At 72.8% G+C, this 111,631-nt stretch carries 109 protein-coding genes (1 of these 109 cut by a window edge); 69 read left to right on the top strand and 40 right to left on the bottom strand.

All coding sequences use genetic code 11. The annotated features are described in order from the left end of the window. The 3 genes from ABIC30_RS21805 to ABIC30_RS21795 form a co-directional block, all read left to right on the top strand. A protein-coding gene (locus tag ABIC30_RS21805; protein ID WP_026605068.1) for a uroporphyrinogen decarboxylase crosses the window boundary here: on the top strand, positions 1–195 show its 3' end. It extends 984 nt beyond the left edge of the window; the window shows 195 of its 1,179 coding nt (coding positions 985–1,179); the start codon falls outside the window, past its left edge; it ends in the stop codon at positions 193–195. An 8-nt stretch (positions 196–203) separates the two neighbouring features. Beyond that, on the top strand, positions 204–635 hold the full coding sequence (gene hemJ / locus ABIC30_RS21800) for a protoporphyrinogen oxidase HemJ (protein ID WP_020094048.1): 432 nt from the start codon (positions 204–206) through the stop codon (positions 633–635). A gap of 65 nt (positions 636–700) precedes the next feature. Then, complete coding sequence (locus tag ABIC30_RS21795; protein ID WP_020094049.1) at positions 701–1,066, top strand: lysozyme inhibitor LprI family protein; 366 nt, start codon at positions 701–703, stop codon at positions 1,064–1,066. Positions 1,067–1,076: 10 nt separating this feature from the next. On the opposite strand, the gene cuyB is transcribed toward ABIC30_RS21795, so the two are convergent. From cuyB to ABIC30_RS21760, 7 genes are all read right to left on the bottom strand, one after another. After that, a complete protein-coding gene (gene cuyB / locus ABIC30_RS21790) occupies positions 1,077–1,817 on the bottom strand; it encodes a cysteate racemase (RefSeq protein ID WP_020094050.1) in 741 nt (246 codons plus the stop codon). Between the two features lie 96 nt (positions 1,818–1,913). Beyond that, positions 1,914–2,765, bottom strand: coding sequence for a LysR family transcriptional regulator (locus ABIC30_RS21785; protein WP_020094051.1), 852 nt, complete (start codon positions 2,763–2,765; stop codon positions 1,914–1,916). Positions 2,766–2,788: 23 nt separating this feature from the next. Further along, on the bottom strand, positions 2,789–3,781 hold the full coding sequence (hisG, locus tag ABIC30_RS21780) for an ATP phosphoribosyltransferase (RefSeq protein WP_020094052.1): 993 nt from the start codon (positions 3,779–3,781) through the stop codon (positions 2,789–2,791). Continuing rightward, the gene (locus ABIC30_RS21775; RefSeq protein WP_020094053.1) at positions 3,778–4,920 is read right to left on the bottom strand and encodes an ATP phosphoribosyltransferase regulatory subunit; all 1,143 of its coding nucleotides are present in this window, start codon (positions 4,918–4,920) and stop codon (positions 3,778–3,780) included. The genes hisG and ABIC30_RS21775 overlap by 4 nt, the downstream gene beginning before the upstream one ends. Positions 4,921–5,094: 174 nt before the next feature. Then, entirely contained in the window at positions 5,095–5,337 is a 243-nt protein-coding gene (locus ABIC30_RS21770; protein ID WP_020094054.1) for a hypothetical protein, read from the bottom strand. A gap of 80 nt (positions 5,338–5,417) precedes the next feature. Next, positions 5,418–6,965 (bottom strand): histidine--tRNA ligase, encoded by a 1,548-nt coding sequence (hisS, locus tag ABIC30_RS21765; protein WP_020094055.1) that lies wholly within the window; start codon positions 6,963–6,965, stop codon positions 5,418–5,420. Between the two features lie 361 nt (positions 6,966–7,326). Further along, positions 7,327–7,830, bottom strand: coding sequence for a DUF3429 domain-containing protein (locus tag ABIC30_RS21760; protein WP_020094056.1), 504 nt, complete (start codon positions 7,828–7,830; stop codon positions 7,327–7,329). 435 nt (positions 7,831–8,265) lie between these two features. Here ABIC30_RS21760 and rho point away from each other — a divergent pair, with 435 nt between their 5' ends. The 12 genes from rho to ABIC30_RS21700 all read left to right on the top strand — a co-directional run bounded on the left by rho (position 8,266) and on the right by ABIC30_RS21700 (position 19,210). Beyond that, positions 8,266–9,630: a transcription termination factor Rho gene (rho, locus tag ABIC30_RS21755; protein ID WP_020094057.1), complete on the top strand. Its 1,365-nt coding sequence runs from the start codon at positions 8,266–8,268 to the stop codon at positions 9,628–9,630. Positions 9,631–9,990: 360 nt separating this feature from the next. Continuing rightward, positions 9,991–10,602 (top strand): Maf family protein, encoded by a 612-nt coding sequence (locus tag ABIC30_RS21750; RefSeq protein ID WP_020094058.1) that lies wholly within the window; start codon positions 9,991–9,993, stop codon positions 10,600–10,602. A 12-nt stretch (positions 10,603–10,614) separates the two neighbouring features. Further along, on the top strand, positions 10,615–11,595 hold the full coding sequence (locus ABIC30_RS21745) for a cation diffusion facilitator family transporter (RefSeq protein WP_020094059.1): 981 nt from the start codon (positions 10,615–10,617) through the stop codon (positions 11,593–11,595). After that, positions 11,592–12,440 (top strand): shikimate dehydrogenase, encoded by an 849-nt coding sequence (locus ABIC30_RS21740; RefSeq protein WP_020094060.1) that lies wholly within the window; start codon positions 11,592–11,594, stop codon positions 12,438–12,440. Before ABIC30_RS21745 ends, ABIC30_RS21740 begins: the two co-directional genes overlap by 4 nt. Continuing rightward, a complete protein-coding gene (gene coaE, locus ABIC30_RS21735) occupies positions 12,437–13,075 on the top strand; it encodes a dephospho-CoA kinase (protein WP_020094061.1) in 639 nt (212 codons plus the stop codon). Before ABIC30_RS21740 ends, coaE begins: the two co-directional genes overlap by 4 nt. Before the next feature lie 66 nt (positions 13,076–13,141). After that, entirely contained in the window at positions 13,142–13,357 is a 216-nt protein-coding gene (locus ABIC30_RS21730; RefSeq protein WP_042672386.1) for a hypothetical protein, read from the top strand. Between the two features lie 120 nt (positions 13,358–13,477). Continuing rightward, complete coding sequence (gene dnaQ / locus ABIC30_RS21725; protein WP_020094063.1) at positions 13,478–14,203, top strand: DNA polymerase III subunit epsilon; 726 nt, start codon at positions 13,478–13,480, stop codon at positions 14,201–14,203. A gap of 223 nt (positions 14,204–14,426) precedes the next feature. Beyond that, a complete protein-coding gene (locus tag ABIC30_RS21720; RefSeq protein ID WP_020094064.1) occupies positions 14,427–15,659 on the top strand; it encodes an extracellular catalytic domain type 1 short-chain-length polyhydroxyalkanoate depolymerase in 1,233 nt (410 codons plus the stop codon). Positions 15,660–15,786: 127 nt separating this feature from the next. Then, positions 15,787–16,677, top strand: a complete 891-nt coding sequence (locus ABIC30_RS21715; protein WP_234081605.1) for a TIGR01459 family HAD-type hydrolase — start codon at positions 15,787–15,789, stop codon at positions 16,675–16,677. A 244-nt stretch (positions 16,678–16,921) separates the two neighbouring features. Further along, positions 16,922–17,320 carry a DUF350 domain-containing protein gene (locus ABIC30_RS21710; RefSeq protein ID WP_020094066.1) on the top strand — a complete coding sequence of 133 codons (399 nt, stop codon included), beginning with the start codon at positions 16,922–16,924 and terminating at the stop codon, positions 17,318–17,320. Between the two features lie 7 nt (positions 17,321–17,327). After that, positions 17,328–18,050: a DUF1190 domain-containing protein gene (locus tag ABIC30_RS21705; RefSeq protein ID WP_091680928.1), complete on the top strand. Its 723-nt coding sequence runs from the start codon at positions 17,328–17,330 to the stop codon at positions 18,048–18,050. After that, positions 18,050–19,210 (top strand): glutathionylspermidine synthase family protein, encoded by a 1,161-nt coding sequence (locus tag ABIC30_RS21700; RefSeq protein WP_234081604.1) that lies wholly within the window; start codon positions 18,050–18,052, stop codon positions 19,208–19,210. Before ABIC30_RS21705 ends, ABIC30_RS21700 begins: the two co-directional genes overlap by 1 nt. A 22-nt stretch (positions 19,211–19,232) precedes the next feature. Here ABIC30_RS21700 and ABIC30_RS21695 read toward each other — a convergent pair whose 3' ends face one another. After that, on the bottom strand, positions 19,233–19,829 hold the full coding sequence (locus ABIC30_RS21695; RefSeq protein WP_091978935.1) for an HD domain-containing protein: 597 nt from the start codon (positions 19,827–19,829) through the stop codon (positions 19,233–19,235). 289 nt (positions 19,830–20,118) lie between these two features. On the opposite strand from ABIC30_RS21695, the gene ABIC30_RS21690 reads away from it, so the two are divergent. Continuing rightward, complete coding sequence (locus ABIC30_RS21690) at positions 20,119–21,084, top strand: YiiG family protein (protein WP_056533607.1); 966 nt, start codon at positions 20,119–20,121, stop codon at positions 21,082–21,084. A gap of 28 nt (positions 21,085–21,112) precedes the next feature. Here the strand turns inward: ABIC30_RS21690 and ABIC30_RS21685 are convergent, their stop codons facing one another. Next, positions 21,113–21,949: a lysozyme inhibitor LprI family protein gene (locus ABIC30_RS21685; protein ID WP_091926943.1), complete on the bottom strand. Its 837-nt coding sequence runs from the start codon at positions 21,947–21,949 to the stop codon at positions 21,113–21,115. Between the two features lie 77 nt (positions 21,950–22,026). Beyond that, positions 22,027–23,097, bottom strand: a complete 1,071-nt coding sequence (locus ABIC30_RS21680; RefSeq protein WP_234081603.1) for a DUF4424 domain-containing protein — start codon at positions 23,095–23,097, stop codon at positions 22,027–22,029. 473 nt (positions 23,098–23,570) lie between these two features. On the opposite strand from ABIC30_RS21680, the gene ABIC30_RS21675 reads away from it, so the two are divergent. The 8 genes from ABIC30_RS21675 to ABIC30_RS21640 all read left to right on the top strand — a co-directional run bounded on the left by ABIC30_RS21675 (position 23,571) and on the right by ABIC30_RS21640 (position 36,451). Continuing rightward, positions 23,571–24,149, top strand: a complete 579-nt coding sequence (locus ABIC30_RS21675) for a peroxidase-related enzyme (protein ID WP_020094072.1) — start codon at positions 23,571–23,573, stop codon at positions 24,147–24,149. A 297-nt stretch (positions 24,150–24,446) separates the two neighbouring features. Further along, positions 24,447–26,702: an ATP-binding protein gene (locus ABIC30_RS21670; protein WP_020094073.1), complete on the top strand. Its 2,256-nt coding sequence runs from the start codon at positions 24,447–24,449 to the stop codon at positions 26,700–26,702. Further along, the gene (locus ABIC30_RS21665) at positions 26,702–27,163 is read left to right on the top strand and encodes a response regulator (RefSeq protein WP_020094074.1); all 462 of its coding nucleotides are present in this window, start codon (positions 26,702–26,704) and stop codon (positions 27,161–27,163) included. The genes ABIC30_RS21670 and ABIC30_RS21665 overlap by 1 nt, the downstream gene beginning before the upstream one ends. Next, positions 27,160–28,887 carry a hybrid sensor histidine kinase/response regulator gene (locus ABIC30_RS21660; RefSeq protein WP_020094075.1) on the top strand — a complete coding sequence of 576 codons (1,728 nt, stop codon included), beginning with the start codon at positions 27,160–27,162 and terminating at the stop codon, positions 28,885–28,887. The genes ABIC30_RS21665 and ABIC30_RS21660 overlap by 4 nt, the downstream gene beginning before the upstream one ends. 199 nt (positions 28,888–29,086) lie before the next feature. Continuing rightward, complete coding sequence (locus ABIC30_RS21655) at positions 29,087–32,326, top strand: PAS domain-containing protein (RefSeq protein ID WP_020094076.1); 3,240 nt, start codon at positions 29,087–29,089, stop codon at positions 32,324–32,326. Between the two features lie 173 nt (positions 32,327–32,499). Next, on the top strand, positions 32,500–33,117 hold the full coding sequence (locus tag ABIC30_RS21650; RefSeq protein WP_091680914.1) for an SOUL family heme-binding protein: 618 nt from the start codon (positions 32,500–32,502) through the stop codon (positions 33,115–33,117). Between the two features lie 291 nt (positions 33,118–33,408). After that, on the top strand, positions 33,409–36,015 hold the full coding sequence (locus ABIC30_RS21645) for a TonB-dependent receptor (protein ID WP_042672263.1): 2,607 nt from the start codon (positions 33,409–33,411) through the stop codon (positions 36,013–36,015). A gap of 205 nt (positions 36,016–36,220) precedes the next feature. Further along, on the top strand, positions 36,221–36,451 hold the full coding sequence (locus ABIC30_RS21640) for a DUF6894 family protein (protein ID WP_091680910.1): 231 nt from the start codon (positions 36,221–36,223) through the stop codon (positions 36,449–36,451). Positions 36,452–36,483: 32 nt separating this feature from the next. Here ABIC30_RS21640 and paoC read toward each other — a convergent pair whose 3' ends face one another. From paoC to ABIC30_RS21610, 6 genes are all read right to left on the bottom strand, one after another. After that, positions 36,484–38,703 carry an aldehyde oxidoreductase molybdenum-binding subunit PaoC gene (paoC, locus tag ABIC30_RS21635; protein ID WP_020094080.1) on the bottom strand — a complete coding sequence of 740 codons (2,220 nt, stop codon included), beginning with the start codon at positions 38,701–38,703 and terminating at the stop codon, positions 36,484–36,486. A 3-nt stretch (positions 38,704–38,706) separates the two neighbouring features. Continuing rightward, positions 38,707–39,657: an FAD binding domain-containing protein gene (locus ABIC30_RS21630; RefSeq protein ID WP_020094081.1), complete on the bottom strand. Its 951-nt coding sequence runs from the start codon at positions 39,655–39,657 to the stop codon at positions 38,707–38,709. Next, a complete protein-coding gene (gene paoA / locus ABIC30_RS21625) occupies positions 39,654–40,229 on the bottom strand; it encodes an aldehyde dehydrogenase iron-sulfur subunit PaoA (protein WP_020094082.1) in 576 nt (191 codons plus the stop codon). The genes ABIC30_RS21630 and paoA overlap by 4 nt, the downstream gene beginning before the upstream one ends. Positions 40,230–40,511: 282 nt before the next feature. Next, positions 40,512–40,709: a hypothetical protein gene (locus ABIC30_RS21620; RefSeq protein ID WP_012321181.1), complete on the bottom strand. Its 198-nt coding sequence runs from the start codon at positions 40,707–40,709 to the stop codon at positions 40,512–40,514. Positions 40,710–40,847: 138 nt separating this feature from the next. Further along, on the bottom strand, positions 40,848–43,307 hold the full coding sequence (locus tag ABIC30_RS21615) for a bifunctional diguanylate cyclase/phosphodiesterase (RefSeq protein WP_234081600.1): 2,460 nt from the start codon (positions 43,305–43,307) through the stop codon (positions 40,848–40,850). A 203-nt stretch (positions 43,308–43,510) separates the two neighbouring features. Next, on the bottom strand, positions 43,511–43,981 hold the full coding sequence (locus ABIC30_RS21610; RefSeq protein ID WP_020094084.1) for an NUDIX hydrolase: 471 nt from the start codon (positions 43,979–43,981) through the stop codon (positions 43,511–43,513). A 245-nt stretch (positions 43,982–44,226) separates the two neighbouring features. Here ABIC30_RS21610 and ABIC30_RS21605 point away from each other — a divergent pair, with 245 nt between their 5' ends. Beyond that, positions 44,227–44,700 carry a CYTH domain-containing protein gene (locus tag ABIC30_RS21605; protein ID WP_354456085.1) on the top strand — a complete coding sequence of 158 codons (474 nt, stop codon included), beginning with the start codon at positions 44,227–44,229 and terminating at the stop codon, positions 44,698–44,700. A gap of 89 nt (positions 44,701–44,789) precedes the next feature. Beyond that, on the top strand, positions 44,790–45,038 hold the full coding sequence (locus tag ABIC30_RS21600; protein ID WP_354456084.1) for a hypothetical protein: 249 nt from the start codon (positions 44,790–44,792) through the stop codon (positions 45,036–45,038). A 42-nt stretch (positions 45,039–45,080) separates the two neighbouring features. Here the strand turns inward: ABIC30_RS21600 and ABIC30_RS21595 are convergent, their stop codons facing one another. The 3 genes from ABIC30_RS21595 to ABIC30_RS21585 form a co-directional block, all read right to left on the bottom strand. Continuing rightward, positions 45,081–45,689 (bottom strand): hypothetical protein, encoded by a 609-nt coding sequence (locus ABIC30_RS21595; protein ID WP_354456083.1) that lies wholly within the window; start codon positions 45,687–45,689, stop codon positions 45,081–45,083. A 283-nt stretch (positions 45,690–45,972) separates the two neighbouring features. Next, positions 45,973–46,206: a hypothetical protein gene (locus tag ABIC30_RS21590; RefSeq protein WP_100252464.1), complete on the bottom strand. Its 234-nt coding sequence runs from the start codon at positions 46,204–46,206 to the stop codon at positions 45,973–45,975. Between the two features lie 229 nt (positions 46,207–46,435). Next, the gene (locus ABIC30_RS21585) at positions 46,436–47,044 is read right to left on the bottom strand and encodes a PAS domain-containing protein (protein WP_091978907.1); all 609 of its coding nucleotides are present in this window, start codon (positions 47,042–47,044) and stop codon (positions 46,436–46,438) included. A gap of 170 nt (positions 47,045–47,214) precedes the next feature. Between ABIC30_RS21585 and ABIC30_RS21580 the strand changes: the two genes are divergently transcribed. The 4 genes from ABIC30_RS21580 to ABIC30_RS21565 all read left to right on the top strand — a co-directional run bounded on the left by ABIC30_RS21580 (position 47,215) and on the right by ABIC30_RS21565 (position 51,626). Next, entirely contained in the window at positions 47,215–47,520 is a 306-nt protein-coding gene (locus ABIC30_RS21580; protein ID WP_354456082.1) for a hypothetical protein, read from the top strand. 108 nt (positions 47,521–47,628) lie between these two features. Continuing rightward, complete coding sequence (locus ABIC30_RS21575; RefSeq protein WP_091680902.1) at positions 47,629–49,200, top strand: ABC transporter substrate-binding protein; 1,572 nt, start codon at positions 47,629–47,631, stop codon at positions 49,198–49,200. Between the two features lie 534 nt (positions 49,201–49,734). Beyond that, a complete protein-coding gene (locus tag ABIC30_RS21570) occupies positions 49,735–51,069 on the top strand; it encodes an MFS transporter (protein ID WP_354456081.1) in 1,335 nt (444 codons plus the stop codon). A gap of 143 nt (positions 51,070–51,212) precedes the next feature. After that, positions 51,213–51,626: a VOC family protein gene (locus ABIC30_RS21565; protein WP_020094093.1), complete on the top strand. Its 414-nt coding sequence runs from the start codon at positions 51,213–51,215 to the stop codon at positions 51,624–51,626. Between the two features lie 149 nt (positions 51,627–51,775). Here the strand turns inward: ABIC30_RS21565 and ABIC30_RS21560 are convergent, their stop codons facing one another. Then, positions 51,776–52,612 (bottom strand): outer membrane protein, encoded by an 837-nt coding sequence (locus ABIC30_RS21560; protein ID WP_205833912.1) that lies wholly within the window; start codon positions 52,610–52,612, stop codon positions 51,776–51,778. A gap of 371 nt (positions 52,613–52,983) precedes the next feature. Between ABIC30_RS21560 and ABIC30_RS21555 the strand changes: the two genes are divergently transcribed. The 4 genes from ABIC30_RS21555 to ABIC30_RS21540 all read left to right on the top strand — a co-directional run bounded on the left by ABIC30_RS21555 (position 52,984) and on the right by ABIC30_RS21540 (position 54,910). Continuing rightward, on the top strand, positions 52,984–53,478 hold the full coding sequence (locus tag ABIC30_RS21555) for a GAF domain-containing protein (RefSeq protein ID WP_026605482.1): 495 nt from the start codon (positions 52,984–52,986) through the stop codon (positions 53,476–53,478). Positions 53,479–53,592: 114 nt separating this feature from the next. Beyond that, positions 53,593–53,742: a hypothetical protein gene (locus tag ABIC30_RS21550; RefSeq protein WP_020096531.1), complete on the top strand. Its 150-nt coding sequence runs from the start codon at positions 53,593–53,595 to the stop codon at positions 53,740–53,742. Positions 53,743–53,887: 145 nt separating this feature from the next. Continuing rightward, on the top strand, positions 53,888–54,112 hold the full coding sequence (locus ABIC30_RS21545; RefSeq protein ID WP_020096530.1) for a hypothetical protein: 225 nt from the start codon (positions 53,888–53,890) through the stop codon (positions 54,110–54,112). A 339-nt stretch (positions 54,113–54,451) separates the two neighbouring features. Beyond that, a complete protein-coding gene (locus ABIC30_RS21540) occupies positions 54,452–54,910 on the top strand; it encodes a Ros/MucR family transcriptional regulator (protein WP_020096529.1) in 459 nt (152 codons plus the stop codon). 76 nt (positions 54,911–54,986) lie between these two features. Here ABIC30_RS21540 and ABIC30_RS21535 read toward each other — a convergent pair whose 3' ends face one another. Continuing rightward, entirely contained in the window at positions 54,987–55,244 is a 258-nt protein-coding gene (locus tag ABIC30_RS21535; protein ID WP_020096528.1) for a hypothetical protein, read from the bottom strand. A 122-nt stretch (positions 55,245–55,366) separates the two neighbouring features. On the opposite strand from ABIC30_RS21535, the gene ABIC30_RS21530 reads away from it, so the two are divergent. Continuing rightward, positions 55,367–55,615 (top strand): DUF6894 family protein, encoded by a 249-nt coding sequence (locus ABIC30_RS21530; RefSeq protein ID WP_020096527.1) that lies wholly within the window; start codon positions 55,367–55,369, stop codon positions 55,613–55,615. A 29-nt stretch (positions 55,616–55,644) separates the two neighbouring features. Then, positions 55,645–55,923, top strand: coding sequence for a hypothetical protein (locus tag ABIC30_RS21525; RefSeq protein WP_026605481.1), 279 nt, complete (start codon positions 55,645–55,647; stop codon positions 55,921–55,923). 10 nt (positions 55,924–55,933) lie between these two features. Here the strand turns inward: ABIC30_RS21525 and ABIC30_RS21520 are convergent, their stop codons facing one another. Beyond that, on the bottom strand, positions 55,934–56,062 hold the full coding sequence (locus ABIC30_RS21520) for a hypothetical protein (RefSeq protein ID WP_020096525.1): 129 nt from the start codon (positions 56,060–56,062) through the stop codon (positions 55,934–55,936). 204 nt (positions 56,063–56,266) lie between these two features. Between ABIC30_RS21520 and ABIC30_RS21515 the strand changes: the two genes are divergently transcribed. The 3 genes from ABIC30_RS21515 (at position 56,267) to ABIC30_RS21505 (ending at position 58,843) form a co-directional block, all read left to right on the top strand. After that, positions 56,267–56,809, top strand: a complete 543-nt coding sequence (locus ABIC30_RS21515; RefSeq protein ID WP_020096524.1) for a DUF3016 domain-containing protein — start codon at positions 56,267–56,269, stop codon at positions 56,807–56,809. Between the two features lie 181 nt (positions 56,810–56,990). Further along, a complete protein-coding gene (locus ABIC30_RS21510) occupies positions 56,991–58,481 on the top strand; it encodes a sensor histidine kinase (protein WP_020096523.1) in 1,491 nt (496 codons plus the stop codon). Further along, positions 58,478–58,843, top strand: coding sequence for a response regulator (locus ABIC30_RS21505; protein WP_042672258.1), 366 nt, complete (start codon positions 58,478–58,480; stop codon positions 58,841–58,843). The genes ABIC30_RS21510 and ABIC30_RS21505 overlap by 4 nt, the downstream gene beginning before the upstream one ends. Positions 58,844–58,946: 103 nt before the next feature. Here ABIC30_RS21505 and ABIC30_RS21500 read toward each other — a convergent pair whose 3' ends face one another. Beyond that, positions 58,947–59,144, bottom strand: a complete 198-nt coding sequence (locus ABIC30_RS21500) for a hypothetical protein (RefSeq protein ID WP_020096521.1) — start codon at positions 59,142–59,144, stop codon at positions 58,947–58,949. A 45-nt stretch (positions 59,145–59,189) separates the two neighbouring features. Next, positions 59,190–63,773, bottom strand: a complete 4,584-nt coding sequence (locus ABIC30_RS21495) for a S8 family serine peptidase (protein WP_354456080.1) — start codon at positions 63,771–63,773, stop codon at positions 59,190–59,192. A 379-nt stretch (positions 63,774–64,152) separates the two neighbouring features. Between ABIC30_RS21495 and ABIC30_RS21490 the strand changes: the two genes are divergently transcribed. Both ABIC30_RS21490 and ABIC30_RS21485 read left to right on the top strand, forming a co-directional pair. Next, the gene (locus ABIC30_RS21490) at positions 64,153–65,208 is read left to right on the top strand and encodes a helix-turn-helix domain-containing protein (RefSeq protein ID WP_020096007.1); all 1,056 of its coding nucleotides are present in this window, start codon (positions 64,153–64,155) and stop codon (positions 65,206–65,208) included. 1 nt (position 65,209) lies between these two features. After that, positions 65,210–66,397 (top strand): transporter substrate-binding domain-containing protein, encoded by a 1,188-nt coding sequence (locus ABIC30_RS21485; protein ID WP_020096008.1) that lies wholly within the window; start codon positions 65,210–65,212, stop codon positions 66,395–66,397. Here ABIC30_RS21485 and ABIC30_RS21480 read toward each other — a convergent pair whose 3' ends face one another. From ABIC30_RS21480 to ABIC30_RS21455, 6 genes are all read right to left on the bottom strand, one after another. After that, complete coding sequence (locus ABIC30_RS21480) at positions 66,398–67,771, bottom strand: LLM class flavin-dependent oxidoreductase (protein ID WP_020096009.1); 1,374 nt, start codon at positions 67,769–67,771, stop codon at positions 66,398–66,400. It lies immediately after the preceding gene. Continuing rightward, a complete protein-coding gene (locus ABIC30_RS21475; RefSeq protein WP_234081597.1) occupies positions 67,771–69,009 on the bottom strand; it encodes an SfnB family sulfur acquisition oxidoreductase in 1,239 nt (412 codons plus the stop codon). Before ABIC30_RS21475 ends, ABIC30_RS21480 begins: the two co-directional genes overlap by 1 nt. A gap of 10 nt (positions 69,010–69,019) precedes the next feature. After that, a complete protein-coding gene (locus tag ABIC30_RS21470; protein ID WP_234081595.1) occupies positions 69,020–70,264 on the bottom strand; it encodes an SfnB family sulfur acquisition oxidoreductase in 1,245 nt (414 codons plus the stop codon). A gap of 208 nt (positions 70,265–70,472) precedes the next feature. Further along, the gene (locus ABIC30_RS21465) at positions 70,473–71,126 is read right to left on the bottom strand and encodes a methionine ABC transporter permease (protein ID WP_234081594.1); all 654 of its coding nucleotides are present in this window, start codon (positions 71,124–71,126) and stop codon (positions 70,473–70,475) included. 78 nt (positions 71,127–71,204) lie between these two features. Further along, a complete protein-coding gene (locus ABIC30_RS21460; protein WP_354456091.1) occupies positions 71,205–72,371 on the bottom strand; it encodes a methionine ABC transporter ATP-binding protein in 1,167 nt (388 codons plus the stop codon). Further along, positions 72,371–73,171, bottom strand: a complete 801-nt coding sequence (locus ABIC30_RS21455) for a MetQ/NlpA family ABC transporter substrate-binding protein (protein ID WP_234081592.1) — start codon at positions 73,169–73,171, stop codon at positions 72,371–72,373. The genes ABIC30_RS21460 and ABIC30_RS21455 overlap by 1 nt, the downstream gene beginning before the upstream one ends. 525 nt (positions 73,172–73,696) lie before the next feature. On the opposite strand from ABIC30_RS21455, the gene ABIC30_RS21450 reads away from it, so the two are divergent. The 7 genes from ABIC30_RS21450 to ABIC30_RS21420 all read left to right on the top strand — a co-directional run bounded on the left by ABIC30_RS21450 (position 73,697) and on the right by ABIC30_RS21420 (position 81,029). Then, positions 73,697–73,939 carry a hypothetical protein gene (locus tag ABIC30_RS21450; RefSeq protein ID WP_100253618.1) on the top strand — a complete coding sequence of 81 codons (243 nt, stop codon included), beginning with the start codon at positions 73,697–73,699 and terminating at the stop codon, positions 73,937–73,939. Between the two features lie 366 nt (positions 73,940–74,305). Next, positions 74,306–75,529 carry a metallophosphoesterase family protein gene (locus tag ABIC30_RS21445; protein WP_234081590.1) on the top strand — a complete coding sequence of 408 codons (1,224 nt, stop codon included), beginning with the start codon at positions 74,306–74,308 and terminating at the stop codon, positions 75,527–75,529. A gap of 67 nt (positions 75,530–75,596) precedes the next feature. Beyond that, positions 75,597–76,865, top strand: coding sequence for an arsenic transporter (locus ABIC30_RS21440; RefSeq protein WP_091928587.1), 1,269 nt, complete (start codon positions 75,597–75,599; stop codon positions 76,863–76,865). A gap of 34 nt (positions 76,866–76,899) precedes the next feature. Continuing rightward, a complete protein-coding gene (locus ABIC30_RS21435; RefSeq protein WP_020096018.1) occupies positions 76,900–77,820 on the top strand; it encodes a DMT family transporter in 921 nt (306 codons plus the stop codon). Positions 77,821–77,832: 12 nt separating this feature from the next. Then, complete coding sequence (locus tag ABIC30_RS21430; RefSeq protein ID WP_043713328.1) at positions 77,833–79,230, top strand: TAXI family TRAP transporter solute-binding subunit; 1,398 nt, start codon at positions 77,833–77,835, stop codon at positions 79,228–79,230. 1 nt (position 79,231) lies between these two features. Then, positions 79,232–80,677: an adenylate/guanylate cyclase domain-containing protein gene (locus ABIC30_RS21425; protein WP_026605372.1), complete on the top strand. Its 1,446-nt coding sequence runs from the start codon at positions 79,232–79,234 to the stop codon at positions 80,675–80,677. Between the two features lie 112 nt (positions 80,678–80,789). Next, entirely contained in the window at positions 80,790–81,029 is a 240-nt protein-coding gene (locus tag ABIC30_RS21420) for a hypothetical protein (RefSeq protein ID WP_020096021.1), read from the top strand. Between the two features lie 83 nt (positions 81,030–81,112). Here the strand turns inward: ABIC30_RS21420 and ABIC30_RS21415 are convergent, their stop codons facing one another. The 5 genes from ABIC30_RS21415 to ABIC30_RS21395 form a co-directional block, all read right to left on the bottom strand. After that, a complete protein-coding gene (locus tag ABIC30_RS21415) occupies positions 81,113–82,054 on the bottom strand; it encodes a hydroxyacid dehydrogenase (RefSeq protein WP_020096022.1) in 942 nt (313 codons plus the stop codon). Positions 82,055–82,142: 88 nt separating this feature from the next. Next, entirely contained in the window at positions 82,143–83,828 is a 1,686-nt protein-coding gene (locus ABIC30_RS21410; RefSeq protein ID WP_354456090.1) for a putative bifunctional diguanylate cyclase/phosphodiesterase, read from the bottom strand. After that, complete coding sequence (locus tag ABIC30_RS21405) at positions 83,829–84,626, bottom strand: hypothetical protein (protein WP_020096024.1); 798 nt, start codon at positions 84,624–84,626, stop codon at positions 83,829–83,831. Continuing rightward, the gene (locus tag ABIC30_RS21400; protein WP_020096025.1) at positions 84,616–86,085 is read right to left on the bottom strand and encodes a cytochrome P450; all 1,470 of its coding nucleotides are present in this window, start codon (positions 86,083–86,085) and stop codon (positions 84,616–84,618) included. Before ABIC30_RS21400 ends, ABIC30_RS21405 begins: the two co-directional genes overlap by 11 nt. 168 nt (positions 86,086–86,253) lie before the next feature. Beyond that, positions 86,254–87,117, bottom strand: a complete 864-nt coding sequence (locus tag ABIC30_RS21395) for a S1 family peptidase (RefSeq protein WP_020096026.1) — start codon at positions 87,115–87,117, stop codon at positions 86,254–86,256. Positions 87,118–87,498: 381 nt separating this feature from the next. Between ABIC30_RS21395 and ABIC30_RS21390 the strand changes: the two genes are divergently transcribed. From ABIC30_RS21390 to ABIC30_RS21325, 14 genes are all read left to right on the top strand, one after another. Next, positions 87,499–89,382 (top strand): methanol/ethanol family PQQ-dependent dehydrogenase, encoded by a 1,884-nt coding sequence (locus ABIC30_RS21390; protein ID WP_026605374.1) that lies wholly within the window; start codon positions 87,499–87,501, stop codon positions 89,380–89,382. Between the two features lie 210 nt (positions 89,383–89,592). After that, positions 89,593–90,501 (top strand): methanol oxidation system protein MoxJ, encoded by a 909-nt coding sequence (gene moxJ, locus ABIC30_RS21385; RefSeq protein WP_020096028.1) that lies wholly within the window; start codon positions 89,593–89,595, stop codon positions 90,499–90,501. Between the two features lie 96 nt (positions 90,502–90,597). Continuing rightward, positions 90,598–91,185 carry a cytochrome c(L), periplasmic gene (gene moxG / locus ABIC30_RS21380; RefSeq protein WP_020096029.1) on the top strand — a complete coding sequence of 196 codons (588 nt, stop codon included), beginning with the start codon at positions 90,598–90,600 and terminating at the stop codon, positions 91,183–91,185. Between the two features lie 86 nt (positions 91,186–91,271). Next, positions 91,272–91,562 carry a methanol dehydrogenase [cytochrome c] subunit gene (locus ABIC30_RS21375; RefSeq protein ID WP_020096030.1) on the top strand — a complete coding sequence of 97 codons (291 nt, stop codon included), beginning with the start codon at positions 91,272–91,274 and terminating at the stop codon, positions 91,560–91,562. Between the two features lie 163 nt (positions 91,563–91,725). Further along, entirely contained in the window at positions 91,726–92,757 is a 1,032-nt protein-coding gene (locus ABIC30_RS21370; RefSeq protein WP_026605375.1) for an AAA family ATPase, read from the top strand. Next, the gene (locus ABIC30_RS21365; RefSeq protein WP_234081588.1) at positions 92,754–93,608 is read left to right on the top strand and encodes a DUF58 domain-containing protein; all 855 of its coding nucleotides are present in this window, start codon (positions 92,754–92,756) and stop codon (positions 93,606–93,608) included. Before ABIC30_RS21370 ends, ABIC30_RS21365 begins: the two co-directional genes overlap by 4 nt. Positions 93,609–93,610: 2 nt before the next feature. Beyond that, complete coding sequence (locus ABIC30_RS21360; RefSeq protein ID WP_354456079.1) at positions 93,611–94,603, top strand: nonribosomal peptide synthetase MxaA; 993 nt, start codon at positions 93,611–93,613, stop codon at positions 94,601–94,603. A 4-nt stretch (positions 94,604–94,607) separates the two neighbouring features. Then, positions 94,608–95,672 (top strand): vWA domain-containing protein, encoded by a 1,065-nt coding sequence (locus tag ABIC30_RS21355; RefSeq protein ID WP_234081586.1) that lies wholly within the window; start codon positions 94,608–94,610, stop codon positions 95,670–95,672. Beyond that, positions 95,669–96,298, top strand: coding sequence for an MxaK protein (locus tag ABIC30_RS21350; protein ID WP_234081584.1), 630 nt, complete (start codon positions 95,669–95,671; stop codon positions 96,296–96,298). Before ABIC30_RS21355 ends, ABIC30_RS21350 begins: the two co-directional genes overlap by 4 nt. Continuing rightward, the gene (locus ABIC30_RS21345) at positions 96,295–97,374 is read left to right on the top strand and encodes a vWA domain-containing protein (protein ID WP_331327065.1); all 1,080 of its coding nucleotides are present in this window, start codon (positions 96,295–96,297) and stop codon (positions 97,372–97,374) included. The genes ABIC30_RS21350 and ABIC30_RS21345 overlap by 4 nt, the downstream gene beginning before the upstream one ends. Positions 97,375–97,376: 2 nt before the next feature. After that, on the top strand, positions 97,377–97,931 hold the full coding sequence (locus ABIC30_RS21340; RefSeq protein ID WP_234081582.1) for an SRPBCC family protein: 555 nt from the start codon (positions 97,377–97,379) through the stop codon (positions 97,929–97,931). Positions 97,932–97,939: 8 nt separating this feature from the next. Then, the gene (locus ABIC30_RS21335) at positions 97,940–98,890 is read left to right on the top strand and encodes a YncE family protein (RefSeq protein ID WP_234081581.1); all 951 of its coding nucleotides are present in this window, start codon (positions 97,940–97,942) and stop codon (positions 98,888–98,890) included. After that, positions 98,887–99,420 (top strand): MxaH protein, encoded by a 534-nt coding sequence (locus tag ABIC30_RS21330; protein WP_234081580.1) that lies wholly within the window; start codon positions 98,887–98,889, stop codon positions 99,418–99,420. Before ABIC30_RS21335 ends, ABIC30_RS21330 begins: the two co-directional genes overlap by 4 nt. After that, positions 99,417–100,109 carry a response regulator transcription factor gene (locus ABIC30_RS21325; RefSeq protein ID WP_020096040.1) on the top strand — a complete coding sequence of 231 codons (693 nt, stop codon included), beginning with the start codon at positions 99,417–99,419 and terminating at the stop codon, positions 100,107–100,109. The genes ABIC30_RS21330 and ABIC30_RS21325 overlap by 4 nt, the downstream gene beginning before the upstream one ends. A gap of 26 nt (positions 100,110–100,135) precedes the next feature. On the opposite strand, the gene ABIC30_RS21320 is transcribed toward ABIC30_RS21325, so the two are convergent. Then, positions 100,136–100,570: a hypothetical protein gene (locus tag ABIC30_RS21320; protein WP_043713321.1), complete on the bottom strand. Its 435-nt coding sequence runs from the start codon at positions 100,568–100,570 to the stop codon at positions 100,136–100,138. Positions 100,571–100,665: 95 nt separating this feature from the next. On the opposite strand from ABIC30_RS21320, the gene ABIC30_RS21315 reads away from it, so the two are divergent. Beyond that, positions 100,666–100,962 (top strand): hypothetical protein, encoded by a 297-nt coding sequence (locus tag ABIC30_RS21315; RefSeq protein WP_234081578.1) that lies wholly within the window; start codon positions 100,666–100,668, stop codon positions 100,960–100,962. A gap of 39 nt (positions 100,963–101,001) precedes the next feature. On the opposite strand, the gene ABIC30_RS21310 is transcribed toward ABIC30_RS21315, so the two are convergent. After that, a complete protein-coding gene (locus ABIC30_RS21310) occupies positions 101,002–101,358 on the bottom strand; it encodes a VOC family protein (RefSeq protein WP_020096043.1) in 357 nt (118 codons plus the stop codon). Between the two features lie 246 nt (positions 101,359–101,604). Here ABIC30_RS21310 and ABIC30_RS21305 point away from each other — a divergent pair, with 246 nt between their 5' ends. Beyond that, positions 101,605–103,716 carry a putative bifunctional diguanylate cyclase/phosphodiesterase gene (locus ABIC30_RS21305; RefSeq protein WP_234081577.1) on the top strand — a complete coding sequence of 704 codons (2,112 nt, stop codon included), beginning with the start codon at positions 101,605–101,607 and terminating at the stop codon, positions 103,714–103,716. A 530-nt stretch (positions 103,717–104,246) separates the two neighbouring features. On the opposite strand, the gene ABIC30_RS21300 is transcribed toward ABIC30_RS21305, so the two are convergent. Then, the gene (locus ABIC30_RS21300; protein ID WP_234081576.1) at positions 104,247–105,080 is read right to left on the bottom strand and encodes an outer membrane protein; all 834 of its coding nucleotides are present in this window, start codon (positions 105,078–105,080) and stop codon (positions 104,247–104,249) included. Between the two features lie 503 nt (positions 105,081–105,583). Here ABIC30_RS21300 and ABIC30_RS21295 point away from each other — a divergent pair. Continuing rightward, positions 105,584–107,098, top strand: coding sequence for a glucosamine inositolphosphorylceramide transferase family protein (locus ABIC30_RS21295; RefSeq protein ID WP_234081574.1), 1,515 nt, complete (start codon positions 105,584–105,586; stop codon positions 107,096–107,098). Positions 107,099–107,182: 84 nt separating this feature from the next. Then, positions 107,183–107,344, top strand: coding sequence for a YqaE/Pmp3 family membrane protein (locus tag ABIC30_RS21290; RefSeq protein WP_007567273.1), 162 nt, complete (start codon positions 107,183–107,185; stop codon positions 107,342–107,344). Positions 107,345–108,054: 710 nt separating this feature from the next. On the opposite strand, the gene ABIC30_RS21285 is transcribed toward ABIC30_RS21290, so the two are convergent. Then, entirely contained in the window at positions 108,055–108,663 is a 609-nt protein-coding gene (locus tag ABIC30_RS21285; protein WP_234081573.1) for a glutathione S-transferase family protein, read from the bottom strand. A 96-nt stretch (positions 108,664–108,759) separates the two neighbouring features. Between ABIC30_RS21285 and ABIC30_RS21280 the strand changes: the two genes are divergently transcribed. The 3 genes from ABIC30_RS21280 (at position 108,760) to ABIC30_RS21270 (ending at position 110,528) form a co-directional block, all read left to right on the top strand. After that, positions 108,760–109,479 (top strand): helix-turn-helix transcriptional regulator, encoded by a 720-nt coding sequence (locus ABIC30_RS21280; protein WP_091682662.1) that lies wholly within the window; start codon positions 108,760–108,762, stop codon positions 109,477–109,479. 301 nt (positions 109,480–109,780) lie between these two features. Next, positions 109,781–110,077, top strand: a complete 297-nt coding sequence (locus ABIC30_RS21275; protein WP_020096545.1) for a hypothetical protein — start codon at positions 109,781–109,783, stop codon at positions 110,075–110,077. Positions 110,078–110,249: 172 nt separating this feature from the next. Next, a complete protein-coding gene (locus ABIC30_RS21270; protein WP_128083333.1) occupies positions 110,250–110,528 on the top strand; it encodes a hypothetical protein in 279 nt (92 codons plus the stop codon). Positions 110,529–110,861: 333 nt separating this feature from the next. Here the strand turns inward: ABIC30_RS21270 and ABIC30_RS21265 are convergent, their stop codons facing one another. Further along, positions 110,862–111,071, bottom strand: coding sequence for a hypothetical protein (locus tag ABIC30_RS21265; RefSeq protein ID WP_128083332.1), 210 nt, complete (start codon positions 111,069–111,071; stop codon positions 110,862–110,864). Positions 111,072–111,631 lie beyond the last annotated feature (560 nt).

Genomic DNA, 111,631 nt, shown 5'->3' with positions numbered 1-111,631 from the left:
GCGACGGTGACGCAGGGCAACCTGCATCCCGACACGCTGATCGCGGGCGGCGCGGCCCTCGACGCGGCGGTGGACGCGGTGCTCGCGGCGACCGCCGGCCTGCCGCACATCTTCAACCTCGGCCACGGCATCACGCCGCAGACGCCGGTGGCCCATGTCGAGCGGATGCTCGCGCGGCTGCGCGGCCAGGGCTGAGGCCGCGCGTGCTGTACGACTGGATCAAGGCCCTCCACGTCATCAGCCTGATCGCCTGGATGGCCGGGATGCTCTACCTGCCCCGGCTGTTCGTCTACCACGCGAGCCTGCCGCCCGGCGCGGAGGCGCAGTCCGCGACCTTCAAGGTGATGGAGCGCCGCCTGCTCAAGGCGATCATGAACCCCGCCATGATCGCCACCTGGGTGTTCGGGCTGGCGCTCGCCTGGATGAGCGGCTTCTACGCGAGCGTCTGGCTGCAGGCGAAGTTCGCGCTGGTGCTCGCGATGTCGGGCATCCACGGCTGGCTCGCCCGGATGGTCAAGGACTTCGCCGCCGACCGGAACACCCGTGGGCACAAGTTCTACCGGGTGCTCAACGAGGTGCCGACGCTGCTGATGATCGGCATCGTCATCCTGGCGATCGTCAAGCCGGGCCTCTGATCCCGCGATCCCGCGATCCTGTGATCCCGGCCGGAGCCTTTCCGCGGCCGGCCCGTTGGGAGGCCATGTCGAAGCCTCTCGTCCTCGCCCTCGCGCTGGCCGCCCTCGCGGGCCCAGTCGCCGGCGCGATCACCGCGTCCCCCGCCCGGGCCGCGAGCTTCCCGTGCGACAGGGCCGAGGCCCCCGACGAGAAGGCGATCTGCGCCCATCTCCCCCTCAACGACCGGGACGTCGAGATGGCGACCCGGTTCGAGATCCTGAAGAGCGTGCTTCCGATGGGCGGCCAGGCCAAGCTGCGCGACGACCAGGAGGCGTGGCTGACGGAGCGTCGCGCCTGCGGCGGCGACGTCGGCTGCCTGACGGCCGCCTACGACGCCCGGCTGAAGGTCCTGCGCGGGGTCCTGGCGGAATTCGCCAAGCAGGGCCCGTGAGGTCCCGCGCTCAGGCCGCGCGCGGCAGGGCCGCGGCGTCGACGCGGCAATCCGGCCGGCACGCCGCCACGCAGGCGCGCGCCAGCGCCTCGGTGGCGTCGACCAGCAGGCCCGACGGGTCGCTCCCGGCGAGCGCGAGCGGGATCTCCGTGCAGGCCATCACCACCCGGTCGCAGCCGGCCTCGGCCAGCGCCCGGACCTGCGCCTCCAGGAGCGGCGTCGCCTCGGCCACCCGGTCCGCCTTCACCAGCCGGATCGCCGCCGACACCGCGGCCTGACCCGCCTCATCGGGCGCGCGGCACGCGAGCCCGTGCCGCGCCAGCCGCTCCGGGTAGAGCCCGGACCGCAGGGTGCCGTCGGTGGCGAGCAGGCCGATCCGGCCGCCGCTCCCGGTCCGCGCCAGGGTCTCGGCCAGGGTCTCGGCCAGGGTCTTGGCCACCGCGTCGACGATGTGGAGGATCGGCAGGGCGGTCGCGGCCTGCAGCGCCGCGTGCCAGTGATGGGCGGTGTTGCAGGGGATCGCGATCCGGGTGGCGCCGCCGGCCTCGAGGCGCGCCAGGGCGGCGCGGAGCGCCGGCAGCGGGTCCGGGCCGGTGCCCAGGATCGCGTCGGCGCGGTCGGGGATGTCGACGGCCGAGCAGACCAGGGTCGGGATGTGGTCCTGATCGCGCCCCGCGGGCGTCGCCCGCACGAGCTTGGCCAGGAAATCAACCGTGGCCATCGGGCCCATCCCGCCGAGTACACCGAGCATCGCCGCCTCCGACCGTCGCGGCCGCCGTGATGGGCCGCGGCGGGGCGGGAATCCAATGCCGTGTCGGCACCGGCCATGCCGATCTGGCATCGGTTCCTAGAGTTCGGCCGCCAGGGCGGCGGCCGCGGCCCAGACCGCCGCGACCGCGCCGCCGCGCCCGGCCCTGCGGTAGAGCCGGATCTCCAGCGGCGTGCCCGGCCCGGCCGCCACGAGGCTGCCGTCGGCGAGCTCGCGGGCGACGAGGCTCTCGGGCAGCCACGCGCGGCCGTGGCCCGCGAGGACCATGAACTTCAGGGCCTCCGCCATGGCGTTCTCGTTGACGTGGGCGGCCGCCGCCCCGTCACCGGCGAGCGCCGCGACCCGGCCCAGGAACGAGTCCCGGGGATAGCCGAGCCCGGGCCGGCCCGCGGCCGGCCCCGGCCGGTGCACCGGCACGAGGCTGTCCCGGCCGATGGACAAGTGCGGGAAGGCGGCCGGGTCGAGGGGGATCGGCACCAGGGGATGGTGGTAGGTCAGCAGCAGGTCGTAGCCGCCCTCGGCCAGCGCCTGCACGCAGGCGTGGAAATCGTCCGGCAGGAGCCGGCTGCCGAGCGGCCCGGTGCGGGCCTCGACGTCGCGGAACCAGCCCGGGAAGACGGTCAGCGCCAGGGTGTGGAGCGCCGCCACCGAAACGGTCCGCGGCGGCGGCCGGATCCGGGCGCGGAGCGCGTCGCGGCTGCCGTGGAGCCGCCGCACGGTCTCCTCGGCGGTCTCCAGGAACAGCCGGCCCTCCGGCGTCAGGGCCGTCGGGTAGGTGCTGCGGTCGACCAGCGCGACGCCGAGCCAGCCCTCGAGCGCCCGGATGCGGCGGCCGAAGGCCGGCTGGGTGACGTGGCGCTCGATCGCCGAGCGCGAGAAGCTGCCGGTGCGCGCGAGGCTCAGGAAGTCCTCGAGCCATTTCAGCTCCATCTCGGCTCCATCGCGCGGCGGTCTCAGAGCCGCGCCAGGAGCCGCTCCGCCAGCGGGTTCTCGGCCGCGAAGGCGTAGTCGACCCGCCGCACCGTGACGGCCCGCGCGCCGGCCTCGACCAGGGCGCCGGCGAGCTCGAACACCGCGGCCTCCCGGCAGCGCAGGACGATCTCGCTCTCCGGCCCCCGCGGCGCGCCGTAGGGCAATTCGGCCTCGTGCAGGCCCGCGATCGTGGCGAGGTCGATCGTACCGCTCTCCGGCAGGGCGGCGCGCACCTCGCGGGTGGTCCGGGCGCGCTCCTCGGCGGCGATGCGGCCGAGCACCGTGCGGAGCGCGGCCCGCTGGCCCTCGCCCCAGGGGGCCTTCAGCGAGGCGACGAGGTTCGCCTCCGAGCGCAGGATGATGCCGTCGTCCAGCACCTTCAGGGCGTTGGCCGAGAGCGTCGCCCCCGTGGTGGTGATGTCGACCACGATCTCGGCCGAGCCCGCCGCCGGCGCCCCCTCGGTGGCGCCCAGGCTCTCGACGATCCGGTAATCGGCGACGCCCTTCTCGGCGAAGAACCGGCGGGTCAGGTTCACGTACTTGGTGGCGACCCGCAGGCGCCGGCCGTGGCGGGTCCGCATGCCGGCCGCGACCTCGTCGAGGTCGGACATGTCGCGCACGTCGATCCAGGCCTGGGGCACGGCCACCACCACGGTGGCGTTGCCGAAGCCGAGCGGCGTCAGCAGCTCGACCTGGTCGCGCACGTCCGGCAGGGTCTCGCGGATCAGATCCTCGCCGGTGACGCCGAGATGGGCGGCGCCCGAGGCGAGCTGCGCGGCGATTTCGGAGGCCGAGAGGTAGCGCACCTCGACGTCGGGCACGCCGATGAGCTTGCCCCGGTAGTCGCGGGCGCCCGCGCCCTGCGCGAGCTTCAGCCCGGCCCGGCCGAAGAACGCGCTGGCATTCTCCTGCAGGCGGCCCTTGGACGGGACGGCGAGGATCAGCGGCATGGCGGCCGCGTCCGAGGCACTCATCGGCCGGCTCCCGCCACGCGCTCGATCCAGAAGGTGCATCCCACCGCCGGCAACGGCGCCGGGCTGCCGAGATGGCCGAGCAGGCCGTCGTAGCGGCCGCCGCCGACCAGGGTCGGGCCGTCCCGCTCGGTCACCTCGAAGATGAAGCCGGTGTAGTAGTCGAGGTTGCGGGCGAAGCCGCCCTGGAAGCGGAAGCGCTCGATCGGCAGGCCGCGGGCCGCGATGAAGCCGGTGCGCTCCTCGAACAGGTCGAGGGCGGCCGCGAGGGCGTCGTGCCGCAGGCCCGCGTCGGCGACGAGCGCCCGCAGGTCGCGGGCGGCGGCGTCCGGATGGCCGGCGATCGCCCGGTAGCGGTCGAGGAGCGCGCGGTTCTCGGTGTTGAGCCCGGCGCCGCCATGGGCCTGCGCGGCGGCCTTGGCGAGGAAGCGCTCGGCGATCTCGCCGGCGCTGCGCCCGCCCACCGCCGAGATCCCGGCGATCGCCAGCACGTCCTCCACGAAGGCGCGCACGCCCCGCGGGTCCTGGCCCTGGATCGCCGCGAGCAGGCCCGCGTGGGGATCCTCGGGACGGGTGCCCTCGGCGCCGTTGGTGACGGCGTCCAGCGAGCGCCCGGCGGCCAGCGCCCGGAGCGTCCGGCGCTTGGCGGCGGGCGGGACCGCGAGCCCGTCGAGGAGCGCCACGGTCAGGCCCATATCGCCGAGCCGCACTGCCGGGTCGGTCCGGCCGAACAGGGCGAGGCCCTCCAGCGCGAGGCCCAGCACCTCGGCGTCGGCCGCCGGCGTGTCGGTGCGCCCGATCGACTCGATCCCGGCCTGGAAGAACTCGTCCGGCTCGTCGGCGGCGAGCCGGAAGACCGGGCCGCAATAGCTGTAATCGGCCGCCTGCCCGTCAGCCTCCGCCCGGTGCAGGCGGCAGACGGGAATGGTGAATTCGGGCCGCAGGCACAGCTCGGCCCCGCCCGCATCCTGGGTGACGAAGATCCGCCGGCGGATATCCTCGCCCGACAGTTCGAGGAACGGCTCCAGCGGCTGCAGCACCGGCGGCGTCACGGGCCGGTAGCCCGCCGCCGCCAGATGCGCGGAGAGCCGCGCGCGCGCCGCGTCCCCCGCCCCCGTCTCGCCCGCCTCCGGTCGTGTCATCGCGATCCACCTCGCGGGGCAATCCACCTCGCGGGCGCTCTGTAGCAACCGCGACCGGACTTGGCGACACGCACCCGGGAAGCGTGGGGCCGGCGCGCCGCGCAGGACTGCGCAGTCCCGGGTGGATCCCGCGCCGGGACCCGTCTCCGTTACGGGATCAGGGGCGTGACCGGCTCAGAGCGGCCGGAAGCTGCCGAGGCGCGCGCCGCGCGGGCGCCGGGCCGGCTTGCGGCGGGCCAGCACCGTCAGGGCCGGCGCCCCCGCGATCCCGGCGCTCAGGATCGGCGCGCTGCCGGTCCCGGGCGTGGCCTGCGCGACGGCGCTGGGCAGCCGGTCGAGGATCGGCCGCGCGGCCCAGACGGGTCCCGCGCCGGCGCAGATCAGGCCGAGGGACAGGACGAGGATCTTCGCGCGCATCCCGACATCTCCGCGGCACCGACCGACGACAACGCCGCCGGAGCCCCTGCGTTCGATGCGCGGTTCGATGCGCGCGTGTCTCAGATCTCCGTTGACGGAAAATGCCGGGCCAGCACGGCGCGGACCTGCGCCACCAGGTCGGCCTCGGGACACGAGAACTGCGCCGGCCGCGCGGCCTTCCACTCGGCGTTGCTGGCGATGGACTCGGCCGCGCGGGCGCCCTCGATCAGGTCCTTGATCTGGACCTCGCCGGCCAGGCGCTCGTTCGAGCCCTGGATCACCGCCACGGGGGCGCGGCGGCGGTCGGCGTACTTCATCTGCGCCTTCATGCCGGCGGCGCCGAGGTAGAGCTCGGCCCGGATGCCGTCGGCGCGCAGGAGTGCGACGAGCCGCTGGTAATCGGCCATGTTCTCCCGGTCGAGGACCAGCACCACCACCGGCCCGGGCGCCTCGGCGCCGGCGATCAGGGGGCTGCCCACGAGCTGCAGGGCCGAGAACAGCCGCGAGACGCCGATCGAGAAGCCGGTGGCCGGGACCGGCTCGGCCCGGAACCGCCCGACGAGGCCGTCGTAGCGCCCGCCGCCCGCCACGGAGCCGAAGCGCACGGTCTGGCCGTCCTCGTTGGTGACCGGGAAGGTCAGCTCGGCCTCGTAGACCGGGCCGGTGTAGTACTCGAGGCCGCGCACCACGCTGGGATCGGCCCGGATCACGTCGTGGCCGTAGCCGGCGGCGGCGCAGAGGCGCATGATCGCATGCAGCTCGGCGATGCCCTCGCGCCCGGTCTCGGAATCGCCGACCGCCTCGTGCCAGCCGCCGAAGAACTTTTCCCAGAACGCCACCTTGTCGGCGCCGTCCGCGGCATCGGCCTGGAACGACACGTAGGCGAGGATCCGGCCGACCGCCGCCGCGTCGAGGCCCGCGCCCTTGGTGAAGTCGCCGCTCTCGTCCTTGCGGCCGGCGCCGAGCAGGTCGCGCACGCCGTCAACGCCGAGCCGGTCGAGCTTGTCGATCGCCCGCAGCACGGTGAGGCGCTGGCCGGCCTTGTCGGGACCGGCGAGCCCGATCGCCTCCATGACGCCGTCGAGCACCTTCCGGTTGTTGACCTTCACGACGTACTGCCCGCCCAGCCCGAGGCGGTTCAGCGTGTCGGCCATCAGCATGCAGGTCTCGGCATCGGCCGCCACGCTGCCGGCGCCGACGATGTCGGCGTCGAACTGCATGAACTGGCGGAAGCGGCCGGGCCCCGGCTTCTCGTTGCGGAAGACGTAGCCGGCCCGGTAGCTGCGATAGGGCTTGGGCAGGGCGTCGTAGTTCTCGGCCACGAACCGGGCCAGCGGCGCCGTCAGGTCGTAGCGGAGCGACAGCCACGCCTCGTCGTCGTCCTGGAACGAGAACACGCCTGCGTTCGGGCGGTCGAGGTCGGGCAGGAACTTGCCCAGAGCCTCGGTGTACTCGACGAAGGGCGTCTCCAGGGCCTCGAACCCGTAGAGCTCGAAGCTCCTGCGGATCGTCTCCAGCATCCGGCCCTGCGCGGCGATCTCGCCGGCGCGCCGGTCGACGAAGCCGCGCGGCAGGCGGGGCTTCAGGGTCTCGGCCTTCTCGGCCTTCGGGGTGTCGGGCTTGGACATGGGTGCATTCGCTTCTCGCGGTCCCGGAATCCGGGTCCCGCATCGAATCTTCGATCGTCTCCGGCGGGCGGAGATCCTGCGGCCGGGCTCTAGAGCATGCCGGGCGAAAGGGGAATTCGGTTTGCGGGCTCTCCCGGCACCCGGCCATCCCGCGCGAGACGGCGCCGTCGTCCTTGCGAGCGGAGCGAAGCAATCCGGGGCCGCGCCACGCCTGTCGAAGTCGCGCACCCCTGGGTCACTTCGCTCCGCCCGTGATGACGGGTGAGGCGCATCAGCCGAAGCGTCGAAGCGGGAACCGCGTCGGACGGGTGCTGCGCGCCTCCGTGCGCCGGAACAGGGCGCGGTTCGCCCGGCAAAAAACTCAGTACGGTGCCGTCAGCTTGAGCCAGAGCAGGGCCGCGAGGCTCACCACGGCGATCGGCATCTGCAGCGGCCGCAGGCGGGCATGCGCCAGCGGCACCTCGCCGGCGCGCGCCGCGATCGGGTCGAGGATCCCGATGGCCGCGTAGCCGAGGATCAGCATCGCCAGCGCCGGCACCGCCTTGCCCATCACCGCCGCGAACAGGCTACCCAGGCCGAGGCCGTAGAGGACCAGCATGGTCACGATCTGCGACACTTGCGGGCCGCCCTCGGTCCGGAAGCTGACGCCGCGGCGCACGCCGGCCAGGAACAGCAGGATCGAGGCGGCGTAGAGCAGGGTGAACAGCGCCACGAGGTAGTCGAGGGGCTTGCCGTTCAGCCACCACGCCACGGCGGTGCCGACGGCGATCGGCACCATCGGGCCGAAGCCGAAAACGATGTCGAGCCAGGGGATCCGGCGCGGCTCGTGCGTGGTCAGGGTGCGTCCGGTGGCGTCGTCGCGCATGGCAGTCAGGGGAACTCTCGATTCGACGGTCTGCTGCGCTGCAGCACCGGGACGGGGAACGGCCGCGCGCGGGCCCGGTTCCGAAACCCGGCCCCGGCTCGGCTCGACGAGGCCTGTGTAACCGCGGCACGGCGCCCAAGCGAGGCCTCGCCGGTGACCCTGCCGGTCGTCCCGCCCGTCACCGCGCCGCCGGCGTCTCGGTCGACCGCCCCAGGCCCTTGAGTGCCGGCGAAAAAGGCGTTATCTGTGTGGGGCCCTCATCACAAGGTCTGCGCCGCAGCGCGCCCGTGAGCCGCGAGGGTCCTGCCTCATCGGTTTCGCCAACCTGACCCCGGGCCCCTCGCCGCAGCGCGGCCCGCTCTCCGGCGCCCATCCCCCGGGCACCTGGCACTGAACCGGCCCTCCCACCTACTCCGTCGGTTGCAAGATACCCCCATGACGCCAAATCCCGACGCCCTCGCCGACGACATCGAGACCGCGGAGCCCGCCGATGTGCCCGCCGATCGCCCCACCATGCCGGCCGCCCTCGAGGGCGTCCGCGAGGTCAAGCTCCAGGACCTCAAGTCGAAGACGCCGACCGACCTGACGGCCTTCGCCGAGGAGGTCGAGGTCGAGAACGCCTCGACCATGCGCAAGCAGGAGCTGATGTTCGCGATCCTGAAGCAGCTCGCTGCCAAGGAGGTCGAGATCATCGGCTCGGGCACCGTCGAGGTGCTGCAGGACGGCTTCGGCTTCCTGCGCTCCTCCGACTCGAACTACCTGCCCGGCCCGGACGACATCTACATCTCGCCGACTCAGATCCGCCGCTTCGGCCTGCGGACCGGCGACACCGTCGAGGGCCCGATCCGCGGCCCGAAGGACGGCGAGCGCTACTTCGCGCTCCTCAAGGTCAACACGATCAACTTCGAGAACCCCGAGAAGATCAAGCACAAGGTCCACTTCGACAACCTGACGCCGCTCTTCCCGACGAAGCGGTTCAAGCTCGAGCTGGACAACCCGACCAAGAAGGATTTCTCGCCGCGGATCATCGACATCGTGGCGCCGATCGGCAAGGGCCAGCGCGCCCTGATCGTGGCGCCGCCGCGCACGGGTAAGACCGTGCTGATGCAGAACATCGCGCAGTCGATCACCCTCAACCACCCCGAGTGCTACCTGATCGTGCTGCTCATCGACGAGCGGCCCGAGGAGGTCACCGACATGCAGCGCTCGGTGAAGGGCGAGGTCATCGCCTCGACCTTCGACGAGCCGGCCACCCGCCACGTGCAGGTCGCCGAGATGGTGATCGAGAAGGCCAAGCGCCTCGTGGAGCACGGGCGCGATGTGGTGATCCTGCTGGATTCCATCACGCGCCTCGGCCGCGCCTACAACACCGTGGTGCCGTCCTCCGGCAAGGTGCTGACCGGCGGCGTCGACGCCAACGCCCTGCAGCGGCCCAAGCGCTTCTTCGGCGCCGCCCGCAACATCGAGGAGGGCGGCTCGCTCTCGATCATCGCCACGGCGCTGATCGACACCGGCTCGCGCATGGACGAGGTGATCTTCGAGGAGTTCAAGGGCACCGGCAACTCCGAGATCATCCTGGACCGCAAGGTCTCCGACAAGCGCATCTTCCCGGCGATCGACATCACCCGCTCGGGCACCCGCAAGGAGGAGCTGCTGGTCCCGCCGGATTCGCTCAAGAAGACCTACGTGCTGCGCCGCATCCTCAACCCGATGGGCGTCACCGACGCGATCGAGTTCCTGCTCGACAAGCTGCGCCAGACCAAGAGCAACGGCGACTTCTTCGACTCGATGAACACCTGAGGCCGTCCCCGGCCGCGGGCATCGCCGCCGTCCCCGCGAGCGGAGCGATCCAGGCAGCGCCACGGCGGCAAGCCGCGCGCTGGCCTGGGTCACGTCCCTGCGCTCCGGTCCCTCAGGATCGGGGAGCGGATGGGACGTGGGTCGCGCCCGCCGTGCGGAACGCCTGTCCCGCGGCGGCACGAAACGCGATTCCGGCCCGATCGGGCCGTTGACCGTCTCCTAACCGGCCTCTGCCAAGGTTCCATCCGGGCGCCAGGTAGCGTATCGGCCCCGCGACAGCCCCGCCGGCCGGTCCATCCCGGCGGCGGGGCTCGTCGCAGCCCGGCTTGCACCGATCCCCGGATCCGTGACACTGGCCCGATGCCCCGCTCGCCCTGGACCGGTCCGGATCCGCTCCTCCTCGCCTCGACCAGCCCGACGAGGCGCCTCCTCCTGGAGAGCGCCGCCCTGCCGGTCGAGACCGCCGCCCCGGACGTCGACGAGCGCGCCCTCGAGGCGGCGAGCGCCGGCCTGTCCCCGCCCGACCTCGCCCTGCACCTCGCCCGCGCCAAGGCCGAGTCGGTGGCGGCGCGCTATCCCGGGCGGATCGTCCTCGGCGCCGACCAGGTGCTCGACCTCGACGGCACCGTGTTCCACAAGCCGGCCGACGGCGCGTCGGCCCGGGCCCAGCTCGCCCGTCTGTCCGGGCGCACCCACGCCCTTCATTCCGCCGTGGTCCTGGCCGGGGCGGTCGAGGACGCCTTCGTGGAGACCGCGCGGCTGACCCTGCGCCCCCTCGATGAAAGGGCGATCGCGGCCTATGTGGACTGCGCCGGCGCGGAGCGCGTGCGGGCGAGCGTCGGCGGCTATCAGCTCGAGGGGCCGGGGATCCACCTGTTCGAATCGGTCGCGGGCGATCACAGCACCGTGCTGGGCCTGCCGCTTCTGCCGCTCCTCGCGCGGCTGCGGGCCGCCGGGCTTCTGGCTTTCTGAGGGAGTACCGCCTTGGCGGGACACGACCATTCGCACGGCGGCCACGGGGGGCATTCCCACGGCGGTCATGCCCATGGCGGCCTCGGCGGCCACGCGCACGCGCCGAAGGATTTCGGCACGGCCTTCGCCATCGGCATCGTGCTCAACACCGCCTTCGTGGTGATCGAGGCGGCCTACGGCTACCTCAGCAACTCCATGTCGCTGGTGGCCGATGCCGGCCACAACCTCTCGGACGTGCTGGGCCTCGCGGCGGCCTGGATCGCCGCGATCCTGGTGCGCCGCCGCGCCAGCGCGCGCTTCACCTACGGTTACCGCGGCTCCTCGATCCTGGCCGCCCTGTTCAACGCCGTGTTCCTGCTCATCGCCATGGGGGCGGTGATCTGGGAGGCGCTGGTCCGGCTGGTCCACCCGGAGCCCGTCGCGGGCACGACCGTGATGGTGGTGGCGGCGGTGGGAATCCTGGTCAACGGCCTAACCGCGTGGCTCTTCGCCAGCGGCGCCAAGGGCGACATCAACGTCCGCGGCGCGTTCCTCCACATGGTGGCCGACGCCGCCGTCTCGGCCGGGGTCGTGGTGGCGGGCCTCGTGATCCAGCTCACCGGCCTCGCCTGGCTCGACCCGGCGGTCAGCCTCGTCATCGCCGCCCTGGTGGTCTGGGCGACCTGGGGCCTGCTGCGCGACAGCGTGGCCATGTCCCTCGACGCCGTGCCGCCGGAGATCTCCCCGGACGCGGTGACCGGCTTCCTCCTCGAGCGGCCGGGCGTCGCCGGCCTCCACGACCTGCATATCTGGCCCATGAGCACCACCAGCGTCGCCCTGACGGTCCATCTCGTGATGCAGGAGGGGCATCAGGCCCACCGCCAGCCCGGCAACGGCTTCCTCGCCGAGACCGCCGAGGGCCTGCGCGACCGGTTCGGCATCGGCCACGCCACCCTCCAGGTCGAGGAGGCCGGCGGCCCGGCCTGCCGCCTCGCGCAGGATTGCGCGGCGTGAGCGGCGCCCAGCCCCGCGCCTTCGTGGTCGGCCACCCGATCGCCCACTCGCGCTCGCCGCTGATCCACGGCCACTGGCTCGCCGTGCACGGGATCCCGGGCTCCTACGAGCGGCTCGACGTGGCCCCGGAGGCCTTTCCGGACTTCATCCGCGCCCTGCCCGCGTCCGGCTACCGGGGCGGCAACGTCACCATCCCCCACAAGGAGGCGGCCTTCGCTCTGGTGGACACGCTCACGCCGCGGGCGAAGACCATCGGCGCGGTCAACACCCTGGTGGTCGGGCCGGACGGGCGGATCCGCGGCGACAACACCGACGCGCCGGGCTTCTGCGCCCATCTCGACCACAGCCTGGGCGCGGCCTGGCCGGACCGGGCGGGCGGCACCGCCCTGGTGCTCGGCGCCGGCGGCGCGGCGCGGGCGATCGTGGTCGGGCTCGCCGAGCGCGGCCTGCGGCGCGTCTGGGTCGCCAACCGCACCGCGGCCCGGGCCGAGGCGGTGGCGGCCCTCGCGCCGGGCGTCGGCGCGGCGCTCGCCTGGGACGACCTGCCGGCGGCGCTTCCCGGAACAGGCCTCCTCGTCAACACCACGTCCCTGGGCATGAAGGGCCAGCCGCCCCTCGCCGTCGACCTGTCGCCCCTGCCGGCGGACGCGGCCGTGGCCGACATCGTCTACGCGCCCCTGGAGACCGAGCTCCTGGCGGCGGCGCGGCGGCGGGGGCTCGCCGCCGTGGACGGGCTCGGCATGCTGCTGCACCAGGCGGTGCCGGGCTTCGCGGCGTGGTTCGGCCCGCGCCCCGCCGTCACCCCCGAGCTGCGCGACCGGATCGTGGCGGACCTCGCCGGATGACCCCGAAGGCCGGATCCGGACCCGTCATCCTCGGGCTCACCGGCTCGATCGGCATGGGCAAGTCGGCCACGGCCCGGATGTTCGCGGAGCGCGGCGTCCCGGTCCACGACGCCGACGCCGCCGTCCACGCCCTCTACGGGCCGGGCGGCGCGGCCGCCGCGGCGATCGGCGCGGCCTTTCCCGGCGTGCTCGGCGACGACGGCGGCGTCGACCGGGCGCGGCTGCGCGCCGCGGTGCTCGACGCGCCCGACCGGATGGCGGCGCTGGAGGCCATCGTCCATCCCCTGGTCCGGGCGGCCAGCACGGACTTCCTGGCGCGGCACGCGGCGGCGCCGCTGGTCGTCCTCGACGTTCCGCTCCTCTACGAGACCGGCGGCGAGGGCCGCTGCGACGCGGTCGCGGTGGTGAGCGCCCCGCCCGAGATCCAGCGTGACCGGGTGCTCGCGCGTCCCGGCATGACCGAGGCGGCCTTCGCGGCGATCCTGGCCAAGCAGATGCCCGACGCCGAGAAGCGCGCCCGGGCAGATTTCGTCATCGACACGGGCCGGGGTTTCGCCGCCGCCGAGGCCGCGGTCGCGCGGATCGTCGAGCGACTGACGGCGCACCGTGCGCCGCCGCACCGCGGCGACGGATGAAACGCCCGGAGGATTGAATATCTGCGGTTGTGTTCCGGGGGGAATACGGACGGCAGGATGGACGTGATGGCGCGGCGCTGGGGCGGGATTGATCGCATTCGGTCGGGCGGCATCCGGGCCGCAACCCTTCTCGCGCTGCTGGTGGCCGGGCCTGCGCAGGCCCAGTACGCCGCCAACTGCCCGCCGCCGAAGAAGGTCGCGGCCGGCGCCTGCGTCACCGCCTGCCCGGGCGGCTACGAGGACCGGGGACCCGTCTGCGTCTACCGCAACACCTCTCGGTAGGGCGAGGCGCTCGACGGTTGGTCGACGGTGATGGACGGGGACGGCCGTGCAGGGCGGGTTAACCGCTCGGGCTTATCCCGCTAGGGTCCGCCCCCACCCCCCCCGCGAGTCGCGAGACCCATGCTGCGCGAGATCGTCCTCGACACCGAGACCACCGGCACGGAGGCGAAGGGAGGCGACCGGCTGATCGAGATCGGCGCGGTGGAGCTCCTCAACCACATCCCCACCGGCCGGACCTTCCACCGCTACTGCAACCCGCAGCGGCCGGTCTCCGAGGGCGCCTTCAACGTCCACGGCCTGTCCGACGCGTTCCTCGCCGACAAGCCGCTCTTCGCCGAGATCGTCGGCGAGTTGCTGGCCTTCCTGGCCGACGGGCGGCTCGTGATCCACAACGCGCCCTTCGACGTCGGCTTCCTCAACATGGAATACGCCCGGCTCGGCGCGAACGCCCCGCCGCCGATCCAGCTGGAGGACGTCGTCGACACCCTGCCGATGGCCCGGCGCAAGCACCCGGGCGCGGCCAACAACCTCGACGCCCTCTGCAGCCGCTACAGCATCGACAACACCCGGCGCACCAAGCACGGGGCGCTCCTCGACGCGCAGATCCTGGCCGAGGTCTACGTCGAGCTGCTCGGCGGCAAGCAGACCAGCCTCGGCCTCCTGGAGGCCACGACAGCCGCCCCGGTGGCCGGCTCGGCGGCCCTGGCGTCGGCGGCTCCGGCGGCGCCCCGCCCCTACCGGTCTCGCCTCACGGATGCAGAGCGCGCCCGGCACGACAGCTTCCGCGCGAGCCTCGGTCCTGCCGCGATCTGGGCCGAGTATATCGGGGCGGACGATCCGGCCTGATCGCCGGTCCGTCCCGCTCTCCGATCCGCACGCCTGCCGCGCGCCGCCGGCTGTTGCCGCATCGCACAGGGGCGTTTATTGCAATGCACAAAACGCCGTCGACGGAGCCTCTCGCGGGGTGACGGAGGCTGGCCCGCGCGGTGCCGGTGCGTTCCCTCGGGGGAGGCACGGGCGCGCCGGATCCGGCCGTGACGGAGATGCTGAGGCAGTGAGGCGCGCACGCATGACCGAGGATTTCGGCAGTCGCGACGGACAGCGCGACGACAAGACCGGCCCGTCACCCTTCGCCGACATGATCGAGGCCACTCGCCTGACCGGCCTCGGCCGGCTTGAGGAGGCGACCGCCCTCATCCAGCGCAGCCTCGGGGGGCAGAAGGCTCCGCCCGCCGATCCGTCGGCCGCGCCGCAGCCTCCCGCGCGCCGCGACGCGCCGGCCGCCGAGACGCGCAGTCCCGCGGCGGAGTCCGGGACGCGGATGCGCGAGGTGGTGGGGCAGGTCGTGCGCGGGCTCGCGCCGGTGCTGAAGGGGCTCGGCAACCCGCTCCGGTCGCCGGCCCCGCCGCCCGCCGACCGGGCGGGCGGGACCGGGGGCCGCTTCGTGTCCCTGACCCATGCCGAGCCCGCCGGCACCCGCGAGTACAAGCTGTTCATCCCGAGCCACCCGGACCGGGCGGCGCCGCTGATCGTGATGCTGCACGGCTGCACGCAGAACCCGGACGATTTCGCCGCCGGCACCGGCATGAACACCCTCGCCGAGCGCGCCGGCGTGTTCGTGGCCTACCCGGCCCAGAGCCGCCAGGCCCACGCCCAGCGCTGCTGGAACTGGTACGAGCCCCGGGACCAGGGCCGCGGCGCGGGCGAGCCGGCGATCATCGCGGGCCTCACCCGCGCGATCATGGCGGAGCACCCGATCGACCCGGCCCGGGTCTACATCGCCGGCCTGTCGGCCGGCGGCGCCGCCGCCCTCAACATCGCCCGCGCCTACCCGGATCTCTACGCCGCCGTCGGCGTGCATTCGGGCCTCGCGGCCGGCTGCGCCCGGGACCTCGGCTCGGCGCTGATGGCCATGCAGGTCGGCGCCCCGGGCCTCGGCGCCCCGACCGCCTTCGGCACCCCGGCGCCCGCCACCCGCGTCCCGACGATCATCTTCCACGGCGAGGACGACGGCACGGTGAGCGTGCGCAACGCCGACCAGGTGCTGGCCCAGGCCAAGGTCGCCGGGCTGACGCCGCGGTCGGAGACCTTCGAGGGCCGCGGCCACCCCTTCACCCGCACCCGCTACCGGGACGAGGCGGGCCGGGTCGTGGTCGAGGATTGGCGGGTGCGCGGCGCCGGCCACGCCTGGTCCGGGGGCCGCCCCGACGGCAGCTATACGGATCCCGAGGGGCCCGACGCGTCCCGGGCGATGCTCGATTTCTTCGCCGAGCACCGGCTGGGACCGGCGGGGCGCCCGTAAGGGGTTTCCGGAGGGCCGCGCGCTCTGGCGGGTTGTCAGGACGCGGCCCTGCTGTATCGCAGGGCGCTGCCCTGCTCCCACAAAAGGTCCCGGACCTTTTGCATCCAGGACCTCCCCAGGACCTCCCATGAGCACCACCCCCGCGCCGATCCCGACCCTCCAGGGCCTCGCCGAGGTCGCCGACCGGTACGACCTGATCCTCTGCGACGTCTGGGGCGTGCTGCACGACGGCCAGACGGCCCACACGGCCGCCGGCGAGGCGCTGATCCGCTTCCGCGGCCTCCCGGGCGCGCGGCCGCGCCGGGTCGTCCTCGTCTCGAACGCGCCCCGGCCCGGCGACGGCGTCGGCCGCATCCTCGACCGGTTCGGCGTGCCGCGGGAGGCCTACGACGCGATCCTGACCTCGGGCGACCTCACCCACGACCTGATCGCCGCGCGCCCGGGTGCCCGGATCCGGCATCTCGGGCCGGAGCGCGACCTCGGCATCTTCCAGGGGCTCGACCTCAGCCTCGTCCCGGAGGCGGAGGCCGACCTCGTCGTCTGCACCGGCCTGTTCGACGACCGCAGCGAGACCCCGGACGATTACCGGCCGGAGCTGGAGCGCCTCGCCGCCCGCGGGCTGACCATGATCTGCGCCAATCCGGACCTCGTCGTGGAGAGCGGCAACCGCCTGATCCCCTGCGCGGGCCTGCTCGCGGCGGCCTACGCGGAGATCGGCGGCCCCGTGGTCTACGCCGGCAAGCCCCACCGCCCGGTCTACGAGGCGGCGCTCGCCAAGGGGGCAGCGCTCACCGGGGCCTCGGTGGACCCGGCGCGGGTCCTGGCGATCGGCGACGCGATCCGCACCGACATCGCCGGCGCCCGCGGCGTCGGCATCGCCAGCCTGCTGGTGGCCCGCGGCATCCACGCGGAGGAACTCGGCGTCACGGCCGCGCATCACCGCCTGGGCGACGTGGCGGAATGGCTCGGCCGGCAGGCGGTGCATCCGGACGCGGTGATCGAGCGGCTGGTCTGGTAGCGGCCGGTCCTCCGAGGCGGGCCCTTCGAGGCGGGTCCTGCGCGTATTGCCGCCAGTCTAACCCCCTGAAATCCCCGACAAGCTTGACACCGCGCGGGAAATTGCGTGGATTCGCGCGTGTGAATCGGTCCCGCGCGCAGCAATCAGCCCCGATATCCGCTTCGCGTGTCGGGCGATTCGACCGGGAGACCTGTCCGGCCGCGATGCTCGCGACGATCGGAACCGGCGAGACGGCGGGTCTTGCGTGACCCTCGTCTCCGGACTGCCCGATTTCCTGCTCTATCTCGGCACCGCGACCGGGCTGATCGGCCTCTATCTGCTGATCTACACCCTCGCCACCGCGCACAACGAGCTCGCGCTGATCCGCCGGGACGTGACGGCGGCCGCCGTCGCGCTGGGCGGGAGCCTGGTCGGCTTCACCCTGCCGCTGGCGGTGGCGATCTACAACGCGCGGTCGCTGCTCGACTGCCTGATCTGGGGGCTGATCGCCCTGGTGATCCAGATCGCGATCTACTGGCTCGTGCGCCTCGCGGTGCCGGACCTGTCGCGGCGCATCGAGGAGGACCGCGCCGCCGCCGCGATCCTCCTCGGCGCGGCCTCGCTGGCGGGCGGCGTCGTGAACGCCGCCTCGATGACCTATTGAGGGGCCGGTGACGGAGACCGCGCCACCTCCCGCCGCTTCCGGTGACGCCGCCGCCGGCGGGCCCGGGACCGGCTTCGCCGCCACCCGCCGCTCCAAGCGCTCGGCCGCCGTGTCGCTGGTCCTGGTCGCGGGCGCCGGCGCGGCCGCCCTGACGCTCGGCGGCCTCGATCCGTCCCAGCGCGAGGAGGAGGCGCTCGTCTACGGGACGCTCGGCGCCTGCATCGCCCAGCAGTTGCGCGGCGCCGAGGCCTGCATCGCCGCCTACAAGAGCGCGCAGGAGACCTACGCGGCGACGGCGCCGCGCTACGAGACCGAGGCCGATTGCCAGCGCCACCACGGGACCGGCGGCTGCACCCCGGGCGCGCAGGTCACGGAGGCCGCGCGCGGCCGCTACCTGCCGGTGATGGCCGCCTTCATGATGGGGCGCACGGACGCGCAGGACCTGCCGGTCCAGCCGCTCTACCCGCACGCGCCCGAGGAGGAGCGCGACGAGGCCGGGGCCGCGACGGCCGGGCACGGCGGCGGCTACTGCACCGGTGCGGGCGGGCGGGTCGCCTACGCGGGCGGCGCCTCGCGGGTCCACGTCCCCGCCTCGGTCGCCCGCACCACGAGCGCGACCCCGCGCACGATCAGCCGCGGCGGCTTCGGCGGCACCGGGCGTGCGACGGCGTTCTCCGGAGGCTCGAGCGGCCGCGCCGGCGGGTTCGGGGGCGGATCCGGGGGCGGCTGATGCGCCGCGTGCCGGTCCCGGAGCGGCCCGACTGGCGCCAGCACGCCGCGCGGGCCGGCTTCACCTTCCACACGTTCGACGGCGCCCCCTACTGGGACGAGAGCGCCTACTACGCCTTCAGCCTCGCGGAGATTGAGGACGCCATCGAGGCGCCGAGCGCCGCGCTGCACGAGCTCTGCCTCGCCTTCGTGGACCGGGCGGTCCGGGACGCGGCGATCCTCGCCTCGCTGCGGATCCCCGAGCACGCCTGGGACGCGATCCGGGTGAGCTGGGACCGGCGCGATCCCAGCCTCTACGGGCGCTTCGACTTCAGCTACGGGGGCGACGGGCCGGCCAAGCTCCTCGAGTACAACGCCGACACGCCGACAGCGCTCTACGAGAGCGCGGTCTTCCAGTGGCTGTGGCTGGAGGACGGGCTGGCGCGGGGGCGCCTCCCCGCCGGCGCCGATCAGTTCAACACCCTGCACGAGGCGCTGGTGGCGCGCCTCGCCGCCGTGGCGCCCCCGGAGGGCGTCGCCTTCGCGGGCTTCCCCGACGCGCCGGAGGATCGCGGCACGCTGGCCTATCTCCAGGACTGCGCGCTCCAGGCCGGCCGCCCCGCCCCCTTCCTGCCGGTCGAGGCGATCGGGCTCGACGCGGACGGGCGCTTCGTGGACGCGGCCGGCGCCCCGATCGGCTGCCTGTTCAAGCTCTACCCGTGGGAGTGGATGTTCGCCGACCCGTTCGGCCGCGCGGTCGGCGCGGCCACGACCCGGTTCCTGGAGCCGCCCTGGAAGGCGGTGCTCTCCAACAAGGGGCTGCTGGCCCATCTCTGGGCGATGGCGCCGGGCCATCCCAACCTGCTGCCGACCTATTTCGAGGAGGACCCCGCCAAGGCCGCGCTGGGCCGGAGCTTCGTGAAGAAGCCCCTCTACGGGCGCGAGGGCGCCAACGTGCTGATCGTGCGCGACGGCGCCGTCGCGGCGCGCGACGAGGGGCCCTACGGCGGCGAGGGCTACGTGCGGCAGGCCCTGGCGGAGCTGCCCGATTTCGCGGGCCGCCGCGCGCTGGTCGGCAGCTGGATGGTCGGCGACCGGCCCGCCGGCCTGTGCCTGCGCGAGTCGGACGGCCTCATCACGACCGACCGGGCCCGGTTCGTGCCGCACCTCATTGACCCGTGACCTAGTCCCGCGCCGCCGCGGCTCACCGGCCCAGCGCCGCGAGCTCCCGCCGCATGTTCGACCGCGCCGGCCCCTCCAGCTCCGCCCGGGCCCGGACGGTGACGAACAGCGGCCGGCCGGATGCGAGGGCCCCCCGCAGGAAGGCCGCGCGCCCCTGCCGGTAGGCGGCCGCGCCCACGACCGGGACGAATTCCCGCGCCACGCCGGCGGCGTAGCCGTCGTAGGCGGCGGGCGCCGCCCCCAGGATCGCCATGTCCAGGTCGAGGAAGAGCGCGACGTCCGCGGCGAGCGCGGCCGGGAGACCGTCCGGGACGGCGTGCCGCTCGGTCGCCAGGATCATCGTCTCGGCCGCCGCCAGCGTGGGCGCCGGGACCGCGCCCTCCGGCAGCGCCCGCAGGAGCGCGGCGCTGCGGCGCTCGTTGTCCGCGGCGCCCGGCCGGTAGACGGCGTCGTGGAACCAGATCGCCAGTTCCACCGCGTCGGGATCCCGGACCGTCCCGCGGCGGGCGCGGAACGCCTCCAGCAGCGCGTCGATATGCGCCTGGCCGTGATAGACCCGGTGCGGCTCGGCCAGCCGGGCGCGCAGGTCAGCCAGGATGCGGGGATGGCCGTCGAGCATCGGCCGATCCTCTACCCGATCCGCCGCCGCGGGACGAGGCGGATCGCGCCGCAGGCCCGGGAAGACGCTCCGGGCACCCGCGATGGACTTCCCGGCCTCGCACTCCGACGCCCCGCGAGATCATCGTCCCCGTGACGATGATCGGGGATGTGATCGTCGAACGCCCCGATAGACGCGCCGCTGTCGATCCCGAGAGATCTATTGGGCGCGATCGACCCGATCCCGCGTCTGGTCTTCGCGCGGAACGCCGGCTACAGGGGCAGAACCATCCGGAGGATCCCCAGCGCCCATGAGAGCGACGAGCCTGAGAACGACGACTTGGTTGATGCTGACGGCGCTGCTCGCCGCCGCCCCGGCCCGTGCGCAGGCCCCCGCGCAGGCCCCCGCCCCGGCACCGGCGGGGCCGGCGACCAAGCCCGAGAGCGATCCGGCTCAGGAGACGATCCGCAAGCTCAACGCCTATGTCGGGCTCCTCAACCGGACCCTGCGGGCGCAGGAATCGCTCGGCCGCTATCAGAGCTGGGTCAACATGAAGACCGGTCCGACCGGCCGCGAGCGGATCATCTACGGCCTCTACGGGCTCTACGACGTGCGCGGCGAGATCGCGAAGGCGGAGGCCGCGACGGCGCAGCCGCCCGCGATGCCGGACCTCGACGGCGCCGTGAAGACCTACATCGCCGCCTATCAGGCGCTCGCCCCGACGGTCACCGAGGCGGAGGGCTACTACGAGCGGCAGGATTACCGCGCGGACAAGATGGAGCAGGGCAAGGCGCTCCACGCCAAGCTCGCCGTCGCGGGGCCGGCCTTCCTGGCGGCGCGCGCCAAGGTCGACGCCGCGCTGCGGGTCGAGAAGGAGAAGAGCGACGCGCTGGAACTCGCCGCCATCGAGGCGCGGGAGGGCCGCAAGGCGCGCTGGCACGTCGCGAACGTGATGACCGCCTGCCGCAAGGTCATGGACCTGCTGCCCACCGACGCCAAGCCGGTCGTCGACATGGCGGCCTTCGACGCCGCGCTCGGGCGCTACGCCGTCGCCGTGAAGGACATGGACGGGTACAGCGCCGCCAACCCGAACTCCTTCCACGTGTTCGAGAGCCGGCCGCGCGCGCTCCTGGGCAAGCTGCGCGAGTTCGACGACAAGCTCGCCAAGGCCAGGGGCGACGCCCGGCGCGGCGCCGGGCGCGACGTGACCTGGATCGTGAACGACTACAACATGATGGTGTCGACCGCGCAGACGGCCACGACCTTCTCGCGGTGACCGGGGGCGTCCGGGACCCGGGCCCCCGTCAGCGGGCGCTCCGGCCCGGTTCCGTCAGCCGCAGCGAGGTCGCGGCCGCGGTGACGGCCGCCTGCCAGCGCGCCTGCTCGGCCGCGGGGTAGCGGACGCGCAGGGTGACGAAGGCGCCGCCGCGGCCGCCCGCCAGCAGGGTCTTCCGATACAGGATCCCGGCCGCCGTCGTGCAGGAGAGCACGATCCAGCCGGGCTTGCGCGCCGCGTATTCCGGCGGCTGCCGCAGGCAGGTCTTCCGGTCCGCGGCCACGACGGCGTCGAGATCCTGGTCGAGCACGTCGTTCAGGCCCGACACCGTCAGGTGCAGGTGGCCGTCGGCCGAGCGGAAGGCCTGCCCGTCGCCGTTGTCCGGCGGCGGCTCCGCGACGAGGTCGGCGGGCACGTCGACGGAGAAGCCGAAACGGGCGTTGACCACGTGGCGCAGCGCCGGCGTGTCCGGCAGCGCCCGGCTCCAGTCGCGCCGGACCTGCGCGATCCGCGCGGTGTAGGCCCGCGTCAGGCAGGCCGTGTCCGGGCAGGCATCGCGGACCCGCGCGCGCCAGCGCGCGTGGTCCTCGCCGAAGGTGTCGATCGCCTGGCCGGTCTCGCCGTCGACCCCGCGCGTCTCGCCCACGATCCGGTCGAACAGGCGCCTGAGTTCCTCGTCCAGCCGCGTCAGGGCGGGGTCGGCACAGATCAGCGTCTCGACCCTGTCCCGAATCCCGGCGCAATCCGGCGCCGCCCGGGCGCCGACGGTGCCGAGCGCACAGACTGCGCCGACGAGGCCGGATCGGAGGATCGATCGGGGGAACGATCGCGGGCTCAGGCGCGCCGGACGGGCTTGGCTACGCACGGATATCCCTCCTGTGGCGGTCTGGACGCGATCGGCCGTCGGGCCTTCCGGATCCGGGCAGGATGGCGCGCCGCCGCTCATCGGCCCGTCGTGGTCTTGAGCATCAGGATGTCGATGTCGCGCCGAGGCACGTAATCCGTCACGACGCTCTCGAAGGTCGTCGGGCCGGTCTTGCGGAGTCCGGTGGCGCAGAACGACACGAGCGTCGTCGGATCGCCCTTGTCCACGGTCAGCTTGAACGTGCCGATCGGCCCGGCCCAGTTGCCGCCGGAGGTGATCACGTAGGACAGGTACTGCTCGAAGGCCTGCACCCCCTGCCCGCCCGCCGCCGCGATCCTGCGGGCGAGCCCCTGGGCCGCCTTCAGGAAGGCCGCGTCCGTGCAGTATTTCCGCGCGTACTCGGCCTTCTCGTCGGCGCCCTCGGTCGGGGTCCCGAACGACAGGCTGGAGAGGCCGCCGACGCCCGGAACGTAGCTCTGCCGGACGACGACGTCGCGGCCCGCCGGGAAGACCTGCCGGCGCCAGAACTTCGACCGCAAGGTCCAGACCGGGAACAGGCTCGTCGTGCCCTTGCCCATGTCCTGGGGCTCCAGGAGGCCGTCCGCCACGAGGCCGCGGCGCTGATCGGCGCCCAGGGCGGCCAGCGCGGCCTCGGTCGCCTCGACCGTCGGGACGAGGGGGATGCCGAGGCTCCGCAGCCGCCCGGTCACCTCGACCTCCGGCTTGCCGGCCGGCGTGACGAAGGCGCGCTGCTCGACCTGCGAGTCGACCGGCCGGCCGTCGACCTCGGTGGTGAAGCGGAGGAAGTTGTCGTGCTTCGGGTCGGCGATGCTCAGCATCGCGTCGGGACCCCCGGAGATGTCGGGCATCGGGAACGCGATCGTCGTCTCGACGTCCCGGTCGGTCAGGTTGCGAAAGCGGTAGACGATCCGCACCGCCTTCTCGGACAGGAAGAGGTCCTCGGAGACGAGGGCGATCCGGTCCGTCTTCTCCAGGACGAGACCGCCGGTCGCGAGGGTCGCGACGCTGTCGTCGGCCCGGGCCGGACGCGGCAGGGCCGACGACAGAGCCGTCGACAGAGCCACCGACAGGATCACCGGCAGGAGCAGGGTCAGGCGCGGGATGCGGGTCGTGGATGGGATTCGCACGGCTGTCGGGCTCGCGGGTTGGATCCGTCGGTGCGGGGCGGGGTGAGAACCGGCGCGTCGCCGGTCAGCGATCGGCGGGCGGGTCTCGGACGATCCGGTCACGCCTCCGGCTCAGTCGCGGAGCGGGCTCGGCAACCGTCGGTCCCGGTGGGAGACGGGCCTCGATCCGCCGCCCCAGAGCGGTGAGCGCTTCGGCGAAGGCGTCATCGGTCGCGGCACACCATCCTCCCCGCGGCGCGCCCGCACGCGCACCGCCGAATCTCGGACGGACCGAATGGAAGCTTTCGGGCAGAGTTGAGGCCGACCGAGAGGGCCATGTCAGGTCGAGGCGTCAGGTCGAGGCTGTGAGAAGACACCGCCGTCGGCGGCCGCGCGCGATTGCGCCGCCGCGACCGTTCGGTCTATCGGCTGCCCGGGATGGCCGGCGGCCCCGGGCGCCGGCTCGATCCGCGACGATCTGCGAGGAGCGCCCCGTGCCAGCCGAAGACGCCCCGATCGGCCGCTTCCCGATCCCCCGCCTGGAGACGCTGCCGGACGACATCCGCGCGCGCATCGAGGCGGTGCAGGAGAAGTCCGGCTTCATCCCGAACGTGTTCCTGGTGCTCGCCCACCGTCCGGACGAGTTCCGGGCGTTCTTCGCCTACCACGACGCGCTCATGGACAGGCCGGGCAACCTGACCAAGGCCGAGCGCGAGATGATCGTGGTGGCGACCTCGGCCATCAACCAGTGCCAGTACTGCGTGATCGCCCACGGGGCGATCCTCCGGATCCGCGCCAAGGATCCGCTGATCGCCGACCAGGTGGCGATCAACTACCGCAAGGCCGACATCACCGACCGGCAGAAGGCGATGCTCGACTTCGCTATGCTGGTCAGCCAGTCCGCCCACCAGGTCGGGGAGGCCGCGTTCGCGGCGCTCAGGGCCCACGGCTTCGACGACGCGGATGCCTGGGACATCGCCGCCATCGCGGCCTTCTTCGGCCTGTCGAACCGGCTGGCGAACGTCAGCAACATGCGGCCCAACCCGGAATTCTACGCGCTGGGTCGCGGCTGACGGCGCGGCGTCCGTCCCTCGCCGCCGGCGAGCGGACCGCCGGGGCGGTTTCCGGGTGTCCGCCACCCCTTCAGAGGGCTCGGCGCCCCGCGGGACCGCCGGAGCCCCGCCGTGCGACCTGGCGTCGCGCGCGGGGAGCGGATGAAACGGCTCCGGCCCTCTGAGCCCGACGGCGACCGCGCGCGGGGACGGGGCGCGCCGTCCTTACCAGTGCTTTAAGCCTATAGGAGCCGCCCGGTCCGGCTGTTAACAGGCGTTAAATTTTGTGGCCGACCCGGTGAGGGGGCGAATCCCGGCTTGAACCTTCGAAGCGGCGCGGCCCAGCGTCTCGACCTGACCGCGTGCGATCGCGAGCCCATCCACATCGTCGGCAGCGTCCAGCCGCACGGGTTCCTGCTCGGCCTCGAGGCCCGGTCCCTCACCATCGTCCAGGCGAGCGCCAACGCCCCCGCGGCGGCCTCCGTCGGCACCGTCCTCGACGCGGCCCTGCCCGACCTCGCGGCCGTCGTCCGCCACCACCTGGAGGCGGCGGAGCCCCAGGACGGCGCCCTCTATCTCCGGACGGTGACGCTGGAGACCGCCGGCGGGCGCCAAGCCTACGAGGTTGCGGCCCACCGGGTCGACGAACTCGTCGTGCTGGAGCTGGAGGAGATCGACGCGGCCGCGGCCGAGATCGGCGTCGACGTGCTCACCCCGCGCCTGCGGGCCTTCGTCGAGCGCCTGCAGACCGCCCGCACCGTCGAGGACCTCTGCCAGTTCGTCGCCGAGGACATCCGCCAGATCACCGGCCTCGACCGGGCCCTGGTCTACCGGTTCGACCGCGACTGGCACGGCACGGTGCTGGCGGAGGCCGGCAACGGCGTCCTGCCCTCCTACCTCGACCTGCGCTTCCCCGCCTCCGACATCCCGGCCCAGGCGCGCGAGCTCTACCGCCGGAACCGGCTGCGCATCATTCCGGATGCCGGCTACGTCCCCGTGCCGATCCGGCCGGCCACCACGCCTTCCGGCAAGCCGCTGGACCTCAGCCAGTCGGTGCTGCGCTCGGTCTCGCCGGTCCATGTCGAGTACATGCGCAACATGGGCACGATGGCGTCCATGTCGGTGTCGATCCTCGTCGACGGCGCCCTCTGGGGCCTGATCTCCTGCCACAACCGCGCGCCCAGGCGCGTGCCCCTCCAGGCGCGCAATGCCTGCGACGTGCTCACCCAGATCTTCGCCCTGCAGCTCTCGGCCCGCGAGCGCGGCGCCCAGTCCGAGAAGCGGCTGGCGCTGGGCGCCGTGCAGGCGCGCCTCCTCGCGTTCATGGCCGAGGAGGACAGCTTCGTCGACGGCCTGCTCAACCACCCCGACGACGTCCTGGCCCTGGTGGACGCGACCGGCGCCGCGGTGGTCACGGCGGACCGCTGCCGGCTGCTCGGGGCGACGCCAACCGAGCGCGAGGTCCGCGCCCTCTATCGGTGGCTGTCCGAGCGCGAGGATGCCGAGGAGGTCTTCGTCTCCGAGGCCCTGTCGGAGGCGTTCCCGGCCGCCGCCGCCTTCGCCGACCGGGCGAGCGGCCTCCTGGCGATCTCGGTCTCGAAGAAGTACGCGAGCTACATCCTCTGGTTCAGGCCCGAGGTCGTGCGGACGGTGAAGTGGGGCGGCAACCCCGTGAAGGCCGTCCGGCCCGACCCGGAGGGCGGCCCGGACCGGCTGCACCCGCGCAAGTCGTTCGAGATCTGGAAGGAGACCGTGCAGGGCCGCTCCCTGCCCTGGTCCGACCCGGAGGTGGAGGCCGCCAAGGACCTGCGCGCCTCGGTGCTCGGCATCGTGCTCCGCCGGGCCGAGGAGCTCGCCGCCATGAGCGAGGAGCTGCAGCGCTCGAATAAGGAGCTGGAGGCGTTCTCGTACTCGGTCAGCCACGACCTGCGCGCGCCGTTCCGCCACATCGTCGGCTACGCGAACCTGCTCAAGACCCGCGAGGGCGCCCAGCTCTCCGACAAGGGCCGGCACTACGTGGAGACGATCATCGAGGCGGCCTTCTCGGCCGGCACCCTGGTCGACAGCCTCCTGAGCTTCTCGCAGATGGGCCGGCACGCCCTCAACAAGGTCTGGGGCGACATGAACGCCCTGGTCGAGGAGGTCCGCCGGAAGGTCCTGCGCGACGTCACCCCCGACCGGACCCTCCGCTGGGAGATCGCGCCCCTGGGCCGCGCCTACGCCGACCCGGTGATGCTGCGGCTCGTCATCGAGAACCTGCTGTCGAACGCCGTGAAGTACACCCGCGGCACCCCGGAGGCGGTGATCGCGATGGGCAGCCTCCCGCCCCGGGAGGGCGAGGCGGTTTACTACGTGCGCGACAACGGCGCCGGCTTCGACATGGCCTACGTCGACAAGCTGTTCGGCGTCTTCCAGCGGCTGCACCGGGTCGAGGAGTTCGAGGGCACGGGCATCGGCCTCGCCAATGTCCGCCGCATCGTCGAGCGCCACGGCGGCCGGACCTGGGCCGAGGGCAGGCTCGGCGCGGGCGCCACCTTCTACTTCACCCTGCCCATCCGGGAGGAGGCCCACTGATGGCGGGACTGAAGCCCATCCTCCTGGTCGAGGACAACCCGAACGACATCGAGCTGACGCTGGCGGCGCTCGAATCGAGCCAGCTCGCCAACGAGATCGTCATCTGCCGCGACGGCGCCGAGGCCCTCGACTTCATCTACCGGCGGGGCGCGCACGAGAAGCGGCAGGCCCAGGACCCCGCGGTGGTCCTGCTCGACCTGAAGCTGCCGAAGGTCGACGGCCTGGAGGTGCTCGCCAAGATCAAGGGCGACCCGGTCACCCGCCAGGTGCCGGTGGTGATGCTGACCTCGTCCCGCGAGGAGACCGACCTCGTGCGCTCCTACGATCTCGGGGTGAACGCCTTCGTGGTGAAGCCGGTCGCCTTCGAGGAGTTCTTCGCGGCGATCAAGGAGATCGGCGTGTTCTGGGCCCTCCTCAACGAGCCGCCGCCGTACCGGGGAGGCTGGCCATCGAACGCGTGATCGGACCTTCCGCGGGGCCGCTGCGGGTCCTCCACCTGGAGGACAGCGACCTCGACGCCGAGCTGATCGAGGCCGAGCTGGAGACCCTCGGGCACCCGGTCGCGATCGAGCGGGTGATGACCCGCGACGCCTTCGCCCGCGCGGCGGTCGCCGGCCGGCACGACCTGATCCTGGCGGACTACGTCCTGCCGACCTTCGACGGCGTGAGCGCCCTCGGCATCGCCCGGGCGCAGTGCCCCGACACGCCGTTCATCTTCTGCTCGGGCACGCTCGGCGAGGACGTCGCGGTCGAGGCCCTGAAGAACGGCGCCACCGACTACGTCGTCAAGCAGCGCCTCGACCGCATGCCGCGCACGATCGTCCGGGCGCTGGCCGAGGCGCGGGCCCGCGCCGACAAGCGCGAGGCCGAGGCCGCCCTGCAAGCGCTCAACGAGACGCTGGAGGTGCGCATCGCCGAGCGGACCCGCGAACTCGCCGCGGCGAACGAGGCCCTCCAGGCCCAGATCGTCGAGCGGGAGCGGGCGGAGGACGCCCTGCGGCTCGCCCAGCGCCTGGACGCGGTCGGCCAGCTCACGAGCGGCGTCGCGCACGACTTCAACAACCTGCTGACGGTGATCGCCGGCAACATCGAGTTCCTCGAGAGGGTCGTGTCCGACACCCGCTCGAAGCGCCGCCTCGCCATGATGCGCGGGGCCGCCGAGCGCGGCGCCCGGCTCACCGCGCAGCTGCTCGCCTTCTCCCGGCGCCAGCGCCTGGAGCCGACGCCGGTCAGCCTCAACCAGACGGTCGCGTCGATGCGCGACCTGCTGCAGAGCTCGATCGGCGGCGCGGTCCGGATCGAGACGACCCTCCAGCCCGACCTGTGGCCGGCCCTGGTCGACGCCACCCAGATCGAGCTGGTGATCCTGAACCTCGCCATCAACGCCCGCGACGCGATGGCGGTGGGCGGCCGGCTCGCCATCGAGACCGCCAATGTCAGCGTCACCGGGGCGCCGACTCGGCCCGAGCAGCCGGCGCCCGGCGCCTACGTCATGGTGGCGGTGAGCGACACCGGCACCGGGATGACGCCGGACGTGCTGGCCCGGGTGTTCGAGCCGTTCTTCACCACCAAGGAAGTCGGCAAGGGGTCGGGTCTCGGGCTCGCCCAGGTCTACGGCTTCGTCAAGCAGTCCGGCGGCGGCATCCGGATCGACACGGTCGCGGGCGAGGGCACCTCGATCAAGGTCTACCTGCCCCGGGCCGCGGAGCCCGAGGGTGCCGTGCCCCGCCTGCCGGCCGCGGCCGAGGCCGCGCGGACGCACCCGCCCGGGAGCGGCCCCCGGCTCCTCGTGGTCGACGACGACGCCGAGGTGCGCGAGGTGACGACGACCCGCCTGATCGAGGCCGGCTACGCGGTGCGCGAGGCGGCCTCGGGCCTCCAGGCCCTGGCCGCCCTGGAGGCGGATCCGGGCGTCGACCTCGTCGTGATGGACTTCGCCATGCCGGGCATGAACGGGGCCGAGACGGCCCTGGAGGTGCGGAAGCGCTGGCCGGCGCTGCCGGTCCTGTTCGTCACCGGCTTCGCCGACACCACCGCCCTGACCGAGGCCGGCGCCGTCGGCGCCGACGCGATCGTGCTGAAGCCGTTCCGCGTCGGGGAACTCGAGGGCAAGGTCGCCGCCGCCCTGGCGGCGCGCCCGCCGGCGCAGCTCCGGCTGATCTCGGGCCGCGACAGGAGCGCCTGAGGGGGACGTCGCGCGGGCGTCCCGCTTGCGTCTCTGGGGCTCTCCCGGGCGTTCTCCACACGGCGTGCGGGCCCCGCACGGTGTCCCGGGCGGCGCGTGCGCGCCGACGCGGTTGCGCGAACCCGCCCGCTGGGGCACCGATGGCGCTGTCCTGTCCCGCCGGTTCCTCGCCCCATGTCCGAGTCACGCGCCTGGTCCGATGCCTGAGACCGTCGGGACCGCGCCCCCGGCCTTCCTCGCGGAGGGCGGCGCGATGGGCGCCCGGATCCGCGCCCACGACTGGTCCGGCTCGCCGCTCGGCCCGCCGGACAGCTGGGCGCCCTGCCTGCGGGCGACCCTGAGCCTGATCCTGGGATCGCGGTTCCCGATGTTCGTGGCGTTCGGGCCCGACCTCGTCTTCCTCTACAACGACGCCTACGCGGAGATCCTGGGCGACAGGCATCCCGCGGCGCTCGGCGCGCGCTTCCGCGACGTCTGGAAGGAGATCTGGCCGGAGATCGGCCCCCTGATCGACCGGGCGCTCGCCGGTGCGGCGACGTGGTCCGAGAACATGCCGCTGACCATGAACCGGCACGGCTACGACGAGCCGACCTGGTTCACCGCCTCGTACGCGCCGGTGCGCGACGAGGCGGGCCGGGTCGCCGGCCTGCACTGCGCCTGCACGGAGACGACCGGCCGCGTCCAGGCCGAGGCGCGCCTGCGCGAGGCGGAGGCCCGGATCCGGGCCCTCGCCGACCACCTCCCGGGCGGCTACGTCTACCAGCTCGCCATGGCCCCCGACGGCGCCGACCGGCGCTTCCTCTACGTGTCGCAGGGTTTCGAGCGCATGACCGGCCTGGCGGCCGGGGACGTGCTCGCCGACCCGGCGGTCGCCTACGACCTGATCCTGCCGGAATACCGCGCCGCGGTCGCCGAGGCGGAGGCCGCCGCGATCCGCGACCTCGCGCATTTCGACGTCGCGGCGCCCATGCGCCGGCCGGACGGCACCCACGTCTGGACGCGCATCGTCTCGGCCCCCCGCCGCGTCGGCGACACGCTGGTCTGGGACGGGCTGCATCTCGACGACACGGTGCGCCGCCGGACCGAGGAGCAGCTGCGGGAGAGCGAGCGGCGCCTGCGGCTCGCGACCGAGGCGGCCGAGATCGGCCTCTGGGACGTCGACGTCGTCGCCGACACCCTGTTCTGGCCCGCGCGGGTCAAGGCGATGTTCGGCATCTCGGCCGACGTGCCGGTCACGATGGCCGATTACTACGCCGGCCTGCATCCCGAGGACCGGGCGGCCACGAGCGCGGCCTACGCCTCCGCCCTCGATCCCGCGCGGCGCGCCGTCTACGACGTGGAGTACCGCACCGTCGGCAAGGAGGACGGCGTCGTGCGCTGGGTCGCCGCCAAGGGGCGCGGGATCTTCGAGGGCGCGCGCTGCGTGCGGGTGATCGGCACGGCGATCGACATCACCGCCCGCAAGCAGGCCGAGGAAGCCCTGCGCGCCAGCGAGGCGCAGTTCCGGGTCCTGTCGCAGGTGCTGCCGAACTTCGTCTGGGCGACCGACGCGGCCGGGGCGGCGAACTGGTTCAACGCGCGCGTCTACGCCTACGCGGGCCGGGAGCCCGGCACCCTCGACGGCGCGGGCTGGCGGGGGATCATCCATCCCGACGATCAGGACCGGGTCGACGAGGAATGGCGGGCGGCCGTCCGGTCGCGGGCCGACTACCAGTCCGAGTACCGCCTGCGCCGCGCCGACGGCGCGTATCGCTGGTTCCTGGCCCGGGCGCAGCCGGTCCTGGGCGCCGACGGCGCTGTCACCCGCTGGGTCGGCACCAGCACCGACATCGACGACCAGAAGCGGCTCATGGCCGAGCTCGTGCGCTTCAACCTGACCCTGGAGCAGCGCGTGGCCGAGCGCACGGCCGAGCACGACCGGGTCTGGCGCAACTCGCGCGACCTGCTGGCCGTGGTCGGGGCCGACGGCATCTTCCGCGCGGTCAATCCGGCCTGGCAGACGATCCTGGGGCACGAGCCCGCCGCGGTGGTGGGGCGCAGCTTCCTGGACTTCATCTGGCCCGAGGATGCGGGCGCGACCCAGGAGGCGCTCGAAGCGGCCGCCGCGGCGCGCGACCTGACCGATTTCGAGAACCGCTACCGGCACAGGGACGGCACCCTGCGGCTGATCTCGTGGCGCACCTCCGTCGAGGGCGCGCAGGTCTACGCCTACGGCCGCGACGTCACCGCCGAGAAGGCCCAGGCCGAGGCGCTCCGGCACGCCGAGGAGGCGCTGCGGCAGTCGCAGAAGCTGGAGGCGGTGGGCCAGCTCACCGGCGGTGTCGCCCACGACTTCAACAACCTCCTGACGATCATCCGCTCGTCGGTCGACTTCCTCCGCCGGCCGGACCTGGCGGAGGAGCGCCGGTCCCGCTACCTCAACGCCGTCTCGGAGACGGTGGACCGCGCGGCGAAGCTCACCGGCCAGCTCCTCGCCTTCGCGCGGCGACAGGCGCTGAAGCCCGAGATCCTCGACGTCGGCGCGCGGCTGCGCGGCGTGGCCGACCTCCTCGACACGGTCACGGGCGCCCGCATCGCGGTCGTGACCGAGCTGCCGGAGCGGCCCTGCTTCATCCGGGTCGATCTCAGCCAGTTCGAGACCGCGCTGGTCAACATGGCGGTGAACGCCCGGGACGCCATGGACGGCGCCGGAACGCTGACCCTGCGCCTGCGCTGCGGCGCGGCGCTGCCGCCGATCCGCGGCCATGCCGGCGCGCCCGGCCCGTTCGCGGCGATCGACCTCGTCGACACCGGCACCGGCATCGCGCCGGACGTGCTGGCGCGGGTGTTCGAGCCGTTCTTCACCACCAAGGAGGTGGGCAAGGGCACCGGACTCGGCCTGTCCCAGGTCTTCGGCTTCGCCAAGCAGTCCGGCGGCGACGTCGCGGTCGAGAGCGCGCCCGGCCGCGGCGCCACCTTCACGCTCTACCTGCCGCAGGTCGAGCCCGAGGCGTCCTGCGCCGCCGCCGCGGAGGCCGCCGCCCTCGACCCCGGCGGCGCGGGGCAGCGGGTTCTGGTGGTGGAGGACAACATCGAGGTCGGCCGCTTCGCCACGCAGATCCTGGAGGATCTCGGCTACGCGACGACCTGGGCGACCAACGCCGAGGAGGCGCTGGACCAGCTCGGGGCCGACGGCGCGGCCTTCGACGCCGTGTTCTCCGACGTGGTCATGCCCGGCATGGGCGGGATCGCGCTGGCCCGGCTCCTCCGGCAGCGGATGCCGCACCTGCCGGTGGTTCTGGCCTCCGGCTACAGCCACGCCCTCGCCCAGGAGGGGATCCGCGACTTCGAGCTGCTGCCCAAGCCCTACTCCGCCGACCAGGTCTCGCGCGTGCTGCGCAAGGTCGTCGGCGCGCGGCGGAGGCGGCCGAGGGGCGGGCAGCCGGGCGGGCAGCCCTGACGCGGCGGGGCGCTGCCGGGACCAGCGGAGACCTGACAGAGACCTGACAGAGACCTGACAGAGACCTGACAGAGGCCTGACGCCGCAGCCGGGCGGCGACGGGCGGTCCCGGCGCCATGTTCCCGCGGGAGGTTCCGCGCGCGGGAGACGCCGCGCCCGCCCCCGGAGGTCCCATGGACAGGGTCATGTACGCGCTCGTCACCCTGGCGGAGGCGGTGCTCGGGATCTTCGGCGTGCGGGCGCTCTACGAGCAGCCCGCCTACGCGGTCGTCGAGCGCCTCGACCGCGGGGTCGAGATCCGGTCCTACGCGCCGCGCCTCGCGGTCGAGACCGACGCGCGCGGCCAGGGCGACGGCGACGCCTTCGGGCGGCTGTTCCGCTACATCACCGGCGCGAACCGGGCCGGGGACCGCATCGCCATGACGGCGCCGGTCGAGAGCGGCGGCCAGCGCATCGCCCAGCCCATCGCCATGACCGTCCCGGTGGAGCGGGACGGCACCGGCACGATGCGGTTCTTCCTGCCCCGCGCGGTGGCGGCGGCCGGGGCGCCGGCCCCGACCGAGCCGGGGGTCCGGCTGGTCGAGGTCCCGGCCGAGCGGGTCGCGGCCCTGCGCTTCTCCGGCCGCCTCACCCCGGAGGCGCGGGCCGCGCAGGCGGGCATCCTCGCCGCCGTCCTGGCGGCGGCCGGCCGCGCACCGGCGGGCGCGCCCTTCGTCATGGGCTACGACCCGCCCTTCGCGATCCCGTTCCTGCGCCGGAACGAGGTCGCCGTCCGCCTGCCGCCGCCGTGAGAGCCGGGACCGGTCCTGACGACCCGGTGGGCGGCCTCGGACGCCGCCCCGGAGGACCGGCCCGATTGCGCAATTATCCCGCGATGTCCTTCATAATAATCCCGAAGACTTGCCGCTATCTTCCTCTTTTGTTGTCTTTGCGCCACAGGCCCGATCATTCGAGCCCGCAAGTCGTCCCCCGCAGGGATTAAACAGAATGTGAATTGAGGTCGCGGCCCGACCCGAGATCAGTGAGGCGCACGCAGCCGACGCGAAGCGGCGCGTGCCTTCGAATCCAGGTTGGGGGAAGATATGCGGGCCCTGCGAGGCAGCTTGATCGCGTCCGTGGCTCTGTTGCCGGGTGTCGCGCAGGCTCAACAATCCGTCACCCTCGGCGAGATCAGCGTCGTCTCGACGTCGCCGGTGGGTGCGGGCGGCGGCAATTCCAGCGGCGCCCAGAATCTCGATACGCTCGCCCAGGCCGCGCCGACCTTGCCGGCCCCGGCCGGCGGGGTGCGGCTGCGCGGCTCCGAGCAGCCGCTCAACAAGATCCCCAGCACCGTCGAGACCGTCACGGCCCGGCAGATCGAGGTCGATCAGGGCTCCGACAACGTGATCGCCACGCTGGCGCGGCGCACGCCCGGGGTGAACCTCAACGACTCGCAGGGCAATTCGAACCGGGTCGATCTCAGCTACCGCGGCTTCACGGCCTCGTCGGTGCAGGGCGTGCCGCAGGGGCTCGCCGTCTACCAGAACGGCGTGCGCATCAACGAGGCCTTCGGCGACGTCGTCAATTTCGACCTGATCCCGCCGCAGGCGATCCAGCGCATCGACGTGGTCACCGGCAACCCGGTCTTCGGCCTCAACGCCATCGGCGGCGCGGTCAACATCCAGATGAAGAACGGCTTCACCTGGCAGGGCACCGAGATCTCGGCCTGGGGCGGCTCGGACGCGCGCACCGCCGGCTACCTCGAGTACGGCAAGATCTCCGGTCCCTGGAGCTTCTACTTCACCGGCGACGGCCTGAACGACCGCGGCTGGCGCTACCAGAACCCGAGCACGATCGGCCGCCTCTACGCGGATCTCGGCTACCGCTCGCAGGATTCGGAGTTCCACCTGATCGGGCTCGCCGCCCGCAGCTTCTACGGCGCCGCCGCCGCCACGCCGGTGGACTTCACCCATCTCGACCCGCGGGCGATCTTCACCTACCCGCAGACCCAGACGACGCAGGTGGGCACGCTCCAGCTGACCGGCCGGGTCGACCTCTCGCCGACCTGGGACCTCGCCGGCAACGCCTATTACCGGCGCTTCAGCGAGTTCTACGTCGACGGCAACCAGGGCAACTTCGAGAACTGCAGCAGCCGCAGCAGCTTCCGGGGCTCGCTCTGCTACCAGGACGACGCGTTCAACGTGAACGCGCCGCCCACCAGCCAGGTGGCGGCGCGCCGGGCCTACGCCAACCAGTTCGCGATCCTCGGCCTGAACAACCAGACGATCCCGTTCGTCCGGAACATCCCGTACGGCACGATCGACACGACCCGGACGGAGGCCGAATCCTACGGCGGCTCGCTCCAGGCCGCCAACCGCGACCGGATCTTCGGCCTGAACAACGCCTTCGTGGTCGGCGGCAGCGTCGACGCCTCGAACTTCTCGTTCAAGTCGGCGAGCCAGCTGGGCGTGATCAACCCGAACCTGTCGATCACCGTCGATCCGAACAACCCGTACTACGGCACGATCCCGGGCCTCGGCACGCCGGACATCCGCACGCTGGGGGCGATCGGCCTCGCGCCGGGCAACGTCAGCGGCTCGACCCTGTATCTCGGCCTCTACGCCACCGACACGCTGGACGTGACCGACCGGCTGTCGCTGACCGGCGGCTTCCGGCTCAACTACGCCCGCATCCAGACCCGGGACCAGACCGGGTTCTCGCCGGACGTGACCGGCGTGCACGAGTACACCAAGGTCAACCCGCTCGCGGGCCTGACCTACCAGTTCGACCCGGCGCTGAACCTCTACGGCGGCTACTCGGAATCGAACCGCGCCCCGACCCCGCTGGAGCTGTCCTGCTCCAGCCCGACCCAGCCGTGCCTGCTGCCGAACTCGCTCGTGGCCGATCCGCCGCTCAAGCAGGTCACCGGCCGGACCTACGAGGCCGGCTTCCGCGGCGTGATCCCGGCCTTCCTGTCGGGCGGCGCCCTCACCTACAAGGCCGGCGTCTACCGCACCGACCTGAGCAACGACCTCTACCAGGTCGCCGTCGCGGGCAACGCCGCCCGCGCCTACTACATCAACGTCCCGGCGACCCGGCGCCAGGGCATCGAGGTCGGCGCCGAGTACGCGGTCACGCCCGACCTGCTAGTCTACGCCAACTACGCCCTGGTCGACGCGACCTTCCAGTTCAACGCGACCCTCTCGTCGCCCAACAACCCGCTGGCGAGCACCGGCGCGGCCGGCGGCGCCGTGGGCGGCGACGTGATCCCGAACGGCGGCATCCGCGTCCGGCCGGGCGACAAGATCCCGCTGATCCCCGATCACCAGATCAAGGCGGGCTTCGAGTACAGCATCACCCCGAACTGGCGCTTCGGCCTCAACGTCTCGGCGTTCTCGTCGTCCTACTACCGGGGTGACGAATCGAACCTCAACCGCAAGCTGCCGGCCTACTACGTGATGAACCTGACGACGAAGTATCAGGTCAGCAAGAACTTGGAGATCTTCGGGCTGATCACCAACCTGACCAACAACCGCTACGCCACGTTCGGCACCTTCGCCGAGACGGGCGCGGTCGCCGGCAACCTGTCGATCAACGACCCGCGGACCACGACCCTGGCGCAGCCGCTCTCGATCTACGCCGGCCTGACCTACCGGTTCGGGGCGGATCCGGTCCCGATGGCGCCGGAGCCGATCATCCGGAAGTACTGATCCCGTCCGCGGGACGATGATGCGAGGGGCCGGGGGATCCGCGGCCCCTCTTCCGTTCGAGCCCGCGCGCCTTCGCGCCCGGACGATGAGCCCGGTCTTTCAAACCCAGATGAGTGCGGCCGCCGACCCGATCTGTATCCCTGATCGGCCGCCGGCGAGGCTTGCGGGCGCTCCCGTCCCGGTCATCCCGATCCTGGAGACACCCATGCCGCGCTACTTCATCGACACCGCCGACCACGTCGCCGTCCGGGACGACGAGGGCACGGTCCTCTCGGACCGGGTCGCCCTGCGGGACCTGCTGCGCCGGACCCTGACGGCGCTCCTGCACGACGAGGGCGAGGAGACCGGGGTGAACGACTTCACCGCCAGCGCCTACGACGAGGACGGTCGCCTCGTGATGCGGGCCCGGGCCAGCTTCCACGTCGTGGACCCGTAGGGGACGCCCGGCAGGACGTCCCCGCACCCCGGTCAGGCCGCGTCCGGCATGCGGTCGAGGAGCTTGTCGAGGGTGATCGGGTAGTCGCGCACGCGGATGCCGGTGGCGTTGTAGATCGCGTTCGCGACCGCGGCGCCGACCCCCGAGATGCCGAGCTCGCCCACGCCCTTGGCCTTCATGGGCGAGGACATCGGGTCGACCTCGTCGAGGAAGATCACCTCCTGGTGCGGGATGTCGGCGTGGACCGGCACCTCGTAGCCGGCGAGGTCGTGGTTGGCGAAGAAGCCGCGCTTGGTGTCGACGACCAGCTCCTCCATCAGGGCCGCTCCGGTGCCCATCACCATCCCGCCGATCACCTGGCTGCGGGCGGATTTCGGGTTGAGGATGCGCCCCGCCGCGCAGACCGCCAGCATCCGCCGCACCCGGACCTCCGCCGTATAGGCATCCACCGCGACCTCGACGAAGTGGGCGCCGAAGGTCGAGACCTGCTGGGTCTTCGAGAACTCACCGAACTCGATCGCGTCCTCGGCCACGAGCTCGCCGTCGGCGGCGGCCCGGGCGAGCGGGATGGCGCGGTTGCCGGCGCGAACCTCGCCCTCCTCGAACACCGCGTCGGTGGCGTTGAAGCCGAGCTTCTGCGCGACCGCCTCCCGCAGCTTCACGCAGGCCGCGTAGACGCCCGCGGTCGACGAGTTGGCGCCGAACTGGCCGCCCGAACCCGACGAGACCGGGAAGTCCGAGTCGCCGAGCCGCGCCACGACCCGGTCGAGGGGCACGCCCATCATCTCGGCGGCGGTCTGCGCGATGATCGTGTAGCTGCCGGTGCCGATATCGGTCATGTCGGTCTCGACCGTGACCGTGCCGTCGGCGGAGAGCCGCACCCGGGCGCCCGACTTCAGCACCATGTTGTCGCGGAACGCCGCCGCCATGCCGTGCCCGACGAGCCAATGCCCCTCCCGGACCTGTCCGGGCTTCGGGTTGCGCCTGGCCCAGCCGAACCGCTCGGCGCCGAGCTTGAGGCAGCCGACGAGGTCGCGGTGGGAGTAGCGCAGGTCCGGCTGGGTCGGGACGACCTGCGTGTCGTTGCGGATGCGGAACTCCACCGGGTCGAGGCCGAGCTTCTCGGCCATCTCGTCCATGGCGACCTCCAGCACCGCGAGGCCCGGGGCCTCGCCGGGGGCGCGCATGGCGTTGCCCTCGGGCAGGTCGAGCCGGGCGAGCTTCATGGCGGTCAGGCGGTTCGCCCCCGCGTAGAGGTACTTGGTCTGGTTCACGGCCGTCTCGGGATCGCCCTCCGGCAGGTTGCCCGAGACGCTCTCGTGCGCGATCGCCGTGATGGTGCCGTCCCGCTGGGCGCCGATCCGGACCCGCTGGATCGTGGCCGGGCGGTGCGTGGTGTTGTTGGCGATCAGCGGGCGGGTCAGCGCCACCTTGACCGGTCGCCCGGTGGCCTTCGCGGCGAGCGCCGCCAGCACCGCGTCGGCGCGCACGAACAGCTTGCCGCCGAAGCCGCCGCCGACATAGGGCGCGTCGAGCCGGACCTTGTCCTTCGGCAGGCCGAGCATCTTGGCGAGGCTGCCGTGGCCCCAGCCGATCATCTGGTTGGCGGTCCAGAGCGTGACCCGGTCGCCGTCCCAGGCCGCCGTCGTGGCGTGCGGCTCCATCATGGCGTGGCTCTCGTCGGACGTCGTGTAGGTCGCGTCGAGCGTCACGGGGGCCTGCGCGAAGGCGCCCTCGAAGTCGCCGGTCCGCTCCTCGCCGTTGCCGCCGCTGCCCTCGCCGCTGTCGGCCGGGACCGGCTCGGCGGTCTTCGCCGCGGCGGCGAGGTCGAACGCACCGGCCTCGGGGGCGTAATCGACCGTCACCAGGAAGGCGGCTGCCCGGGCCTGCTCGAAGGTCTCGGCCACCACGACGGCGATCGCCTGATGGTAGTGCTGGATCACGTCGCCGCCGAACAGGTAGGCGACGTTCATCACGCCGCGCTCGATCCGCGGCGTGTCGAGGGTGGTGACGATCCCGATGACGCCGGGCGCCTGCCGGGCCGAGGCCGTGTCGATGCTGCGCACCCGGCCCTTGGCGATGGCGGAGCCCAGCACGTAGCCGTAGGCGGCGTCGGGGGCCGCGTCGTGGCGCTCGTACGCGTAGGGCGCGGTGCCGGTGGTCTTGTACTTGCCGTCGATGCGGTCGGTGGGCAGGCCGACGACCTTGAGGCGGTCGATCGGGTTCGGGCCCGCGGCGGTGTCGAACTTCATGGCTCAGGCCCTCGCTTGGTTGAGCGCGGCGCCGAGGGTCCGCTCGGCGAGCTTCAGCTTGTAGGCGTTCTCGTGGGTGGGCTTGGCGTCGGCGAAGACCCGGTCGGTCACGGCCCGGGCGCCCTTCGGGAGATCGGCCTCGGCCGCCTCGACCCGCCAGGGCTTGTGGGCGACGCCCCCGAAGGCGACGTGGCCGGAGCCGTCCTTGCCCAGGATCGCCGCCACCGAGACCAGCGCGTAGGCGTAGGAGGCGCGGTCGCGGACCTTGCGGTAGATGTGCGTCCCGGGAACGGGCTTCGGCAGCGTCACCGCGGTGATGAGCTCGCCGGGCTCGAGGTTCGTGTCGCGCGACGGGTCGTCGCCCGGCAGGCGGTGGAACTCGGCGATCGGGATCTTCCGCGCGGCGCCCCCGGCGTCGATCGTCTCCACGGTGGCGTCGAGGACGCGCATGGCCACCGCCATGTCGCCCGGATGCGTGGCGATGCAGGCCTCGCTGCCGCCGATCACCGCCAGCTGGCGGCTCACGCCGTCGAGCGCCGAACAGCCGGAGCCCGGCTGGCGCTTATTGCAGGGCTGGGCGGTGTCGTAGAAGTACGGGCAGCGGGTCCGCTGCAGCAGGTTGCCGGCGGTGGTCGCCTTGTTGCGCAGCTGACCGGAGGCGCCGGCGAGCAGCGCGCGGGCGAGGACCCCGTAATCCGCGCGCACCCGCGGATGGGCCGCGAGATCGGTGTTGCGCACCAGGGCGCCGATGCGCAGGCCGCCCTCCTCGGTCGGCTCGACCGCGTCGAGGCCGAGCCCGTTCACGTCGACGAGATGGCGCGGGGTCTCGATCTGCAGCTTCATCAGGTCGAGCAGGTTGGTGCCGCCGGCGATGAACTTGGCGTCGGGCGTGGCGGCGACGGCGGCGGCGGCCGCGGCGGGCGTGCCCGGGCGCTCGTACGTGAAGGACTTCATGCGCGGCTCCCGGCGACTTCGGTGATCGCCTCGACGATGTTGGAATAGGCGCCGCAGCGGCAGAGGTTGCCGCTCATCCGCTCGCGGATCTCGGTCTCGGTCACCTGCGGCGCGGCGCCGAGATCCGCCGTGACGTGGCTCGGGATGCCGGCCCGGATCTCCTCCAGGACGGCCACGCCCGAGCAGATCTGGCCCGGCGTGCAGTAGCCGCACTGGTAGCCGTCGTGCTTGACGAAGGCCGCCTGCATCGGGTGCAGGCTGTCGGGCTGCCCCAGGCCCTCGACGGTCACGATCTCGGCGCCCTGGTGCATGATCGCCAGCGTCAGGCAGGCGTTGATGCGCCGCCCGTCGACGATCATCGTGCAGGCGCCGCACTGGCCGTGATCGCAGCCCTTCTTGGACCCGGTCAGGTGCAGGTGCTCGCGCGCGGCGTCGAGCAGGCTGGTGCGGGTGTCGAGTTCGAGCGTGCGCCGCTCGCCGTTCACCGTGAACGTGACGGCGGCGAGGACCGGTGCGTCGGTCCGCGCAGGTCTGGCGCCCGGGTCCTGGGGCACGGTTTCGGCGCTCACCATCAAGTCTCTCTCCGGTTCAGATCACGAAGGCGCGGACGGGCTTCCGGTCGCCGGGGCCCGCGGGCGGAACATCCCGGCGGAACATCCCGGCAAGACATCCCGGCAAGACATCCCGCAAAGCGGCGGCACCCTGGATCGACTCCAAGGTAGAGCCCGCTCCCGCGATGGTCAGGGGGGGCGGCGCGGCCGGGGACGCGAAAGTTGCGGCGGGCGGCGCCGGGACCCGCCCAAACGAAAGGGCCGACCCGAAGGCCGGCCCCGATCGTCGCGCGGCGGACGCGCCTACTCGGCCGCGGTCATCTCGGCGGTGTAGTGGCCGCACCAGTCCTGGGCGGCGACCACCGGCCAGAGACCCTTGGACTCGGGTGCGGGCTGGCTGACCGGCGGGTTGAAGCGGCACAGGCCGGCATCGTTCTGCGCGACGGCGCCGTTGCCCTTGTGCTCGTCGAAGAACCGGCAGGTCTCGCACTTGGCGTTCATGGTCGGGCTCCTGTGAGGCCGGCGGCCCGGGGGCCGTCCCGGCGGGGGACGAGAGCTTGGACCTTAGAAGTGATCCAATCTGCGGGGCCAACGTCGGAGCGATCGGGCGGGTTCCCGGCGGCGGATCGGCGATCCCGCTCAGCCGACCGCGGCGAGGCCCGGCTCGGCCCGGGCGGACTCCTCGGCGGGGCCGGCGGGACCGCCGACCGCGGCGGCGTAGTCGGTGATCGGGCGCGGCCTGCCGAACAGGAAGCCCTGCATCTCGCCGCAGGCCTCCTCGGTCAGGAACTTCATCTGGGCGTGGGTCTCGACGCCCTCCGCGACGACGCCCATGCCGAGGCTGCGGCCGAGGCTGAGCACGGCCCGGACGATCACGGCGGCCTGCGGGCCGGTCCCGAGCTGCGCCACGAAGGAGCGGTCGATCTTCAGCTTGTCGAACGGGAAGGCCTGGAGGGTCGCGAGCGACGCGTAGCCGGTCCCGAAATCGTCCATGCTGATCCGGATGCCGTAGCTCTTCAGGCGGCGGAGGATGCCCACGGCCCGCGCCATGTCGTTGATGATGATGCTCTCGGTGACCTCCAGCTCCAGGCGGTCCGGCGAGAGACCGGTCTCGGCCAGGATCGCCAGGACGGTCTCGGGCAGGCCGGGCTTCTGGAACTGGCGGGGCGAGAGGTTGACGGCGACCTTCAGGGGCTGCGCCCACTGGGCCGCCTCGCGGCAGGCCTCGCGCAGCACCCAGTCGCCGAGCGCCACGATCAGGCCGGTCTCCTCGGCCAGGGGCACGAACACGTTGGGCGACACGCTGCCGCGGACCGGGTGGGTCCAGCGCAGGAGCGCCTCGAATCCGACGAGCGCCCCCGTGTGGCCCTCGACCTGCGGCTGGTAGTGCAGGCTCAGGGTGTTGTCGTCGAGGGCCTGGCGCAGGTCGCGCTCGAGCACCCGCCGCTCCTCGGCCTCCTCGTCCATGGCGGGGGTGAAGATCCGGTACGTGCCGCGGCCCTCGGCCTTGGCCCGGTAGAGGGCGAGATCGGCGCGGCGGTACAGCGGCTCGGCATCCGTCCCGTGCTCGGGGGCCAGCGCGATGCCGACGCTCAGGCCGACGCCGACCCGGTGGCCGCCCACGCTGAACGGGCTGTGGAACAGCGCGATGAGGCGCTCGGCCAGGACCTCGGCCTCGGCCGCGCCGCCGGCCGAGAGCACGGCGAACTCGTCGCCCCCGAGCCGGGCCACCGCCCCGTCCCCCGCGATGCCCCGCAGGCCGGCCGACACGCGCCGGAGGAGCTCGTCCCCGGCCTGGTGGCCGAGGCTGTCGTTCACGCTCTTGAAGCCGTCGAGGTCGAGGTACAGGACCGCGCAGGCGCCGCCGCGCTGGACGATGTCGACGAGGCTGCGCGCGAGGGTTTCGTGGAACAGCGCCCGGTTCGGCAGGCCGGTGAGGACGTCGTGGCGGGCGAGGCGCGCCACCTCGGCCTCCGCGGCCTTCCGCTTGGTGATGTCGGTGAAGGTCCGCACGAAGCCGCCATCCGCCAGGGGCACGGTGCGGATCTCGAGCACGAGGCCGTTGGGCCGCGCCCGCTCGTGAACCTGCGTCTGCCCGGCCTCGCCGCGCTCGATCCAGGTCCGGATCGAGCGGTCCGGGCGCCGGCGCTCGCGGCGGCTCGCCTCGTGGCGCAGCACCGCCCGGTAGCTCGGCCGCGCCTGCATCATCGCCCGGGGCAGGTCGAGGAGCGCCAGAGCCCGCTCGTTGCAGACCCGGACCACGCCGCCGGCGTCGACCATGATGAGGCCCTGGTCCATGCTGTCGAGGGTGGCGTCGAGCAGCAGGGTCTTCTCCCGCAGCATGCGGCCCTGCCGGGCCAGGGCGACGTTGATCCGGCGCAGGTGGTCCAGCATCAGCGTCAGCGCCGCGAAGGCCAGGATCACCGCCATCACGCCGGCGATGCCGCCGGCCAGGACGCCCCGGGCGAGGCCGAGCTGCGGGACCGCCAGGGCCGGGTCCGGCACCACGCGGGCGGCCGCCATGGCCAGGAAGTGCAGGACCGCGATGGCGAGGGTCAGGACGGTCGCGGCCGCGAGCCGGGCCCGCGCGCCCGCGCTGCCGACATGGATGGCCATGCCGGCGGCCGCGAGCCCGCAGCCCGCCGCGATCGCCGTGGCGGCCGTGGCGGGGTCCCAGGTGAAGTGTCCCGGCAGCCGCACGCCGGCGATGCCGAGGAAGTGCATGCAGGCGATGCCGATCCCGAGCACGAGGCCCGCCCCCGCCCCGGCCCAGCGCGACGGCGTGGCCCGGGCGAACAGGAAGGCCACGGTGGCGGCCGCGATCGCGACGATCAGCGAGAGCAGGGTCGTGCGCGGCTCGTAGCCCAGCACCACGCCGGGATCGTAGCCCAGCATGCCGATGAAGTGGGTGCTCCAGATCCCGGCCCCGATCGAGAAGCCCGAGGCCAGGAGCCAGACCGGCCCGTGCCCGTCGGCGCGGACCTGGACGCGCTGCTCCAGCTTGAGGGCCACCGCGCAGGAGATCCAGCACACGCAGGCGGCCAGGGCGACCACCCAGCCGGTATGTTCCTCGGTCAGGCAAGCGAACGCGCGATACATCGAGGTGCCCCGCCCTTCTGCGACGGCGGGAACCTTAACCCGCGGATACTAATCAGAAGTTGCATTCCGCCCGGACACGGGTCCGATCCGCGATGCGGACGAGGCTCTTCCGGGCGCCGCCGCGCGCCGGTCAGGCCGCAGATCAGGAGTTGAATGTTCGGGCGCGGCGGCGGTCCGCCCGCCCGTGCCCGTCGCGGCGCCCGTCAGCCGCGCCCGTCGCCGCGGATCTCGATCGGCCGCGCCGCGAAATCCGTCAGGAGTTCCTGGAGCTCGTCCTCGTGGACGAGGCGCGCCGCCTCCTCGGGCGCGAACCATTGCAGGGTGCGCTGGGCCTGTTCCGGCCAGCGCTCGTGCTGGGCCTCGACCCGCAGCGGGTAGACGCGGACCATGCAGGGGAAGGCGCGGCCGTGATCGAAGCGCTTCTGGTAATGGTACCGTCCGACCGGGTTCGCGGCGATCTGCCCTTCGAGCCCCGCCTCCTCGTAGGCCTCCCGCGCGGCGGCCTGATGGGCCTTCCGGCCGGTCATCGGCCAGCCCTTCGGGATGATCCAGCGTCCCGTATCCCGCGAGGTGATCAGCAGGACCTCGATCCGGCCGTCGGCGCCGACGCGGAACGGCAGGGCCGCCACCTGCTTGAGCGGTTTGACCTGCGCCTTGCGGAGCAGCTTCTTCAAGTTCGGCCGCTTGGATGCCGTCTTCAGCGCTGACCTCGCGGACGGAGAAGGGCGGGATTTCTGATGATGCTTCTGCAATCGACGGCCTCCTCACGCTTTTACATAAGTTTAACACGATCCCATTGCAGCCCGCGCGCATTGGCACCGAGCCATGCCTGTAACGCTGTGCTCATCCCCGCCAGGCGGCTTGTCGCGGGCCGGCTTGTCGGCGAAGGCTGACGCGTCAAACGTCCACGAGGCGCGGCATGGCTGTCGAGATCGAGCGCAAGTTCATCGCGAACCCGTCGGTTCTGGCGCTGTGCCGGGCGGGGACGTCCCTGGTTCAGGGATACCTCTTCACCGACGCGGCCAACACGATCCGGATCCGCCGGGCCGGTGAGCGCGCGCTGATCACGTGGAAGAGCCCGCGCCGCGGCGCCAGCCGGGACGAGATCGAGTTCGCCATCGCGCCGGAGGACGGCGCGGCGCTCCTCGCCACCGTGCCGCCCGGCCGGCGGCTCGAGAAGACCCGCTACCGGGTCGCGCATGCCGGGGCGATCTGGGACGTCGACGTGTTCGGCGGGAACCTCGCGGGCCTGATCCTGGCCGAGATCGAACTGGAGCGCGAGGACCAGCCGGTGGTGCTCCCTCCCTGGGTCGAGCGCGAGGTCACCGACGACGCGCGCTACCGCAACTCGCGGCTGGCCGCGGGACCGGTGCCGGAGCGGTGGGCGGCCTAGGTCCCCGACGCGCCGGGCGGATCCGTCCGGTCGAACATCTCGAACATCCGGGCCCGTGAACATCCCGGGGCGGCCACCGTTCTCACGGCATGTTCCGGACCCTGATCACCTGGACGCAGGACGAGACCGCCGGCGTGCCGCTCCCGCGCTTCGTCGGCCGGGTCGGGACGGTCGTCGTGGGGATCTGCGCCTACGACGGATCGAGCCGGTTCTGGACCTGGTGGAGCCCGCTGGCCGAGGACATCTGGGGGCACGGCCAGGACGCCGAGGGCGCCCGGCAGGGCTGCGAGGCCTGGCTGCGCGGATGGCTCGAGAACTTCAGGCCGTTCTTCACCTGACGCGGCCGGCCGCGAGGGCGCGGCCGGGCCGTCGGCGCGTGATCAGCGCATGAAGTGCGGCAGGCGCCGCTTCCAGCGCTCGCCGAGCCGCAGCTCGTTCGTCCGCCGCCCTGCCGTCGACCGGGGCGACGGGCCCTGGCTCGACGTGGGACCCGACGTGGGACCCGACGCGGGACCGGACGCGGCCGGCGGCGGGACGCGGGCGGGCGCCTCGTCGACGGGCGGGGCCGGCGGCGGGGCGGTCGGCGCGGCCGGGCGCGGCGGCACCGTCTGCACCTGCGGGAGCGCGTCCCGCGCGGCCGCCCGCGGCCGCCCGCGCCGCGCCCGCGGCGCCGGGACGGTCTCGGCGGCGGGGTCCGTCGCGGCCTCGTCGGCGGCCTCGAGGACCGGCTCGGCCGGGGCCTCGAACATCGGCATGAGGCTCGGCAGGACGCGGCGCACCGGTGCGTCCGGCACCTTCCGTTCCGGGCGCGGCGCCGGTGCCGCCTGAGGGGCGGGCGCGGGTGCGGGCGGCGCGAGGGCGGCCTGCGCCAGTTCCGGCCACAGGATCTTGTCCGGGCGCGGCCGCGCCTCGGTGGCAGTCAGCGTTGTGCGGGCCGAACGGGTCTGCTTGACTTCGACCATGAACGGTCGCGCGCTGCGGCGCTTCATGTAAGATGATCCTTGGAAGCATTCGAGCGCGCATGTCGGCGGCACGAACACACCGAGGTTAAGCCTGATCTCGGCCATTGTCCAGAAAGACGACGTCGTACTGGTCAAATTTCTCTTTAGTCGAGATGGGCCGCGGTCGTTTCCAGGCCTCGGGTCGTGAAACCGAAGGCGTGATCGCCCGAGCACCTGCGGACACTGCCCCGTCGCCGCCCGGCGAGGGGGCGATCCGCTGCGGGGCGATCTGTTGCGGGGCGGGCGTCGCGCGCGATCGGGTCGTCCGGGATCAGGCGGCCTGCGCCTGCGCGGGCGCCGGGCGCCGCCGCAGGGGACCGGGCGCCCCGAACAGGGACTGGTACAGCGCGGCCGGCGTCCGCGCCTCGCCGCTGCCGTCCGTGATCGTCACCTCGGCCATGCCGGCCGCGATCAGGCTCATGCCCTGATCCAGGGCGGTCAGGACCGAGGCGTGCTGGTAGGCGAACCGGCGCGCGGACAGGCGTGCGGTGACGGTGAAGTGCATGACGACGATCCCGGGAAGCCGGACCCGCCGGGTCCGGACGGCAACGGCGCGCGCGCGACGCGCTCGGGTGAGAACGGGGCTCCGGCAACGCCGCTGCCGGTCCCGCACCTGCTCGCGGCCAATAAAGTCGTTATCTTGACGAAAGCTTGTTCATCCCCGCTTTGCACGAACAAGGCGCACAATTAGCGGCGGGATTTAGTGGTTGCCGCCGCGCCGCTGCCGTCACGCTTCAGTTCAGGCGGCGGCGCCGTTCCGCGACCTGCCGCCGGGCCAGCCGTCGCCCCAGCGCCATCAGCAGCGCGTCCGCCTCGGCCTTCAGGGCCGGATCGCCCAGCGCCGCGACGGCGTCCTGCGCGGCGAGGGCGTGCTCGACCGCCCGGTCCAGGGGCGTGTCGCCGAGGTCGGGCGCGGTCGCGCCGCCGATCGCCTCGCGCGCGCGCAGCGCCGTGATGTCCACGAGGATTCCGCGCCCGCCCGTCGGCCGGCCGCGACGGTCGCTGGTGAAGCGGCCGCGCGCCAGGACCCAGCGCATCCGGCCGTCGACGGAGATCACCCGGTACTCGGCGACGTAGGAACTCCCCGCCGCGACGCTGCGGCGGATCAGGGTGTCGACCCGGTCGCGGTCGTCGACGTGGATGGCCTCCTCGTAGACGGCCAGCGGGATGCCGGATTCCGCCGCGGTCGGATCGACCTTGAACAGGAGGGCCACCAGGGCGTCGACCCGCACCCGGTCCGTCGCGGGCTCCCACGCCCAGTGCCCGATCATGTCGGCGGAATCGAGCGCGATCTGAAAGGCTTCGGGACAGGTCTGACCGACGGACGCGTTGGTCTTGGGCATGGCGGTGTACGTGTGCGGCTCCGGTCCGGTCGATCTACGGGTTCGGTAGCTGCAACCTCAAGACTTCTTTGACGCATTCATGCAACTGTTGCGTGCTGGCCACTCGCGTCCTGCCGGTCTTCTGTATTATGAATGCTCGAGCCAGCCCGCGCGCCAGAGCCTGACCGCCGATGGGATCGAAGTCACCTGTCCGGAGCGGATCCTCCGGGGCTGCGGCGCCCGAGGACGACCTGTTCGAGCACTCCGCACCGCCGCACGCGCCGGGTGCCGGGCGGCTGCTGCAGCGGATCGCCGACGCGCTGCAGGTTCCGGCCACCTCCCTGTACGGCCCACTGGGCGCAGAGCGGGGCGCCGGCGTCGCGGGCGGGCGTGCCGACGAGGCCGACGCCCTGCTGCATGCCTACCGGCGCATCGACGATCCCGAGATCCGCCGCCGCGTCCTGACCCTCGTGCAGGATCTGGCGGCCGCACGCTGACCGGCACGCTGACCGGTGTGCTGACCGGTGCGCCCGTGATGCACTTGTGATGCGCTTGGCCCGCCGCGTGCTAACCTGAGCGGGATTGCAACGCTCGGGCGAGTCGGCATGCTGAACAGACGATCCTTCATGGCCCTGTCGGGGGCCGCCCTCGCGACCCCGGCGCTGGCGCAGGGCAGTGCCGCCCGGACGCTCAAGTTCATCCCGCAGGCCGACCTGACGGTGCTCGATCCGATCTGGACGACCGCCTACGTCACCCGGAATCACGGGCTCGCCGTCTTCGACACGCTCTACGGCACCGATGCCGCCTACGCCGCCCAGCCGCAGATGGTGGCGGGCCACACGGTGGAGAACGACGGCACGCTGTGGCGCCTCACCCTGCGGCCCGGGCTGACCTTCCACGACGGCAGCCCGGTCCTGGCCCGCGACTGCGTGGCGAGCGTCGCGCGCTGGGGCAAGCGCGACGCCATGGGCCAGACGCTCATGGCCTACACGGACGAGCTCTCGGCCCCGGATGACCGGACGATCCAGTTCCGCCTGAAGAAGCCCTTCGCGCTCCTGCCGGACGCGCTCGGCAAGGTCGGCTCCTCGATCTGCGCGATCATGCCGGAGCGTCTCGCCAAGACCGACCCGTTCACGCAGGTGACCGAGATGGTCGGCAGCGGCCCGTTCCGCTTCAAGGCGGACGAGCGCGTGGTCGGCGCCCGGGTGGTCTACGAGCGCTTTGCCGGCTACGTCCCCCGCGAGGGCGGCGAGCCGCAATGGACCTCGGGCCCGAAGCGCGTCCACGTCGACCGGGTCGAGTGGAACGTCATCCCCGACCAGGCGACCGCCGCCTCGGCCATGCAGACGGGCGAGATGGACTGGTGGGAGCAGCCGCCGGCCGACCTCGTGCCCACCCTCCGCGGGCTGACGACGCGGATCACCGACCCGACCGGCCTGATCGGCTGCCTGCGGATGAACCAGCTCCAGCCGCCCTTCGACAATCCGGCGATTCGGCAGGTGCTGCTGAAGGTCGTCGACCAGACCGACTTCATGCAGGCGGTGACCGGCACCGATCCCAAGCTGATCCACGTGCCGACCGGCTTCTTCTGCCCGGGCCTGCCCATGGCGAGCGACGTCGGCCTCGACGCCCTGACCAGCAAGCGCGACTACGCGGGCGCCAAGGCGGCGCTGGCGGCGGCCGGCTACAAGGGCGAGAAGGTGGTGCTGATGGGCGCCTCGGACTTCCCGAGCCTGAAGGCGCTCGCCGACGTGGCGGCCGACATGCTCACGCGCGCCGGCTTCAACGTCGACTATCAGGTCATGGACTGGGGCTCGGTGGTGCAGCGGCGCGCCAAGAAGGAGCCGGTCGCCCAGGGCGGCTGGAGCGCCTTCTGCACCTTCTGGGCGGGGCTCGACCAGGCGAATCCCGCGGTCAGCGCCTTCCTGCGCGGGACCGGACAGAGCGCCGCGATCGGCTGGCCCACCAGCGCGAGGATCGAGGCGCTGCGGGACCAGTGGCTGGACGCCCCGGACACCGCCGCGCGCAAGCGGCTCGCGGGCGAGCTCCAGCAGCAGGCCTTCGTCGACCTGCCCTACCTGCCCCTCGGGCAGTACTTCAACCAGACCTCGTACAAGCCGTCCCTGACCGGCGTCCTCGACGGCGTGCCGGTGTTCTGGAACGTCAAGAAGGGCTGAGGCGCAGGGGTCGCCCTCTTTCAAGACCTCGGGACGTGGGCGCGGGATCAGCAGCTCCAGGTCCGTGCGTGCGCGCCTTTTCCGGGTACCCGAACGCGGAGAGGGTCGCGGTCCGGCGACAGGGATCGCGCAGAACTGGCTCCGTGCCTTTGCGAGCGCAGCGAAGCAATCCAGCTGCGCCAAGCTTGACCGATGTCTCGCATCCCTGGGTTGCTTCGCTGCGCTCGCAAAGACGAACAGGCCATCGGCATCCCTACAGCCCCGCTGCACGAGCCTACTGTGTCGCCGGCACGGCGTAGTTCAACGGTATCCTGCCACACGAATACGCCGGTCCCTCCAACAAGTCCGATCGATTGAAGCCGCGCGAGCGCTTCCCAGCCGCATCGGGAACGGGGTAAGCAGATTCGGCACAGGTCACCGCCAGAGATGACCGGCCCGCGAGGAAGCCCGAGATATTCGTCTCACCGCCATCGCGGCGGTGCATCGACGCCCTCGACGCCGCGCGGATTCCATGACGCGACGAGGACACGCTCGATGACAGGCTTGGCGACAGGCTCCCCGGACGAGGCCGCCCTGGAACGCTCGGCGATGCGCAGGATCGGCTGGCGGCTCGTGCCGTTCCTGATCCTCGCCTACTTCGTCTCCTTCCTGGACCGCGTGAATGTCGGCTTCGCGGCGATCCAGATGAACCACGATGTCGGCCTCTCGGCGACCGTGTTCGGCTGGGGCGCCGGCATCTTCTTCCTCGGCTACTTCCTGATGGAGATCCCCAGCAACCTGATGCTGGAGCGCTTCGGGGCGCGGCTGTGGATCGCCCGGATCATGGCGACCTGGGGGCTCATCTCCGCCGCCATGGCCCTGGTGCAGGGGCCGTGGTCGTTCATCGGCCTGCGCTTCCTGCTGGGGCTCGCCGAGGCCGGCTTCTTCCCCGGCGTGATCCTCTACCTCACCTACTGGTTCCCCTCCGCCTACCGGGCGCGGATCATCGGGGTCTTCATGATCTCGATCCCGATCTCGTCGTTCCTGGGCTCGCCGATCTCCGGCGCGCTACTCAACGTGACGGGGTTCGGCCTCGCCGGCTGGCAGTGGCTGTTCATCCTCGAGGGCCTGCCGGCGGTGTTCCTGGCCGTCGCGGTCCTGTGGCTCCTGCCGGACGGCCCGCGGGACGCGGCGTGGCTGCCGGCGGCCGAGCGGGACTGGCTGGAGCGGCAGCTCCGGGCCGAGGCGGCGCGCAACACCCGCAGCGGCCAGCCCGCGAAGCCGCCGCTCTGGGACATCCTGCGCGACCGGCGGCTCGCCCTCTTCGCCGCGATCTATTTCGGCTCGACGGCGAGCAGCTACGGGCTGTCGTTCTGGACGCCGCAGATCGTCAAGAGCTTCGGTCTCGGCAACGTCGAGACCGGGCTCCTGAACAGCATCCCGTACGGCTTCGCGTCCCTGGCGATGGTCCTCTGGGGCTGGCACAGCGACCGGACCGCCGAGCGGCGCTGGCACCTCGCGCTCTCGTTCCTGATCCTGGCGCTGGGGCTCGCGGGCGGCACGGTCCTGTCGGGGCTCGGCCCGGTCGTGGCGGCGCTGACGATCGCCGCCATGGGCGTCTACATGCTCAAGGGCCCGTTCTGGGCGCTCGCGACCGAGCAGATGCCGCCCGCCACCGCGGCGGCGAGCATCGCGGCCATCAACGCGGTCGGCAATCTCGGCGGCTTCCTCGGCCCCTACCTGATCGGCGCGATCAAGGACGGGACCGGCAGCTTCACTCTGAGCCTCCTGCCGCTCGTGGTCTTCGCCCTGCTCTCGGCCGCCCTGTCGCTGGTGCCGGGCCGCGCCCCGCGCCCCGACTCGGGCGCGCCGCGGCCGTCGGCCGTCTGAGCCCGCGGCGAACCGAGTCCGGGACCGGCCGGTTGGCCCGGTGCGGCCGCCGCCCGGCGCTGCGCCGGCCCGGACTGGACCGGCCCGGACCGGACCGGACGGAGTCCCGCGGGCCGTGACCGCGCCGCCGCCAGGAGATCGCCGTGCCCGAGCTCAACGCCATCCTGGAGACGGCGCTGTACGTCGCGGACCTCGACCGCGCCGAGGCCTTCTATCGCGACACGATGGGGTTGCGCTGCCTCTTCACCGACTTCCGCATGCGCGCCTTCGACGTCGGCGGCCGCGGCGTCCTCCTGCTCTTTCCGGAGGGCGGGTCTCTGCAGCCGATCGAGACGCCGGGCGGTCTCATACCGCCCCATGACGGCCGCGGCCCGGCCCATATCGCGTTCTCGATCGACGCCGACGCCCTCGCGCCCTGGGAGGACCATCTCGCGGCCGCCGGCGTGGCCGTCGAGGGGCGCACCCGCTGGCCGCGGGGCGGCGTCAGCGTCTACTTCCGCGACCCGGACGGACACCTGCTCGAGCTGGCCACACCCGGCCTCTGGAAGGGCTACTGAGGCGGCGCCGGTCCGAGTCTGGTCGGTGTTCTGGCCTCCTGAACGGCGAAGGGGCCGCCTCCTTTGGGAAGCGGCCCCTTCGCGTGTCGTGTCGGGTCGGGTGCGACGGTCGGGATGCGAGCGTCGCATCCGACCGTCGCTGGTCGGTCTCAGTAGGAGCCGAACTTGTAGTTCAGGCCGGCGCGGACGACGGCGAACTCGTCGGAGCGGCGACCGATGCCGCTGTAGACGACCGGGAAGTTGTTGGCGGCGTTGATGACGAACGCGCCCTGGTTGCGGGTGTTGCGGTCGAGGTTGACGTACAGGCCTTCGACCTTGAGCGTCACGGCCGAGGAGCGGAAGAAGTTCAGGAACGAGTCGGTGGGCAGGGCGTACTCGATGCCGCCGCCGACGGCCCAGCCGGTGCGGAAGCTGTCGTTGCCGGCATAGCCGCCGAAGGAGCGGTCGGCGCTGCCCGAGCCGTAGGCGAAGCCGCCGGTGCCGTACACGAGGGTGCGGTCGAAGGCGTAGCCGAGGCGACCGCGGACGGTGCCGAAGAAGTCGAGGCTGGAGAGGCCGCGCGGGTCGGTGACGTAGTAGCCGGGGGCCAGCGCGCCGGAGACGAAGGCGTTGTTCCGGTTACGGCCGAAGTCGAGGTACTGGGCGTCGGCCTCGACACCGATCACGAGGCCGGAGCCGGGGGTGATCTGCCAGTTGTAGCCGATCTGGCCACCGCCGGAGAAGCCGTCCTGGCTGCGGTTGCGGAAGGAGGCGACGGTGCCGGGGGCGGCGTAGGGGAAGGGGACGGCGAAGGTGTTGCCGGTATTGCGGTCGCTGGCGTCGAAGGCGTAGCCGGCGTTGATACCGAAGTAGGCGCCGGTCCAGGTGAAGACCGGGACGGGGGTGAACACCGGCGGCGGGGCGGCGCGGCGCGGCAGGTCGGCGGCCGAGGCGGCGCCGGTCAGGAGAGCCGTGGCGGCGCTCGCGAGCAGAAGCTTCTTGATCATCTGGTCCTCTGTCTCCCGTTGGACGGGATGTGTGCGGGGCGGACAGGACGTCAGGATGTGCGGGCGCGATAGTGCATTGTTGCAACAGCGCCGGCGGGGGTCCGGAGCCGGTGGACCGAAAGGTGCGCTGGAGCACATCATCGCGGCGTCGTGATCCGGTGTCGCGGAACTATTTCGCGACTTCTGTCGCGGAGGTCCGCCGCGACGACCAATATGCGCACGCTGCGACCGCACATCTCCGCGCGCCCGATTCCGTCGGCGAAACGCTTGATCCAGGTTGTTGCCCACCGCGCCGGTGCCCGACAAACTTGTACAGCGGCACCGCATGGGGCGTTGCCCGATCGATCGGAGTGCTCGCGGCCGCGTCCCACATGGATGAACTCTCCCTGGATCCCGCCTCGGGTCTGGTTCGGGCCGCCCACCGCCTGGCGACCGCCCGGTCCCTGGAGGACACGGTCGCGATCCTGCGCGAGACCGCGCGGGAGATCGCGGGCTCCGACGGGATCGCGGTGGTTCTGCGCGAGGGCGACGCCTCCTTCTACGCCGCCGAGGACGCCATCGAGCCGCTGTGGCGCGGTCGCAGGTTCCCGCTGACGGCGTGCATCTCGGGCCGCGCGATGCTCGACGACGCGACCATCGTGATCCCGGACATCGAGTGCGATCCCCGGGTGCCGCTCGCCCTCTACCGCCTGACCTCGATGCGCAGCCTCGTGATGGTTCCGATCGGCTCGCCCGAGCCCGTCGCCGCACTGGGCGCCTACTGGTGCGCCTCGGTCATCCCGGACGACGCGACGGTCCGCCGGCTCGAGGATCTGGCCCGGCACGCGGCCGCCGCCCTGGCGCGGCCGCGCCCGGCGGGATCGTGACGGTCGCGGCCGTGCGGGTCCGCGGCCGCAGGATCCCGTTCCGGCCGGGATCGATCGGCCGTCCCGGCCGTTCCCCGCCCTCAGGCCCCCGCACGGAAGACCCAGACCCGCCACATGAAGCGCCTCACCCTCATCGGCATCTTCATCGTCCTGCTGCTCGCCATCGTGGCGATCGCGGCCACGTGGTCGAAGGTCACGCCCGTCAATCCGGCGGTCGCGCCGGACACGTCCGCGACGCCCAACCCCACCGGCGAGCGGAAATGAGGCCGCGCTGACGCATCGCCCGGTACGCCGGTCCTGATCGGGGACGGGGCCGGACCGCCCGGTCCCGGCGACCGCGCCGGCCGCGCGGGGAACATGCGGCGACCTCCCGCCTTGGCCCTACACGAAGGACCGCAGGGAGGGACGGATGGGACAGGATGTCGACGCCGCACGCGAGGCCCTGGGGACGGTCCCGCCGGGCCGGCCGGCAGCCCCGGAGAAGCGGGCCGACCCGGCGGCCGGCGGCAGCGGTCCCCACGCCCCGGGCCCCGTTGATCCCGGCTCCGACGCGGCGCCGGAGAGCGGCGGCTACGACACCCGACCGCCCGCGCCGCAGCCCGACAACCGGAAGGGCGGGTACGGCGCCGGCTGAGGCGCGCGAACCCCCTTCATCCGTCCATCGCCCTCAAGGCGCGGCGCTTTGCCTGTGCCGGGGCGCGCGGGTCACCCGTCGAAGTCGCCTGCGGGCGCGCGGGGTCGCTGATCGGCGTCGTTCGAGGCTGTCGCGCGGTCAGCTGGGTCACCCCCGTCCGGACGCGCCGAGATCCTCTGCGGTCGATGCGGACGTGCAACGAACGGCGCACCCGTCGGCCTCCGCACGGCGCGAGAAAATCTAGAGATATTCATCGAGTCTTCGTTCTATATTTACGCTGTTTAAACCCTTGCCGCGCCCAAACCGTGGGAACGTAAATCGCTCGCTGGAAGTCCGATCATGAATGAGACCTTCGATGAGACATCCAACACCTTGGCCGTGATGACCGCCGAGCTTGTGGCCGCCTACGTGTCGAACAATCCGGTGCCGGCCGCGGAGCTGCCGGCCCTGATCGCACGGGTGCACGGCGCGATCAGCGGACTCGTCGCCGGGACGCCGGCGGCGCAGGCCGGCGCGGCCCCGCAGGCCGAGGTCGAGAAGCCGAGCGCGGCCCAGATCCGCAAGTCGGTCCGGCACGACGGGATCGTCAGCTTCATCGACGGCAAGCTCTACAAGACGCTGAAGCGCCACTTGGCCAGCCACGGCCTGGATCCGCGCAGCTACCGCGACAGCTACGGCCTGCCGACCGACTATCCGATGGTCGCCCCCGGTTACGCCGAGCAGCGCTCCGCCCTCGCCAAGGCGATCGGCCTGGGCCAGCCCGGCGCCATGGCGCGGCGCGGCGGCACGGACCACTGATCCCCGACAGGCGCGTCGCCGCCCGGGCGGCGAGACCGCCGGCTGCCCGGCCGACCGCGCGGTCATCGCCGGGCGGTCAACCCTCCGGGCCGGCGCGGCGCTTCTCCCGGACCCCGCCCGCCCCGGTGCGGCCGCGGGCGTAGCCCAGCGATATCAGCCCGCCCTGCCGGGCGAGGCGCCGCTCCAGCGCGTCGAGATCGACCAGAGCGTCCGCGATGGCCGCGACGAGCGCGGCCCACGCGTCACCCTTCGCCGCCCTGTGATAGGCCACGGCGATCGTCTCGGCCTCCCTGAGACGAATCTCCGCAGGGGCCGCCTCGGGATCTGGGTGCATCGCCGTCCGAATCCGTATAGAACATATCACGAACAAAGCGCATCGGCGCGGTGGGTTCAACCGCGGATGCGCCCCGTTCCCGGATCGCGGTGGAGTGCTGTGGATTGATCGAGGGAAGCTCAATGCCGACGCGGCTTTACCGCTTCCACTGCACGGACGGCCACGAGCTGGTGACCGACTTGCGCGGCAGCCGGTTTCCGAACGCGGCGCAGGTGCGGGCCCACGCCGATCGTGTCGCGCTCGCGCTGATGGAGCGGGTCGTGGAGCGGTTCGACTGGTCGGGCTGGCAGGTCGAGGTCTACGACGCCAAGGGCCGCCGGGTCTGGATCCGGGCCTTCCCGGATGTGTGCGTCGACAGGCGGGCCGCCTGAGACGGGTGGCCGAGCAGAAGGAGAAGCAGATGGCGTTCAAGCCGAGATCCGCCGCCGAGACCAAGGCGCGCGACCTGGGTCTGGCCCTGGCCCGGATCGCCGAGGACGCGGGCACGCCGGCCCATATCGGCGTCGACCGCTTGCGGCGCGCGAGTCCCCGGCTGACCCCGCTGGCAGTGGGTCAGATGGTGCGCCGGGAGCGGGACACCGTCGAGGCGACCCTGGCCGAGCGCGGTCTGGCGCTCGTCGACTATTCCGATCAGGGGCCGGGTCGCGGGATGGAATTCGTCATCGACGCGGCGGCCTGAGCGGCGCGGGTCAGGCCGCCGCCGGGCGGCTCCGCAGCAGGCGGCCGACCAGGCGGAACGGCAGGAGCGGCAGCTTGATCAGCGCCGTGACCACCAGCACCGCCACGACGGTGAGAAGCGCGAGAACAGAGTTCATCATGCGCGTCGGACTCCCATGACCGGCTCGCCCCTCGGGCCGGGAGCGCTACGAGGCGCCCGGATCACGGCGAGACTATGGACGGTCGGGCGCCATTCGGTCGCAGCCGGACATCCGAGCGGGGCACTGGATACCGGGCCCCGTTCGGGCGGTTCTTCCCGGCAGGCCTGCCCCGGTCAGGCCGCCACACGCGGAGAGGAGTTCGGTATGCGCACGCGTCTCGCCGGAAGATCGGCCGCGCTCGCGGCCGCGGCCGCGCTCTCGGTGATCGGGTCGTCCGCGGCCCCCGCCCGGGCACAGCCGGCGGCACAGGCGCAGGTGGCCGTGCGCTACGCCGCGCCGGAGCGGTTCACCGATGCCGAGAACCGCTTCGGCTCCGGGCAGCCGCTCCGGGTCACCCTGGCCGAGCTGACCCGGATCTTCACGGATCTCGGCACGGCGCGGCTCCGCCCCGACGAGCGTCTCGACATCACGGTGCTCGACGTCGATCTGGCGGGCTTCGACCGGCCCGGCTTCGCGACCCCGACCGGCCTGCGGGTCGTGACGGACGCCACGCCGCCGCGGATCCGCCTCGCCTACAGCCTGCGTCGCGGCGGCCGCACCGTGTCACAGGGCGCGGACACGGTGACGGACATCAACTTCCTGCTGACGTCCAATCCCCGCTTCTCCACCGGCGGCCTCTACTACGAGCGGCAGATCCTGCGCGACTGGTTCGCCCGGCGCTTCCCGGAGCCCGCGGGCCGCGGCTAGAACCCGTCTGCCGGCCCGACGACGCGACCGGGCCGGAGCCGGCGGCGCCCCTACCGGGCAGAGGAGCGGTGTAGTAGCGTCGGCGTGACCCGCACGCCGGGCCGGCCGACCCGACCGGTCGCGGACCGGGCTTCCACCCTCTGCGCTCGCCCGAGCCGGAGTCTCACGAGTCGGTCACCGCATGAGCGAGGCCCGCATCTTCTCGGCCGGCTGCAGCGAGCTCGCCGACCTCGTCCGGAGCTTCGACTGGGCGAGGACGCCGCTGGGTCCCATCGCCGACTGGCCGCAGAGCCTGGTCTTCGCGGTCAGCACGCTGCTGCAATCGCCGGTGCCGATCGTGCTGCTCTGGGGCGAGGACGGCATCATGATCTACAACGACGCCTATTCGGGCTTCGCGGGCGGCCGCCATCCCGAGCTCCTCGGCTCGAAGGTGCGCGAGGGCTGGCCGGAGGTCGCCGACTTCAACGACAACGTCATGCGCGTCGGCCTCGCCGGCGGGACGCTGTCGTACAAGGACCAGCAACTGACCCTGCACCGCTACGGCCGGCCCGAGCCGGTCTGGATGAATCTCGACTACTCGCCGGTCTTCGGGGAGGACGGGCGCCCGGCCGGGGTCATCGCCATCGTGGTCGAGAGCACCGAGCGGGTTCTGGCCGAGCGCCGCCTGCGCGCGAGCGAGGAGCTGTTCCGCACCCTCGCCCAGGGCATCCCCCAGCTCGTCTGGCGCGCCGCGATCGACGGGGCCTGCATCTGGTCGAGCCCGCAATGGCACGCCTATACCGGGCAGACCGACGCGACGAGCCTGGGCTGGGGCTGGCTGGCGGCGGTCCATCCGGACGATGAGGCGGTCGCCGCGGCCGCGTGGCGCGACGCGCCGGTAAGCGGCCACCTCTCCTTCGAGCACCGGCTCCGCAACGCCGCCGAGGACCGGTTCTGCTGGTTCCAGACCCGCGCCGCGCCGGTCCGCGACGCGCAGGGCCGGATCGTCGAGTGGCTCGGCACCTCGACCGACATCGACGATCTGCGCCAGCTCCAGGAGCGGCAGCAGGTCATGGTCGCCGAGCTGCAGCACCGGACCCGGAACCTCCTCGGCGTCGTGCGCTCCATCGCCAAGCAGACCATGGCCCAGACCGGGCCCGGCGAGACGTTCCGGCAGCGGTTCAACGATCGCCTGTCCGCCCTCTCGCGGGTCCAGGGCCTCCTCTCGCGCTCCGATCAGGAACCGATCACGCTCCGCTCCCTGATCGAGACGGAACTCGCCGCCCTCGACGCCCCGGCCATGCCGGCGCGCATCCGGCTGCACGGGCCCGTGGTGCGGCTGCGCAAGGCGACGGTGCAGACCTTCGCGCTGGCCCTGCACGAGCTCGCCACCAACGCGCTGAAATACGGCGCGCTCACCACCGCGCAGGGACGCCTGAGCGTGACGTGGCGGACCTACCGGGCGGACGACGGCGGCGGCCGGCTGCTGGTGGAATGGGTGGAGGAGGGTCTCGTTCGCGGACCGGAGCTGGCGGACGCGGCGCCGCGGGGCGGCTACGGTCGGGAATTGATCGAGCACGCCCTACCCTACGCCCTGAAGGCGACGACCAGCTACGAACTCGGCGCCACGGCGCTACATTGCTCGATCAACATCCCGCTCCCCGAGGGAGAAGCCGCAGGCAACCCCGCATGACCTCGAAACCACGCGCGCTGGCCGGCAGGCGGGTCCTGCTCGTCGAGGACGACTACTTCATCGCCGTCGATCTCAAGTCCGGCTTCGAGGAAGGCGGCGCCCAGGTGCTGGGTCCGGTCGCGAGCGTCGGCGAGGCGCTGGCGCTGATCGCCGGCACGACCGAGATCGACGCCGCGGTCCTCGACATCAACCTGCAGGACGAGCTGGTCTATCCGGTGGCCGACGCGCTGCACGCGCGCGGTGTGCCCTTCCTGTTCGCGACCGGCTACGATCCGGTCGCCGTGCCCTCGCTCCACGGCGCCGTCGCTCTCTGCCAGAAGCCGATCGACCCGCAGGTCGTGGCGCGGGCGCTGTTCGGCTGACGTTTCCCGGCTGTCGGTGGCGCGAGCCGCGGCGGCGCGGCGGATGTTTCCTGTGAAACATCCGCGCGGGCATCGATTCCCGCGCTGCTGCGGGCGCCGCGCGTCAGCGGTCCCCGAAGAGGCGCGCGATCGCGCCGGCGGCCAGCCACAGGCCTCTCAGGAGCCACCAGACCAGCCGGCCCGCCTGGACCAGCAGCTCGACGGCTTCGAGACCGTCGAGCACGCGCCGGAAGAAGCCGCGCCGGCGGGCTGCCGGTGCGGGCTCGGGCGGTGGCTTATCCGGGCCGTCTCTCCCGCGCATGCGCGCCTCCGGACCACGGCGCCGGCCAAGTAAAGGCGGCGCCCCTCACCACGCGGCCTGGAGGCCGGCGGTGAACACCTGGGCGGTGGCGCCCGGGCGGACGTCGCCGGTATAGCCCACCGACAGCCGCACGCCCTCGGCGACCCCCCCCGTCAGGCTCACCCCCAGAACCGCGCCGTCCCGGCCCAGCGCGCTCGTCCGGCCCGCGAACCCCGCCCCGAACAGGCTCGAGCGAACCACCGCCGCCGTGTCGGCCAGCTCGTGCGCCCAGTACGCCCGACCCTCAAGGCGCAGGTCCGGAATGCCCGCCACCGCCCAGCTCGTCACCCGCCCGCCGACCAGGCTGCGCGCCGCGTCGAGGTCGGCCACCGCGAAGCCCTGCCCGCCGAAGCCCTGCCCGACCAGACCGCCCCGCTCGGACACACGGCCCCGCGTCAGCCGGTCGTAGCTGAAGCCCACCTCCGGCACGACCTCGACCGGCAGGCCGGTCGCCAGCGCGTAGCCGGCAAAGCCCGACACCCCGCCGTTCCAGCCCGACGACAGCCCGGACGCCTGCGACACCGCCGCGCCCAGCGCCACCGTCCGGTCCACCCGACCGTCCGCGTACGACACGCCCGCCGTGCCCCGCAGGATCACCGCGCCCAGCCGCGTGCTCGCGTACAGCGTCCCGCCGTAGCTGTCGGTGGTGAACCGACCCAGCCCCGCGCCCCGCGACGTGCCGCCCGCGCGCAGGTAGCTGAACGCACCGCCCACCTGCGTGTCCGCCCCGACCTGGCGGTCGACGCCCATCAGCAGCCCGCCCGCGTCGAACCCGGCGCCCGCCGCCGCCCGGTCGCCCGCGCGCGCGCCGAACCCGTACAGCGCGTCGGCCCAGACCCGGCCCTCGCCCACCGCAAGCGGCGCCGCCGCCGCCCCGGCACCGCCGCGCACCTGCAGCGCCGTGCGGTTCGGGCCCGGGCCCGGATCGCCCGCGCTGAACGCGCCCGCGCCCCCGCCCAGCCCGCGCTGGTGCCGGTCGATCGTGTCGGAGAGCAGACGGCGCGCGGCGAGGTCGGTCATCACCGCGTCGCCGTAGCTCTGGCCCGACAGGCTCGCCAGCCCGCCCGGCAGCGTCGCCGGGCCGGCCGCGTAGAGCGGGTCGAACACCCGCGCCCGCGCCGCGTCCGGCCGCGTGCCGGCGGCCGGGCGGGCGAGGTCGAGGGCCGCGCCCACGGCCCGGGCGTTGCCGGTCTGGGCGAGGCCGAGGCCTGCGAGGTTGCCGTAGGCGGCCGGCGTGACCACGAGGTCGAGGCCGGTGGCGGCGTAGAGCGCGTCGAGGCGCGTGCCCGCCGGCAGGCCCGCCGCCGGCTGGGCGAGCCCGCTGAACGAGCCCGACAGCCCGGCCTGCGCGGTGAGCACGCCGAAGCGCTGGCCGAGCGCGGGGGTGAAGCTGTTCGTGGCGTTGCCGGTGATGCCGCGAAGCTCCGGCACCAGGGTGCCGTTGGCCGAGACCGTGCCGGTCGGGCCGAGCGCCAGCAGGCGGGCGTAGCTGCCCGCGCCGGTGCCGGTGCCCGGGCCGTCGATGTCGAGGCCGAGGCTGCTGCCGGGGGCGAACGCCACCGGGCCGAGCACGGTGAGCGTGCCGGGGGAGTTGCCCGGCCGCAGGGCGCCCGCGACCGTGACCGGGGCCGCGACGGTGCCGATGCCGCGCAGGGTGCCATTGGCCGCGACCGTGACCGGCGAGGTCCAGAGGCCGTTGAGGGAGAGCGTGCCGGCCTGGATTGTGGTCGGGCCGGAGAAGAGGCCGGGGCCGGTGAGCAGGAGCGTGCCGGGGCCGGCCTTGGTCAGGCTGGTCGGGCTCGCGGTCTCCAGGATGGCGCCGGCATAGGTGGAGGCGGCCGCACTGGAGACCGTGAGGGCGCCGTTGCCCAGGACGGCGGAGGCCGGGCCGGCGAGGTCGGTGAGCGTGAGGGCGGTGCCGCCGAGGTCGAGGGCGCCGGTGTTGGTCAGGCCGGTGAGCCCGGCGAGCGGGCCGGTGATCTGCACGAGGCCGGTGTTGGTGAGCGTGCCGTTGAACTGCCCGGACAGGCGGGCGACGCCGGTGTTGGTCAGGTCGGCGGTGAGGGTGCCGTCGCTGGCGACGAGGCCGGCGTTGCTGAGGCCGCCGGAGGCGGTGAGGCTGGCGCTCTGGGCGACGGCGACGAGGCCGGCATTGGCGAGGGGGCCGGCGAGGCTGTAGCTGCCGCCCGTGGTGACGGCGAGCGTCGCGCCGGCGGCGTTGGCGAAGGGGCCGCTGCTGGCCACGGATCCGGCGACGGCGAGCAGGCCGGCATTGTTGGCGATGGCGCCGTCGATGCGGCCGGCGCTGGCGAGCACGGTGCCGGCATTGGTCAGGCCGCCGCTGATCGTGCCGCTGGTGGCGAGGAGGCCGGTGTTGGCGACGCCGCCGCCGATGGCGCCGCTGTTGCTCAGGATGCCGCTGCTGATGACGCCGCCGGCGATCGCGCCGGTGTTGAGGGCGGTGCCGGTGTTGGTCAGCCCGCCCGCGAGGGTGCCGGCGTTGATCAGGCTGCCGCTGTTGGTCGCGCCGCCGCCGACGGTGCCGGTGTTGAGGGCCAGACCGGCATTGGCCAGCCCGCCCGCGACGGTGCCGGTGTTGAGGGCCAGACCGGCATTGGCGAGGCCGCCCGTGATGGTGCCGCTGTTGGCGAGGACGCCGAAGTTGCCGACGTTGCCGGAGACGAGGCCGGCATTGAGGAAGCTCGCCGCCGAGCCGACGAGAACGGGCGCGGTGAGGCTGCCGGTGGCGGTCAGGGCCAGGGTGCCGGTGCCGACCAGGGCGCCGCCCGTGAACGTGTTGGCGGCCGAGAGCACGGCGGTGCCGGGGCCGGTCTTGACGAGCACGCCCGGCTGGCTGCCGTCGTCGATCGGCCCCGCGAAGGTGGCGGTGCCGAGGTCGATCTGCAGGGTGCCGGGGCCGGCCAGCGTGATCGGGCGGGCGGTGGCGAAGCCGTCGGCCAGGACCTCGAGGGTGCCGCCGCCGAGGGTCAGGCCGGTGCCGGCGGCGCCGAGATTGGCGTCGCGGGAGACGGCCAGGGTACCGCCGAGGACGGCGGTGCCGCCGGCATAGGTGTTGGTACCGGCGAGTTCGAGTGTGCCGAGACCAACCTTGATCAGACCGCCGACGCCCGAGATGTCGTTGGCGAAGCGGCCGTAATAGGCTTGGCCATTGTAGGTGGTGTTGACCGTCCAAGTGGAGGTGAACTGACCCGGGCCGTCGATGGCCTTGCCGAGGTTGAGCAGGCCCCAGCCGTAGATGGCGTTCGGGGCGTTGGCGGGCCCGTCACCGAGATGGGTGGCGGTTGTGAACATGGTCTGGGCGATCTGCGGCGCCGTCAGGAACGGGAACGCCTGACGCAATACGGCCGCAGCACCGGCCACGTGCGGCGCGGCCATTGAGGTGCCTTGCAGAGGCCCATAGTTTGAACCATTGAGAATTTTATTGTTGTTGGCGTCGAAGCCGCTGTAGCCCTGTCCGACCTGCACGGTTGAATAGATATTGACGCCCGGTGCCGCGATGCACCACGCTGCCGTAACACCGCACCAGTTGCTGAAATTGGCGATCTTCTTGTTTTCGTTGACTGCGACTACTGAAACGATAAAGCCGTCCAGCTTCGAAAAATCAATTTTGCTTTGGTCGACGGGGCCGGTCGGCGCATAGTCGGGGCTGGGATCGCCATTAGGGTCAGTCCCGTAGGTGGTATAAAATTGGTAGAGACCGCTATTCGCATTCGCTGGCTTGATGAATGGATAGAATGCGGCGCCGCTCGGGTTTTGAGTTACATCGGGTTGACTTCTTCGATCGTTGCCTGCGGCAAAGACCATGAGCATGTCTGACTGTGCGGCCCCAAGAAGCGCACTGGCCTCTCTTTCATCTGATATCTCGAATTCTTGAATTGACATTCTTCTATAGTTAGGATTTAAAAATCCATCGACGATCGGAGAAGAGGTCGTCGGTCCATAACTGCCATTCAAGACCCGGGCGCCGCTTTGAGTTGCTGCCTCCACTGCAGAGATTGTATTGCGTAAATTGAATAACGCCAATATCTTGCTGTCGAAACCGACCCCCATCATCCCGACGCCATCACGGGCAGCCGCAACTGTACCAGCCGCATGGGTTCCATGACTGGATGCAGTGTCCGTATCGAATATAAGGGTTTGATTTAGTCCGGGAATAAAATTTCTTGATTGCTGAGAGATCCGTCCTCGGAATTCTGGATTCGTGGGGTCGATCCCGGAGTCAATCACGGCAACCAATACGCCTAGACCGGTGAAGCCTCGGGCGTAAGCGGTGGCGGCATTAATCGCAGACAAGCCCCAGTCGGCTCTGTATTCGGGCGTGTCGAACTGCGCCGCGGTCAGGGGAACGCCAAAAGCATCGAACGTCGAAGGCGAGCGCGCCGGCACGGTCTGCGCCGCAACAGGTCCGAGAGCCAGCGTGAGGGTGGCGAGCGAGCTGCCGACCAGCAATCCGAGCCGTACGGGGCCGCGCCGCCGGGTTCCGGCGCGCGCGCCCCGGCTCGGATCACAGGATCCGGTCACACGCTCTACATCGCTATACTGTTGGACCACCAGACTGACCCCCGTCATGCCTGCCGCAAGCTTTGCACGGGGGTTAGGAAATGCGGCTTTAACGGACTATCACATCGCGGCCACACCCGGCGCCGCGCGCGACGTCCTGAAACGGGGATCCCCCTTTCTGGGACGGATGGAACCACACCGCCGGCTCGCGGGTCACGTTGATCGGACGTTGCGCCGGGGGCGGTCCGGTCGGGCGGCCCCCGCGTCGAATCGCACGCCGCCCGGGCAAACGACAGTGTACAGCCGCTCGGGTCGGCGGGAGACAGGAGGACTGTCCGGGTGGACGCGGCTAACGTGCGGGACGACCGGACCGCGTTGCCACGCGTCACCTTGGGACAGGCCCCCGTTCTTCATCGGTCGCGCGAACAGCAGGTGTCAGGCTCTACGTATGTCTTCCGAGGAGAGAAACCACGACCTGGACGCGGCACCGGCCGGGGGGGAGGCGCCGGGCGGCGAGATCGCCTGCCTGCGGTTCGAGCCGCCCGGGGATCCCGCGGCGCTGGGGCGGGCGTGGCAGGACCATCTCGCGCCCATCTTCGACGTGAGCTTCCGCCCGGAGACCGATCTCACCGTCCCGATCGCGATGCGCAGCTACCATCTCGGCGACCTGCTGGTCGGCGACGTGGTGGCGCCGGCCCACACCCTCGTGCGGACGCGGGAGATGATCGGCCAGCAGGGCCTCGACCACATCCTGCTCCAGTTCTACCGGCGGGGGCAGAGCCGCGTGGAGACCGAGCAGGGCACCGGCCCCGTGAACGAGGTGCAGTGCATCGTCTTCGACCTCGCCCAGCCCGTGCGCATCGTGGCGGCTGCCGTCGACGCCACGAACGTCGTGATCCCCCGCGCCCTGCTGGAGAAGCAGGGCTGCCACCCCGACGCCCTGCACGGGCGCCCCCTCGACCACGACGGCGACCCGTTCGGGCGGCTGGTCCATAATTTCGTCGCCAACGTCGTCGCCTGCGGCGACCTCCTCGACCGCCGCGAGGCCCTGGCGGCCTCGGCGGCGATCACCCAGCTCTGCGCCAGCTGGCTGCGCGGGCAGGAGGAGGGGCGCCCCTCCCAGCACCAGGACATCCGGATCCGCGTCCGCCGCCTCGTCGAGGCGGAACTCGGCAACCCGAAGCTGACGCCCGCCCTGATCGCGACCCGGCTCGGCCTGTCGCGCTCGACCCTGTACCGGCTGTTCGCCCCCAACGGCATCGTGGCGTATATCCGCGACCGCCGCCTCATGGCGGCGATGCGGATGCTCGTGCGCGACGATGCCCCCAAACCCCTGCGCATCTCGCAGGTCGCCTTCGCGGTCGGTTTCTCGGACGAGCGGACCTTCCGGCGGGCGTTCAAGCGCCGGTTCGGCTTCATCCCGAGCGACGCGTCCCAGCGCCTGGAGACCGGCCCCGAACCCGCGCCCGGCGCCGTCCTGCGCAACTGGATCGAGAGCCTCTGACGTGCCGCGCCGGTCCGCCGGCCGGCGGCGCGCCGGCGCCGCGGGCGTCCTGTCCCTCTGCCTGTGCCTCTCCCTGTGCTGCGCGGCCGCCGCGCCGCTCGCCCCGGGCCCCGTCCAGGCCGAGACCCGGGAGGCGGCGCCCGCGCTCCGCACCGGCGAGCCCGAGACGTGGCGGGTCGCGACCCATCCGGTGCCGCCCCTGGTCATGGACGAGGACGGCCGGCTGCGCGGGTTCAGCATCGATCTCTGGAACGCCATCGCGCGGGATCTCGGCGTCCGGACGGCCTACCTGCGCGTCGACGACCTGCCGGCGCTGTTCGCGGCGGTCTCGGACGGGCGCGCGGACCTCGCCATCGCGGCGGTGTCGATCACCGCGGAGCGCGAGCGGCGTTTCGACTTCTCCGTCACGATGCTGGAGACCGGCCTGCGCATCGCCGTCCGGTCGGAGCCGGACGCGACCGGCTCGGCCACCGCGCGGGCTCTCCAGGCGCTCCTGAGCGACGCCGCCTTCCTGCAGGTCCTGCTGGGGCTCGCCGCCCTGATCCTGGCGGTGGCGGCCCTGGTCTGGTGGCTCGAGCGGCGCCACCCCGGCGGCATGGCGGCGCGCTCGGGACCGGCGCGCGGCTTCGCCCACGTCGTCTGGTGGGCCCTGAGCAGCCTCGCCGCCCAGGCGGAGGAGATGCCGCGCAGCCCGCTGGCGCGGGCCGTCACGGTGCTCTGGCTGTTCACCTGCATCGCCCTGGTGGCGTGGTTCACCGCGGGCCTGACCAGCACGGCGACCGTGGAGCGCCTGCGCGGCGCGATCAACGGCCCGCAGGACCTGCCGGGCAAGCGGGTGGGCACGGTCGCCGACACGACCTCGGTCGCCTACCTGGCGGACCATTTCGCCACGCCGGTGGGCTTCGCGACCCTGGAGGAGGCCTGCGCGGCGCTGCAGGCCGGCACGGTCGCGGCGGTGGTCTACGATGCCCCCGCGCTCAGCTACTACGCGACCCGGCCCGGCCACGACGCCCTGCGCCTGGTCGGCACCGCGTTCAACCGGCAATCCTACGGCATCCTGTTCCCGGCCAACGATCCCCGGCGCAAGCGCGTCAACCAGGCCCTGCTGGGCCTGCGGGAGGACGGCCGCTACGACGAGATCTACGGCCGCTGGTTCGGCTCCGAGAGCGGCGAGTCCCAGGGGCGCTGATCAGGGCCGCCGAGGCGCGCCGCGATAGGCCTCGGCCGGGTGGCGGGCGGGCAGCCGGTCCCCTTGGCCGAACAGCTTCGCCCGCAGCGAGCCCTCGGCGTAGGCGGTCTTGTAGAGGCCGCGGTCCTGCAGTTCCGGGATCACGAGGTCGATGAAGTCCGAGAAACTCTCCGGCACGACGATCCGGCTGAGGTTGAACCCGTCGACCTCGCCCTCCGCGATCCAGGCCTGGAGTTCGTCGGCGATCGTCACGGCGTCGCCGGTGAGCACCGCGTAGCGGCCGCCGAGCTGCAATTCGGCGAGGAGGTCGCGCTTCGTCAGTCCGCGCCTGGCCGCCGCCGCGGTGGCCGACTGGATGGCGTTGCCCGGCGCGTAGGGGATCGGCTCGTCGAGGCCGTAGCGGGCGAAGTCGATCCCCGTGGAGGCGGAGAAATGCGCGAGGCCCGCCTCCGGGCTCGCGTAGGACAGGTACTCGTCGCGCTTGGCCTCGGCCTCCGCCCGGGTCCGCCCGGGGATCACCGCGAGGCCGACGAACACCTTCACGTCGTCGGGCTCCCGGCCGGCCGCGACCGCCTCGGCCCGGATGGCGCGGACGGAGTCGCGGGCGGTGGCCGGGTCGCGGGCCGAGATGAACACGCACTCGGCGTGGCGGCCCGCGAAGGCGCGGCCGCGGCCCGAGGCGCCGGCCTGGTAGAGCACCGGCGTGCGCTGGCGCGACGGCTCCGACAGGTGGTAGCCCTCGACCGCGAAGAACTCGCCCCGGTGGACGACCTTGCGGATATGGGCGGGATCGCTGAACACCCGGGCCGCCCGGTCGCGGCGCACGGCCGCGTCGTCCCAGCTGCCCTCCCAGAGCCGGTAGAGCACCTCCAGATACTCGTCGGCGTAGTCGTAGCGCCGGTCGTGCGCCGGCAACGCGCCGCCGCTCTGGCCGCGGTGGGCGCTGTCGAGGTAGCCGGTGACGACGTTCCAGCCGATCCGGCCGCCCGTCAGGTGGTCGAGGGTCGAGAGGCGCCGGGCGAAGGTGTAGGGCGCCTCCTGGTGGACGTTGATCGTCACCCCGAAGCCGAGATGCTCGGTCACCGCCGCCATGGCGGAGATCATCACGGTCGGGTCGTTGACCGGGAGCTGCACGGCCTCCCGGGCGGTCACGTCGATGCCGCCGCCGTAGACGTCGTAGACGCCGATGATGTCGGCGATGAACAGGCCGTCGAACAGGCCGCGCTCCAGGAGCTTCGCCTGCTCGGTCCAGTAGGACAGCGTGTTGTAATCGGCCGAGCGGTCGCGCGGGTGGGTCCAGAGCCCGTGGTTGATGTGGCCCGCGCAGGTCATGTTGAAGGCGTTCAGCAGGATCTGCTTCGTCGCGGCGGCCATCAGAGCGCTCCGTGCCGGGGCGGCTGCCGGCCGTCGAGGTGGTAGGCGCCGATCCAGTGGTACTTCCAGCGCACCGGATCGTGCAGGGTGTGGGTGCGGACGTCGCGCCAGTAGCGGTCGAGCGCCTCGGCCCGGTCGGTGGCCGAGGTGCCGCCGAGCTCGACGAGCTTGTTGGCCGCGAGCAGGCCGGCCCGGTGGCTCGCCGCCCGGGCCTCGGCCACCGCCACGGAGGCCGCCGCGACGCTGTCGGCGTCGGGGGCTTCCTGCGCGGCGTCCACGTAGCGGCCGGCCCGCGCCAGCAGGGCGTCGGCCGCCGCGAGGCGCACCTGGACGTCGCCCAGCGCGTGGAGGGTCAGGGGATCCTCGCTCGCCCGCGCGACCCCGGAATCGATCCACGGCCGGGCGCGGTCGCGCACGAAGGGCAAGGTCGCCGCGAAGGCGCCCGCGCCGATGCCGAGATCGATCCCGGCGTGCAGGATCTGCGCGAAGGGGCCGAGGGCGGTGGGCCGCTCCAGCGAGGCCTGGAACGGCACCACCCAGTCGGGCTCCACGGCGACGCGGTCGAACAGGACCGAGCCCGAGCCGGTGAGCCGCTGCCCGAACCCGTCCCAGTCGTCGACCAGGGTCACGCCCGGCGCGTCCCGGGGGACGAAGACGAGGTAGGCGACCGCCCGGCCGTCCTCCTCGGCATTGGCCAGGGTGGGGATGCGGTGGGCGTAGAGCGAGCCGGTGCAGTAGTCTTTGCGGCCCTCGACAGTCCAGCCGGCCGGGTCGCGCACGAGGCGGGTGCGGCGGGTGTGGTCGCGCGCGCCGGTCTCGGCGAGCGCGTTGCCGAAGCGCTCGCCCGCCAGGACGCGGCCGTAGAGGGCGCGCTTCTGGGCCTCGGTGCCGCCGTTGCGGAGCACCTCCAGGGCGTAGAAATGGTTCTGCGGGATCTGGCCGAGGGAGCCGTCCGCCGCGGCGATCCGGGCGATCACCTGGGCGACCGTGGCGCTGTCGAGGCCGGGGCCGCCGTATTCCCTCGGCACCGTGATCGCCCAGAGGCCGGATTCGGTGAAGCGCGCGATCTCGGCGACCGGCAGGCGGCGCTCCAGGTCGCGCTCGGCGGCGGCCTCGGCGAAGGCCTCCGCCAGCCGGTCGGCGACGGCGAGCGCCGCGGCGGCGTCCGGAAGGACCGGCACCGGGCGCGGCGGCGCGGGTGCCTGCGTGAAGGCGGTCTCGTGGGGCTGGAGCGGCATCGCCCGGTCCTCAGTTCCACTGGTGCCGGGCGGGCAGCACGCCGTTCAGGGCGTGGTTCCCGAGGAGGTGGTACTTCCACCGCACGGGGTCGTGCAGGGTGTGGACCCGGGCGTCGCGCCAGTACCGGCCGAGATTGTACCCGTCGCGGGTCGCCGAGGCGCCGGCGAGCTCGAGCAGCCGCTCGGAGGCCTCCAGGGCCGCCTCGGTGGTGAGGATCTTGGCCTGCGCCACCGCCACCGAGGCCTCGGCCGCGCTCTGGGCGGTGACTGGGGCCGCGGCGATCCGGTCGAGCGCCCGTCCGGCCCGGGCCAGGACCTCCTCGGCGGCGTGCAGGTCGACGGTGAGCCGCCCGACCTCGCCGAGGATGTGGGGATCCTCCGCGACGGTCTCGGCGGTGAAGGGATAGGGCCGGGTCCGGGTGCGCAGGAAGTCGAGGGCGGCGGCGGCCGCGCCCCGGGCGAGCCCGGCGTCGATCGCCGCGTGGATCAGCTGCGAGACCGGCCCGAACAGGCCCGGGCGCCCGGCCAGGGGCGCGAGGTCGATCGTCAGCTCCGCCTCGACCGGGGCCTGCGCGAAGATCACGCTGCCGCTCGCCGTGGTGCGCTGGCCGAAGCCCTGCCAGTCGTCCACCACCCGCACGCCGGGGGCGTCCCGGCGCACGAAGACCAGGAGCGGCCCGCCGTCGGGGCCGACCGCGCGCGTCGGGATCCAGTGGGCGAAGAGCGCGCCCGTCGAGTAGAAGCGCGTGCCGCTGAGCCGCGGGCCCTCCGGCCCGGCGGTCAGCCGCGTGTCCACGCCGGTGATCGCCTTGCCGTTGCGGGCGGGCCCGGCATTGCCGATCCGGTGGCCGGCGAGCACGTCCCGGTAGATCCGCGCCTGCTGGGCGGGGCTGGCGGCGGCCGCGACCAGCGCCAGGACGCCGAACTGGTTCTGGGGGATCTGCGCCGCCGAGCCGTCGGCGGCGGCGAGGATCGCGAAGACCTCCGCGAGCGTCGCGTGCGAGACCTCGGCGCCGCCGTGTTCGCGCGGCACCGTGATGCCGCCGAGCCCGCTCTCCGTGAAGGCCGCGATCTCCGCCCAGGGCAGGCGCCGGTCGCGGTCGCGCTCGGCCGCGCCCGCCGCGAAGATCCGGGCCACGGCCCGCGCGGCCGCGATCGCCTCGGCGTCCGAGCGGATCCGGTGCGGCGGCGCCGGCGGCGGCGGCAGCCGATCTTCGACCGGGTCGGTGACGGGATCGTCCAGGTGCAGGCTCATACGGTTTCCGGTTGACCGCTCGGGTTGGGAAGTCCCGCCGTCATCGCGAGCGCGGCGAAGCGACCCGGGGCCCACGCGCGGTCGGAAGACGCGGCGCGGCCTGGACGGCTTCGCTCCGCGCGCGCGGACGGCGATGTCGAGGTCGTCGACCGGGGACGACCCATGGCTGCAGGCTCCCGGTCGGATCGCCCAGATCGGGCGGTTTCGCTCAGCGGGCCCGGAGCCGCCGCACCGCGGTGTCGCCCGCGAACTGGACCGCGCACACGAGGGCGATCAGGATCGCGATCACCACCACCATCACGGTGGTGTCGAAGCGCTGGTAGCCGTACCGGATGGCGACGTCCCCGAGCCCGCCCGCGCCCACCGCGCCGGCCATCGCGGAGGCGCCGATCATCGCCACCACCGTGATGGTGAAGCCGGCCACGATGCCCGGCAGCGCCTCGGGCAGGAGCACGTGGGCGAGGATGTGCCGGCGCCGGCAGCCGATGGACTGGGCGGCCTCGATCAGGCCCACATCCACCTCCCGCAGCGAGACCTCGGCGATCCGGGCGAAGAACGGGGTCGCGCTCACCGAGAGTGGCACGATCGCCGCCCAGACGCCGATCGTGGTGCCGGCCACCAGCCGGGTGAACGGGATCAGCGCCACCAGCAGCACGATGAAGGGCACGGCCCGGAAGCCGTTGACCACGGTCCCGACCACCCGGTGGGCCGTCGGCGCAGCGAAGATGCCGCCGGGCCCGGAGGTGACGAGGAACAGCGCCAGGGGAATGCCGGCGACCACGGCGATCCCGGCCGAGACCCCGACCATGAGCGCGGTGTCGAGGAAGGCCTGCCAGAGGCGTTCGATCATCTGCGGCGACATGGCGGGCCTCCGGGTTCGGGGTGCTGGGGCGGCGGTGGAGCGGTCGGGGTATCGGGGGAGGAGCGGTCCCGCATCGTCTCACCCCTCCGCCGGGTCGGCGGGGACGTAGCCGACCCGCTCCACGTCGCCGCCGAGCGTCCGCAGCCGCGCCTCCGCGCCCGGATCCTCGGCCGGGACGGCCACCAGCATCCGGCCGACCGCGTGGCCCTGGATCCGCTCGATGCCCGCCTGGAGCAGGCGCACCGGCGCCCCGGCCCCCGCGAGGCCCGAGAGGTCGGGCGCGGCCCGGCCCGAGCAGGTGATCCGCAGGATCGCCCAGCCGCCCGGCGCGGGCCGCGGCTGCAGCCGGGCCGCCAGATCCGGCGGCAGCCCGCGGGTCAGGGGTTCGAGCAGCGCCCGGGTGGTCGGGTGCTCGGGCGCCCCGAACACGCGCCAGACCGGCCCGGTCTCGACGACCCGGCCGCCCTCCAGCACCACCACGTCGCTGCAGATCTCGCGGATCACGCTCATCTCGTGGGTGATCAGGATGATGGTGATCCCGAGCCGCCGGTTGATGTCGCGCAGCAGGTCGAGGATCGCCAGCGTCGTCTCCGGGTCGAGGGCGGAAGTCGCCTCGTCGCAGAGCAGGATCTCCGGATCGCTCACGAGCGCCCGGGCGATGCCGACCCGCTGCTTCTGGCCCCCGGAGAGCCGCGACGGGTAGGTGTCGGCCTTGTCCTCCAGGCCGACGAGGCGCAGGGCCTCCGCGACCCGCGGGCCGATCGCGTGCCGCGGGACGCCCGCGACCGTGAGCGGCAGCGCCACGTTCTGCCGGACGGTCTTGGCCGCCAGCAGGTTGAAGTGCTGGAAGATCATGCCGATGCGCCGGCGCAGGGCGACGAGCCCGTCGGTGTCGAGGGCGTCGATCGGGGCGCCGTCGACCAGGACCCGGCCCGAACTCGGCGCCTCCAGCCGGTTGACCGTGCGCAGGAGGCTCGACTTGCCCGCCCCCGAGCGGCCGATGATGCCGAAGATCGCGCCGGCGGGGATCGCGAGGTCCACCCGGTCGAGCGCCTGCACCGGCCCGGCGGCCGAGCGGTAGGTCTTCGAGACGGACTCGAACCGCACCGTGCCGGTCTCCCGGTCGGCCTCGCTGCCGGGCGCGGCGGCCGGGGCCCGGGCGGCGGTCGCGGCGCCCGGGCTCGTCCGCCCGGCCGCGGCCGGCGTGCCCGGATCGCGCAGGCTGTCGAAGATCAGGCCGACCATCAGTTCTGCCACGCCAGCAGGTACAGCTTGTCGCTGTTGGCGAAGGACTTGCGGATCTGCTGTTTCACGGCCTCCGAGTTCTGGAAGAGCGTCACGAATTTCCGGATCACGGGGTCCTCCTTGCGGGCGGCCTTGGTGACGAAGCTCACGGCGAAGCGCCGGTCCTCGATACCGGAATAGATCAATCCGCTGGTCGGGTCGAAACTGCCGGCCGCCACGATGAAGTGCGGGTAGCCCAGGGCGAGGTCGACGTCGCCGGTGATCCGCGCGAGCTGCGGCCCCTCGACCTCGGTGAACCGCAGCGTCTTCGGGTTCTCGACGATGTCGTCGAGGGTGCCGAGGAAGCCGACACCGTCCCTCAGCGTGATCAGCCCGGCCTTCTGGAGGAGCAGCAGGCCGCGGCCCTGGTTCACCGGGTCGTTGGCGATCGCCACCGTGCCGCCCGCCGGGATCTGGTCGAAGCTCTTATGCTTCAGGGAGTACAGGCCGATATTGGACAGGATCCCGAGCCCGACGATGTCGAACGCGTAGCCCTTCTGCTTGGCGGCGTTCTCCATGAAGGGGCGGTGCTGGAAGAAGTTCACGTCGATGTCGCCGGCGTCGAGGGCGACGTTGGGCGTCGTCCAGTCGCTGAACTCGACCACCTTGACGTCGAGGCCCTCGGCCTTGGCCTCCCGGGCCGCGACCGTGACGGCGTCGCCGTAGGCGCCGGGCACGACGCCGACCCGGAGGGTCTCCGCCCCGGCCGGCAGGGCCCCGAGGCTGAGCGCCGCGACGGCGAGGAGACGCAGGAACTTCATCGGGCGGGAACTCTGATCGGGATGGACGGGGGCAAGTCCGGCGGTCGGGCCGCGATGGTTCGCGCCGCATCCGAAGGCATGCGGACACGATCCATCAAGTCGACAGGCGCCGTCTCACGTGGATGATTGTCTCGCGTCAGGTTTAGATCAGCGCGGCCCGCCCCGAAATTCTAAAGATCGTCGTTCGACGACACGAACGATCTCCCGATACCCCTGAACCGGAGAGGCGCATGCTGCGCCCCCGCGGAACTCCTCTCCGGCCCCGCTCCGTCCCCGCGCGCGCGGTCCGGCCCCGGGGACGGGGCGCGGCGCCCGGGCGGATCCCGGTCGCCCGGACCGGTCGCCGAATACAGGTCGGTCCGGCGGGCGGAGCGCCGGAACAAGCCTTGTCGGATCGGATTGAACCTGCGATTATCCAGTCATCGCAACGGCTTAGTGAAGATCATGCTCTTCCGCGAGCACTCCGCGAACGAAACCTTCTCCCCCATCCTCGATCCGGGGGATGAGCCTTCCCGGGTCGCGGAGATGCCCCGCCGCCCGGTCCCCGAGGCCTGGTCCGGCGTTGCCGCGCCGGCCCTCGCCCCGGGCGACGAGGTGGTGTTCGACCGGCTCGACCTCGCCGAGATCCTCGGGATCTGGCGCCATGCCCGCGGCCGGGTCGTGGGGCTCCACCGCCCGTGGGGCGCGGCCGCCACCGTGGACGTGCAGTTCGAGGGACACGAGACCCTGGAACGCTACCTGCCGGATCTGTTCCGGCGCGTGCACTGAGGCGCGCCGCAAACCCGCCGGCCGGCGGAGTCATTGGCTGACCCCGGGCTGACCCCGGGCTGACCCCGGGCTGACCCCGGGCTGACCCCGGGCTGACCTTGCGCCGACATCGCCCGGATCTGTCGGCTGAGAGGACAGCGAGTGTCTGTTTTCACGACACTTCGCGGCGCAGGGCACGGATCGGGCCCGCGCTCACGAAAATGTAGGGCCCCACCGGCGCGCGTCTCCCCCCGGGGCCGGAACCCCGCCGGCTCCGAAACGTCGGGCCGGTCGCGACCACCGCGGCCGATCTCCCGGCCGGGGCGGACGGGCCTGTCCGGGGGGCACGATGGCTCAGGAAAACCACAGACGGCGCGCGGGCGCGCCATGACGGCGAGCCACGGCGTGTTCGCCTTCGCGCATATCGGCGACCTGCATCTCGAGCGGGGCTCCGACCCCCACGCCGCCGACCTGCGGGCGATGCTCGCCGAGGTGGCGGGGCTGCACCGACACGATCTCCTCGACTTCGTCTACATCCCCGGCGACCTCGCCGAGGACGGGCGGGCGGAGCAGTACGCGGTCCTGCGCGAGGCCCTGGACCGGCACCCGGACCTGCCGGTGCGCCTGATCGCCGGCGACCACGACCGCCAGCACGGCACGATGGCGGATTTCGACGCCCTGTTCGCCGCGGTCGCGGGCAGCCCGCGCGGCGGCGGCCACGCGGCGCGGCGCCACGACCTGCCGCGCCCGCGCGACCCCGTCTCGGTGACGCACTACTACTTCGCCGAGACCTGGGCCGGCGTGCGCTGCCTGTTCCTCGACATGGTCAGCCCCGGCTACGGCCAGAAGGGCTTCGGCCTCGATTTCCGCCTCGGCCCCCACCAGCTCGCGTGGCTCGGCGAGGAGCTGGCCCGGGCCGAGCGGGAGGGCCAGCCCTGCGCGGTCTTCGCCCACACCTACCCGGACGACCTCTGCGTGCCCGACGAGCGGGCGGCGCTCGCCGGCCTGATCCGCCACTACGGCGTCCGCCTCGTCGAGATGGGCCACACCCACTACAACGAGCTCGCCCCGGACGGGCGCACCCTCTACGCCGCGGCCCGCTCGGTCGGCCAGAACGAGGACGGCTCGGTCGGCTACGCGGTCGCGGCGATCGACGGGCCGGTCGCGAGCTGGCGGTTCAAGCCCCTCGACCGGGCACTGCCCTTCGTGATGGTCACGAGCCCCGCCGACCGGCGCCTCGCCACGGCGCCCCTCGACGCCGCCGACGGCACGGTCTCGGTGCGCGCCCTCGTGCTGTCGGACCGGCCGCGGGCCGCGTGGCGCTGTCACCTGCGCGTCGATGGCGGCCCGGCCCACCCGATGGTGCCGGACGGCCCCCGGACGGTCCACGCCCGCATCCCCTGGCGGGACGGCGCGCGCCGCCTCGCCGTCACGGTCGCGGACGGCACCGGCCACACCGACACCGAGGTGATCGAGCCCGTGGACCGGAGCTTCGTGCCGCCGCCCGCGCACGAGCGGCCCGGCAGCGACGCGTTCCGCCTGCCGGCCTGGCCCGAGAAGGGGCTCCGGGGCGACCAGCTCGGGCCGAACCGCAACGGCCGGCACTGGTAGCCGGTCCCGCCCGAATCGCGGCACACCGCACCGCACGATCCACCCCACCAGAGGACCACCGCAACCGATGGGCGCGCTGACGCTGACCCCCAACATCGCGACCTGGACGATCGCTGCCCTCGCGACCCTCGGCGTCATCCTGCGGCCGTTCGCGTGGCCGGAGGCGATCTGGGCCGTGCTCGGGGCCGGCGCCCTCGTGGCCCTCGGCCTGCTCGCCCCCGCCACCGCCTGGGACGGCGTGCTGAAGGGGACCGACGTCTACCTGTTCCTCGTCGGCATGATGCTGATGTCGGAGGTGGCCCGGAAGGAGGGCCTGTTCGACTGGCTCGCCTCGATCGCCGTGCGCGCCGCCAAGGGCTCGGCGACCCGGCTGTTCACCCTCGTGTACCTCGTCGGCACCGTCGTCACGGTGTTCCTGTCGAACGACGCCTGCGCGGTGGTGCTCACGCCCGCCGTCTACGCGGCCACCAAGGCAGCCAAGGTGGAGAACCCCCTCCCCTACCTGTTCATCTGCGCCTTCATCGCCAACGCGGCGAGCTTCGTGCTGCCGATCTCGAACCCGGCCAACCTCGTGGTCTTCGCCGAGCACATGCCGCCGCTGGTGCGCTGGCTCGGCCTGTTCGCCCTGCCCTCGCTGCTGGCCATCGCGACGACCTACGCGGTGCTGCGGCTGACACAGGCGAAGACCCTGCGCGGGCAGGAGGTCGCCACCGACGTCGAGGCTGTGCCACTGTCCCGCACCGGCCTCGTGGCGGGGATCGGCATCGTGGCGACCGGCGGCGTGCTGATCGCGGCTTCCGCGCTCGGCCTCGACCTCGGCCTGCCCACCTTCGTGGCCGGGCTCGCCACCACGATCGTCGTGCTGCTCCTCAAGCGCGGCGGCCTCGTCGAGGTGGCCAAGGACGTGTCGTGGAGCGTGCTGCCGCTGGTGGCCGGGCTGTTCGTCCTCGTGGAGGCCCTGGAGAAGACCGGCGTCCTGGCGATGCTGGCGGACCTCCTCAAGGGCTACGCCCACGCCGCCCCGGAGGCCACCGCCTGGGGGGCGGGCGGCCTCGTCGCGGTGCTGTGCAACCTCGTCAACAACCTGCCGGCCGGGCTGATCGCGGGCGCCGCGGTCCAGACCGCCCACGTGCCCGAGAAGGTGGCGGGCGCGATCCTGATCGGCGTCGATCTCGGGCCGAACCTGTCGGTGACGGGCTCGCTCGCCACGATCCTCTGGCTGACCGCCATCCGCCGCGAGGGCCAGGATGTCGGCGCCTGGACCTTCCTCAAGCTCGGCCTGCTGGTGATGCCGCCGGCCCTCGCGCTGGCGCTCGCTGGCCTGCTCCTCGTCTGACCCTCCCTCCCCGCAAACCCGAAGGTCCGCGCGCGTGACGGCTGCCCTCCTCTATCCCTTCATCCTGGTGGCGGGCGCGCTGCAGGCGATCGGCAATGCCATGAACGCGCAGCTGCGCGGCCGCATGGTCAATCCGTGGCTCGCCGCGACGGTGTCGTTCCTGCCGATCGTCTTCGTGTTCACGACCCTGTTCCTCACGATGCCGACGCCGCTGCCGAGCCTCGACTCCCTGGGCAAGATGCCCTGGTACGCGCCCCTCGGAGGCTTGGCCGGCGCGGTCGCGGTGTTCGGCGGCCTCGCCTTCATCGACAAGGTCGGCGCCGGGCCGTTCAACGGCCTGACGCTCACCGCCAACATCCTCACCTCCCTGGCGATGGACGCGCTCGGCCTGTTCGGCCTGCAGGCGGCGGGCTTCAAGCCGATGCCCTGGCTCGGCGGCCTGCTGATGGCGGTGGGCGTCACCTTCATCGCGCGCTCGGGCGGCAAGAGCGACGGCGGCGGCTCGGGGGTCGGCGGCAAGCTGCTCTACCCGTTCATCCTCGTGGCCGGCGCCCTGATGGCGATCGGCGTGGTGTGGAACGCGCAGCTCCGCGGCGCCCTGGAGAATCCCTGGCTCGCCGCGACGGTGTCGTTCGTGCCGGTCGTGTTCGTGTTCGCGCTGATGTTCCTGCTGCGGCCGTCGCCGCTGCCGACCCGCGACGACGTCGCGGGCGTCCGCTGGTGGATGCCCCTCGCCGGCCTCACCGGGGCGGTCGCGGTCTTCGCCGGACTGCTCTTCGTCGACAAGGTCGGGGCCGGCGCCTTCAACGGCCTGCTCATCACCGCCAACCTCCTGACCTCGGTGGCGCTCGATCATTTCGGCTGGTTCGGCATGAAGCGGGTCAAGGCCGGCCCGCCGCGCCTGATCGGCGCCGCCCTGATGGTCGGCGGCATCGTGCTGATCTCGCTGTTCTGAGTGGCCGGGGCGATGTGGACCCTCCCCGCCTGGATCCTGCGCCGGGAGACCCTGCTCCTGGCCGGGGCCGCCCTCCTGGGCGCGGGCGGGGTCGCGGCGTGGTACCTGCTCCAGGCGACGGTGCTCACCATCGCGGTCGCTCCCCGGGACGGGACCGAGCCCGGCCTGATCAAGGCCTACGCAGACGCGCTCGAGGCCGCGCACGAGAATGTCCGGCTGAAGATCCTGTCCTTCGACGACGTGCGCGAGAGCGCCGCCGCCCTGCAGGACGGGCGCGCCGACCTCGCGGTGGTCCGCCCCGACGTGCTCCTGCCGACGAACGGCCTGACCCTGGCGATCCTGCGCGACCAGGCGATGGTCATCGCCTCGCCCGAGCAGGCCGGGATCACCAGCTTCCCGAAGCTCGCCGGCAAGCGGCTCGGCATCGCGGCGCACCGGGACGCCGATCTCTGGCTGCTCCGGAACCTCCTCGGCTATTACGGGCTCACCCTGGAGGAGGCCGCCGGCCCGGCCCGGGACTCGACGGTCCTGCTGGTCCCGGTCGACCAGGAGGCGGTGGCCGGCGCCTTCCGCGAGAGGCGGATCGACGCCTTCGTCAGCATCATCGCGCCCTCGGCGCCGAAGGCGCTGGCCCTGGTCTCGGCCGTGCAGGGCGTCGCCCGCGGCGGCAAGGTGGCGTTCGTCGCCGTGGAGGATGACGGCGCGGTGATCGAGCGCTTCCCGCGGCTCCAGGCGGTCACCGTCCCGGGCGGCCTGTTCGGCGGCCGCCCGAAGCTGCCGGCCGACGACGTGAAGACGGTGGGCGCCTCGTACCGGCTGATGGCCCGGGCTTCCTTAAGCCGCGTCGTGGCGGCCGACGTGACCCAGCAGCTCTTCGAGAAGCGCGGCGCCGCCGCCCTGGCGACGGACGCCGCCGAGTACGTCCAGGCCCCGGCCTACGACACGACCGTGGCGGCCACCAGCGCCCGCATCCCGATCCATCCGGGGGCGATCGACTATTACGAGCGCGACCAGCACGGCTTCATCGAGCGCTACGGCGACACGCTCTACCTCCTCGGCGCGCTGGTGGGCGGCCTCGTCTCGGTGCTGGCCTGGATCCGGCAGCGCCTCGCCAGCCTGCGCCGCGAGCGCATCGACGAGCTCCTGGACCGGCTCCTGGAGATCGCCGGGCAGGCCCGGGCGCTGCGCGACCCGGCGGCGATCGAGGCGCTCACCGTCGAGGTCGACGCGCTGGCCATGGACGTCGTCCGCTACGCCCGCGAGCGGGAGCCGGACACCCGCACCATGTCGGCGGCGTCCGTCGCGATCGACACGGCGCGGGCGACCATCGCGGATTGCCGGGCGCGGGCGGCCGAGGACGGGGGGCGGACCGGGCGGCCCGTCCGGCTGCACGGCGCGGGCGGGGCCTGACATGTCCGTCCCAGCGCCCGCGCCCGCCACCGTGCCCGCCACCGCAACAGAATCGGACCGGAGCGACGCCGCGCCGGACGCCGCCTCGGTCAGGGCGCGTGTCGGCGCGCGCGTGGGCGCGCGGGTGCAGCGATCCCTGCGCTCGCGCACCGTGACCTGGATGACGGTGGGGTTCGCCACGATCCTGGTGATGACCGCCATCGCGCTCGGCGCCTTCGTGTACCAGCAGCGCGGCGTCGACGCCGTGCGCCACACCGTGGCGGTGGACGGGCGCCTCGCCCGGGTCCTGTCGGCGGTGCAGGACGCCGAGACCGGCCAGCGCGGCTACCTGCTCACCGGCGACGAGGCCTTCCTGCTGCCCTTCACCGAGGGGCGGCTGAACGTCGACCAGCAGCTCGATCTCCTGCGCGACCTCGTCCAGGACGATCCCGACCAGCGGGGCGACCTCGACACCCTGGCCGGGCTGATCCGCCGGAAGCTCGACGAGCTCGGCGCCAGCGTCGCCCTCATGCGCGCCGGCGACGGCGCGGCGGCCCGCGCCTCCGTGGCGGACGGGCGCGGCAAGCAGGTGATGGACGCGATCCGCGACCGGGTGCGCCGCATGGAGGCGCACGAGGCGCGGCGGATGGAGCGGCGGCAGGCGACGGTGTCGCGGATCGCCCTGGCCATCTGGGTCATGGTCGGGGCCCTGGCGGTGCTGTTCGTGCTGTTCGCCGTGTCGGCCCTGCGGGAGGCGACCCGGCGCAACCGGCTGTCGCGGTTCCTGCCGCAGGAGCTGGTCCTGCGGCTCGCCGACGGCGACGGGAGCCTGAAGGCCGGCCGCCGCCAGCAGGCCGCCATCGTGTTCGTCGACATGCGCGGCTCGACCACCCTGGCCGAGAGCCTGGATCCGCACCGGCTCTCCGAGTTCCTGTCCGCCTTCCGGCGGCGGGTGACGCGCCTCGCCCGCCTGCGGGGCGGCGTGGTCGACAAGTTCATCGGCGACGGCGCCCTGGTGGTGTTCGGTCTGCCCGAGCCCCGGCCCGACGACGCGGCCCGCGCCCTCGCCTTCGCGCAGGACCTCGTCGCGGTGATCGCCCGCTGGACCGACAGGGCCGCACCCGCGCAGGCCGTGCGCATCGGTGTCGGCGTCCATTACGGCGAGGTGTTCTGCGGGATCATCGGCGAGGAGGCGCGCTACGAGTTCACCGTGCTGGGCGACGCCGTCAACGTCGCCGCCCGCCTCGAGCAGGCGACCAAGCTCCACGGCGTCCCGATCCTGGTCTCGGAGGCCGCGCGGCGGGCCGCGGGGGCGCCGGCCGAGGCGTGGCGCGAAGTCAGTCGCGAGCCCCTGCGGGGGCGCCGCGAGCGCATGGCCTACCACACGCCCGCCGCCCCGGGAGCGGGCGGCCCCGGCCCCCGCCGGGAAGAAGATATCGCGTTTCCGGCGGTCGAACCGGCCCTCTGAGAAGAACCTGCCTGTCGTGGGGATCGAATGGAGAACAAGCATCTCCGTGCGCAGCGAAATTCGAAAGACGTGTCCATTGCGAACGGACCTGCCGAGCGCGACATTCGGCACCATGCGCAGCGCCTCTGAAAACCAGTCGCCGGCCTTCGATCCGTTCGGCGAGCCCGTCGCCGACGGCGTCGCCGGCGCCTGCCCGGCCACCTCGACCGGCGACCGCACGGCGCGGCGCGTCGGCGGTGCGGTGTTCTGGACGCTGGCGCTCGCGATCCTGGCCGGCCGCGTCTACGCCTACGATCTCCCGGCCGTGCAGGCCGTCGCCTCGCACGCTGCCCAGGTGCTCGCCCTGCGCTGAGCCTCCCGGTCGAGACCGTCGAAGGCGACCCGCGCGGCGCGCAGGTTGCCGTCGATGTGCAGCCGCGCGCGGGCCCTCCCGGTTCAGTCCCTCGTGAGGTGGCGGCGGACGGCCTGGGCCGTGACGGCGGAGACGCGCACGTTCGACTCCTGCGTCACCCCGGCGATGTGCGGCGTGAGGACCAGGTTCGGCACGTCGGCGAAGACGGCGCCCGCCGCCGCGTCGAGGGGTTCGCGGTCGAACACGTCCAGCGCCGCGCCGCCGAGATGGCTGGACCGTAGGGCTTGCGCCACGGCGGCCTCGTCCACCACCCCGCCCCGGGCCGCGTTGATCAGGATCGCGCCCTTCGGCATCCGCGCCAGCACCGCCGCGTCGATCAGTCCGCGGGTCTGATCGGTGAGCGGCACGTGCAGCGAGAGCACGTCGCTCTGCGCGATCAGCGCGTCGAGCGCCTGGCTCTGCACGGGGCCGTAGGCCGGGTTCCAGGCAGGGTCGTCCGCGGCCACGAAGGGGTCGTGGGCGGCGACCGTCATGCCGAGGGCCGCCGCCCTCCGGGCAGTCTCGCGGGCGATCGACCCGAAGCCGACGAGGCCGAGGCGCTTGCCGGCGATCTCGCGGCCCATCAGGGCGTTGCGCGGCCACGTCCCGGCCGCCACGCGGGCCGTGGCCCCGTAGGCGCCGCGCAGGAGCAGCAGCGCGGTGGCGACCACGTACTCGGCGACCGCGCCGTCGTTGGCGCCGGTGGCCGGGTAGACCGCGATGCCCCGGTCCCGGCAGGCTGGGACGTCGATGTTGTCGAGGCCGACGCCGAGGCGGCCCACCACCTTGAGGTCGCGGGCGGCGTCGAGCAGGGGGCCGCGGACCTGGGTCCGGTTGCGCACGATCAGGGCGTCGGCCCGGGCCACGGCGGCGGCGAGGTCCCCGGGCCGGTCGACGAGGCCAGGATCGTACTGCACGTCGAGGCCGGCGAGCTCGGCCGCGATCGCGGCCTCGTCCATGAACTCGCTGATGACGACCTTGGGCATGGCGCGCCTGTGTCCCGGTTCCGCGTGATCGTCTCCCGCTAGAGCCGTTCCGGCCCGCGTGGCAACCCGGATCCGGGCTCGCCCGCCCTCAGGCGACCGCGCGGACCGCCCGCTCGGTCGGGAGCGCCCGCCGGGGCAGGCTCTCGATCAGGCCGGGGATCTCCTCGGGCGGCCGGGCCGGGCTGTACAGGAAGCCCTGCGCGCTGTTGCAGCGCCGCAGCCGGAGCAGCTCGGCCTGCTGCTCGGTCTCGACGCCCTCCACGGTGACGTCGATGCGCAGGTCGCGGGCGATGACCATGATCGCCTCGATCACCGTCAGGCATTCGGGGCGGCTGCTCAGGTCGCGCACGAAGGCGCGGTCGATCTTGATCTTGTCGACCGGGAACTGCGTCAGGTAGCTCAGCGAGGAGTAGCCCGTCCCGAAATCGTCGAGGGCGATCCGCACGCCGAGCGCCCGCAGGGAGCGGAGATTGTCCAGCACGTGCGGCGTGTTGGCCAGGAAGATCGACTCGGTGATCTCGATCTCCAGGCGGTCCGCCGCGAGGCCGGTCTCGCCCAGCACCGCCGCGACGTCGGCGAAGAAGTCGGGCCGGCGGAAATGGACCGACGAGATGTTGACGGCGACGCGCAGGCGCACCGGCCAGGTCAGCGCCTCCGCGCAGGCCCGCCGCAGGGCCCAGCGCCCGATCGCGAGGATGAAGCCCGTTCCCTCGGCGATCGGGATCAGCTCGGCGGGCGAGACGGGGCCGAGACCGGGCCGGGTCCAGCGGAGCAGCGCCTCGCAGCCGACCACTTGGCCGTCCTGCAGGCTGACCAAAGGCTGGTAGTGCAGCGCCATCTCGCCGTCGGCGAGGGCCTGGCGCATCGCCTCGTCGAGTTCGTGCCGGCGCTGGACGCGCACGTCCAGGTCGCGGTCGAAGCCCCGCCAGCGCCCCTTGCCGCCCTGCTTGGCGCTGTAGAGCGCCAGATCCGCCTTCCGGAGCAGGTCCTCGGGCTCGGTCGCGTCCGCGGGGGCGCAGGCGATCCCGACGCTGACGCCGATCTCCGCCCGGACGCCGTCGATGAGGTAGGGCTCGCGCAGGGTCGCGATCGTGGCCTCGGCCAGGGCCTGCGCGGCCGCGCCGTCCCGGCCGCGCTGCAGGATCGCGAACTCGTCGCCCCCGAGACGGAACGCCTGCGCGTCGGCCGGGAGCAGGGCGCGCAGGCGATCGGCGACCTGCCCCAGCAGGGCGTCGCCCGCGGCGTGGCCGATGCTGTCGTTGACGGTCTTGAAGCCGTCGAGGTCGAGGTAGAGCAGGCTGACCGTCGTGTCCGGGGCCGGTTGCGCGTTCTGCGGCGCGTTCTGCGCGGCGGCCGCGCAGGCCTCGGACGCGACGTCGTGGAACATGACCCGGTTCGACAGGTCGGTCATCGGGTCCCGGGTGGCCAGATAGGCGATGTGCGCCTCCGCCCGGCGGGCCTCGGTCACGTCGGAGCCGACGCCCCGGAACCCCGCGAAGCGCCCCTTCTGGTCGAGGAACGGCTTGCCGCTCAGCCGGAGCCAGCGCCGGCCGGCCGGCGTGTCGACGGCGATCAGGTGCTGGTGGAAGGCGACGCCCCGCCGGAGACGGTCCACGCGGTCGGCGCTCTGGTCGGCCTCGGGGGGCGCCTCCGCCCGGCCGGCGAGCAGCGCCGGGAACGAGGCGTGCTGGAGCCTCTGCACCGGGCAGGCCAGCACGTCCGCCATCCGGGTGGAGACGTGCTGGAACCGTCCGGTCCCGTCCGTCTCCCACAGTTAGTCGCTGGCATTCGCCTCGAAGGCGTTGAGCAGCAGCCCGATCGTCTCGCTCTGGTCCTCGACCCGCACGCGGTCGAGGATGCGCTGGCGCGACAGGCGGCTCATGCGGCTCACGCTCGTCACCACGAAGATCGCGTAGACGGCGAGCAGGAAGCCGATGCTGAGCGCGACTGGCTCCCCGGACCGGGCCAGCCCGACGAAGCTGCCGACGATGACCGGGACCGCGAACAGGTACGAGACCGACAGGAGCGGGCCGACCACGTAGGCGTCCGAGATCAGGCCGGCCACGATGGCGACGACGAGCAGCCGCGCGTCGCCGCCGGAGGGGGCGAACAGCACGACCGGCAGGGTCGCCCAGGCGAGGCCCAGGGCGAAGGCGAGGCCGGCGGAGATCCGGCAGCCCCACCGGACGGTGTGCGCCGAGGCGGTGTCGCCGTGAGTGCGCCAGTAGAGCCAGGTCGCGTAGGTCGCCGCCGTGATCAGCACCGCGACCACGGCGAGCAGGCCGAGGAGGTAGGTGTGCGAGGCCGAACCCCAGAAGAAGTACGCGACGGCCAGCGCGATGATCAGGTGCGTCACCGCCGAGTAGGTGGCGAGCTTCAGCGTCTCGTCGAGGAGCCCCGCCCGCACCTGCAGGCGGTAGCGGCTCGGCAGCGCGTCGTCGGCGTCGGGACCGAAGAGGCGGGCGAGCAGCGATCCCGGCCGGCGGTCCGGCCAGGTCCCCCGCCGCGCGCCCGGCCCGGTCGCGCCCGCGGAGATCTCGGGCGACACCTCGGGCGACATCTCAGGCGGCATGGGCCGCCCCCTGCTCGGCCCCGTGCTCGGCCCCGTGCCCGTCCCCCTGCCCGGCCCCGTGGCGGGGCGCGACCCTCATGGTCAGGCCGCCCCTGGGCCGCAGGGTCACGCGGAACTGCGCCGCCGGCATCTCCGCCGTCACCGGCCGGAGGCGGAAGGCGGGCAGCAGCGTCGCCAGGACGACGAGGCACTCGGTCAGGGCGAGGCCCATGCCGATGCAGACCCGCGGGCCGGCGCCGAACGGCAGGTAGGCGTAGCGGTCGCGCGCGGCGGCCCGCTCCGGCGCGAAGCGGCCCGGGTCGAACGCCTCCGGACTTTCCCAGAGCAGCGCGTGCCGGTGCAGGGCGTAAACCGGCACGTGGACCGACTGCCCGGCCGGCACGACCGTGTCCCCGAGCCGGACCGGGGCCCGCGTCCGCCGCACGATCAGCGGGGCCGGCGGATAGAGGCGCATCACCTCGAGGAGCACCTGACGCGTGTAGGGGAGCCGGTCCACGGAACCGGGATCGGACTCCGGATCGGCGCCGAGGCGCGCCATCTCGGCGACGACGCGCTCCTCCACCTCCGGGTGCTCGGCCAGGACCCGGAAGGTCCAGGCCAGCGCCAGGGCGGTGGTCTCGTGGCCGGCGGACACGAAGGTCAGCAGGTTGTCGACGAGGCTCGCCTCGGTGAGCGGCGCGCCGGTCTCCGGGTCCCGCGCCTGCAGCAGGAGGCCGAGGAGGTCGGAGCCGGGCTCGCCGCGGGCCCGGCGGCGCGCGATCGTGCGGGCGACCTCGCCGCGCAGGTAGCGCACCGCCTCCGCCCCGGCCCGGGACCCCGGATGCGGGATCCAGGCCGGCGCCCGCAGCATCTCCAGGGCGATCTTCCAGCTGGTCTGGCCGAGATAGGCGTCCATCGCGGCCCCGAAGGGCCCGACCTCCAGGTAGGGATCGCCCGACACCATCGTGGCGACGATGACGTCGAACGTCGTGCGCATCATCTCGCGCAGGATGTCCCGCTCGCTCCCGGCGGGATCGGCGTCGCGCCAGCGCGCCCGCGTCGCCGCGGCGGCCCGGGCCATGGCCGGCACGAAGCTCCGGACCCGGTCCGGGCGGAACATCGGGGTCGCGGTCCTGCGCTGACGCCGCCAGTGGTCCCCGTCCGCGGTGAGGACCCCCGCGCCGAGGGCCGGGGCCAGCGCCCGCAGCATGAAGGGTTCCCGCTCCAGCGCCTCGGCCTGGTCGACCATCAGGCTGCGGATGTGGCCGGGATCGCAGACGTAGGTGGTCCGCTGGCCGAGGAAGCGGGTGGTCACCAGGGGTTGTGTGTAGATCTGCCGGGGCCAGGCCTCGATCAGGCTGCCCAGCATCGTGACGAGCACGGATGGCAGCGCGACCGCCTCGGCCACGCCCTCTGCCACGGCCGCCGCGAACGGCGGCCGTCCCGGCGCGCAGACCCTGAACGTTCCGACAGCGGGCATACCGGCTCCCTCGCGGGACCAGATTCGAGGTTCAACGTTAAGTTTTGGCTTGCCGCCGCGGCGCCGTCGAGCGCTTCCCCCGGCGCCGGGGCGGAAAACGCCGCCTTGCTTACCGGGAGCTTACCGGATTCCCGGGGAGGCGCCGCGGACACCCGGGGGCGGCCCGCCCTAGCGGTCCCGGGTCGCGCGGGCCTGAGCCTCGAGGGCCTCGTGGAGCCGGCCCTCGATCAGCAGGGCCGAGCCGTAGTGGAACTCGATGTCGAAGGCGTGGCGCTGGTTCATCGAGAGCGACGCGCTCTGCATCGCGATGAGATGGCCCTCCGCGTCGAACAGGCCCGAGCCCGATCCGCCGTAGCCGTCGTTGCAATCGTGGCGGGCGCGGCGGATCGCGCCCTCGCTCGGCGGATCGATCCGCCGGACGGCGCAGGATTCCCGGCTGCTCTGCCCCCGGTAGTTCTCGTGCCCGGCCGGTGAGACCATCGTCACCGGGAGCGTCAGGTCGCCGGTCGGAAGGGTGGGCGGGTCCGGGATCGGCTGCGGCCGCGCCTCGGCCGGCTCGGCGAGGCGCAGCAGCGCCCAGTCGTCGGTGATGTGCAGGCGCCGCGCCTCGGGCTCGACGCCGAGTTCCAGGATCTCGGGCACGAAGGCGTAGTTCCGACCTGCTATCTGAAAGTAGCAGTCGGCGACGTTTCGCGTAACCTCCAGTTGTCGATTGCGGAAATTGTGCGCGTTCATCAGCACGAGGGACCGGCTCCCGATCAGCCACGCGGCGGCGGCCTTCTGGGGAATCCCGTCCGGGCGCCGGCACCACAGGACGCCCGCGCCGGGAAAGCGCTCCAGGTCGGCCCCCGTCAGCTCGCGCCGCCCGTCCTGCTGGTAGAGCGCCGCGAGACGGCGTTCCCCGCCGGTCCCGGCCGCCAGGGCCGCAGGCGCCAAGGTCGCGGGTGCCAGGATCGCAGGCGCCAGGGCGAGAGCCGCCCAGCAGGCGGCCAGCGCCGGAGAGCGGGCCGCGCAGCCCGTGACATGACCCATGGCGTCCTCCCGGGACGGGTCGGCGGCCGGCTCCGGGCCCGCACGCCCGCGTATCGTTCCCACCTGTCTGGCCCACCTGTCTGGGATGGCGGCCGGCTCTCGGTCAAGGTCTCCGTGATCTTACCAGATCTCCGGTGTTCTTTTGCCAAATCATCCCGAAAAGAAATGTTTCGTTTTGCAAAGACACGCATTACAAGCCGTGCGAATAATCAAGTGGCGCACAACGATAATAAGTCTTTCATAAGCTCAGCGAATACTGGAAATAGCCCGGTTATCGCGACGCTGGAGGCGGGTTTGTCGGTGAAAGTCGTGTCGCCATCGAATCAACACCACGATGACTGCGAGGCCAAACGGCGTGGCAGTCCGGCGAGGAGACGCAGGATGATCAGGCTCCGGAATTCCGTCTCGGCATTGGCGATCATGGCGCTCGCGCCGGTCGCCATGGCGGGCGTGGCGCAGGCCAACGACAAGCTCGTCGAGAAATCGAAGAGCGACGAGAACTGGGTGATGCCCGGTAAGAACTACGACTCGAACAATTACAGCGACCTGACGCAGATCAACAAGAGCAACGTCAAGCAGCTCAAGCCGTCCTGGACGTTCTCCACCGGCCTGCTCAACGGCCACGAGGGCGCGCCGCTCGTCGTCGACGGCGTCATGTACATCCACACCTCGTTCCCCAACAACACCTTCGCCCTCGGCCTCGACGATCCGGGCAAGATCCTGTGGCAGGACAAGCCCAAGCAGAACCCGGCCGCGCGCTCGGTGGCCTGCTGCGATCTCGTGAACCGCGGCCTCGCCTACTGGCCCGGCGACGGCAAGACCCCGGCGCTGATCCTCAAGACCCAGCTCGACGGCAACGTCGCCGCCCTCAACGCCCAGACCGGCGAGACGGTGTGGAAGGTCGAGAACTCCGACATCAAGGTCGGCTCGACCCTCACGATCGCCCCCTACGTGGTGAAGGACAAGGTGATCATCGGCTCCTCGGGCGCCGAGCTCGGCGTGCGCGGCTACCTCACCGCCTACGACGTCAAGACCGGCGCGCAGGTCTGGCGCGCCTACGCCACCGGCCCGGACGAGGACCTGCTGCTCGCCAAGGACTTCAACATCCACAACGCCCATTACGGCCAGAAGGGCCTCGGCACCTCGACCTGGGAGGGCGACGCCTGGAAGATCGGCGGCGGCACCAACTGGGGCTGGTACGCCTACGATCCGGGCACCAACCTGATCTATTTCGGCACCGGCAACCCGGCGCCGTGGAACGAGACCATGCGTCCCGGCGACAACAAGTGGACGATGACGATCTTCGGCCGCGACGCCGACACCGGCGAGGCGAAGTTCGGCTACCAGAAGACGCCCCACGATGAGTGGGACTATGCCGGCGTCAACGTGATGATGCTGTCCGACCAGAAGGACAAGGACGGGAAGATGAGGAAGCTCCTCACCCACCCGGACCGCAACGGCATCGTCTACACCCTCGACCGGACGGACGGCACGTTGGTCTCGGCCAACAAGATCGACGACACCGTCAACGTGTTCAAGTCGGTGGACCTGAAGACCGGCACGCCGGTGCGCGATCCGGAATACGGCACCCGGATGGACCATCTCGCCAAGGACATCTGTCCCTCGGCGATGGGCTACCACAACCAGGGTCACGATTCCTACGACCCGAAGCGGCAAGCCTTCTACATGGGCATCAACCACATCTGCATGGATTGGGAGCCCTTCATGCTGCCCTACCGGGCGGGTCAGTTCTTCGTCGGTGCGACGCTGAACATGTATCCGGGCCCGAAGGGTGACCGGCAGAACTACGAGGGCCTCGGCCAGATCAAGAGCTACAACGCCATCACCGGCAAGTTCAACTGGGAGAAGATGGAGCGCTTCGCGGTCTGGGGCGGCACCACCGCCACCGCCGGCGACCTCGTCCTCTACGGGACGCTGGATGGCTTCATCAAGGCGCGCGACTCCGACAACGGCGACCTCCTCTGGAAGTTCAAGCTGCCGTCGGGCGCCATCGGCTACCCGATCACCTACACCCACAAGGGCACCCAGTACGTCGCCATCTACTACGGCGTCGGCGGCTGGCCGGGCGTGGGCCTGGTGTTCGACCTCGCCGACCCGACCGCCGGCCTCGGCGCGGTGGGCGCCTTCAAGAAGCTCGCCAACTACACCCAGATGGGCGGCGGCGTGATGGTGTTCTCGCTGGACGGCAAGGGCCCGTACGACGACCCGAACGTCGGCGAGTACGCGCAGCACGCCGCCAAGTAAGGGCCGCGCGGCAGGCCTCCGAGCGAGGCCCGCCCGACGACCTCCCACCTGACGACCTCCCGCCGGCCCGACGGCCGGCGGGATCTCGGGACGGATCCGAGCGGGCGGGGCGACGCCATGCCCCCCCTCAGGCCCCGCCACCTCCGCCCCGCCACTCCGGCCCCACCGGACACGCCACAAGAAACGCTTCGACAACAGGGATAGACGTCCATGCCGCGCCCGCGCGCACGCATCCTGGCGGCCCGCTTCGCCGCCGTCCTGACGCTCGCCACCCTGGCCGCCGGGCCGGTGGTGGCCCAGGAATCCGAGGCCCAGGCCATCCAGTCGGATCCCGGCAAGGCCCCGGCCGCCCCGCCGGCCGACCCCGCGACCCTGCGGATCTGCGCCTCCGAGAAGCAGCCGCCCCTCTCGATGAAGGACGGCTCCGGGCTCGAGAACCGCGTCGCGGTCGCCGTCGCCGAGGCGATGGGGAAGAAGCCCGTCTTCGTCTGGCTCGAGAAGCCCGCGATCTACCTCGTCCGCGACGGCCTGGAGAAGCGGACCTGCGACGTGGTCGTCGGCCTCGACAGCGACGACCCGCGGGTGCTGACCACCCGGCCGTACTACCGGAGCGGCTACGTCTTCATCACCCGCGCCGACAAGGATCTCGACGTGAAGTCCTGGTCCGACCCGCGGCTCAAGACCCTCGACCACATGGTGGTGCCGTTCGGCTCCCCCGGCGAGGCGATGCTCAAGGATATCGGCCGCTACGAGGAGGACATGGCCTACCTCTACTCGCTGGTGAACTTCCGCTCGCCGCGCAACCAGTACACCCAGATCGACCCGGCCCGCATCGTCAGCGAGGTCGCCAACGACAAGGCCGATGTCGGCGTCGCCTTCGGCCCGGACGTGGCCCGCTACGTCAAGGATTCCCCGACGCCGCTGCGCATGACGCTGGTCCCGGCCGACACGGTCGGCAGCGACGGCCGCAAGGTCCCGCAGGTCTTCGACCAGTCGATGGGCGTGCGCAAGGACGACGAGGCCCTGCGCAAGGCCCTCGACGCCGGGATCGAGAAGGCCCGGCCCGCCATCGCGACGATCCTCAAGCAGGACGGTGTGCCGGTCGTCGCCTCGAACTGAGGCTGCCCCACCGAGACCGCCCCACCGAGACCGCCCCACCGAGACCGGCCCGGCGCGTCCGGGCCATCGATCAGGACATCAGGACCCGCTCAACAGATGCACATCGTACGTTCGGCCCGCGTCGCCCTTCTCACCCTCGCCGTGGCGATGCCCGCCGCGGCCCGCGCGCAGCCCCAGTCCGGCCCGCAGACCGGCATCGTCTTCCGCAACACCATCACCGGCGAGGCGATGGACACGGCCGAGGGCAAGCCGGGCGGGCGGGACACGCAGGCGGTCAAGACCTTCTTCCAGACCGGGAAGAACCTCTACATCGACGACAAGTCCTGCCTGCGGAACGGCGAGAGCCTGTTCCTGACCTCGTGCTCCGGCTGCCACGGCCATCTCGGCGAGGGCAAGGTCGGGCCCGGCCTCAACGACGATTACTGGACCTACCCGGCGAACACGACCGATGTCGGCCTGTTCGCGACCCTCTGGGGCGGTGCCAACGGCATGATGGGACCGCACAACGAGGATCTCAATCCCGACGAGATGCTGCAGGTCATCGCCTGGATCCGTCATCTCTACACGGGCCCGGTGAAGGATGCCGAGTGGCTCACCGACGAGCAGAAGAAGACTTACAAGCCCTTCAAGGAGGGCGAGACCTTTGCCAAGGACGTGCCCGGCCAGTGCAAGCCGCTGGACTAGCCGTTCTCGGCAAGTCGCGCCCCGCGGGAGACGGGGCGAACCGGCGGCCCGACCGGCCGCCCCAGGAAGAGACGGAGGAATCTACGATGCGCACAGTGATCACGGCGGCGATGCTGATCGCGGGGGTGGCCTTCGCGGTGCCGGCGCTGGCCTACGACGGTCAGACCTGCAAGGCGCCGGGCAATTGCTGGCAGCCGAAGCCCGGCTTCCCCGAGAAGGTCGCCGGGACCAAGTACGATCCCAAGCACGACCCGAAGGAGGTCAGCAAGCAGGCCGAATCCATCAAGCAGATGGAGGAGCGCAACAGGAAGCGGATCGAGAACGCCAAGAAGACCGGCAAGTTCGAGTACGACGTCGCCAAGATTTCTTCGAATTGATCGCGGCCAACTGAACGCGGCCGATTGATCCGGCCGTCCTGGGGCCGGCCCGCGCCGCGGCGCCGGCCCGCAGCGACGCTCGGCACCGCGCCGCACCGACACGCCGCACCGTTACCCGGCGCCGCCGTTCCGGCGCCCCGCCCGACACCGCAGGCACCGCCTCATGAACACCCTCCGTTCCGGAGACACGATGCTCACCGACTGGCGGGCGGCGGCGGCCCGCTTCGAGGCGGAGGTCGCCAAGGCGGTGGTCGGCCAGGAGCGGGCGATCCGCCTCGTGACGATCGCGATCTTCGCCCGCGGCCACGTGATGCTCGAGGGCGACGTCGGCGTCGGCAAGACCACCCTGCTGCGGGCGGTGGCCCGGGCGCTGGGCGGGGCCTACGAGCGCGTCGAGGGCACGGTCGACATGATGCCGACCGACCTGATCTACCACACCTACCTCGGCCCCGACGGCCGGCCGCGGGTCGATCCCGGCCCGGTCCTGGCCCGGGCCGAGGATCTCTCGGTGTTCTTCTTCAACGAGATCAACCGGGCGCGGCCGCAGGTCCACGCCCTGCTGCTCCGGCTGATGGCCGAGCGCAGCGTCCAGGCCTTCGGCCGCACCTACACGTTCCCGAACCTGCAGGTCTTCGCCGACCGCAACCGCGTCGAGCGGGAGGAGACCTTCGAGCTCCCGGCCGCGGCCCGCGACCGCTTCCTGATGGAGATCGGGCTGGAGGCGCCCCGGGACGCGGCGGTGCGCCGGAGCCTGGTCTTCGACCCGCGCTTCCACGACACCGACGCCCTCGTCGGCGCGGTCGCCGAGGGCGTGCTCGACCACGCCCGGATCGGCGGCATCGCGGCCGCGATCCAGCACGCCGTCCGCGCGGAGCCGTCGATCGAGGCCTACGTGGTGGCCCTCTGGGACGCGCTGGTCCGCCCCGCGGAGGCCGGGATCCGGCTCCCGGGCCTCGACACCGCCACCCTGGTGCAGGGCGGCGCCTCGCCGCGCGGCGTCGCCTTCCTGGTGCGCGCCGCCCGGGTGCGGGCGTGGCTGGAGGGCCGCGAGTGGCTGGTGCCGGAGGACGTGCGGGCGGTCTTCACCGAGGTGATGGCCCACCGGGTCTTCCTCGAGCCCGTCCACGAGTTGCAGCGCGGCGCGATCGTGCCCGCCCTGTGCCGGGCCGCGTTCGAGACGGTGCCGGCGCCGTGAGCGACCCGCGCACGGCCGACATCGTCTACCTGCCGCGCTGGCGGCCGCGCGGCAGCCGGGCCGGCCTCCACCGGGGGCGCGACGCCGGCGGCGCCGGCCCGTTCCGCGATCAGGTGCCGTTCCTGCAGCTGCCGGATGCCCGCCGCATCGACCTGCGGGCGACGCTGCGCGACCCGTTCGAGGGCGTGCATGTCCGCCGCTTCGAGGCGCGGACCGCGGTCGAGACCTGGGTCCTGGTCGATCTCTCGGCCTCGATGGGCTTCCGTGGCACGGCCGACCGGGCGCGACTCACGGGTGATCTCTGCCGGGCGCTGGCCGTCTCGGCGACCCGGATCAGCGACGGGTTCGGCCTGATCGGCTGCGACGAGACCCTGCGCGACGACCTCACCCTCCCCGCCACCCGCCACCGGGGCGCGGCCGTCGCCGCGGCCGAGCGGGTCGCGGGCGCGCCGCGCGCGGGACGCGGCTGCGCCGGCATGCTCGAGGCCGCGCGGCGGCTCGCCGGGCGGCCGAAGCTCGTCTTCCTCGCCTCCGACTTCCGCTGGCCGGAGAGCCTGATCGCCCGGGTCTTCGCCGCCCTGGCGCCGCACGACACGGTGCCGATCCTGCTCGCCGACCCCGCCGAGGCGGAGGCGCTGCCGGCCTTCGGCCTCGTCGAACTCGACGACCTCGAGGGCGGCGGTCGCCGCGTGGTCCTGCTGCGCCCGAGCCTGCGCCGGGCCTGGATCGCCCGGGAGCGGGACCGGATCGCCGCCCTGGAGCGCGCCGCCGCGCCCTTCGCCCGCCGGGTCTTCCAGCTCGCCGGGCGCTTCGACGCCCAGGCGCTCACCCGCCACCTGATGACGACCTGAGCATGGGCGCGCGCGGTCCCGCCCTCCTGCCGGCCGGCCTCTTCGCCAGCCTCCGCGCCGGCGTCCTCGCCGGTGTCCTGGCCGGCATCCTGGCCGCGCCGCTCGCTCTGACGGCCGGCCCGGCCGCCGCGCAGGTGCGCTCCGTCGAGGTGCGCAGCCCCCGGCCCTTCGGGATCTTCCTGGGCGACCTGGTCGAGGCGCAGGTGGAGATCCTGGCCGATCCCGATTTCCGGCTGCAGCGCGCGACCCTGCCCCGGCCCGGTCCGGTGACCTACTGGCTCGACCTGCGCGCCGTCGCGGTCGACGAGGCCCCGGCGGCCGGCGGCCGGCGGGTGCGCCTGCGCCTCACCTACCAGAGCTTCTACGCCGCCCTCGACGCCCGCACCCTGGAGGTGCCGGGCTTCCCCCTGACGCTGGCGAGCGAGGCGGCGACCGGGCGAACCACCGCGGCCGTCCAGGTGCCGGGCTGGAGCCTCGGCGTCTCGCCCCTGCGCGAGGTGCAGCCGCAGCGGCGCGAGGATCCGGCCGAGTACCTGCGCCCGGACGGCCGGAGTGGGCGGGTCGATCCCGGGCCGGACGTCGCGGCGGCGGCGGGTCTCGGCGCCCTCGCGGGCCTCGCCGCGCTGGCGCTGGCGCACGACCGGGCCTGGGGACCGTTCCGGCAGCGGCGGGGCCGGCCCTTCGCGGCGGCTCTGCGCGCGCTCCGGCGGCAGCGGGCGGGGGCCGGGCCCGATCAGGCCTACCGGGCGGCGCTGCTGGCCCTGCACCGGGGCCTCGACCTGACCGACGGGAGGCGGGTGCTCGCCGACGATCTCGGCGCCTTCCTCGCCCGGCACGGGGCCTTCCGGGGCCAGGCGGCGGAGCTCGCGCGCTTCTTCGAGGCCTCGCGCCTCGCCTTCTTCGGCGGCCGGCTGCCGGCCGCGCGCGCGGCCTGGCCCCGCGCCGAGGCCGAGGCGCTCCTGGCGCGGCTCGCGGCGGCGGAGCGGAGCGCGTGAGGCCGTGACCGATCTCCTCGCCCGCCTCGGCGCGACCGATCCCTGGGTCCTGTGGCTGCTGCCGCTGGCGCTGCTGCCGCTGGCCCGCTCGGCCCTGCGCCGGACGGCCGTGCCGGCGGTCGCCGCCGCCCCGGCCGACCCCCTCTCGGCCTGGCTCGGCCGGGCGCTGACGCTCGCCGGCGTCCTGGCCATCGCCGGCCTGATCGTGGCCCTGGCGGGCCCCTACCGGACGGGCGCAAGGATCGAGCGCCTCGGCATCGGCGCGCAGGTCTCGCTGCTGATCGACCGCTCCGGCAGCATGAACGAGACCTTCGCGGGCCGGCAGCCCTCCGGCGCCGAGGAATCGAAGGCTGCGGCCTCCCGGCGCCTGCTGGCCGATTTCGTCGGCGCCCGGGCGCACGATCTGTTCGCCGTGACGGCCTTCTCCACCGCGCCGATGCTAGTCATGCCGATGACCGACCGCCACGACGCCGTGCGGGCGGCGATCGCCGCCATCGACCGGCCCGGCCTCGACTACACCAATATCGGCCGGGGCCTCGGCATGGCCCTGTCGCAGTTCGGAATCGATGTCGGCGCCTCGCGGGTTCTCCTGCTGGTCTCCGACGGCGCGGCGGTGATCGACCCGCGCATCCAGGACCAGCTGCGCGCCGCGGTCGCGCGGATCCGGCCGAACCTGTACTGGCTGTTCCTGCGCACCCAGGGATCGCCCGGCATCGCCGACCGGCCGGCCGGCGAGGACACGCCCCAGGCCGCGCCGGAGCGCCATCTCGACCTGTTCTTCAAGAGCCTCGGCGTGCCCTACCGCGCCTTCGAGGCCGAGGGCGCCGAGGCGGTGGCCGCCGCCATCCGGCAGATCGAGGCCCTGGAGCGGGACCCGATCCCCTACGTCGAGGAGCGCCCGCGCCGGGACCTGACCGGGCTCGCCGCCGCGCTCGCCGCCCTCGGCCTCGCGCTGCTGGTCCTGGCCAAGCTCGCGGAGGTGGACCTCGCGGCGGCACCGGCGGATGCGGAGACTGCGACGGAGGCCGCGACCGAGACCGCGGGCGTTGCGGCACGGAGGGCGGCATGAGCGCCGGCGCCCTCCTCGACGGCCCGGCCCCGCGCCACACCGCCCGCCCCCGCCTCAGCTTGGCGGCGGCGTGGCGCCGGGTCCGGCCGGCCCTGCTGGTCGCGCTGCCGCTGGTCCTCGCGGCCGCCGCCCTGTGGTTCGCCGTCTCGGGCTGGAGCGCCGCGCGCGACGACGACCGGATCGCCGCCCTGGAGGCGGGCCGCGACCGGCCGGTCGAGCCGGATGCGCGGCCGGCCCTCCTGGCGGCGCGGATCGGCTTCCTCGCCGCCCGGGACCGTCTCGGCGAGACCGAGCCCCTCATCGACGCCCTCGACCGCGCCGGTGCGGTGCGGGAGGCGGCCCGGGCGCGGTACGTCATCGGCAACGCGCGGATGCGGCAGGCCTTCGCGCTGATCGGCCGGGGCGACCTCGACAAGGCCGCGCCCCAGGTGACGCTGGCGCGGCAGGATTACCGCCGCGCCCTCCAGGCCCGGCCCGAGTTCTGGGACGCCAAGTACAACCTCGACGTCGCCTCGCGCCTCGTGCGCGACTACCCGGAATTCGACCGCAAGACCGGGGACGAGCTGCGCGCCGAGCCGAAGAAGATCTGGACCGACATCCCCGGCCAGCCGCGGGGCGGCCCGTGAGCCCGCGGCGCGTCCTTCCCCCCGTCCTGCCCTCGGTCCTGCCCACCCTCGTCGCCCGCAACCTGCGCGACGGGCGGTTCCGCGCCCTGGCGGCCGCCCTCGCGCTGGCGCTGGCGGCCCTGGTCGCGCCGCCGATCCCGGTCACCCGCACCGGCGTGTCGGTGCTGGCGGTGGTCGACATCACCGGCAGCATGGCGGTGCGCGACTATCCCGCCGCCGGCGGGTCGATGAGCCGGCTCGAGACCGTCAAGGCGGCGCTGCGGGCGACGCTGCCCGACCTCCCCTGCGGCTCGCGGGTGGCGCTCGGCCTGTTCACCGACCGGCGGCCGTTCCTGCTGTTCACGCCGGTCGAGGTCTGCGCCGACTTCGCGCCGCTGGACGGCGCCATCGCGGCCCTCGACCCGCGCATGGCCTGGGAGGGGGACAGCCGCATCGCGGCCGGCCTGTTCCGGTCGATCGCCATGGCGGGGGAGATCGACGCCGACCTCCTGTTCCTCACCGACGGCCAGGAGACGCCGCCCCTGCCCGCCTCCGGCGGCCCGACCTTCGACGGCAGGCCCGGCGCGGTGCGCGGGCTGATCGTCGGCGCGGGCGGCTACGGCCTGTCGCCGATCCCGCGCTTCGACGATCGCGGGCGCGAGACGGGTTTCCTCGGCGAGAGCGACGTCCAGCAGGAGAACCGCTCCGGGCCGCCCCCGGCCGACGCGGAATCCCGCGAGGGCTACAACCCGCGCAACGCCCCCTTCGGGGCCCAGGCCGCCCACGGCACCGAGCACCTCTCGTCGGTCCGCGAGCCCTACCTGAAGCGCCTCGCCGCCGAGACCGGCCTCGGCTACGTCCATCTCGACGGCCCGGGCGGTCTCGCCGCCTCTCTGCGCGCCGCGGCGACGCCGCGCCCGCTGCCCGGCCGCCTCGACCCGCGGCCCGCCCTCCTGGCGGCGGCCCTGGCTCTGACGCTCCTGGCCCTCCTGGCGGGGCCCCTCGCCCGCGCCCTTCGCGCGCTCCGCGGGCGCGCGGGCCACTCTGCTCCAATCCCTGCTCCAACCCCTGCTCCAACCGGAGCGATCAGGACCTGACCATGCGGATGCCCCTCGCCCTCTTTCCGGCCCTCGCCCCGGCCCTCGCCGTCGTCGGCCTCGCCGGCGCGGCGCTGGCCCACGGGCCGACGCCGCAGAAGATCGACCAGTCGATCACCATCCAGGCGCCCCCGGAGGCAGTCTGGAAGGTGGTGGGCGATTTCGGCGGCATCGGGCGCTGGCACCCGGACGTGGCCAAGGCCGAGGCCAGTGGCGGCAACGTCGAGGGCACGACCCGCCGGGTGACCCTCAAGGCCGGCGGCACCCTGGTCGAGGGGCTGGACGAGTGGCTGGCCGACGGCCGGACCTACTCGTACCGGATGTCCGACCCGGACCTGAAGGCGCTCCCCGTCTCCTCCTACTCGGCGACGCTCACCGTGACCCCGGACGGGTCCGGCTCCAAGGTGTCGTGGATCGGCCGCTTCTACCGGGGCGACACCGGCAACGAGCCGCCGGAGACTCTCAGCGACGAGGCCGGGCGCACGGCGATGAACCGCTACTTCGCGGACGGGCTCAAGGGCCTGAAGGCGGCCGTCGAGAGCCGGACGACCCATTGAGGCCCCGCATGCGCCACCTGTGGCTGATCGCGACGCTCGCGGTCGCGGTCGCGGCCGGGACCGGCGCTGGGACCAGTGTCGCGTCCGCGGCCGGCGACCCGGTCTGGGTCGTCAGCCAGCAGGGGGCCGAGCTGGCGCGGATCGAGGCCGGGAAAGTGGCCGGGCGGATCCCGCTCGGACCGGCGCCGGTGGCGGCGGCGACCGACCGGGCCGGCCGCCTCTATCTGACCCACCCGGACGGGCGCGCCGTCACCGTCGTCGCGCCCGGCGCGCCGCCCCGCCGCCTGCCCGTCCCCGGCCAGGCCTTCGGCCTCGCGGCGAGCCCGGACGGGGCGCACCTGTACGTCGGCGACTGGTCGGGCGACCGCGTCCTGAAGATCTCCGCGGCGACCGGCGCCCTCGAGGGCGCCGCGGCGGTGGGCCGCGACCCGGCCCACCTCGTCCTCGACCGGCGCGGGCGGCTCTACGTCGCCGACCGCGAGAGCCGTCAGGTCAGCGTGATCGACACCGGGACGATGGCCCGCGTGGCCGTGGTCCCGACCGGCGAGGCGCCCTTCGCCCTGGCGCTCGCGCCGGACGAGGCGAGCCTCTACGTCGCCAACGTGCGCAGCGGCGACCTCACGGTGATCGACACGGCGACGCTGCGGGCCCGCGCCACGGTTCCGGCCGGCCGGATGCCCTACGGCGTGGCGGTCACCGGGGACGGCAGCCGCATCCTGGTCACCAACCAGCACGCCGCCGCCGTGACGGTGATCGACGCGGCCCGGCTCGAGATCGTCGCCACCGTGGCGGTGGGCCCCTATCCCGAGGGTATCGCGGTGGTCGGTCCGCTTGCCTACGTGGCGAACTGGTTCTCGGACGACGTCTCGGTGATCGATCTCGCCACGTGGCGCGAGACGGCGCGCATCAAGGTGGCGGAGGGCCCGCGCACGGTCCTGGCGGGGGAGCCCGCGCGATGAGCCGTGCCGGCCGCATCGGGATCGCGTCCGGGCTAGTCCTGCTGGCCCTCGGCGCCTGCGACCGCGGGGCGGACGAGCGCGCCGACGCGCGCGCCGACGAGGCCGGCGCGGTGGTGGCCACCACCGCTGAGGGCACCCTGCCGGCCTGGCTCGCGCCGACCGACGGGACCGACCCGGCCCGCTGGCTCGCGGGCCGCGAGGCCGGCAAGGCCCTGCCGGCCGACGATCCCCGCGTGCGCGCGATGGCGACGGCGCTGGCCGGAGCCCGCGACGGCTTCATCGAGGACCCGCGCATGATCGCCAACCGCACCGTCCAGCTCGGCCAGATGCTGGCCGAGGCCGGCATCGGCGAGGGCTACGGCGCGATCCTCGACGGTCTCGGCGGCATCGCGGCGGAGCGCGGCCGCCGCAAGAGCCTCTACGGCGAGATGTGCCAGCACTACTACAACGCCCGGATGCAGGGGGCCGACCACGCGGCCGCGCTGGCGCGCCTCGCCGGCCCGCACCCGGTCGGCGAGGGGACGCCGTGAGCGCCGCCCGGGCCTCGGCCGACCGTCCGGCGGGGCGGGACGGCCCGCGGGTTCTCGACGCGGTGCTGATCGTCGACGACCACCCGGTCGTGCGGCGCGGCTTCCGCCATCTCGCCGAGGATGCCGGCGTCCGGGCGGTCCACGAGGCCGCGGACGTGGTGTCGGGCTACCGCACCTTCCACCGCCACCGGCCCGGGCTGGTGGTGACCGACCTGGGCTTCCGCGACCAGGGGCTGTCGGGCCTGTCGCTGATCCGCCGGGTGCGGGCCCTCGAGCCGGCGACCCGGATCCTCGCCTTCAGCATGCACGACGATCCGGTGATCGTCGCCCGGGCCATCGAGGGCGGGGCCCACGGCTTCGTCCTGAAGGACACGGCGGTGACGCGCTTCCACGAGGCGCTGGCGACCGTGTCGGCCGGGCACAGCTACCTGCCGCACGAGGTCGCGACCAAGATCGCGATGCTGAATGCCGGGCTCCTGGAATCGCCCCTCGCGCGCCTGACCGCGCGGGAGGTTCAGGTGCTGTCGCTGCTGGGGGCGGGCAAGTCCAACGAGGCGATCGCCGACAGCCTGTCGATGAGCCACCGGAGCGTGTCGGCCGTCGTCTCGGGCATGAAGCAGAAGCTCGGCGCCGGCAGCCTAGCCGACCTCCTGCGCATCGCCCTGTCGCGGGACGGGCGCCCGGTGTGACGACGACCGCCGTCAGCGGGCCGGGGCTACCGCGGCACGATCAGGCCGGGAACGATCGATCCCTGCGGCCCGAACGTCGCCTCGGCCTTCCGGCAATTGGCCGCGACGTCCTTCTGGTAGGCCGCGATGTAGCGGGTCGCGGTCAGGTGCAGGTCGCCGGTCTCCAGGCTCGCCGCGTCGACGCCCAGGGCCTCGACGGTCTGCTTGAGGCGCGCCGGATCGCTGCGCAGGCCGGGGCATTCGAGGTTCACGAAACCGGCGAGCCCCGCGAGCTTCGCCGCCTGATTGCGCCGCGGATCGGCGGACGCCGGGTCCTGCGCCTGCATCGGGGGCTGTCCCTGGGGCTGGATCGGGTGTTGCGGGATGGGCTGTGCGGGGGGCTGCGCCTGAGCATGGGCCTGGGCCGTCAGAAGACCCAGGAGGCCGGCCGAGATCGGGCCGGAAAGACGGATCGCGCGCATCGCTTCTCCCATCCAGTCGCAGGAGCAGCGCGTCCGTCGACCGTCACCGCTGCGAAGAGTCGCGCAGTTCTATGCCGCTGGATCGGAGATTTACAATGCAGACCAAGCTTATAATCGTCTTAGTGACTCTGGCCTGCGCGACTTTGCCGGCGAAGGCCGCCCGCCTGACCGTGGACGACAAGGCCTCGCTGTGGCCGCGGGCGAGCGCGACCGACAAGATCGATTTCTCGACCCGGATGGGCCGGGCCTTCCACACGCTGTCGCCCAAGCTGGACGCGGCGTACTTCATGCGCTGTCTGGAGGAGACCGCCAATATCGGGGACACCAAGGACCTGCGGCTCGAGGAGATGGTGCGGACCTGCATCTCCCTGGTCCGGGACGAGGCCGAGTGAGCGGCCGGCCCGGCCTCACGGAGGGCCTCGCGCGCGGCCTCACGCCAGATGGGCGACGATGTTGACCAGCCGGTCGAACGGGTCGCGGACGTAGAACCGCTCCACGCCCCAGGGCTCACGGGCCGGGCCGTACAGCACGGGCAGGCCCGCCCGCCTCACGCGGGCGAGGACCTCCGCCAGGTCGTCGACCTCGACCGAGATGTCGGGAACCGGCGTGCCCGAGCCGCCCGCGCTGGCCACGCTGATCTGCGGCGTCGCCGACATCCCGGGGGCCGCGAAGGTCAGGATCCAGCCGTGATCCATGACCACTTCCAGGCCGAGCACCTCCGCGTAGAAGGACCGCGCCGCCTCGACCTGCGTGGTCCGGATGTTGGTGACGATCCGCTTCACGGCCATGGCCCGGTCCCCGCTGCGCGCCGCCTATCAGAGGGCTCCGCGGGCGGCCCGGCAAGGCCCGGGACGGCGCCTCGGGAATCCGCGCCCCGGCCTCGTCGCGGTCCGCCGCCCGGAAGTGCACGCAGCGATTGAAAGCGGGCCTCCGGAAAGAATCCGGAAAGCTCCCCGATGGTACCGTCCGCGCCGGTGGGACCTCGCACCGTCCAGCAGAATGTTCGCCCAGGCGGACGATTGGGATCCCCGGGTATGAACAGTGGGACGGTCGCGCTGCGGGAGAAGGCGAAGCTCCTCGACACCGTTCTCGACACGATGGATCAGGGGCTGATGATGATCGACGCCGCCGGCGTCGTTCAGGTCTGTAATGCCCGCGCCCTCGCGCTGCTCGACCTGCCGCCGGACCTGATGCGGTCCCGCCCGACCTTCGAGGCGGTGCGGCAATACCAGATCGCGCGGGGCGAGTTCGGGAAGGCGAGCGAGACCCTGCAGCGCTGGGTGGCCGCGGGCGGCCTGGAGTGCCGCGCCCACACCTACGAGCGCGAGCGCCCCGACGGCACCGTGCTGGAGATCCGCACCGTGCCGCTGCCCGACGGCGGTGCGGTGCGGACCTTCACGGACATCACCGCGCGCAAGCGGGCGGAGGAGACGCTGCAGGTCAGCGAGACCCGCCTCGCCCTGGCGCAGGATGCGGGCAGCGACGGGCTCTGGGACTGCGATCTCACGACCGGGGAGGCGTGGTCCTCCGACCGCTGGTGGGGGGTCCTGGGCTACGAGCCCGGCGAACTGGCGAGCCACGCGCGGACGTGGCGGGCCCTGCTCCACCCGGAGGATGCGGGCGCGGCCGAGCGGGCCCTGATCGAGCACCTGAGCGGGCGGGCGCCGACCTACATGTCCGAGCATCGCATGCGCCGCAAGGACGGCTCCTGGGCCTGGATGATGACGCGCGGCAAGGTGGTGGCGCGCGCCGCCGACGGCCGCGCGGTGCGCTTCATCGGCACCCAGATCGACATCAGCGCCCGCAAGGCCGCCGAGGGGCAGGTCGCCCACATGGCGCGCCACGACGGCCTCACCGACCTGCCCAACCGCGCCCTGTTCTACGAGCGGCTCGAGATCCGGCTCGCCGACCTGCATCTGAACGGCGGCACCTGCGCGGTGCTGTGCCTCGACCTCGACCGCTTCAAGGCCGTCAACGACAGCCTCGGCCACGCGGCCGGGGACTTCCTGCTCCGGGCGGTGGCCCATCGCATCCGCGCGGTGCTGCGGGCCGACGACATGGTGGCGCGCTTCAGCGGCGACGAGTTCGCCGTGCTGGTTGCCGATGCGGACGACCCCACCCGCGCGGAGGCCCTGGCGGCGCGCCTGATCGCGGCCGTCCAGGCGCCGATCCCCTTCGGCAAGCGGCGGCTGAAGGTGGGCCTGAGCGTCGGCATCGCCCGGGCACCCGGCCACGGCTTCGACAGCGAGACGCTGGTCCGCCGCGCCGACCTCGCCCTGTACCGGGCGAAGACCGAGGGGCGGAACACCCACCGGGTGTTCGAGCCCGCGATGGACGCGGCCGAGGCGGCCCGGCGCGATCTGGAGCGCGACCTGCGCCAGGCGATCGAGGGCGACGAGCTCATCCTGCACTATCAACCGCAGGTGAGCACCGCCACCGGCCGGCTTCTCGGGTTCGAGGCGCTCGTGCGCTGGGAGCATCCGACCCGCGGCCTCGTGCCGCCGAACGCCTTCATCCCCCTGGCGGAGGAGAGCGGGCTGATCCTGCCGCTCGGCGAGTGGGTGCTCCGGGCCGCCTGCCGCGAGGCGGCCCGCTGGGCGCACCCGCTGAAGGTGGCGGTGAACCTGTCGCCGCGCCAGTTCCAGCAGGCGGATCTGCCCGAGCGCGTGCTGGCCATCCTGACCGAGACGGGCCTCGCGCCGACGCGGCTCGAACTCGAGATCACCGAGACCCTGATCATCAACGACATGGCGCGGGCGCTCGGCATCCTGCGCCGGCTGAAGGCCTTCGGCGTGTCCATCGCGATGGACGATTTCGGCACCGGCTACTCGTCCCTCGCGACGCTGCAGGCCTTCCCCTTCGACAAGATCAAGATCGACCGGTCCTTCGTGGGCCATGTCGAGGTCAGTCCGCAGGCGGCGGTGATCGTGCGGGCGGTTCTGGGGCTCGGCCGCAGCCTCGGGATGAGCGTCGTAGCGGAGGGCGTCGAGACGGAGGCGCAGATGCGCTTCCTGGCCGCGGAGGCCTGCGACGAGGTCCAGGGCTACCTGATCAGCAGGCCGCAGCCGATCGAGCGGTTCGCCGCGCAGATCGACGCGCCCGAAACCTTCGTGCCACCCGGCCGCCCCGACTCGGCCGTCGCCTGAGGCGCGCCGCGACGCCCCGGCGACGGCCCGGACGCCCGGACGCCCGTCGCGGTACCGGTGCGGAGCGCCGAGCGGCGGCCCTGCCGCCGGCCTCTGTGGCACGGCCGCGACACCCGCCGACGACCGCCTGTGGATGACGCGACCTGCCCCCGATCCGTCAAGGTTCGGATGCCAGCGTGACCGCGCACCTCCGATCCGGCTCCCTCAGCTCCGCCATCCCATGTTCGCCCAGCCCCACGCCCTCATCCTCCGCCATCGCGAGCGTGTCGCCGTGCTCATCTCCTCAGCGCTGTTCCTGGCGGGCGCCCTGCCGCTCTTCTGGGCGATCGGCTGAGGCTCGATCCCGGGCCGGCCGCATCGTCGGCCGGCCGTCGAGCTTCCGCGCCGCCGCGCTCGCGAGGACGGCGGGCCGCGTTCGGCCCGCCCGAACGGCGAAGGGGCCGCCTCCTGTGGGAAGCGGCCCCTTCGCGTTTCGGGTCGGGTGCGACGGTCGGGATGCGAGCGTCGCACCCGACCGTCGCTGGTCGATCTCAGTAGGAGCCGAACTTGTAGTTCAGGCCGGCGCGGACGACGGCGAACTCGTCGGAGCGGCGACCGATGCCGCTGTAGACGACCGGGAAGTTGTTGGCGGCGTTGATGACGAACGCGCCCTGGTTGCGGGTGTTGCGGTCGAGGTTGACGTACAGGCCTTCGACCTTGAGCGTCACGGCCGAGGAGCGGAAGAAGTTCAGGAACGAGTCGGTGGGCAGGGCGTACTCGATGCCGCCGCCGACGGCCCAGCCGGTGCGGAAGCTGTCGTTGCCGGCATAGCCGCCGAAGGAGCGGTCGGCGCTGCCGGAGCCGTAGGCGAAGCCGCCGGTGCCGTACACGAGGGTGCGGTCGAAGGCGTAGCCGAGGCGGCCGCGGACGGTGCCGAAGAAGTCGAGGCTGGAGAGGCCGCGCGGGTCGGTGACGTAGTAGCCGGGGGCCAGCGCGCCGGAGATGAAGGCGCTGTTCCGGTTACGGCCGAAGTCGAGGTACTGGGCGTCGGCCTCGACACCGATCACGAGGCCGGAGCCGGGGGTGATCTGCCAGTTGTAGCCGATCTGGCCACCGCCGGAGAAGCCGTCCTGGCTGCGGTTGCGGAAGGAGGCGACGGTGCCGGGGGCGGCGTAGGGGAAGGGGACGGCGAAGGTGTTGCCGGTGTTGCGGTCGCTGGCGTCGAAGGCGTAGCCGGCGTTGATACCGAAGTAGGCGCCGGTCCAGGTGAAGACCGGGACGGGGGTGAACACCGGCGGCGGGGCGGCGCGGCGCGGCAGGTCGGCGGCCGAGGCGGCGGCGGTGAGGGCCGTGAAGGCGGCCAGCGAGGCCAGGAGCTTGGTCATGTCGGTTCCCCGAATGTGTGATCTGGCGGTGTGGCTACCGATCACCGGGGGAAATGGCTGTAGTTTTGAGGTCACACCGCCTGTCGAAGGCCCGAAATGCCAGAGTAAAGCATCCTTCAAGACGCGACGAAGCGCGGAAATACAGCGCGCATCACGCGGGTGAGCGCGACAACAACGCGGCAGCGTTTTGGTTGCATCGAGATGTCGGGTTGGCACCGGGTGTGACGGGCACGCCACACCCGGTGCCGGTCGGTCGCCGGACGGCGCGTCGGCGATCCCGATCGCTCTCGCGGGATCCCGACACCGGCCTGGGCAACCCGGCAAGGTGCCGGAACGCCCCCGCCGCCGCGAGACAGGTTTTCATCCCGCGGATCCCGATCGAGGGTCCGATCACCCGCGCGTCCCGGGCCTCGATCCGAAGTTATGACTCCTGTTACCAACGGGAAAATAGATGGACTCGACAGTCGTCGTCGCGACGACCGCGCGATGGGAACCGGGGCGCCATGCATGTGAGAGTTCGCCTCGACGGCGCGAACCCGCGGCGCTGGCACGTCGCGCTGCTGGACCGGCTGTCCGGCCTGCCGGGCATCGCGGCGGTGAGCGTCGACGCCGCGCCCGGTCCGGACGGGTGGCCGGCACAGGCCGATCTGCTGTTCCGCCTGGAAGCCCTGATCTTCCGGCTGGCGCCGAACGGGTCGCGGCCCGTGCCGCCCGCCGATCTCGCGGCCTGGACCCGTCCCGGGACCCCGGACCTCGTGCTCGACCTGTGCGGCGACGCGGCCGCCTCCTGCCCGGTCTGGCGCGTGGCCTACGACGGCGGCCTCGGCGAGACCGGCCTGCTCGCGAGCCTGCTCGCCGGCCGGGTCCCGCATCTCGACCTCCTCGAAGGCGGCACCGTCGTCGCCGCGGGTCGCCTCGGCTCGGACTACCGGGGTTCCATCGCCGTCTCGTTCGAGGATGCCCTGTCGCGCACGGCGACGCTCGTCGTCGCCGCCCTGCGGGCCCGGTCGGACGGCCGCGCCTTCGCGGCGACGCCCGCCGCGGCCGCGCCCGCCCGTCCGGCGCGGATCCTGGCGTCCCGGCCGGCGCGGCTCGTCGCCCGGAGCCTCGTCGGCCGCCTGTACAGGCTGTGCTACCACGCCCCACACTGGCGCACCGGGTGGCGGACCCTCCGCGGGCCGGACCTCGTCGCGCTGGGCCGCCATCCCGCGGAGGGCTGGCAGGTGCTGCCCGACGACGGGCGGCGCTTCTACGCCGACCCGTTCCCCCTCGCGGTCGACGGGACGACCCACGTCTTCGTGGAGGAGTTCCCGCACGCGACCGGCAAGGCGATCATCTCGGCGGTCCGCTTCGGGCCGGACGGGCCCGAGGGGCCGCCCGTCCCGGTGCTGGAGGAGCCGCACCACCTCTCCTACCCGTTCGTGTTCGCGCGCGCGGGCTCCGTCTGGATGGTGCCGGAGAGTTCCGCGGCCGGCACGGTCGATCTCTACCGGGCGACCCGCTATCCGGGCGGCTGGGTGAAAGAGGCGACGCTCCTCTCCGGCGTGGTCGCGAGCGACGCGACGCTCCTCGAGCACGGCGGCCGCTGGTGGATGTTCGCCACCGTCCGGGACGCGCCCGTCGGCGCCCCGCCCGGATCGGGCTGCCACCACGACGCGCTGTATCTCTGGTCCGCGCCCGACTTCCGGGGGCCGTACGCGCCGCATCCGGCTAATCCCGTGCTGGTCGACCCGTCCTTCGCCCGGCCCGCGGGCCGGATCGTCGCGCGCGACGGGGTCCTGATCCGGCCGGTCCAGGATTGCGCCCACGGTTACGGACGCGCCCTGTCGCTGGCGCGCATCGACCGGCTCGACCCGGAGGGGTTCGCCCAGACCATCCTCGACCGGATCGAGCCCGGCCCGGCCTGGCCCGGCAGCTGCCTCCACACGCTGAACACGGGCGGCGGGATCGAGTGCATCGACGGCTCCGGTCGGGCCTCGCGTCTCAGGGCGTATCTGAGCGCGCGGTCCGACGCCTAGGCCGGGCCGCGGCGGAAGCTCGGCCGTCCGGAACCAGCCGCCGCGATCCGTGTTCGCTCACGAACGCGGAGACCCGTTGCCCCCATGATCATGATCCTCATCTGCTTTCTCGCGCCGTGGCTCGCCATGTTCCTGCGCGGAAAGGTGTTTCAGGGCATCCTCTGCATCATCCTCCACCTGACGATCATCGGATGGATCCCGGCGACGATCTGGGCGCTCGTCGTCACCCGCAAGGAAGCGGCCTGACCGGGGCGGAGCGGCCGGGATCGGCGGCTCCGCCGCGCGGTCCGATCCCCGCATACGGGAACGGCGGGGCTCTCGCCCCGCCGCTCACGCCGTCCGTTCGGGCAGTCCGTCGCCCGGGCGGCCCCGAGGGCCGCCGCAGCTCAGAAGCCCATCAGCACCCCGGCCGAGCCGGTCACCGTCATCGCGAGGCCGCCCAGGAAGGCGCCGATCATCGCGTAGGAGAAGCCCTTCAGGACCATGTCGTGCACTCCTTTCATCAAGCGGCGGGTCTCGGGCGAGACCCGGGATCACCAACTGCAATGATGATGCCGGATCGGCCGGCTGCGTGCGGTGCGAAGAGTCACGCTGCGCCGCGGAACCGTTCGGCGCGCGTTCAGGCGGCGTCGGTGAGCGAGACGGCCGCCGGGCCCGTCTCGCTCACGCGAAATGGGCCGGCAGGCTGAGGGCCTGCGCGTAGGTCACGAGGGCGACCTCGCCGGCGATCAGGGTCGCCGCCAGGGCGATGCGGTTGGTCCAGGTCATCGTCGTCTCCATCGGGTTCGCGACTGTGTTCGCGGTGTGATCCCGATGTACGCTCAAGCTTTCGGGCCCGGCGTGTCCCGGAACACCCGCGGTCGCCGGAGCCGCTCGGAACCGTTGCGGCGGCATTCCCGCAATTGCGTCCGGGCCGCTCCGACCACTCGGGAATCGGGAGCGGCGCCCCGTCTGCGTTAGGCGGCTTGCGGCCCCGACGCGCCGTCCTTCGCCGCGGCGCGCAGGGCGGCCGGGCGCGCCCGGCAGCGGTCCAGATAGGCATCGAGGGCCGCGCTCGGCGGGAAGGCCGCGCGGCCGAAGCCCAGGGCGCTGCCGATCAGGATGTCGGCGCCGGAGAACCGCGCGCCCATCACGTAGGGGCCGCGCGCCAGGGCGGCTTCCAGGCGGTCGACCACCGCCGCGTGGTTCCGGCGCTTCTGCGGTGATCCCGCGAGCTCGCCCGTCAGGCCGGCGAACAGCGCGGGCTCGAACTCGGCGACGTACCAGGCCAGCCACGTCAGGTACGCGCCGCGCTCGGGGGCGCCCACCGCCGGCGCCAGCCCGGCTTCGGGGAACGTCTCCGCCAGGTAGAGCACGATGGCCTGGGACTCGGTGACCAGACCGCCCGCGTGCAGGACGGCCGGGACGCGCTTGTCGGGATGCGGATTGGTGGCGTCCGGCACGCCCTCGCCCGTCATCGGCCGGAAGATCGAGACCGGCGCGATGGTGTAGGGAACTCCCATCTCCTCCAAGAGCCAGACGATGCGCGAGGAGCGCGATTGTGGGGCGTGGTACAGGGTGATCATGGCGCGGTTCCTGTCGGCACGGCGCGCGGGATGGCCGTGGCGGGAGGACTTGTAGGGACGCCCTGCTGACAGCATTCTGTCAGCAGGAGTCGGTGGATGCGGCGTGCGGACAGGCTGTTTCAGATCATCCAGATCCTGCGCCGCTCGCCGCGCCCGGTGACGGCCGCCGAGATCGCCCGAGAGCTGGAGGTCTCGGTCCGCACGGTCTACCGCGACGTCGCCGACCTCGTCGGCCAGCGCGTGCCGATCCAGGGTGAGGCCGGGCTCGGCTACGTGCTCGGCGAGGCGTTCGACATGCCGCCGCTGATGCTGACGCCCGACGAGATCGAGGCGGCCGTCCTCGGCGCGCAGTGGGTCGCGGGACGGGGCGAGCCGGTCCTCGCCAAGGCGGCGCGCGATCTCATCGCCAAGATCACCGCCGTGGTCCCCGAGCGCCTGCGCCCGCTCATCGCCGATCCGTCGATCGGCACGCCGACGGCCTTCGCGCAGGCCGCGGACGGGATCGACGTCGCCCGCGCGCGGACCTGGATCCGCGAGGGCCGCAAGATCCGCATCCAGTACCGCGACGTCCGCGGCGATCCGAGCCGGCGCGTGATCTGGCCGGTGATCGTCGGGTTCTTCGATCAGGCCCGGATGGTGGCCGGCTGGTGCGAGCTGCGCGGGGCGTTCCGGCACTTCCGCACGGACCGGATCACGGACGCCGAGTTCCTGGAGGAGCGGCACGGCCTCCGGCCCGCCGTCCTGCGGGCGCGCTGGAAGCGGAGCCTGCCGGACCGGCAGGAGGCGGCGAACCCCGCCGCGCCGGCCGCGCCGTAGGGCCGGATGACAGGGCCACGCGGAATGACCTGGCGACCCCGGTAGGGCTCGAACCTACGACCTGCCGCTTAGAAGGCAACGGAGTGCTGAACCAAAACAGGCTTCATTCCGACAGGTTCGCGGTTTGCCCTCACACAGAAATGATTGGCGAATTTGGCCTTGTCGGAACGGCCAAGAGCCATTTGCCGAGCTTGCTGAGGAGTAGCTGAGTCGCCTTCACCGCGCTCGCTACCACCGACCGCTACCAGATCCTGGTGGCCTGCCCCGCCCTCACCCGTTCCACAGCTTGAGAGGAGCCATCATGTCGAACGTCATCACCCTGCCGACCCGTTCGAAGCCGGCCTCGACAGCGCACTACGAGGAGATCGCCCTGTACGGGCACGCCGGCCCGTTGATCGTCTCCCTCGCCCGCCGCACGGACGAGCCGACCGGACTGATCCACGTCGTGCTGCTCGGCGCCTCCGTCGGCCTGGAGATCGTCGCCAGCCTGCCGGACGACGAGAAGGGCCGCGCCATCGCCGACTTCGTCGGGCCTGCCGTCCTGCGCACCGCTGAACTGGTCGAGACCGAGCTTGCCGCCCAGCCGGAGGCTTGCTGATGACCGAGCCCCCCATGCTCCATCCCGGCCGCACGTCGGCCGAACGCCGCGTCTTCGACCGCATCGGCTGCGGCGGGCAGCGCACGGCTCGCCCACCTCATACCTCCGAAGTGAGTAGGCCCTCGCACAGGCGAACCTCAGCAAGCGCGCTACTTTGGGGGCATTGGTACCGATGGAGCTGCCCGTGTCCTCGCCACTCGAAAACATCTTGCTCGAAGAGCTCCGCGACCTGACGGTGCGTTTCGAAATTCTGCAGTCGGCTCTCGGTATGACCATATCGTTGATGGCCGACGAACAGCGAGTGGCGATCATCAAAATGCTGGCTGAAAATCTCAAGTTAGTAGGTAGCGAAGATCCTCGCGGTGTGGCCGGGGCGACCGTGAAGGATCTGATTGACCTCGCGCTATTGCCTCCGGATGTAGTTCAAGGACGACAGACGGGCAGTCAATAATCGATACGGCTGAGTTCGCGAGCGAGGCGGGTGCGTGGGTATGACTGCCTCACGCGTGTTCGCGATAGGCATTCTTGGAGCTGTGCTGACTGGCAGTTGCTCACACGAAGTGCGGCGGCAGGATCATGAACTGTGCGTGCACGATCAGGCTGAACGCCATGGCAGCCGTCACGACAGCGTCGACGAGACGGTTCGTCAGGGTGATCGGCTTGGTCATCATGGCCTCGTCAGCTCGGCTATTCCGAGGCCGCCTTATGGCCAAGCTGAATGTCGCGAGGATTGCTCCGATTGTTGCTTGAAGGTGTGCGGCTGGACGTGCACCAACCAGAGCGCTCACACGTCCGTCTCACGCTTCACGACTGCATCCTCGTCAGTGCCCTTCTGCGTCAAGCCGACATCCGGGCCTTCCAGCGGGTCTGAGGGTGCCTTGGGGCTGATCGGACGAATGGATTTCTGTTCGGCGCCAACTCGGGCCCAGCGCTCGGCGTCGTACTCGGCGTCTGCGAGATCCTGCGTGTTCGAGGTTAGTGGTTCATCGGGCATCAGACGCTCTCCGTGTGCAGGAGTAACACAGCGAGTGTCAGAGCAGGTCCGGACGCCGCATCGATGCGAGTTGACCGGGTTCGAGGCTGGAGAGGCGTTGCTGTGATTTGCCCCTGCCTCGCATACGAAAACGGCGGGGTTCGCACCCCGCCGCTCATCCACTCGCTGATCTCGGCGGCCGCTGAGGCCGCGTGTAGTCCGAGGCCCTTACAGGCCCATCAGCACACTGGCCGAGCCAGCGACAGTCATCGCGAGGCCGCCCAGGAAGGCGCCGATCATCGCGTAGGAGAAGCCCTTCAGGACCATGTCGTGCACTCCTTTCATCAAGCGGCAGGCCTGCAGTCAGGCCCGGTGAGTTCGTCTGCAACCAAGATGCCGGATCGGCTCCGTGCGTGCGGTGCGAAGAGTCATATTGCACCGCGGAATAACCCTATGCAGACCGATCATGACAGTTCGAGAACAAGCTGATCCGCCCCCAGTGAAGTGGTCCGCCCTGAGGTATGGCTTTCGGGCCAGGACGAGGACGGACAGATGGGAACGAAGGGGCACAAGCCGGAGGA

Source organism: Methylobacterium sp. 1030 (assembly GCF_040544715.1).
Classification (GTDB): Bacteria; Pseudomonadota; Alphaproteobacteria; order Rhizobiales; family Beijerinckiaceae; genus Methylobacterium.
Note: the sequence above shows the minus strand (reverse complement) of the source record. Positions and strands in the feature narration are given on the sequence as shown.

Coding starts and splice junctions, on each gene's coding strand:
- ABIC30_RS21795 (WP_020094049.1), top strand. CDS start 701: ATGTCGAAGCCTCTCGTCCTCGCCCTCGCGCTGGCCGCCCTCGCGGGC.
- cuyB (WP_020094050.1), bottom strand. CDS start 1,817: ATGCTCGGTGTACTCGGCGGGATGGGCCCGATGGCCACGGTTGATTTC.
- ABIC30_RS21785 (WP_020094051.1), bottom strand. CDS start 2,765: ATGGAGCTGAAATGGCTCGAGGACTTCCTGAGCCTCGCGCGCACCGGC.
- hisG (WP_020094052.1), bottom strand. CDS start 3,781: ATGAGTGCCTCGGACGCGGCCGCCATGCCGCTGATCCTCGCCGTCCCG.
- ABIC30_RS21775 (WP_020094053.1), bottom strand. CDS start 4,920: ATGACACGACCGGAGGCGGGCGAGACGGGGGCGGGGGACGCGGCGCGC.
- ABIC30_RS21770 (WP_020094054.1), bottom strand. CDS start 5,337: ATGCGCGCGAAGATCCTCGTCCTGTCCCTCGGCCTGATCTGCGCCGGC.
- hisS (WP_020094055.1), bottom strand. CDS start 6,965: ATGTCCAAGCCCGACACCCCGAAGGCCGAGAAGGCCGAGACCCTGAAG.
- ABIC30_RS21760 (WP_020094056.1), bottom strand. CDS start 7,830: ATGCGCGACGACGCCACCGGACGCACCCTGACCACGCACGAGCCGCGC.
- rho (WP_020094057.1), top strand. CDS start 8,266: ATGACGCCAAATCCCGACGCCCTCGCCGACGACATCGAGACCGCGGAG.
- ABIC30_RS21750 (WP_020094058.1), top strand. CDS start 9,991: ATGCCCCGCTCGCCCTGGACCGGTCCGGATCCGCTCCTCCTCGCCTCG.
- coaE (WP_020094061.1), top strand. CDS start 12,437: ATGACCCCGAAGGCCGGATCCGGACCCGTCATCCTCGGGCTCACCGGC.
- ABIC30_RS21730 (WP_042672386.1), top strand. CDS start 13,142: ATGGCGCGGCGCTGGGGCGGGATTGATCGCATTCGGTCGGGCGGCATC.
- dnaQ (WP_020094063.1), top strand. CDS start 13,478: ATGCTGCGCGAGATCGTCCTCGACACCGAGACCACCGGCACGGAGGCG.
- ABIC30_RS21720 (WP_020094064.1), top strand. CDS start 14,427: ATGACCGAGGATTTCGGCAGTCGCGACGGACAGCGCGACGACAAGACC.
- ABIC30_RS21715 (WP_234081605.1), top strand. CDS start 15,787: ATGAGCACCACCCCCGCGCCGATCCCGACCCTCCAGGGCCTCGCCGAG.
- ABIC30_RS21700 (WP_234081604.1), top strand. CDS start 18,050: ATGCGCCGCGTGCCGGTCCCGGAGCGGCCCGACTGGCGCCAGCACGCC.
- ABIC30_RS21695 (WP_091978935.1), bottom strand. CDS start 19,829: ATGCTCGACGGCCATCCCCGCATCCTGGCTGACCTGCGCGCCCGGCTG.
- ABIC30_RS21690 (WP_056533607.1), top strand. CDS start 20,119: ATGAGAGCGACGAGCCTGAGAACGACGACTTGGTTGATGCTGACGGCG.
- ABIC30_RS21665 (WP_020094074.1), top strand. CDS start 26,702: ATGGCGGGACTGAAGCCCATCCTCCTGGTCGAGGACAACCCGAACGAC.
- ABIC30_RS21655 (WP_020094076.1), top strand. CDS start 29,087: ATGCCTGAGACCGTCGGGACCGCGCCCCCGGCCTTCCTCGCGGAGGGC.
- ABIC30_RS21650 (WP_091680914.1), top strand. CDS start 32,500: ATGGACAGGGTCATGTACGCGCTCGTCACCCTGGCGGAGGCGGTGCTC.
- ABIC30_RS21645 (WP_042672263.1), top strand. CDS start 33,409: ATGCGGGCCCTGCGAGGCAGCTTGATCGCGTCCGTGGCTCTGTTGCCG.
- ABIC30_RS21640 (WP_091680910.1), top strand. CDS start 36,221: ATGCCGCGCTACTTCATCGACACCGCCGACCACGTCGCCGTCCGGGAC.
- paoC (WP_020094080.1), bottom strand. CDS start 38,703: ATGAAGTTCGACACCGCCGCGGGCCCGAACCCGATCGACCGCCTCAAG.
- ABIC30_RS21630 (WP_020094081.1), bottom strand. CDS start 39,657: ATGAAGTCCTTCACGTACGAGCGCCCGGGCACGCCCGCCGCGGCCGCC.
- paoA (WP_020094082.1), bottom strand. CDS start 40,229: ATGGTGAGCGCCGAAACCGTGCCCCAGGACCCGGGCGCCAGACCTGCG.
- ABIC30_RS21620 (WP_012321181.1), bottom strand. CDS start 40,709: ATGAACGCCAAGTGCGAGACCTGCCGGTTCTTCGACGAGCACAAGGGC.
- ABIC30_RS21615 (WP_234081600.1), bottom strand. CDS start 43,307: ATGTATCGCGCGTTCGCTTGCCTGACCGAGGAACATACCGGCTGGGTG.
- ABIC30_RS21605 (WP_354456085.1), top strand. CDS start 44,227: ATGGCTGTCGAGATCGAGCGCAAGTTCATCGCGAACCCGTCGGTTCTG.
- ABIC30_RS21600 (WP_354456084.1), top strand. CDS start 44,790: ATGTTCCGGACCCTGATCACCTGGACGCAGGACGAGACCGCCGGCGTG.
- ABIC30_RS21595 (WP_354456083.1), bottom strand. CDS start 45,689: ATGAAGCGCCGCAGCGCGCGACCGTTCATGGTCGAAGTCAAGCAGACC.
- ABIC30_RS21590 (WP_100252464.1), bottom strand. CDS start 46,206: ATGCACTTCACCGTCACCGCACGCCTGTCCGCGCGCCGGTTCGCCTAC.
- ABIC30_RS21585 (WP_091978907.1), bottom strand. CDS start 47,044: ATGCCCAAGACCAACGCGTCCGTCGGTCAGACCTGTCCCGAAGCCTTT.
- ABIC30_RS21580 (WP_354456082.1), top strand. CDS start 47,215: ATGGGATCGAAGTCACCTGTCCGGAGCGGATCCTCCGGGGCTGCGGCG.
- ABIC30_RS21575 (WP_091680902.1), top strand. CDS start 47,629: ATGCTGAACAGACGATCCTTCATGGCCCTGTCGGGGGCCGCCCTCGCG.
- ABIC30_RS21570 (WP_354456081.1), top strand. CDS start 49,735: ATGACAGGCTTGGCGACAGGCTCCCCGGACGAGGCCGCCCTGGAACGC.
- ABIC30_RS21560 (WP_205833912.1), bottom strand. CDS start 52,612: ATGATCAAGAAGCTTCTGCTCGCGAGCGCCGCCACGGCTCTCCTGACC.
- ABIC30_RS21555 (WP_026605482.1), top strand. CDS start 52,984: ATGGATGAACTCTCCCTGGATCCCGCCTCGGGTCTGGTTCGGGCCGCC.
- ABIC30_RS21550 (WP_020096531.1), top strand. CDS start 53,593: ATGAAGCGCCTCACCCTCATCGGCATCTTCATCGTCCTGCTGCTCGCC.
- ABIC30_RS21545 (WP_020096530.1), top strand. CDS start 53,888: ATGGGACAGGATGTCGACGCCGCACGCGAGGCCCTGGGGACGGTCCCG.
- ABIC30_RS21540 (WP_020096529.1), top strand. CDS start 54,452: ATGAATGAGACCTTCGATGAGACATCCAACACCTTGGCCGTGATGACC.
- ABIC30_RS21535 (WP_020096528.1), bottom strand. CDS start 55,244: ATGCACCCAGATCCCGAGGCGGCCCCTGCGGAGATTCGTCTCAGGGAG.
- ABIC30_RS21530 (WP_020096527.1), top strand. CDS start 55,367: ATGCCGACGCGGCTTTACCGCTTCCACTGCACGGACGGCCACGAGCTG.
- ABIC30_RS21525 (WP_026605481.1), top strand. CDS start 55,645: ATGGCGTTCAAGCCGAGATCCGCCGCCGAGACCAAGGCGCGCGACCTG.
- ABIC30_RS21520 (WP_020096525.1), bottom strand. CDS start 56,062: ATGATGAACTCTGTTCTCGCGCTTCTCACCGTCGTGGCGGTGCTGGTG.
- ABIC30_RS21515 (WP_020096524.1), top strand. CDS start 56,267: ATGCGCACGCGTCTCGCCGGAAGATCGGCCGCGCTCGCGGCCGCGGCC.
- ABIC30_RS21510 (WP_020096523.1), top strand. CDS start 56,991: ATGAGCGAGGCCCGCATCTTCTCGGCCGGCTGCAGCGAGCTCGCCGAC.
- ABIC30_RS21505 (WP_042672258.1), top strand. CDS start 58,478: ATGACCTCGAAACCACGCGCGCTGGCCGGCAGGCGGGTCCTGCTCGTC.
- ABIC30_RS21500 (WP_020096521.1), bottom strand. CDS start 59,144: ATGCGCGGGAGAGACGGCCCGGATAAGCCACCGCCCGAGCCCGCACCG.
- ABIC30_RS21495 (WP_354456080.1), bottom strand. CDS start 63,773: ATGACGGGGGTCAGTCTGGTGGTCCAACAGTATAGCGATGTAGAGCGT.
- ABIC30_RS21490 (WP_020096007.1), top strand. CDS start 64,153: ATGTCTTCCGAGGAGAGAAACCACGACCTGGACGCGGCACCGGCCGGG.
- ABIC30_RS21480 (WP_020096009.1), bottom strand. CDS start 67,771: ATGGCCGCCGCGACGAAGCAGATCCTGCTGAACGCCTTCAACATGACC.
- ABIC30_RS21475 (WP_234081597.1), bottom strand. CDS start 69,009: ATGCCGCTCCAGCCCCACGAGACCGCCTTCACGCAGGCACCCGCGCCG.
- ABIC30_RS21470 (WP_234081595.1), bottom strand. CDS start 70,264: ATGAGCCTGCACCTGGACGATCCCGTCACCGACCCGGTCGAAGATCGG.
- ABIC30_RS21465 (WP_234081594.1), bottom strand. CDS start 71,126: ATGTCGCCGCAGATGATCGAACGCCTCTGGCAGGCCTTCCTCGACACC.
- ABIC30_RS21460 (WP_354456091.1), bottom strand. CDS start 72,371: ATGGTCGGCCTGATCTTCGACAGCCTGCGCGATCCGGGCACGCCGGCC.
- ABIC30_RS21455 (WP_234081592.1), bottom strand. CDS start 73,171: ATGAAGTTCCTGCGTCTCCTCGCCGTCGCGGCGCTCAGCCTCGGGGCC.
- ABIC30_RS21450 (WP_100253618.1), top strand. CDS start 73,697: ATGCCCCGCCGCCCGGTCCCCGAGGCCTGGTCCGGCGTTGCCGCGCCG.
- ABIC30_RS21445 (WP_234081590.1), top strand. CDS start 74,306: ATGACGGCGAGCCACGGCGTGTTCGCCTTCGCGCATATCGGCGACCTG.
- ABIC30_RS21440 (WP_091928587.1), top strand. CDS start 75,597: ATGGGCGCGCTGACGCTGACCCCCAACATCGCGACCTGGACGATCGCT.
- ABIC30_RS21430 (WP_043713328.1), top strand. CDS start 77,833: ATGTGGACCCTCCCCGCCTGGATCCTGCGCCGGGAGACCCTGCTCCTG.
- ABIC30_RS21425 (WP_026605372.1), top strand. CDS start 79,232: ATGTCCGTCCCAGCGCCCGCGCCCGCCACCGTGCCCGCCACCGCAACA.
- ABIC30_RS21420 (WP_020096021.1), top strand. CDS start 80,790: ATGCGCAGCGCCTCTGAAAACCAGTCGCCGGCCTTCGATCCGTTCGGC.
- ABIC30_RS21415 (WP_020096022.1), bottom strand. CDS start 82,054: ATGCCCAAGGTCGTCATCAGCGAGTTCATGGACGAGGCCGCGATCGCG.
- ABIC30_RS21405 (WP_020096024.1), bottom strand. CDS start 84,626: ATGCCGCCTGAGATGTCGCCCGAGGTGTCGCCCGAGATCTCCGCGGGC.
- ABIC30_RS21400 (WP_020096025.1), bottom strand. CDS start 86,085: ATGCCCGCTGTCGGAACGTTCAGGGTCTGCGCGCCGGGACGGCCGCCG.
- ABIC30_RS21395 (WP_020096026.1), bottom strand. CDS start 87,117: ATGGGTCATGTCACGGGCTGCGCGGCCCGCTCTCCGGCGCTGGCCGCC.
- ABIC30_RS21390 (WP_026605374.1), top strand. CDS start 87,499: ATGATCAGGCTCCGGAATTCCGTCTCGGCATTGGCGATCATGGCGCTC.
- moxJ (WP_020096028.1), top strand. CDS start 89,593: ATGCCGCGCCCGCGCGCACGCATCCTGGCGGCCCGCTTCGCCGCCGTC.
- moxG (WP_020096029.1), top strand. CDS start 90,598: ATGCACATCGTACGTTCGGCCCGCGTCGCCCTTCTCACCCTCGCCGTG.
- ABIC30_RS21375 (WP_020096030.1), top strand. CDS start 91,272: ATGCGCACAGTGATCACGGCGGCGATGCTGATCGCGGGGGTGGCCTTC.
- ABIC30_RS21370 (WP_026605375.1), top strand. CDS start 91,726: ATGAACACCCTCCGTTCCGGAGACACGATGCTCACCGACTGGCGGGCG.
- ABIC30_RS21360 (WP_354456079.1), top strand. CDS start 93,611: ATGGGCGCGCGCGGTCCCGCCCTCCTGCCGGCCGGCCTCTTCGCCAGC.
- ABIC30_RS21350 (WP_234081584.1), top strand. CDS start 95,669: ATGAGCGCCGGCGCCCTCCTCGACGGCCCGGCCCCGCGCCACACCGCC.
- ABIC30_RS21340 (WP_234081582.1), top strand. CDS start 97,377: ATGCGGATGCCCCTCGCCCTCTTTCCGGCCCTCGCCCCGGCCCTCGCC.
- ABIC30_RS21335 (WP_234081581.1), top strand. CDS start 97,940: ATGCGCCACCTGTGGCTGATCGCGACGCTCGCGGTCGCGGTCGCGGCC.
- ABIC30_RS21330 (WP_234081580.1), top strand. CDS start 98,887: ATGAGCCGTGCCGGCCGCATCGGGATCGCGTCCGGGCTAGTCCTGCTG.
- ABIC30_RS21320 (WP_043713321.1), bottom strand. CDS start 100,570: ATGCGCGCGATCCGTCTTTCCGGCCCGATCTCGGCCGGCCTCCTGGGT.
- ABIC30_RS21315 (WP_234081578.1), top strand. CDS start 100,666: ATGCAGACCAAGCTTATAATCGTCTTAGTGACTCTGGCCTGCGCGACT.
- ABIC30_RS21310 (WP_020096043.1), bottom strand. CDS start 101,358: ATGGCCGTGAAGCGGATCGTCACCAACATCCGGACCACGCAGGTCGAG.
- ABIC30_RS21305 (WP_234081577.1), top strand. CDS start 101,605: ATGAACAGTGGGACGGTCGCGCTGCGGGAGAAGGCGAAGCTCCTCGAC.
- ABIC30_RS21300 (WP_234081576.1), bottom strand. CDS start 105,080: ATGACCAAGCTCCTGGCCTCGCTGGCCGCCTTCACGGCCCTCACCGCC.
- ABIC30_RS21295 (WP_234081574.1), top strand. CDS start 105,584: ATGCATGTGAGAGTTCGCCTCGACGGCGCGAACCCGCGGCGCTGGCAC.
- ABIC30_RS21290 (WP_007567273.1), top strand. CDS start 107,183: ATGATCATGATCCTCATCTGCTTTCTCGCGCCGTGGCTCGCCATGTTC.
- ABIC30_RS21285 (WP_234081573.1), bottom strand. CDS start 108,663: ATGATCACCCTGTACCACGCCCCACAATCGCGCTCCTCGCGCATCGTC.
- ABIC30_RS21280 (WP_091682662.1), top strand. CDS start 108,760: ATGCGGCGTGCGGACAGGCTGTTTCAGATCATCCAGATCCTGCGCCGC.
- ABIC30_RS21275 (WP_020096545.1), top strand. CDS start 109,781: ATGTCGAACGTCATCACCCTGCCGACCCGTTCGAAGCCGGCCTCGACA.
- ABIC30_RS21270 (WP_128083333.1), top strand. CDS start 110,250: ATGGAGCTGCCCGTGTCCTCGCCACTCGAAAACATCTTGCTCGAAGAG.
- ABIC30_RS21265 (WP_128083332.1), bottom strand. CDS start 111,071: ATGCCCGATGAACCACTAACCTCGAACACGCAGGATCTCGCAGACGCC.